Source organism: Streptomyces sp. DSM 120436 (genome assembly GCF_055778765.1).
The window spans coordinates 113224-228566 of the sequence record NZ_JBSKBS010000001.1; the positions used below are offsets into that span (position 1 = coordinate 113224).

Genomic DNA, 115343 nt, shown 5'->3' on the forward strand with positions numbered 1-115343 from the left:
GGAGTGCGGAAGGCATGTGCCCCATTGTCCCGCACCCCGCCCGGTCCCCTCCCGTGCCCTCATTCCGCCTGGAGCACCAGCAGGGCGAGGTCGTCCGCCGGGGGCCGGGCCCCGAAGTCGTGCACGAGCCGGGTGATCCGTTCCGCCACCGCTGTGGCCTCCAGCCCGGCGCAGCCCGCCAGCGCCGTGGCCAGCCCGTCGCCGTCGTCGAACTGCCGCGACCCGGAGCGCCGCTCGGTGACTCCGTCGGTGACGCAGAGCAGGGTGTCGCCCGAGTACATCTCGAACGTCTCGCTGGTGTACGCGGTGTCCTCGACGACCCCGAGCAGCGTCTGCGGCTGGGCGACGGGACGGACGGCGCCCTCGGGGTCGAGCAGGAGGGGCAGGGGGTGGCCGGCGGAGGCGAGGGTGCAGCGCACGCCGCCGGGGAAGGGCATGAGCTCGCCGTAGAGGAGGGACAGGAAGCGGGTCTGGGGGCCGTCGCCGGGCGTGGTCGGGCGGGCTCCCGCGGCCACCAGGGCGCGGGCGGCGGCGTCGGCGGCCTCGGTGGCGTCGTCGAGGAGGAGCTGGTTGAGCCGGTCGAGGACGTCGGCGACGTGGTAGCCCTCGCGGGCGAGCAGCCGCAGCCAGGGCCGGACGAGACCGATGACGACGGCCGCCTCGGGACCCTTGCCCTGCACGTCGCCGACGGCGAAGCACCAGCGTCCGCGGCCGGCCGGGAAGAGGTCGTAGAAGTCACCGCTGGGGCCGCCCTTGTCGCACGGTTCGTGGACGAGGGCGCTGCGCACGCCGGGGATCTCGGCGACGGCGCCGGGCAGCAGGCCGCGCTGCAGCACGGCGCTGATGGTGGCCTGGCGGGCGTACTGCCGGGCGGCTCCGATGGCGAGCGCGACCCGCCGGCCCAGGTCCTCCACGAGGCCGGTGATCTCGTCGGGGAAGCGGTCGATGCCGCCGCGTCCGATCACCAGCGTGCCGAGCGGGCGGCCCCCGGCGACGAGCCGGTACGCGAGCGCGGTCCCGGTGCCGTCGGTCCCCGTGGGCGAATCGGTCCCCAGGGGCGAATCGGTCCCCAGGGGCGAGCCGGTCTCCAGGGGCGAGCCGGTCTCCGCGAGCCGCGGCCACGGGCAGGGCACGGGTCCGGTGCCGAGCGGGTCGTCGGACTGGGGCGGCGGGTTGTGCTCCAGCGCCCGGCTCAGTTCCTCGACGAGGTGTTCGCTGGCGTGCCAGACGCGGGCGAGGCGGCCTCCGGCGCCGGGCCGGCCGCCGTGGGCGGCGGCCTCGTCCTCCAGCCAGACCGCGCACCAGTCGGCGAGCCGCGGCACGATCAGCTGGCCGGTGAGCGAGGCGACCAGGTCCTCGTCGAGCTGTCCGGCGAGCAGGTCGGACGCCTCGGCCAGGAAGGACAGCGCGCCCCGGCCCAGCCAGGCGCCGTCGCGGCAGGGGCGGCGGGCCAGCCAGTCGTCCCCGTAGGAGGCGGCCCGCCAGGTGTCGCGGGGGGCGTCGCGCGGTACGGCCTGGCCGCGCGGGGCGAGGGGGTCGGGCGGGTCGGCGGCGAGGAGGGCGGCCGCCCGCAGGTCCCGCGCCGGGGCGCGCTCCCCGGCGTACATGGCGGGCGGGTCGGCGGGCGTCTCCTCGGGCGTCGGCAGCCGCGCCCACACGGTCTTGCTCCCGGCGCGGTAGGTGACGCCCCAGGACTCGGCGAGCGCGGCGACCATGCGCAGCCCGCGCCCGTACTCGGGGGCATGGTCGGGGGCGTCGTGCGCCGGCGCGTCCGCCGCGTCGCGCGGCGTGCGGGAGGGGTGCAGGTCGGCGACCTCCACGACGAGCGCGCCGGTGTCCTCCTCCAGTCGGCAGGTCAGCCGCACCTCGGTGCCGGCGTGCACGACCGCGTTGGTGACCAGCTCGCTGGCGACCAGGGCGGCCTCGTCGCCGACGCGGCCGGTGAGGAGGTCGGCGCCGGGCACCGGGAGCTGCGCCCACTCGGTGAGCGCCTTGCGCAGCAGCGCGCGTGCGGAGCCCGGCGCGAGGGGGCTTCCGGACAGCGTCGCCTCCACCCGCGCGCACCCCCGCACGTCGGGGGCGCACGAGGTGGTCTCCCGTTGGGTCGGAATGGCCCGCATGGGCAGCTCCCCGGGCAGTTCGTACGAAGAGAACTCGATCGCTTGCCGACAGGGTGACAGAACGGACCCGCGCATAAGCGCCGAGTCACGAAAGTGGATCGTTTGTCGGGGGAAGAGCGCTCCATGTTCGCTCAAGAACAACGACGCGACCGATCGTTTTCGGTCATCACGGAACGAGGAGGTGCGGGTCCGCGTCGGCCGGGAAGCGGGTGGCGCGGGGCGTTCCCCCTCGGTGCGCGTCGGGAGAAGCCGAGGACCGGGCGTCCGCGCGGACCGCCGGCTTCGGGCGGGTGGGTGCGCCCCTGCCGAAGCCGGGGGCGGCCAGCGCGCCCCTCTCGGCCCGCTGCCGCAGGGTGTCCGGCAGGGCAGGGCCGTCTCGGACGCTCACCGCGGTCACCGTGACGCCGCGGTCCGCGGGGCCCGGCCGGCCGCGCGGCCCGACGAGGGTGCCGCCGTCCGCGACCGCGGGGGACGACCTGACCCCGCGGCGAGCCGGCCGTCGACGCCGGGGCCGGCCCGGCCGGTCACGCCCGCCGCGTCCGTGCCGGGCGCGTACGGGGGCGGGGCGTCCCGCATTCGGGCGGCGTGGCCGCCGCGGTGCGCAGCACGACGTCGGTGGGGTTCACGGCGGCACGCACCCCGACGCGGACCTCACCGGGCCCCCGGGCGCGGGGAACTCCCCTTCCCGCGGAACGCCGGGGCCGCCGTGGGCGGGCGATCCGGTGGCCCGCACGGCGGAGGGCGACCGCGCCGGCCCGCGGCCGGCTCCCGGGGCCGGCGGCGGAACGGGCGGACGGGGCCGGCCGGGAGAGCGTGTCTCCCGGCCGGCGGGACGTCACTTCTCGAGCGCGCCCTCGTACATCTCCTCGATGAGGTGCTTGTACTCGCGCTCCACCACCGGGCGCTTGAGCTTCAGGCTCGGGGTGATCTCGCCGTGCTCCACGTCGAGGTCGCGCGGCAGGAGGCGGAACTTCTTGATGGTCTGCCAGCGCTGCAGGCCGTCGTTGAGCTGCTTGACGTAGCCGTCGACCATCTCGACGGTGGCGGGCGCCGCGACGATCTCCGCGTACGACTTGCCCTCCAGGCCGTTCTCGGCCGCCCAGGCGGTGAGGGCGGCCTCGTCGAGCGCGATGAGGGCGGTGCAGTAGTTCCGGTCGGCGCCGTGCACCAGGATGTTGGAGACGTACGGGCAGACCGCCTTGAACCGGCCCTCGACCTCGGCGGGCGCGATGTACTTGCCGCCGGAGGTCTTGATCAGGTCCTTCTTGCGGTCGGTGATGCGCAGGTAGCCGTCGGCGGACAGCTCGCCGATGTCACCGGTGTGGAACCAGCCGTCCTCCTCCAGGACCTCGGCGGTCTTGTCGGGGAGGTTGTGGTAGCCCTGCATGATGCCGGGGCCGCGCAGCAGGATCTCGCCGTCCTCGGCGATGCGGACCTCGGTGCCGGGCAGCGGCTTGCCGACGGTGCCGGTGCGGTAGGCCTCGCCGGGGTTCACGAAGGAGGCCGCGGAGGACTCGGTGAGGCCGTAGCCCTCCAGGATGTGGATGCCGGCGCCGGAGAAGAAGTAGCCGATCTCGGGCGCGAGGGCGGCGGAGCCGGAGACGCAGGCGCGCAGCCGGCCGCCGAAGGCCTCACGGATCTTGGCGTAGACGAGCTTGTCGGCGAGGGCGTGCTTGGCGCGCAGTCCGGCCGGGGCGGTCGCGGTGCCGGTGCGGCGGAAGTTGTCCTGCGTGACCTTGGCGTACTCGCGGGCGACGCCCGCCGCCCACTGGAAGATCTTGTACTTGGCGCCCCCGCCGGCCCTCGCCTTGGCGGCGACGCCGTTGTAGACCTTCTCGAAGATGCGGGGGACGGCGGCCATGTAGGTCGGCCGGACCACCGGCAGGTTCTCGATGATCTTGTCGACGCGGCCGTCGACCGCGGTGACGTGGCCGACCTCGATCTGGCCGGAGGTGAGCACCTTGCCGAAGACGTGCGCCAGCGGCAGCCACAGGTACTGCACGTCGTCGGCGTCGACCAGGCCGGTCGCGGCGATCGCCTTGGCCATGTACGACCAGTTGTCGTGCGGCAGGCGCACGCCCTTGGGGCGGCCGGTGGTGCCGGAGGTGTAGATGAGGGTGGCGAGCTGGTCCTTGGTGAGGGCCGCGACCCGCTCCTTGATCAGCTCGGGCTCCTTCCGGAGGCGGGCGGCGCCGCGCTTCTCCAGCTCGGCCAGGGTGATCACGAAGTCGTCGGTGCCGGCGCCGTCCGCGTCGATCACCACCACGCGGGTCAGCTCGGGCAGCTCGTCGCGCTTGGCGACGGCCTTGGCGGCCTGCTCGGCGTCCTCCGCGATCAGCACCCGGCTCTGCGAGTCGGACAGGATGTACGCGGACTCGTCGGCGTTGGTCTGCGGGTAGACGGTGGTGGTGGCGGCGCCGGCGCAGAGGATGCCGAGGTCGGCGAGGATCCACTCGACCCGGGTGGCGGAGGCGAGGGCGACCCGCTCCTCCGGCCGCACGCCCAGCTCGATCAGGCCGGCCGCGATCGCGTGCACCCGCTCGGCGGCCTCGGCCCAGGTGAGCGACTTCCAGCCGTCCGGGCCCTCGCCGGAGGCCGGCGGGACCGGGTAGCGGTAGGCCTCGGCGTCCGGTGTGGCCGCCACACGCTCCAGGAAGAGGGTCGCCACGCTCGGCGGACGGTTCTCGATCAGTGCCTGTGTGTTGCTCACGACATCCTCCGGGGCCCGCGACGGTGCGGCTGGCTCAGTGCGGCTGGGTTTCCTCGCGACGTTGTTTAACTCACGAGTAACTATCGAGCACGGACAGAGTAAAGGCCGACCGGCCACCGCGTAAGGGGTCACGGCCGGTGACTTCGTACAGACACCCACGTGAGGGACGTGCGGGGCCCGCCGCACGCACGTGCGGCGGGCCCCGATTCGCCCGGTTCGCGGAGTGACCCCCGGTAACCGGCGTTACTTCTTGGCCTTGCCCGACCCCGCGCTCTCGTCGCTGGAGAGGACCGCGATGAAGGCCTCCTGCGGGACCTCCACGGACCCCACCATCTTCATCCGCTTCTTGCCCTCCTTCTGCTTCTCCAGCAGCTTCCGCTTGCGGGAGATGTCACCGCCGTAGCACTTGGCGAGGACGTCCTTGCGGATGGCGCGGATGGTCTCGCGGGCGATGACCCGCGAACCGATGGCCGCCTGCACCGGCACCTCGAACGCCTGCCGCGGGATCAGCTCCTTCAGCTTGGCGACGAGCCGCACGCCGTACGCGTACGCCTGGTCCTTGTGGGTGATCGCGGAGAACGCGTCCACCTTGTCGCCGTGCAGCAGGATGTCCACCTTGACCAGGCTGGAGGTCTGCTCGCCGGTGGGCTCGTAGTCGAGGGAGGCGTAGCCGCGGGTCTTGGACTTCAGCTGGTCGAAGAAGTCGAAGACGATCTCGGCGAGCGGCAGGGTGTAGCGGATCTCCACCCGGTCCTCGGAGAGGTAGTCCATGCCGAGCATGACGCCGCGCCGGTTCTGGCACAGCTCCATGATCGAGCCGATGAACTCGCTGGGCGCGAGGATCGTGGCCCGCACGACCGGCTCGTAGACCTCGTGGATCTTCCCCTCGGGGAACTCGCTGGGGTTGGTGACGGTGTGCTCGGTGCCGTCCTCCATGACCACGCGGTAGACCACGTTCGGCGCGGTGGCGATCAGGTCGAGCCCGAACTCGCGCTCCAGCCGCTCGCGGATCACGTCCAGGTGCAGCAGGCCGAGGAAGCCGACGCGGAAGCCGAAGCCGAGGGCGGCGGAGGTCTCCGGCTCGTAGACCAGGGCGGCGTCGTTGAGCTGGAGCTTGTCGAGGGCCTCGCGCAGCTCCGGGTAGTCCGAACCGTCCAGCGGGTACAGCCCCGAGAACACCATGGGCTTGGGGTCCTTGTAGCCGCCGAGGGCCTCCTCGGCTCCCTTGTGCTGGCTGGTGACGGTGTCGCCGACCTTCGACTGGCGGACGTCCTTCACACCCGTGATCAGGTAACCGACCTCGCCGACGCCGAGGCCGTCCGCGGACAGCATCTCCGGCGAGTTGGTGCCGATCTCCAGCAGTTCGTGGGTGGCGCCGGTCGACATCATCCGGATGCGCTCACGCTTGTTGAGCTGTCCGTCGATGACCCGGACGTACGTCACGACGCCGCGGTAGGAGTCGTAGACCGAGTCGAAGATCATCGCGCGGGCGGGGGCGTCCACGACGCCGACCGGGGCCGGGATGTCGGCGACCACGCGGTCCAGCAGCGCCTCGACGCCCAGACCGGTCTTCGCGGACACCTTCAGCACGTCGTCGGGGTCGCAGCCGACCAGGTTCGCCAACTCCTCGGCGAACTTCTCCGGCTGCGCGGCCGGCAGGTCGATCTTGTTCAGCACCGGGATGATCTGGAGGTCGTTCTCCATCGCCAGGTAGAGGTTGGCGAGGGTCTGCGCCTCGATGCCCTGGGCGGCGTCGACCAGGAGGATGGTCCCCTCGCACGCGGCGAGCGACCGGGAGACCTCGTACGTGAAGTCGACGTGACCCGGGGTGTCGATCATGTTGAGGATGTGCGTCTTGCTCTTGTCGTGGGTCGGGGCCCACGGCAGGCGCACCGCCTGGGACTTGATCGTGATGCCGCGCTCGCGCTCGATGTCCATGCGGTCGAGGTACTGAGCGCGCATCTGCCGCTGCTCGACCACTCCGGTCAGCTGGAGCATCCGGTCGGCGAGCGTGGACTTGCCGTGGTCGATGTGCGCGATGATGCAGAAATTGCGGATCAGCGCCGGGTCGGTACGGCTCGGCTCGGGCACATGGCTGGGGATCGCGGGCACGCAGGGTCCTGATTCTTGAGGCGTCCGCATACGTGTGCTTGTCCGTCTGCGGTCTCGGGTCGGATCGATACGTAGCTTCCATGGTCCCACGGGTGGCGACCGGGGACGGGTTTGGGCCGCGGAATGGCCCGCTGGTAGTGTGGGGGGCTGTGTCTCATGCCCTCTCAGCGCGAGGCACACCCCAAGAAATCACCCGGTGCGGAACCGTGCGCCCGCGTACGGCCCCGTGCCAGAACCTGTAGAGGCTCCTTCGTGGCGAACATCAAGTCCCAGATCAAGCGGAACAAGACCAACGAGAAGGCCCGGCTGCGCAACAAGGCCGTCAAGTCCTCTCTGAAGACCGCGATCCGCAAGGCCCGCGAGGCCGCCGCCGCGGGTGACGTCGAGAAGGCCGCCGAGTACCAGCGCGCCGCCGCGCGCCAGCTCGACAAGGCCGTCTCGAAGGGCGTCATCCACAAGAACCAGGCCGCCAACAAGAAGTCGGCGCTGGCTCGCAAGGTCGCGTCCGTCAAGGGCTGAACCACCCTGATCTGACCGCCGGCGGGACCCGGGCGGGCCCTCTCTCATCCGCCCCCGGCCGGCACCCCCGAGCCCGTACGCGGCCTGCGTTCGCCACGCGGGTACGGGCTCGACAGCTTCATCCGAAGGCCTCGTCCCCCACCCTTCCCCAGGGCGGGGGACGGGGCCTTCGGCCTGCGGGCGGGACGCGCGAGGCGGGGCGGCCGTACGGCGACCGCTCCCGGTGCTACGCCCGGCCCCGGGAGCGGGCCGCGCGGGCGACGGTGACGACGGCCTTCTCCAGGGCGTACTCGGGGTCGTCCCCGCCGCCCTTGACGCCCGCGTCCGCCTCGGCGACGGCGCGCAGCGCCACGGCCACGCCGTCCGGGGTCCAGCCGCGCATCTGCTGCCGCACCCGGTCGATCTTCCAGGGCGGCATGCCCAGCTCGCGCGCCAGGTCGGCGGGCCGGCCGCCGCGCGCCGAGGACAGCTTGCCGATGGCCCGCACGCCCTGCGCCAGCGCACTGGTGATCAGCACCGGGGCCACCCCGGTCGACAGCGACCAGCGCAGCGCCTCCAGGGCCTCCGCCGTCCGTCCCTCGACCGCCCGGTCGGCGACCGTGAAGCTCGACGCCTCGGCCCGCCCGGTGTAGTAGCGGCCGACGACGGCCTCGTCGATCGTGCCCTCGACGTCCGCGACGAGCTGCGTCACCGCGGAGGCCAGCTCGCGCAGGTCGCTGCCGATGGCGTCGACGAGGGCCTGGCACGCCTCGGGCGTGGCCGACCGCCCGGCCGTCCGGAACTCGCCGCGCACGAACGCCAGCCGGTCCGCCGGCTTGGTCATCTTCGGGCAGGCCACCTCCCGCGCGCCCGCCTTACGGGCCGCGTCCAGCAGGCCCTTGCCCTTCGCGCCGCCCGCGTGCAGCAGCACGAGGGTGATCTCCTCGGCGGGCGAGGACAGGTACGCCTTGACGTCCTTGACCGTGTCGGCCGACAGGTCCTGCGCGTCGCGCACGACCACGACCTTGCGCTCGGCGAACAGCGAGGGGCTGACCAGCTCGGCGAGGGTGCCCGGCTGGAGCTGGTCCGGGGTCAGGTCGCGGACGTCCGTGTCGGCGTCGGCGGCCTTCGCCGCGGTCACCACCTCCCGCACGGCGCGGTCGAGCAGCAGCTCCTCCTGGCCCACGGCGAGCGTCACGGGGGCGAGGGGGTCGTCGGATGCGTTCTTCCTGGCCATCGCCGACAAGCATCCCACGGGCCACCGACACCGCTGCCCGGCCGGCCGCAGCCGTCCCGGCCGGGCGGCAGCGGCGGCTACGGCTCCTCGCGCCAGCCGTCCCAGCGGCCGGCGAACTCGTCCAGCTCGCCGGCGTCCAGCCGCCCCGCCTCGTCCCGCAGGACGACGAGCCACTGCGCGTCCTCCGCGTCGTCCTCGCCCGCGAGGGCGTCCCGTACGAGCTGCGGCTCCTCGTCGACGCCGAAGCGCTCCTCCAGCGCCTCGGCCACCTCCTCGGCCGCGTCCCGGTCGGGCAGCACCAGCACATGTCGCACATCACTCACACGGGACATTGTCCGGTACGGGCTCAGCCGTCCGTCCCGCCGCCCCGCACGACCGGCACCGCGTCCAGCGTGATCCCGAACTCGTCCCGGTAGACCGTCAGCACCTCCGCGTCCGGCCCGGTCCCGCGCTCCTGCCGCGTCCCGTCCGGCGCCGTGCGGGTCAGCCGGCGGCCGCTGAGCGTGATCCGGCCGCCGTCCTCGGTGACCCGCGAGCACACCAGCGACCGGGGGAAGTGGGAGTGGGGCGAGGTGCTGTGCCACCACGCGCCGGCCCTGAAGTCGGCGAGCACCCTGGGCCGTGTCTCCAGCCGGTACACGGGCCGCCCGTCGCGCAGCACGTCCAGGTCCGCCGCCCCGGCCGCCGCGTGCCCGCCGCGCACCCCGGCCGCGGCAGCGTCCGCCTCCGCGACCCGGAACACGCCCGCCGGGTCCCGCTGCTCCCCCCGCTCCCCGAAAGCGAGCGGCAGATGGAAGTGCGAGCCGAACCCGACGTCCGCCAGCCAGTCACCGCCGTCCTCCGCCCGCACCCGCAGCGCGAGATGGTCGTACGGGATGCCCAGCCGGCCGCCGGCCGCGTGGACGCGTGCGGCGAGCAGGGCGACGTCGTAACCGAGCGCGGTGAGCAACGCGCCGAAAGCGCCGTTGAGCTCGTAGCAGAACCCGCCGCGCCGGGCCCCCACCACCTTGTCCAGCAGCCGCTTCTCGTCCAGCACGATCTCCTCGCCGAGATGCACGGACAGGTTCTCGAACGGCACGGTCCGCAGATGGCGCAGATGCAGCTCCCTCAGCGCGTCCGTGGTGGGCCGGGCGGGCCGTTCCACCCCCAGGCGGCGCAGATAGGCGTCGGTGGTCGCGGTGTCGATCCCCTCGCTCATGCCTCTCAGTGTCGTGCCACCGCAGGCCCCCCGCCCTCGTCCGTACCGGAGAGCACAGCCAGCGCCCCGCCCCGGTCGGTGCGCAGCACGGCCGCTCCCTGGGCCCGCAGCCCGTCGACCGTCCCCGGAGCAGGGTGGCCGTAGGAGTTGTCCGCACCGGCGCTGATCAGCGCCAGCCGTGGTGCGGCCAGGCGTGCGAGGCCCGGATCCTGGTACGCCGAGCCGTGGTGGGCGACCTTGAGGACGTCGACGGCCGCCAGGTCCCGCGCCGCCGGTGACCGGGCCAGGGCACGCTGGGCCGGGGGCTCCAGGTCGCCGAGGAGCAGCAGGCGCAGGCCCCCCGTGCGGACCAGCAGGGCCACACTGGCGTCGTTCGGCCCCTCCACCGCCGGGTGACCGTCCGGTGGCGGCCAGACCACGTCCCAGGACAGCCCACCGGTCCGCCGCCGCTCGCCGGCGACGACCCGCGTCACGGGGACGCCCGCGGCGGCCGCGGCTCTCCGGACGGCCGCCGCCTGGTCGGCCGGTTCCTCCAGGCCCGTGGTCCCGATGCCGCCCACCTCGCGTCCGCGCAGCACACCGGTCAGCCCGGCCACGTGGTCGGCGTGGAAGTGGGTCAGGACGACGAGCGGGACACGGGTGACGCCGAGGGAGCGCAGACAGTGGTCGACGAGCTCGGGGTCGGGTCCCGCGTCCACGACCACCCCGGCGCCCTCCCCCGCCGCCAGCACCAGCGCGTCGCCCTGTCCCACGTCGCACATCACCATCCGCCAGTCCGGCGGCGGCCAGCCCGTGAGCGTGCGCACCAGGGGCCGCGGCTGCACCACCACCAGCGCCAGCAGCAGCGCGCACGCGGCGCACCACCAGGGGTGCCGCAGCAGCCGGCGCCCCACGAGCAGCACGGCCAGGGTGACCGCGCCGAGCGCCGCCGCCCCCGCCCAGCTTCCCGGCCAGTCCACCCCGGCGCCCGGCATCGCCGCCCCGGTCCGGGCGACCCGCGCGATCCACCCCGCGGGCCAGCCCGCGCACCACGCCACCGCCTCCGCCAGCGGCATCGCGACCGGCGCGGTGGCCAGGGCGAGGAAGCCGAGCACGGTGGCCGGGGCGAGCGCGGCCTCGGCGAGCAGGTTGCACGGGATCGCCACCAGGCTCACCCGGGCCGACAGCACGGCGACCACCGGAGCGCAGAGTGCCTGGGCGGCGCCGGCGGCGGCCAGCGCCTCCGCGACGCGGGGCGGCACCCCGTGGCGGCGCAGGGCCGCGCTCCAGCGAGGGGCGAGGGTGAGCAGCGCGCCGGTCGCCAGTACGGAGAGCAGGAAACCGTAGGTGCGGGCCAGCCACGGGTCGTACAGCACCAGCAGCAGGACGGCCGTCGCCAGGGCCGGGACGAGGGATCGGCGGCGGCCGGTGGCGAGCGCGAGCAGCGCCACGGATCCGCAGGCGGCGGCGCGCAGCACGCTGGGGTCGGGCCGGCACACCACGACGAACGCGAGGGACAGCACCGCGCCCAGCACCGCCGTGGTCCGCAGCGAGATGCCGAGGCGGGGCGCGAGCCCGCGTCTCTCGGCCCGCTGCGCCAGCCCCGGCGGGCCGAGGAGCAGGGCGAGCAGGATGGTGAAGTTGGCCCCGGACACGGCGAGGGTGTGCGTGAGGTCGGTCTCCCGGAACGCCTCGTCCAGCTCCGGCGTCACCCGCGCGGTGTCCCCGACGACCAGTCCCGGGAGCAGCGCCCGCGCGTCCTCCGGCAGGTCCTCGGTCGCCTCGCGCAGTCCGGCGCGCAGCCGTCCCGCCAGACGCTGCGGGGCCGACGGCCCGTCCGCGATGCGGGGACCGTCCTCGCCCCGCACCCGCAGCACCGCCGCGAACCGGTCGCCGCCCTCCCGCGCCGGCGCGAGCCCCGCCTCGACCCGCAGCCGGGTGGAGGGCAGCAGGGACAGCCAGGGCGAGTGCCGGTGGCCGGCGGCGGGGACGGCCGGTTTCCGGTCACCGGCGTCGACGATCAGCAGAACCGGTGCCCGGGTTGTGCGTGCGGCCCCGCCGGCCCGTGCCACGCGCCGGACGTCGGCCTCGATCAGCACGGACACCGGGGCCACGCGGTTGCCGCTGACCCGGGGCCGGGTGAGCCGTGGATCGGCGGTGACCTCCACCTCCGCGACGACTCGGGCGTACTCCCTGGCCAGTCCGGGGACGGGACCGCGCCGGACGTCCGCGCCGTGCAGGCCCGCCGAACCGGCGGCGGCCGCGACGCACAGCAGGGTGGCCGCGACCGCGTGGGCGGTGACGCGTGCCCGCTCCGTCAGGCGCCTGCACGCCGGGAGGAGGACGGCGGCGGCCACGACCGAGGCGACCACGGTGACCGTGGCCCAGCCGGGCGGGGCGTGCAGCATCACCGCCGCCGTGGCCCAGGCGGCGAGGGCGGGCGGGACCAGCCGGAGGTCGGTCGGCCCCTCCTGCCGCGGACGGGAGACGTCCGGGCGGGCGCCCGAGTCCTCGTGGACGACGGGGGTGCGGGTGCTCATGGCCGTACGAGGTCGCGCAGGTCGGCGAAGCGGCGGTCGCCGATGCCGTTGACCTCCCTCAGCTCGTCCACCGAGCGGAAACCGCCGTTGCGGGTGCGGTAGTCGACGATGTGCTGGGCGAGGACCGGGCCGACGCCGGGAAGGGTGTCGAGCTGGTCGACGGTGGCGGTGTTGAGGGAGACGGGTGCCGGGGGGCCGGCCGCCGTTCCGGTACCCGCCGGGGCCGCGGGGGCCGCCGCTCCGGCCGGTGCCGGGCCGCCGACCACCACCTGCTCGCCGTCGACCAGGAAACGGGCGCGGTTGAGGCCGCCCGTCCTCGTGCCGGGCCGCACCCCGCCGGCCGCCTTCAGCGCGTCCTCGACCCGTGAGCCGGCGGGCAGGCGGTGGACGCCCGGGTCCCGCACCTTGCCGCTGACGTCCACCACGATCTCGGGAGCCGCCGTGCCGCCCGCCTGCGCCCAGGAACCGGGAGCACGGGGAGCGCCCGACGGGCTCGCCGCGCCTCCCGTGTCCTCCTGCGCTGCCGGAGCCGCCCGCACCACCTCCGGTGCCCGTACCGGCTGGGTGCGCCCGGTCCAGAAGTGCTGCACGGCGAACACCAGGGCGAGGACGAGCAGCGCCGAGAGCGCCACCACGCTCCGCCGCTCCAGCCCGCACCGGGCCTGCACCCACAGCGGCAGCCGCTCCCGCAACGCGGGTCCCCACCGCCCTGGCGGAGGTCCTGACGGCGGTCCCGGCTCGGGCACCCCGTCGGACGCCTCCCGGGCCAGGGTGTCCGGACGGCCGCCGACGTCGCCCGGCTCGCGGCAGGGGCGCGGGGCGGGCAGACGCACAGGGTGGGTGGCCGGCTCACCACCCCCCGGCCCGACACCGAGGAACCGCCCCGGACGAGCCGCGTGCGCACCGTTCCGCCCGGCTGCCGGACGCCTCCCCACGCCGTCGGGGAGGCACCGCAGCACGAGCGTCCGGTCGTCCGTCGCCGCCGCGCGCCTCGCACCCGCCCGAGGCGTCGTCAGCAGCGCGTGTCCCGCCGCCCCCTGACGGTCCACCACCACGACTCGGCGCGGCTGCAGTGAAGGCGCCAGAGCCCTCACGCCCGCCGACGCGCCGCTCTCCCCCGCCCGTGCCCAGCTCGGCGCCCTCCGTGCCGGGCGCCCTCCGCGGACCACGGGCTCCCCGCCGAACAACGTCTCCGCACGGCGCCGGATCTCCTCGCCCGGAGCCGGACGATCGCCGTCACGGGACCACGCGCGAGCCCGGTTCGGACGGCGGTGACGGTTGCGCGAGGTGCGGCCGTCGGACAGGGGGCCACGGCCCGGACCGCTGGTCGGAACAACCGTACGTGTGTGAGATCGAAGTGTCATGCGACGAGGGTCGGACACAACCGCCCCATCGCGACGATCTTGCTCAGAACCCGTGGACGGACGCCCGGTTGTGGACAACTCCGTCACCCGATCGAAGGAACGGACTCCGGCTCCCGCCTCACCGGGCCGAAACCACCACCCCCAGCAACCCCGGTCCCGTGTGCGCCCCGATCACCGCGCCCACCTCACTGACATGCAGCTCGGACAGTGCCGGCAGCCGGGCGCGGAGCCGGTCGGCCAGCGCCGAAGCCCGCTCCGGCGCGGCGAGATGGTGGACGGCGACGTCCACCTCCGCGCTCCCCGCCCGGTCAGCGGCGATCTCCTCCAGGCGGGCGATCGCCTTCGACGCCGTCCGCACCTTCTCCAGCGGTTCGATACGTCCGCCCGCCAGCTGCAGCAGCGGCTTCACCGCGAGGGCGGAGCCCAGCAGCGCCTGGGCCGCGCCGATCCGGCCGCCCCGGCGCAGATAGTCGAGCGTGTCGACGTAGAAGTAGGCCGACGTGGCCGCCGCCCGTTTCTCCGCCGCGGTGACCGCCTCGTCCACGGTGCCGCCCGCCTCCGCGGTCTCGGCGGCCGCCACCGCGCAGAAGCCGAGGGCCATCGCGATCATGCCGGTGTCCACCACGCGCACCGGCACCGGGGCCTCGCGGGCCGCGAGGACCGCCGCGTCGTGGGTGCCGGACAGCTCGGCGGAGAGATGGAGCGAGACGATGCCGGTCACGCCGGACGCGGCGACCCTGCGGTAGGTCTCCGCGAAGACCTCGGGGCTGGGCCGGGACGTCGTGACGGAACGCCGCTTCTGCAAAGCCTGGGCGAGGGAGCGGGTGGAGATCTCGGTGCCCTCCTCGAGGGCGCGGTCCCCCAGCACCACGGTCAGCGGGACCGCCGTGATGCCGTGCCGCTCCATCGTCCGGGCCGGAAGGTAGGCCGTTGAATCGGTGACGATCGCGACATGGCGGGACATGAGCTGGAGGTTACCTGCCGTGGTGGCCGTGCGGCAGCCCGGACCGTGGGGCGTCGTCCACCGTGGTGTGATCAGCGCTGCTCAGGCGGCCGTCACGTGGTGCTTTCGGGGCGCGGCTTCTTCTGCCAGGGGTAGGTGGGGTGCGGGGTGGCCGGGGCGATGGCGGGCCGCTCCTGGTCCTCGTCCCGCTGCGGCTCCGTCTCCTGGCGCGCGGTGTCCGGCCAGGTCTGCCCCGAGGCGTCGGCGGCCGGCGCCTCGGGCCAGCGCGGGGGCGCGGGTGTGGCCGGCTGGTCCGTGGTGGTCCAGTGCCGCAGGGCGCCGGCCTCCACGTCGATCTGCGTGCTCAGCGAGTCGAGGTCGTCGTCCGCGAAGCGGCGGGCGCGGTCGCGGGTGGCCCAGCGCAGGGAGTCCGCGGAGCTGGTGATGCGTTCGGTGCGCTCGCGCAGGTCGGGCAGGCGCGCGGACAGCGTCGCGCGGTCCGGCTCGCCCTCCAGGCGGCGCAGCTCGGCGTCCAGCTCGTGGCCGTGCGCGCTGAGGCGCTGGAAGAGGGCGAGGGACTCCTTCACCGAGCCGTCCTCGGCGGCGACCGCCTCCAGGGCGTCCTGCGTGGCGCGCATCGAGGTGCGCAGCTTCAGCCGGAGCTGGGCGATCTCACCGGCCGGGCCGGACTGCGCGAACGCCTTGGCGCGCAGGGTGTGGTCCTCGACCGTGCGGCGGGCCTGGTGGATGTGGCGGTCCGCGCTGCGCTTGGCGGCGCCGACGACCTTCACCGTGGCGTAGACGCCCAGCGCCACGAAGAGCACAAAAAGCAGGGCGATCACTGCGAACACCGCTTCCACGAGGCTCCTCCTCCGGGCACGTCCGGCCTGTCCGGCACACGTCGTGCCGCTCTTCCACGGTAAACGCTACGGGCAGGCCCGGAGTTCCGGCGGAACCCCGAACCTGCCCGCACACAACGCGACGGCTCCCCGTAGGGGTCGGTCGACGGCACGACCCCCACCCGTGAGGACCGACCGGGCCCGTCGGGCCAATTCAGGCCGATTCAGCCCGTTTCGACCCCTGTCCAGCCCTGTCCAGCCCTATTCAGGCCTACTCAGGCCGCGCGGACCAGCTCAGGCCGCTCAGACCAACCCAGACCGGTCCGAGCCGGTTCAGGCCGGAACGATGTTCACCAGCTTCGGCGCCCGCACGATCACCTTGCGGATCCCGGCGCCGTCCAGCGCCGTGACCACCCGCTCGTCGGCCAGCGCCGCCTTCTCCAGCTCCTCGTCGGAGATGCCCGGGGACACCTCCAGCCGCGCCTTCACCTTGCCCTTGATCTGCACCACGCAGGTGACGGTCTCGTCGACCACGTACGCCGGGTTGGCCACCGGGAAGTCCCGGTGCACCACGGAGTCGGTGTGGCCCAGCTTGCGCCACAGCTCCTCGGCGATGTGCGGGGCCAGCGGCGCGATCAGCAGCACCAGCGACTCCGCGACCGGGCGCGGCAGCGGGCCCCCGCGCTTGGTCAGGTGGTTGTTCAGCTCCGTGATCTTGGCGATGGCGGTGTTGAAGCGCATGCCCTCCAGGTCGCCGCGGACGCCGTCGACGGCCTTGTGCAGGGCGCGCAGGGTGGCCTCGTCGATGTCGTCGGTGTCGGCGACGGTCACCTCGCCGGTCGCCTCGTCGACGATGTTGCGCCACAGCCGCTGCAGCAGGCGGAACTGGCCGACGACCGCGCGGGTGTCCCAGGGGCGGGACACGTCCAGCGGGCCCATGGCCATCTCGTACAGGCGCAGCGTGTCGGCGCCGTACTCGGCGCAGATCTCGTCCGGGGTGACCGCGTTCTTCAGGGACTTGCCCATCTTGCCCAGCAGGCGGGTGACGCGCTCGCCCTGGTACCAGTAGCCGCCGTCGCGCTCCTCCACCTCGGCGGCCGGCACGGCGATGCCCCGGCTGTCGCGGTAGACGTAGGCCTGGATCATGCCCTGGTTGAACAGCTTGTGGAACGGCTCCGCCGAGGAGACGTACCCCAGGTCGTACAGCACCTTGGACCAGAAGCGGGCGTACAGCAGGTGCAGCACGGCGTGTTCGGCGCCGCCGACGTACAGGTCGACGCCGCCGTGCGGCATGCCCTCGCGCGGGCCCATCCAGTACCGCTCGATCCCGGGGTCGACCAGCTTCTCGGAGTTGTCCGGATCCAGGTAGCGCAGCTCGTACCAGCAGGAACCGGCCCAGTTGGGCATGGTGTTGGTCTCGCGCCGGTACTTCTTCGGCCCGTCGCCCAGGTCCAGGGTGACGTTCACCCACTCCTCGTTGCGCGACAGCGGCGTCTCGGGCTGGGTGTCGGCGTCGTCCGGGTCGAAGGTGCGCGGGCTGTAGTCCTCGACCTCGGGCAGCTCCAGCGGCAGCATCGACTCGGGCAGCGCGTGGGCGATGCCGTCCTCGTCGTAGACGATCGGGAAGGGCTCGCCCCAGTAGCGCTGACGGCTGAACAGCCAGTCGCGCAGGCGGAAGTTGACGGTGCCCTCGCCGTGCCCCTCGCGCTCCAGCCACTCGGTGATGCGCGCCTTGGCCTCGGCGACGCCCAGGCCGTCCAGGCAGACGTGCTCGCCGGCGGAGTTGACGATCTTCGCGTCGTGGGAGACGAAGGCGTCGTCCCAGGTCGACGGGTCGGTGCCGCGGCCGTCGGTCGGCTCGACCACGCAGACGACGGGCAGTTCGAAGGCGCGGGCGAACGCGAAGTCGCGGGAGTCGTGGCCGGGGACGGCCATGATCGCGCCGGTGCCGTAGCCCATCAGGACGTAGTCGGCGATGAAGACGGGCACCTTCTGCCCGTTGACCGGGTTGGTCGCGTACGCGCCGGTGAAGACGCCGGTCTTGTCCTTGGCCTCGGCCTGCCGCTCGACGTCGGACTTCGAGGCGGCCTGGGCGCGGTAGGCGGCGACGGCCTCGGCGGGCGTCGCGTGACCGCCGGTCCACACCTCGTGGGTGCCCTCGGGCCAGGCGTCCGGGGTGAACTTCTCGACCAGCGGGTGCTCGGGCGCCAGCACCATGTAGGTGGCGCCGAACAGCGTGTCGGGGCGGGTCGTGAAGACGGTGACGGCCTCGCCGTCGATGGGGAAGTCGACGCGGGCGCCCTCGGAGCGGCCGATCCAGTTGCGCTGCTGCAGCTTGATCGCCTCGGGCCAGTCCAGGGCGTCCAGGTCGTCCAGCAGGCGGTCGGCGTAGGCCGTGATGCGCATGTTCCACTGGCGCAGCTTGGCCTTGAAGACGGGGAAGTTGCCGCGCTCGGAGCGGCCGTCGGCGGTGACCTCCTCGTTGGCCAGCACGGTGCCCAGCCCCGGGCACCAGTTGACGGGCGCGTCGGAGGCGTAGGCCAGGCGGAACTCGCCCAGGACGTCGGCGCGCTCGGCCTCGGTCAGCTCGCTCCACGGGCGCGTGTGGCCGGGGACCGGACGCTCACCGGACTCGAACTGCGCGACCAGCTCGGAGATCGGGCGGGCCTTCTTGGCGTCCTGGTCGTACCAGGAGTTGAAGATCTGCAGGAAGATCCACTGGGTCCACTTGTAGTAGTCCGGGTCGATCGTGGCGAACGACCGGCGCTTGTCGTGGCCCAGGCCCAGCCGGCGCAGCTGGCTCTGCATGTTCTTGATGTTGGCCTCGGTGGACACGCGCGGGTGCGTGCCGGTCTGCACCGCGTACTGCTCGGCGGGCAGGCCGAAGGCGTCGAAGCCCAGGGTGTGCAGGACGTTGTGCCCGGTCATGCGCTGGAAGCGGGCGTAGACGTCGGTGGCGATGTAACCCAGCGGGTGTCCGACGTGCAGGCCCGCGCCCGAGGGGTACGGGAACATGTCCATGATGAACTTCTTGGGCCGCGCGACCAGCTCCGGGTCGCCCGCCAGGTCACCCTTCGGGTTCGGCGCCGCGTACGTGCCCTCGGCGTCCCAGAAGTCCTGCCAGCGTGCCTCGATCTCGGCGGCCAGGGCGGCCGTGTAGCGGTGCGGCGCGGCCTCCGCGGCTGCGGGGTTCGTCTCGCTCATGATCCTCAAAGCTCCATCGATCGTCTCTGCCTGCTGCTGCGACTTCCTGGAAATGAAAAAACCCCTCGCACAGGAGGGGACGCCGCGCCGATTCCGGCCTGCCGGAACTCCGGCGGTCGGGACTGATCAGCGCGGCTCGCTAAGCAGAAGGCGTACGGCACGCATGCGGTCAGGGTACCGCAGGGACGGATCCGGCCGCGACGCTCTTCCCCGGCGCACCGAACGAGGGGCAGGGGTTACTTCGCGTAACAACTCCTAAGGGGCAACACAACAGCCTCATTGTCTTTTGATAACAGCGCAATAACTCAAACCCGGTACTGACGGGTACGCCGAGGCTTAGAGTGCGGCAGCGGGACCGCTTTACCGAACCGTTCGGAGTTGCCCCCATGAACCCTCGTCCACTCGGCAGCCCACCCCCCGCCCGGGGCAGGTCGGCTGCGGCTCCGTCGTACCCGCTGTGCGTCCGGACGTCCGGAGGTGCGTCGTGAGGCCGGACGACAGCACGGCGGACGACTGGTTCGTCGACTTCCTCGACTTCGGTGTCGGCGTCCTGGCGCTGGTCTGCCTCAGCTGCTCCGTGATCTGGGGACTCGTGGCGCAGGACCGGATCCTGCTCGGCCCCCGGCAGCGGATCCTCGCGCAGGCGGTGCACCGCACCACGGCGGTCGCGGCCGTCGTCTTCCTGCTGATCCACGTCGTCGTCAAGCTGGCGCTGGACCACACCACGTGGATCGCCGCCGTGCTCCCCTTCGGGCTCGTCCTCACCGACGACGAGGCCGTCATGGGACGCGGCTTCCTGATCGGCCTGGGCACCCTGGCCGGCCTGCTGATGGTCTTCGTCGCGATCACGGGCGTCCTGCGCAACCGCTTCGCCTCCCCCGCGGAGGTCGCCGCCCGCTGGCGCGCGGTGCACATGCTGGCCTATCCGGCCTGGTGCGCGGCGCTGGTGCACGGCCTCTACGCGGGTCGAGCGGCCAAGCCGGTCTTCATGATCCTGTACGGCCTGTCGCTGCTCGGCGTGTTCGCGGCCCTGATGCTGCGGGCCTCCCCGCGCCCGGTCAAGCGCAAGGTGGCCGACCGCCTCACCTCCCTGCTGGGCCTCACCGGCCGGCAGCCGGTCCGCGACCGGCCGGCCGAGGCCGGAGCGCGCGACGCCGAGTCGGGCCTGTCCGGTCACGGCGGCGGGAACGCCCAGGACGCCAGGCGGTCGTACTCCGGCCGCCCGTCGTTCGACGCCTCCGGCCCCACGCCGGCTCCGGAACCGGCGCACGGCTTCGCGGCCGCCTACCGCGCGGTGTCCACGCCTCCCCGGCCGTCCGCGGCGCGGGGCCCGTTCCCGGACGCCACCGCCCGCATGGAGATGCCGGACCTGCGGGCCACGGAGGCGATGCCCCGCGTGGAGACGCCCTCCAGCACCTCGGGCAGCTGGCCGGTCCCGTCCCCGCCGCCGGTCGGCGAGGCCCCGCCGTCGGCGTACGACCCGCTCGACGACACCGGATACACCGTCCCGGTCCATGACAATCCGGTCGCCTCCGGCTACGGGTCGAGTGATGTGTACGACACCGCTGAGACGAACACGCTCCACGGCACGTACAACCCGGATGACACGTACAACAGCGGTCCCGCCAATGAACCAACCCCCGGTGCACCCCCGTCGGCCTACGACTTCGGCGCACCGGGTCCGGGCGAACCTTGGAACACGCCTTCCGGAGGCTTTAAGTGAACGAGGCCCTGCCCGACGTCCCTGAAGTCCGCGTCGTAGGGCTTCCCCAGCTCACGTCGGGTTTCGACCTTGTCGACCGGCTCGACCTGCAGATGCACCTCAAGGTGCACGGGCCGCTCGAGCCCCTGGGCGGCGAGCAGCTCGCGCAGCTCGCCGAACGCATCAACCTCAGGGGCCGCGGCGGCGCGGGCTTCCCCTTCCACAAGAAGCTGCGCGCGGTCGCCGAATCGGCGATCAAGCGCGGCGTCCGGCCGGTCGTCGTCGTCAACGGCAGCGAGGACGAACCGGCCTGCCGCAAGGACACGGTGCTCATCAACCGCGCACCCCATCTCATCCTCGACGGCGCGCTGCTGTGCGCCGAGGCCATGGGCGCCCGCACGCTCGTGGTGGGGGTCACCCGCGAGTCCACCCAGCGCTCGATGGAACAGGCGCTCGCCGAGCGCGGCCTGAGCAACGGCCGCCGCTCGGTGCTGCGCGCCCGGGTGCAGCGCAACCCGGTGCGCATGGTGACGGGAGCCGCGGCCTCCCTGATCCGCTCCATCGACGGCGGCCCGGCCATCCCCCCGGGCCGCAAGACCAGCGCCTCCAGGAGCGGCGTGGGCGGCGCGCCCACGCTGCTGTCCAACGCCGAGACGTTCGCCCAGCTCGCCATCGCCGCCCGCATCGGCCCGGAGCGCTACGGCAACACCGGCCTGTACGACGAGCCGGGCACCGTGATGCTCACGGTGTCCGGGGCGGTGGCCCGCCCGATGGTGATCGAGGTGCCGACCGGCGTGCCGCTGCGCTACGTGCTCCAGCTGGCCGGCGCCCCGCCGGTCCCGCAGGGCGTGCTGACGGGCGGCTACCACGGCAAGTGGATCGACGCGGCGACCGTGAACGAGGCGATCGTCTCCCGCAACTCGCTGGACGCGGTGGGCGGTTCGCTGGGCGCGGGCGCCATCCTGCCGATCAGTCAGGACACCTGCCCGCTGGGCGAGTCGCTGATGGTGGCCAAGTGGCTGGCGCAGGAGAGCGCCAACCAGTGCGGCCCCTGCTACCTGGGGCTCCCGGCCGCCGCGCGCGGCCTGGAGGACATCCTGGGCGGCGGCGGTCCGGCCGCGTTCGAGGCGGTCAGGCAGGTCGCCAAGAACGTGAAGCGGCGCGGCGCCTGTTCGCACCCGGACGGCTCCGCGATGTTCCTGGAGTCCACCCTCAGGGCGTTCACCGACGACGTCGCGGCCCATGCCCTCGGCAACGGCTGCGGACGGCCCGTGGCGGGTGTGCTGCCGCTCTTCGAGGGGGGCGCGGCCCCGACGGGCATCCCGGGCGGCGAGGACGAGGAGAAGAACGGCCCCAGCCGTCAGAAGATCTTCGTCGACTGGACGCTGTGCCGGGGCCACGGACTGTGCGCGGACATCCTCCCGGAGGTGTTCCAGCTCGGCGCGGACGGCTTCCCCACGGTGGCTCAGGCGCAGGTGCCGCGTCACGCCGAGGCGAAGGCGCTGCGCGCGGTGCGCCGCTGCCCGGCGCTGGCCCTGCGCGTCGAGGAATCGGCCCCGCAGGCGAAGGCGCCGTCCCGGAACCTCCCGGTGCTCTCCCCGGGACGCGGCAGGCGCGCCCTGGGGCGCTGACGGAAGCCTTACGCAGCCGGCCCTCTCCGGCGGTCCGTCGGGCCCGGACCGCCGGAGAGGGCCGTTCCCGTCCCCTGGGCGCGGGCGGCCCGGGAAGGCGCGCACAACGACCGAGGGCGGACCATCCGTTCGGATGGTCCGCCCTCGACTTCTGTGGAGCTAAGGAGAATTGAACTCCTGACCTCCTGCATGCCATGCAGGCGCTCTACCAACTGAGCTATAGCCCCTTGCGGTGTCCCCCGGGTCTCCCCGGCGGCGACGCCAACTTTACACGGTCCCCCCGGCCCAACACCAAATCGGTTTCGCTTCGGCCGGTTCCGCCCGGAACGCCCCCCCGGAGGGGCGCTCCCACGCCGTCAGGCACTCACGCCGTCACGAACGAGTAGAAGCGTTTGAGGGTGCAGTGCTCCTCCAGCAGCCGGCCGTAGATCGGCTCCCCCTCGAGTTCCCGGTACGTCTCGATGGGGTCGCCTTTTATGATCAGCGCCCGCGCGCACTCCTCGCACCAGTACTGGTAGTCGGTGTTGATCGGCTCCATGTCGCGGACGATCGGCGTGCCGCTGCCGCACCAGTCGCACTTCCGCCTGTGTGCACCCATCGGTCAGCTCCGGCTGTGGCCGCGGGCCGTGCACGCGTAGGAGGTCCCGCCGTGGTCGCCGAGCACCTGGGCAACGTGCGCGGAACCGCAGGAAGGGCAGCCGAGACGGGTGGAGGTCCGTCGGGTCGACACCGCTCCGAAGAGGTGGTCGACCTCCTCGAGGATGCTCGCAGGCATCACAACTCCCTCCCGTCGGGCCGCGCCCCCTTCCGGTCGTTTGATTCTGCCACGACCGGGCCAATACGGTCAGCGACGCCGTGGTACCGGTAGGGACACGGCTGTACGTCTCGTAGAGGTGTACGTCGGAGAACGCCGCCGCGCTCATCCGCGGACGACAAAAGATCCCGCCTCCGCGGAGGGAGACGGGATCTTCACCATGTGGAGCTAAGGAGAATTGAACTCCTGACCTCCTGCATGCCATGCAGGCGCTCTACCAACTGAGCTATAGCCCCTGGCCGCCACGTGAAGTGACTTCCTGGTTTCGCCCCGCTCGGCGGGGCGAACAAGAAGAACTTTAGCCTGCGACCTGCCAGAAAGTGAAATCCGGGGCCGGGGCGCCCCTGGGCGGGTCGCACGGCCGCCGCCGGACGGCCCCGGCGGCGGGCCACGGCCGTCCTCAGTCGTCGTCGCCGAGCACCGGCTCCGGCAGGCTGCCGGCGTTGTGCTCCAGCAGCCGCCAGCCCCGGGCGCCCTCGCCGAGGACGGACCAACAGCAGTTGGTGAGACCGCCCAGGCTCTCCCAGCTGCGCGCGTCGAGGCCGAGCAGCCGGCCGATGGTGGTGCGGATGGTCCCGCCGTGGCTGACGACCACGAGCGTGCCGTCCTCCGGGAGCTTCTCGGCGTGCCGCAGCACCACGGGGGCGGCGCGGTCGGCGACCTCGGTCTCCAGTTCGCCGCCGCCGCGGCGGACCGGCTCGCCGCGCTTCCACGCGGCGTACTCCTCGCCGTACCGGGCGATGATCTCGTCGTGCGTCAGGCCCTGCCAGACGCCCGCGTAGGTCTCCCGCAGGGCCTCCTCGTGGACGACGTCCAGGCCGGTGAGCGCGGCCAGCTCGGCGGCGGTGGCGGCGGCGCGCCTCAGGTCGGAGGCGATGATCGCGTCAGGCCTGAGGCCCGCCAGCAGGCGGGCGGCCCGGCGGGCCTGGGCGACGCCGGTCCCGGTCAGCTCGACGTCCGTGGTGCCCTGGAAGCGGCGCTCCACGTTCCACAGGGTCTGGCCGTGCCGCCAGAGGATGATGCGGCGGCCCCGGCGGGCGGAGCCGCCCACCTCACCGGTGGCGCTCATCCCCACTCACCGCCCGGCTCCGTCGCCTCCTCGGCCTCCTGGAGCCTGGCGTGCTCGGCGGCCTTGCCGCGGGTGGCCTTGGCCTCCTCGGGGAGGTCCAGCTCGGGGCAGTCCTTCCACAGCCGCTCCAGGGCGTAGAAGACCCGCTCCTCGCTGTGCTGGACGTGGACGACGATGTCGACGTAGTCGAGCAGCACCCAGCGGGCCTCGCGGTCGCCCTCGCGGCGGACCGGCTTGGCGCCGAGCTCCTTGCTCAGCCGCTCCTCGATCTCGTCGACGATCGACTTGACCTGGCGGTCGTTCGGCGCGGAGGCCAGCAGGAATGCGTCGGTGATGGACAGCACGTCACTGACGTCGTAGGCGACGATGTCGTGCGCGAGCTTGTCGGCGGCCGCCTGGGCTGCGGTGTTGACGAGCTCGATGGAACGGTCGGTTGCGGTCACTGCACGGCTTTCGGTCGGCGGTCACTTGTCCTCAAGGGTCTCACGGACCGCCGGGCGCACCCCACGTGAAGGACGCGGGGTGCGCCTCTGCTCACTACGAGCCGGGGTCGTAGTCCTGGCCGAGGACCACCGCCACGCGCGCGTTGCCGGAGATCTCGCCCTTGGTGACGGCGTCGGCGGGCAGGCCCAGGGTCTTGGCGACCTCGGTGGCGTTCTCCTTCTCCGCGGGGTCGGCGTAGACGACCTCGGAGGTGGCCTCGGCGGAGCCGGCGGTGCCGCCCTCCAGGAAGGTGAAGCCGCCGTTGAGGAGCACCACGCGGGCCTTCTCGGCGGTGTCCTTGTCGCCGGTGGCGTTGCGCACGGAGACGGTGACCGCGGCGTCCCGGTCGGGGCTCTTGGCGGTGCCGCCGAGGACGTCCCGGACCACGCTGTCGCTCGTCTCGGCGGTGAGCGTGCCGTCCTCCTCGACGGGGAGCAGCGTCGTGCGGTGGTCGCCGCCCTTGGCGAGGTCGGAGAGCTCCGCGAGGAAGGCGCCGAGGTCCGCGTCGGTCAGCGGCGGCTCGATGATCTGGCCGAGGGTCTGGACGGTGACCGTGGCGGCGTCCGGGTCGGAGGTCATCTTGCGCAGCACGCCGTGCAGCACCTGGCCGAACCGCTCCAGCTGGGCGTTCTGGTCCTCGCCCGGGGCGCGGTGGGTGGCGTAGGCGACGGCCGCCTTGCCGCCGAGGGTCTGGCCCTTGCCCTTCCTGACCAGCGGCGCCTGGCCCTTCTTCTTGGCGTCCGGGTCGGGCACGTCGGTGTCGGTGTCGACCTCGATGTTGCCGACCAGGTCGACGAGGGTGAGCAGGAACGGGGTGTCCAGCCGCCAGGTGCCCTCGATGTCGGTGCCGAGGACGGTGTCGAGGGCGGTCCTGGTGCCCTCGGAGCCGTCGTCCTCGACGGACTTGGCGAGCGTGGTGGTGGTGCCGTCCTCGGCGGTGAGGGCGAGGGAGTTGGGCAGCAGCACCGTGGTGCCCTGCCGGGTGGTGGTGTTGTCGACGAGCAGCGCGGTGGAGGTTCCGCCGTTCTCGGTGTCGTGCAGGTGGACGACGAGCACGTCCCGCTTCTGCGCGCCCGCGGCGGCGGTGGTGCCGGCGCCCGTGCCGGAGCCGGAGAGTCCGGGCAGCTTCCCGGCGTACCAGAGGTAGCCGACGCCGCCGGCGACGACCAGCGCGAACACCACGGTGAGGGCGATGATCCGGCTGCGGGCGCGGCGCCGGGCCTCCTCGCGGCGCTCGGTGCGGTTCTCGGTGAACTTGAGCCAGTCGATGACGTCCTCGGAGTCGTCGTCGGGCTCCTCGACGAAGGCGAACTGCTCGGTGCGGTAGTCGGGGGCCGAGTCGGAGTCGTCGGTCCCGTCGTCCACCGGGCCGGCCTGCTGAGGGATGTGCGCGGTCTGCTCCGCGGGGTGGCCGGACTGCTCCGGTATGTGCGCCGTCCGCTCGGTCACCCGGGGCTGCTGTCCGGTGCCGGCGCCCTGCCCGTAGGGGTCGTGGACGGGCTGCTGCTGGTAGGCGTCGTAGTCGTAGGAGCCGTAGGAGGGGGCCTGCTGCTGCGGGGGCACGGAGACGCCGCCGCCGTTCCCGTACGGGTCGTACGGCTGCTGCTGATGGCCGCCCGTGGCGTACGGGTCGTAGCCGTACCCCTGGTGCTCCTGCTGTCCCTGCTGCCCGTAGGGGTCGTACTGCTGGGCCTGCTGCGTCTGCTGGTCGGCGGCCTGGCGGTAGACCGGCCGGCCGTACTCGTCGTAGCCGACGAGCTCGTACGGACCCCCGTCGCCGTACCCCGCGTCGTATCCGTCGTTCACCGGTGCCCCTCTCGGCTCACTCGCCGCGGTACAGCTGACGCTTGGCGATGTAGCGCACGACGCCGTCCGGCACCAGGTACCAGACGGGGTCTCCCTTGGCGACTCTCGCACGGCAGTCCGTGGAGGAGATGGCGAGGGCCGGGACCTCCACGAGCGAGACACCGCCCTCGGGCAGGCCGGCGTCGGTCAGGTGGTGGCCGGGCCGGGTCACGCCGATGAAGTGTGCCAGGGAGAACAGTTCCTCGCTGTCGCGCCAGGTCAGGATCTGGGCGAGGGCGTCGGCGCCGGTGATGAAGAACAGGTCCGTGTCCGGGTTGAGCGCGTCGAGGTCGCGCAGGGTGTCCACGGTGTAGGTGGGTCCGCCGCGGTCGATGTCGATGCGGCTCACCGAGAACTGCGGGTTCTCGGCGGTGGCGATGACCGTCATCAGGTAACGGTCCTCGGCGGGCGAGACCGCGCGGTGGCTCTTCTGCCACGGCTGGCCGGTGGGGACGAAGACCACCTCGTCGAGGTGGAACTGCGCGGCCACCTCGCTGGCCGCCACCAGGTGCCCGTGGTGGATCGGGTCGAAAGTGCCGCCCATGACGCCCAGACGGCGCTTGCCCCGCTCGCCCGGGACGGTGCCGGGGCCGGTAGGCATGTCCTGCTCTCCCATGCGTGCAGACCCTACCGGCCCGGCCCGCGGGCTCCGTCGGCCAGTGCCCCGGAGGCGGGGACCCGGCGGTTCAGCGGTCGCGGTTGAAGCGGGTGGTGATCCACAGCAGGAGCAGCAGCGCGAGCAGGGCACCGCCGCCCGTGACCAAGGGATTGAGGCTCTGGTGGTTGCCGCCGTGCTCTCCGCCCTCGGCGGCGAGCGTGACCATCTGGACAGCGGTGCTGGGGAAGCTCATCTTCGGCAGGACCTATCGCGTGTGGGCGGGACAAAGACGTGGGCTCATCGTATGCGGGCGGCTTCACGGCGATCACGCCGACTCCGCCGTTGCGGGCGGGCGGCGTCCGGCGCGGCCGTCCTGGCGCGGGGAGGCGACCGTTGCCCGGCGCCCGGTCGTCCTGGCGCGGGGAGGCAACCGTTGCCCGGCGCCCGGTCGTCCTGGCGCGGGGAGGCAACCGTTGCCCGGCGCCCGGTCGTCCTTCCGCGTGGAGCCGCACGGAGCGGCCGTCCCTCCTGCCCGCGCACGGAATCTCCGCCTAGGCTGGGTTCCGCCACGGGGGAGCGAAGGGCCGCACCGGCGACCGCACAGGTCACTCAGACGCACATGGGGGATACATGTCCGACGGCCACCAGCACAACGGGCACGAGAGGGTGCCCGGCAGGCAGCGCAGGCGTTTCCCCGGAATCTCCTCGCGTGCGTACGAACACCCCGCCGACCGTTCCGCGCTGGTGGCGCTGCGGAAGCTGAGCGGGTTCGACACGGTCTTCAAGGCGCTCAGCGGGCTGCTGCCCGAGCGCAGTCTGCGGCTGCTGTTCCTGTCCGACTCGGTACGGGTCTCGGACCGGCAGTTCGCCCACCTCAACGACATGCTGCGGGACGCCTGCTACATCCTGGACCTGGAGAAGGTCCCGCCGATGTACGTCAACCAGGACCCGAACCCCAACGCGATGTGCATCGGCCTCGACGAGCCGATCATCGTGGTGACCACGGGTCTGGTGGAGCTGCTCGACGAGGAGGAGATGCGGGCGGTCGTCGGGCACGAGGTCGGGCACGCGCTGTCCGGTCACTCGGTCTACCGGACGGTCCTGCTGTTCCTGACGTCGCTCGCGGTCCGGGTGGCCTGGATCCCGCTGGGCAACGTGGCGATCATGGCGATCGTCACCGCGCTGCGGGAGTGGTTCCGCAAGTCGGAGCTGTCCGCGGACCGCGCGGGACTGCTGGTCGGCCAGGACCCCCAGGCGTCGATGCGCGGCCTGATGAAGATCGCGGGCGGCAACCACCTGCACGAGATGAACGTGGACGCGTTCCTGGAGCAGGCCGAGGAGTACGAGTCGGGCGGGGACCTGCGCGACTCCGTGCTGAAGATCCTGAACGTGCTGCCGCGCTCGCACCCGTTCACCACGGTGCGGGCGGCCGAGCTGAAGAAGTGGGCGGCCTCCCGCGAGTACCAGCGGATCATGGACGGCCACTACCCTCGCCGCGAGGAGGACAAGGACGCGTCGGTGCGGGACTCCTGGCGGGAGTCGGCGAGCACCTACGCCGGCGAGGTGCGGACCTCCAAGGACCCGCTGATGAAGCTGGTCAGCGACATCGCGGGCGGCGCGGGCGACCTGGGCGACCGGGTCCGCCGCGGCTTCGGCGGCTTCACCGGCCCGAAGCAGGGCCCGTCCTCCCGCCCGGACCCCGACGACGACCGGAACCCGCCGCGCGACGAGGCGTGAGCCGGGGGACGCGGCGCGGGATCCGCGCCGCGTCCCCCGGCACGACGGCCGGGCAGGCGCGCCTGTGCGACCGGGACGCATCGCCGCACGGCGGCTCGGCGGGCGCGCGCCGCGCATGGTTCACGGTTGATGCGCCGTCGCGTCCGGACGCCGCCCCGGCGGGCGCGGCGCCTGACCGGCCACCCTGGCGCGGGGCCGCGTCCGCCTCCGCCCGGCGCGCGGCGTCCGACCGGCCGCGCGCCGGCCGCTCACAGCCGCCACGGAGTCGCCTCCCCGGCCCCGCCCGGCGCCCCCGGTGCCGACTGACCGCTCACAGCCGGCACGCCGGCGTCTCCGGGCGCTCGGTCAGGCGGGCGCGTAGCGACTCTGGGCCGGCGTCCTGTCCTCCGCTCACAGCTGTGGCTGGGCCGCCCGGGAGAGCGTGCCGCAGAGGGCCGGGGCCGTGGTGTCGGGGGCGTAGGGGTCGGTGCCGGGCGGGGTCGTGCGGTCGGCGCGTTGGCCGGCGAGGAGGGGGTGGAGGCGGGGGGCCGGGTCCAGGGCGCAGGACTGGGGGCCCGCCTGGACGTGGGAGAGGACCAGTTCCGCCCGGTGCAGCCGCAGGTCCTCGCGGTCGAAGCGGAACCGCAGCTCGCGGCGGACGGTGAACAGCGACGCCTCCGCGTCCCGGCCCGCGCCGGCCGGGCGCAGCGCGTAGACGACGGTGTGGTCGGTGGTGACCTCCAGCGTCCCGGAGTCGGCCTCGGCGGCCTGGAGGGTGCCCCGGGCCCGGATGTGCGGGTCGGCCAGTTCGACCCGGGTGGGGTCGAAGCGGACCAGCCATCCGGTGACCGCGTGCCGTCCGTCGGCGGCGGGCCGGTCGACGCTCTCGTCGAACTGCTCCTGCTGGCGGGAGTCGAGCAGCACCCGCACGGTCCGGGTCTCGCCGCCGGTGAGCACGGCCGGGTCGAGGGCGGACCGTATGACGTAGTCCCTCGCGGTGAGCAGGGCGGACACGACCTGGTCGGCGGAGAAGTGCGCGGTGCGCCGGGTCGGCGGGAGGGGCACGCCCTCGGCGCCGGGGCGGAACCGCGCGGCGGGACTGTGCGCGTACAGCCGCTCCACGTCGCGGGCGCCGGGCACCGGGTCCTCGGGGGCGAGGGGCACGACGGTCATCCGCAGGGGCTCGGCGGACCGCTCGGCGGCGGGCGTCCGGTAGGGGTGGCGTACGCCCATGTAGACGGCGGTGCCGAAGGCCACGGCGATCAGCAGGACCAGCACGAGGGCCTGCCGGGACAGCCCGTCGCGGCGGGCCGGCGGAAGGCGCCGCACGGCGGGCGCGTGGTCGGTGAGGCGCTCCCGCGCGGAGAACTCCTGGAGCCGTGCGGCGCGCACGAAGGTCTCGTCGAAGACGACGGACCGGTACTCGTCCTCGCCGCCTCCGGGGGCTCCCCCGGGCGTCCCCTCGGGCGGGTCCGAAGGCTCTCCCATACCTTCAGGGTAGGTCCGGCGGGGCGCCCGTAAACGCCCGTCGGCGATCCGGCCCGTGACAGGTTCCCACCACGCCGCGGGCCGCCCTCAGGGGCCGCCGGTGGGGAGCACCGGGACGGCCGGCCGGGAGTGGTCGGCCGACGCGGAGGGCGCGGCGGCGCCCTGGCCGACCCCGGTGGTGGCGGGCGGCGGGGCGGGGTCCTGGCGCTGCGCGGAGCCGCCCCGGTAGACCGCGGAGAAGGCGAGCGCGACCATGCCGACGCCCATCAGCAGGGTCAGCATCCAGGCGACCGGCCGGCGCCAGCGGACCTGTCTGCCGTAGGGGGAGCCGTGGCCGGACTCCAGGACGTCGGCGTCCTCGTCGTCGGGGTGATGGCCGTCGGCGCCCCGGTAGCCACTGTGGCCGTCGTCGTGCCGCCGGGCACGGGCGCGGTGGGCCTCGGCCTCGGAGGCCTCGGCTCTGGCCTGCGCGGCGGCCAGGAGGCGCTCCACGGCGGTCGGCTCGTGCACCGCGGCCGCCTGGACGAAGGCCTCGTCGAAGACCACGGAGGCGAACTCTTCGTCCGACACCCCGCGGTCGTGGTCGTCGTCGGGCTTCCAGCCGTCCGGGAACGGCGTGCCCCCCACGTCCTCCGGCACGGATCCAGAGTAGACCTGGTGGGTCAATTTGGGCAGACCGTACGGAAATCCGTCCGCCCGCCGGACACCGCCCCGCGAAGGCGTCCCCGCGGGGCGCGCCGGTCAGCGCCGGGTGTGGCCGTCGCCGGTGACGATGTACTTCGTGCTGGTCAGCTCGGGCAGACCCATGGGACCGCGGGCGTGCAGCTTCTGCGTGGAGATGCCGATCTCCGCGCCGAAGCCGAACTGGCCGCCGTCGGTGAACCGGGTGGAGGCGTTCACCGCGACCGTGGTGGAGTCCACCAGCTGGGTGAACCGGCGGGCGGCCTGCTGGGAGCTGGTGACGATGGCCTCGGTGTGGCCGGAGGTCCACAGCCGGATGTGCTCGACCGCCCGGTCCAGGGAGTCGACCACGGCGGCGGCGATGTCGTGGGAGAGGTACTCGGTCTCCCAGTCCTCCGTGGTGGCCTCCACGACGGTGGCGCGGGAGTCCTTGGCGTACGCCATCACGCGCTCGTCGGCGTGCACGGTGACCCCGGCGTCCGCGAGGGCGTCCAGCGCGCGGGGCAGGAACTCGGCGGCGATGTCCTGGTGCACCAGCAGCGTCTCGGCGGCGTTGCACACGCCGACCCGCTGCGCCTTGGAGTTCACCAGGATCTCGACGGCCATGTCGATGTCGACGCGGGCGTCGACGTAGACGTGGCAGTTGCCGGTGCCGGTCTCGATGACGGGGACGGTGGACTCCTGCACGACGGTGTTGATCAGCGAGGCGCCGCCGCGCGGGATCAGCACGTCGACCAGGCCGCGGGCGCGCATCAGCTCGCGCACGCTGTCCCGGCTCTCCCCGGGGACCATCTGGACGGCGTCGGCGGGCAGGCCCGCGCCGTGCACGGCGTCGCGCACCACCCGCACCAGCGCGGTGTTGGAGCGGTAGGCGGAGGAGGAGCCGCGCAGCAGGACCGCGTTGCCCGACTTCAGGCAGAGGGCGGCGGCGTCGACCGTCACGTTGGGCCGGCCCTCGTAGATGATGCCGACGACGCCGAGCGGCACCCGGACCTGGCGCAGGTCGATGCCGTTGGGCAGGCTCGAGCCGCGGACGACCTCGCCGACCGGGTCGGGCAGCGCGGCCACGTCGCGCACGTCGGCGGCGACGGCGCGGACCCGCTCCGGGGTGAGGGTGAGCCGGTCGATCATGCCCTCACCGGTCCCGGCCTCGCGCGCCTTCGCCACGTCCTGGGCGTTGGCCTCGACGATCTCGTTCGTGCGGACCTCCAGCGCGTCCGCGATGGCGAGCAGCGCGTCGTCCTTGGCGGCGCGCGGCAGCGGCGCGAGGGTGGCGGCGGCGCCCTTGGCGCGGTAGGCGGCCTGGCTGACCGGGGACATCGAGTCGAACGGCGAGAGCGTGGTCATGGAAGGAAGCGTAGTGCGCGCGGCGCGCCGCGGAGGCGTTCGTTTCACACCCCGAGACGGGGACATTCACCGCCATAACGGATGTGACCGGTGGGGCGCCCGGCGCTACGGGAAGGGGTGCACCCCGACCGGGGTGGCCGGCACCGGCCCGTGTCCGGCGGCGACCCGCTGGCGGTAGGTGGCCCGGTCGATGACCTCCAGGCCCACGATCTCCCACGGCGGCAGTCCCGCGGTCCGCCGGTGCTCGCCCCACAGGCGCAGCGCCACCGCGGCCGCGTCGTGCAGGTCGCGGGCCTCCTCCCAGTAGCGGATCTCCGCGTGGTCGTCGGCGTAGCGGCTGGTCAGCAGGAAGGGATGGTCGTGGGCGAGCTGCTCCAGCGCCCGCCGGACCTCCGCGACCGGCGCGGGCTCACCGGACACGCTGAGCGTGACGTGCCACAGGCGGGGCAGGTCGCGCGCCTCGCCGCCCCGGTGCCGGTCCCCGGCCGCGACGCCGGTCAGGGCGCGTTCCTCGCCCGCCGCCCGGGGACCGCGACCACCGCGGGACACCGGTGTCCCAGGGCGCACTCGTCTCACGACGGCCTCCTTCACACGCGGACCGCCCGGGGCCGGGCGGAATGTGTCCCTGCGACAAAGTGGAGCAGGCCGTCGCGGTTCGCGGGGCGGTTTCGCGGAACGTCCACCACCGAGGGCCGACGTTCTGGCGCATTACGGATGCAGGACCACGAGATCGTCCCTGTGTACGACCTCGCGTTCGTACCCGGGGCCGAGTTCCCGGGCGAGTTCGCGGGTGGAGCGGCCCACCAGGAGGGGGATCTCCTTGGCGTCGAAGTTGACGAGCCCGCGGGCCACCGCGTGCCCCTCCCGGTCCCGCAGCTCCACCGGGTCGCCCGCGCTGAAGTCGCCCTCGACGCCCGCGATGCCGGCCGGCAGCAGCGACTTGCGGCCCTCCACGACCGCGCGCACCGCGCCGTCGTCCAGAGTGAGCGAGCCCTGCGGGGTGGAGGCGTGCTGGAGCCACAGCAGGCGGTCGGCGGAGCGGCGCCCGGTGGGGTGGAAGTAGGTGCCGGTGTCGCCGCCGCCGAGCGCCTCGGCCGCGTGGACCGCGCTGGTCAGCACCACCGGGATGCCCGCGGCGGCGGCGATCCGGGCGGCCTCGACCTTGGTGACCATGCCGCCGGTGCCGACGCCCGCCTTGCCGGCGCTGCCGATCTCCACGTGGGCGAGGTCCTCGGGCCCCCTGACCTCGGCGATCCGTGAGGTGCCGGGGCGGGACGGGTCGCCGTCGTAGACGCCGTCCACGTCGGACAGCAGCACCAGCAGGTCGGCGTGGACCAGGTGGGCGACGAGGGCGGCGAGGCGGTCGTTGTCGCCGAAGCGGATCTCGTCGGTGGCCACCGTGTCGTTCTCGTTGACGACCGGGAGGGCGCCCATCGCGAGCAGCTTGTCCAGGGTGCGGGAGGCGTTGCGGTGGTGGGCGCGGCGGCTCATGTCGTCGCTGGTCAGCAGCACCTGGCCGACGCGGACGCCGTAGCGGGCGAAGGAGGCGGTGTAGCGGGCGACCAGGAGGCCCTGGCCGACGCTGGCGGCGGCCTGCTGGCGGGCCAGGTCGCGGGGGCGGCGGCGCAGCCCCAGCGGGGCGAGTCCGGCGGCGATGGCGCCCGAGGAGACGAGGACGACCTCCCGCTCCCCGCCGCTCCTGGTCTTGGCCAGGACGTCCACGAGCGCGTCCACGCGGTCGGCGTCCAGTCCGCCCGCCGCGGTGGTCAGCGACGAGGAGCCGACCTTGACGACGATCCTGTGCGCCTCGCCCACGGTCTGCCGTGCCCCTGCCACCTTGCCGTCGCTCCCTCGGATCGGTCGTTCCACCCGCCAGGAAATCTACGCGAAGCGCGTCGAAGGACGCTCGGCGGTCCAGCCCCCGGACACGGCCGCCGGTGCGCGGAACGCCGTGCCCCGTCCGTGCGCCCCGGCGTGCGGGCACCTGTGCGACGACACCGGGCCGAGGACCGCGCGTCACACGCGTGTCGTCCGCAGGGCGACGGCCGTTAACCCCTGCGCACGTCCCTCACGACCCTGGAGCGACCGCAGTGTCCCGACCCACGTCCCGTCGGCGGTTCCGGGCGGGTGTCCGCCGGCCCCGCCTCCCGCTGCCCCGCCTGCCCGGCCGCCCCGCGCTCGCCACGGTGCTGACGGCGTCCGTCCTGGCCGGCGCCTATGCGGTGCAGGCCGTGGCGGCGCTGGCCCCGCACGTGCCGCTGCTGCTGGCCGCCACCGCCCTCTCGCTGGCCGTCGAGGGCGTGCTGTACCGCTGGCAGCGGGGCGTGCCGGCGCTGTTCGCCAAGGCGCACGCGGACGTCACCGTCCGCCATGTGCTGCGCGACCTGCTGCTGGTGGTGGGCCTGCTGCGGCTCGGCGAGCAGCACCGTGAGACGCAGTACGCGCCGCTGCTCGCCGGTCTGCTGCTCTGCTACGCCCTGCACTGCGCCATCCAGGCGGTGTCCGTGCTGGTGCGCCGCACCCGCACCCTGCCGGTGGTGACCCGCAACATCGACGCCTCCGCGCTGCGCCTCACCCCCGCCCCGCCCGCGCTGCTGCGCCGTCCCGGGCACCGGCTGCTGGTGTTCGGGCTGCCCGCGACGGCCGGGCTGACGGCGACGGCGGTGACGGACGACACGCGGTGCGCGGCGGCCGGGACCGCGCTGTCGCTGGCGCTCGCGCTGGGCGGGCTGGTGACGCTGTCGCTGCGGCTGCTGCCGGGGCGGCGGCCGGCGGGCGAGCAGGAGGTGCTCGCCTGGTTCGACGCGTGGCTGGCCGAGTACCGGCCCACGGTGGGGCTGTACTTCTCGGGCGGGCCGTCCTCCGTCTACCAGGCGGGGATGTGGCTGGAGCCGCTGGCCCGGATCGACGGCCGGCCGCTCATCGTGCTGCGCGAGCGGTCCATGGTGTCGCGGATCCCGGCGACCGACATCCCGATCGTGTGCCTGCCGAAGGTGCCCACCCTGATGCGGCTGGAGCACTCCACGCTCCAGGTGCTCATCCACCCGTCCAACTCGGGCAAGACCTCGCAGGTGCTGCGCATCCCCACCCTCAAGCACGCCTTCGTCAACCACGGGGAGAGCGACAAGCTGTCCTCGTGCAACCCGTACGCGAAGGCGTACGACGAGGTGTGGGTCGCGGGTCCGGCGGCGCGCGAGCGGTACGCGCTGGCCGAGGTCGGGGTCGAGGACAAGGACGTGGTGGAGATCGGCCGCCCGCAACTGGACGCGGTGCGCCCGTACGCGGGGCCGCCCACGGGCGCGTACACCACCGTGCTGTACGCGCCGACCTGGGAGGGCTGGGACGGCAACCCGGGCAACACCTCGGTGATCGCGGCCGGCGAGAACCTGGTGCGGGCGCTGCTCGCTGACCCCGGGGTGCGGCTGCTGTACAAGCCGCACCCGCTGACCGGCTCGGTGGACCCGCGGGCGGGCGCCGCGGACCGCCGTGTCCGGGAGCTGATCCGCGCGGCCAACCGGGCCCGCTCCCACTCGCGCCCCGCCCCGTCGAAGGAGCTGGCCGCCCGCACCGCCGAGCTGACCCGGCTGACCGCGGCGGAGTTCCGGGAGGGCGCCGACCAGGCCGAGCGGATGCTCGTCCAGTCCGCTCCCCCGCCGGGCCGCGCGGCGGCCGTGGCGCGGGCGACGGCGGCCTGGGAGGCGGCGTACTGGGCGTCGCTGCCGGAGTGGGAGCACCAGGTCGTCGTGGACGTCCGCCCCTCGCTGTACTCCTGCTTCAACGTCGCCGACCTGCTGATCAGCGACGTGTCGAGCGTGATCAGCGACTTCCTGGCGAGCGGCAAGCCGTACGCGGTGGCCAACACGGGCGGGATGTCCGAGGCGGAGTTCCGCGCGGCCTTCCCGACGGTGACGGCGGCGACCGTCCTGACCCCGGACGCGACGGGGGTGCCGGCCCTGCTGGAAGCGGTCCGGCATCCGGAGAAGGACGGTCTGGCGCAGGCGCGCGCGGACTTGAGGCTGCGGCTGCTGGGCCCGGCCGAGCCCCCGTCCCAGGAACGCTTCGCCGGGGCCGTGCGCGCCCTGTGCGCGGCGGCCGGGACGCACAGGGCGCGGATGACCGGGCGGACGGCCGCGGGAGTCCCCGGTCCACGACAGGCGCCCGCGCGGATCACGCCGCCCGCCCGGTCCGCGTCGGCCGAGTCCGGACAAGTGGCCTAGCGACGCGTCCGCCGGCGGGTCAGTCCCTGCGGGGCAGGATCAGCAGGGCGTCGCCGACAGGGCGTTCGTCGGTGGGGCCGGAGGGCGTGGTGAGCACCGTGCCGTCGACCACCATCGTGGTCGAGCCGCCGCCGTCGAGGCTGACCGCGTCGCGCAGCCCGAGCCTCTTGGCGACCTCGGCGCTCTCGCCGATGCTGAGCCCGAGGGCGTCGGCGCTGCGTCCGTGGGCGGTGACCAGCACGGTGCGGCCGGCCGCGTCCACGCCGGCCAGCGTGCGCGGATTGCGCTTGTGCGCCCAGCCGTAGTAGAAGCTCGGGTCGTCCCGGCGCACCATGCCGTCGGCGGCGGGGGTGACGTGGAGCCGTCCGTCGCGGACGAGTTCCGGGCCGGCGTTCAGGATGCCTGTCCCGGGGGAGGGCGAGACCCGGCGCCCGCGCGGGTCCAGCAGGGTCGTCCTCAGGGTCAGGTTCTCACCGGTCCCCGCGAGGTCCGACAGTTCGCTGACGCGCTGCCCGGTCGCCTGGACCGAGCTGCCGCCCGACGGGAGCGGTCCGCCGCGCGGTGAGCGCAGTTCGACGACCCGGCCCCGGGCGTCCAGCACGGCCTCGAGCCCTTCGCCCTCCGGCGTGCGCTGCCCGTAGTCGGACGTGAAGGCGACGAGTTCGTCGGCGTTGGTGCAGGTCACGTCGTGCAGCGGCCGGGAGGTCGGGGTGTCGCCCACGGATCCGCCGCAGTTCCGGATCAGACCCGGAACCCGGTTGAGGCCGCTCAGAGGCAGCGCGGTGTCCCCGCCGACGACGTGCCCCTCCCACGTGTACCGGGTGATCTCCGTCCGCCGCCCGTCCTCGTGGACCACCAGACTGGGACGCCCGCTCACCGGCTCACTCAGCAGGCGCCCGTCGTACACGCCCGTGCCGGCGGGATCCCCGGGCGCGCCCGCGTCCGGGTCGAAGACGAAGAACCCGGCGTTGACCGCCGCGACGGCGCCGGCCTCGTCCGCCAGCTCGCTGGTCGTCTCGCTGTTCTCCAGGTCCGGGCCGTACGACGCCCGGAGGCTCCCGCGGAACCGGCTCGGGTCGATCGTGAGCACGTCGACGCGCCACGGGCCGCCGGCCGCGACGTCACCGTCCCAGCCCGTGTACACGACGGTCCCCGCGTACCCGGCCGCCTTCAGCCGTGCGCGCTCGGACGCCGCGGCGGACTGCGAGCCGAACGATCCGACGCGGACCCGCCACCCCAGCGTGCCTCCGGCGTAATCGGCCGTCATCGGTGTCGTCACCTGCTCGGCCCGGGCCTGGAAACCGTCCCGCTCCAGGTCGGCCGCCCACTCGGTGGCGCTCGGCTCGTCCTTCAGGACGGTCAGCGGCGCGTCGGGGTCCGGTGAGGTGTCACCGCCCGGAACGGCGACCTCGACCGTCCAGCGAAGCGCCGGGTCCTTGGCGCCGCGGACGATGCGGGTGAGGGTGACGCCGGGCTGCACGGTCCGTGTGGTGCGGGTCTCCTTCAGGCCTGAGGGCCCCAGCGGCAGGGCGTTCTCCCCCTGCTTCGCGGCTGAGGACGCCTGCAGGGACGGCACGTTCACCATGACGACGACGCCGATGGCTATGGCGACGCCCGCGCCGCACAGTCTCTTGATCATCTGCACCAACTGGAGAAAAGGAACGAATGGGGGGACCGCGCCCTTTCGACCGCACACGGTCGACGCGACAACGGTGAAAGGCGGCCGCCACCGAACGGGTCCGGGCAGCACTCCTCCGCATGGCGAGAACGTGAAGACTTCGCGACGGAGTCAAGATCATATGAGTGGCTCGTGTCACTCCTGCGGCGGGGGTGGCGTAGCCGCCCCCGCCACGGCTCCGACGTCTGGCGGGGGCGGCGGGAACGGCCGGCTCCTCGGGCCCTCCGGCCTCGAGGATCACGTCGCGCGGGAGAGCGCCCGGACCCGCCTGAGGCGAGGACGTCGCCGTCAGGCGCGCTCGAAGGAGCTCGGGTAGGGGAAGTACCACTCCAGGAAGTCGTGGACGTAGGCGCGCACGTACTCCCGCCGCTCGGGGGCGGTGTCCACGTCGTTCAGGCAGAAGAAGTCGTAGCCGCGCCGCTCCTTGAGGGACTCCACCCGCTCCTCCAGGTGGGCCTTGCCGACGTCGACGTAGCGGTACGTGAACTTCCCCGGGACGGCACGGCCGGTGAGCAGCGCCAGGTGGTGGTGGAAGGAGGTGGCCGGCGCCACGTCCTCGATGGACCGGAACCGCGACCGCATGGTCCGTCCGATCGCCTCCGGGAAGTCCCGCTCCAGGTCGTTCAGCACGTCCCGGCGCTGCGGGTGCGGGGTGTGCAGGAACTTGTGGGTGATGGACACCCCGTAGGTCTCCTCCAGCAGCCTGCGCACGTTCCGCCCGGCCGAGTTGGGGGCGGAGGCCTGCGGGTGCGGGGCGCCGGCGCCGATCTGGTACGAGGAGAAGGGCAGGCGGGCGATGCCGTTGGGGTGGAAGAAGTGCTGCGGGGTGACGCTGCGGCCGACGAACACGTCGTCGTTGAAGTACAGGTAGTGGTCCGACAGGCCCGGGATGTGGTGCAGCCGCGTCTCGATCGCGTGCGAGTTGAACACCGGCAGGACGCCCTCGGGGAAGATGTCCCTGTGGTCCACCACGGTGACGCCCGGCGCGTCCGGGTCCAGCCACTCGGGGGTCTGGCCGTCGGTGACGATGTACACGTGCCGCACGAAGCCGGCGTACATCTCCAGCGACCGCAGCGAGTACTTCAGCTCGTCGTGGCTGGTGTACCGGGACTCGCCGACCTCGCGGGCCGCGATGCCTGCGTCCCCCTCGCCCCGGTACTTCTGGCGCTTGGCCCGCAGCTCGGGGTCCTGGCCGTCGACCCAGGTGTAGACGGCGTCGATGGGGAACGTCACGTCCTCCACCGTGGTCACCGTGAACGGCGCGACGGTGGGGTGGACCCGTCCGGCGACCGTGACCTCCGCGGGCCGCTGCTCCGCGGTCGGCAGCACGTCGGCGACGCGGTTGCGCCGGGGGGCGACGAGGGAGTCGGCCAGCACGTCGGCCGAGGCCTGCGGCGACACACGCGCCAGCTCCGCCTCCGCCTGCGGACCCGCCAGCACCTCCGCACCGTCCCGCCAGAACTCCACGTCACAGCCCAGCTGCGGACCACCCAGAACCTGACCCGCAGGCCCCAGACGCACCACACCGAACCGCATCACCGGAGCCGACGACAACGACTTCGGCCACACCTCGTCCGCGAACAACGAGAAGTCCGACACCCCACCCGGACGAGGACGCGCCGCGAACACCACCGTCCCCGCGTACAACTCCCGCATCGACGCCAGGAACGCCCCACGATCCGACTCACGCACCCCCAGCGCCCACGCCGTACGCGACACACCCGGCACCACGAAGTACGAGATCCCCGCACGCTCCAGAGCGTCCGCCACCAGCCCCAGATTCTCCGCAGCCGCACCCGCCGCCGTGAACGAGTCGACCACCCGCCCCCACAACGGCTGACCGTGGAACGACGCCTGGCGCACACCCGCGTCCGGCCCGAGCAGGGCCTGCCGCTGCCGGTCGAGGCGCGCGGCCGACGCCCGGTCGCGCACCTTCCGTCCGACGCCGAGTCCCCTGCGCGCGAGCTTCCGGATCGGCCGCGACCCCGGTGCCATCAACGCGTCCCGGAAGACGTGCTTTCAGGTGCCTTCTCGAAGGAGCTCGGGAAGGGGAAGTACTCCTCCAGGAAGGAGAACATGCGGGCCGTGACCTCGGCGCGCTGCTCCGGCGGCACGTCGACGTCGTTGAGGCAGAAGAAGTCGAAGTTGCGCTTGGTCCGGATGCCCTCGAGACGGCGGTCCGCGTCCTCACGGCTGATGTTGACGTACCGGAAGCGGAACTTGCCGGGGACGCCCTTGCCGGTGATGTACGCGTGGTTGTAGTGCATCGAGGCGGTCATGGCGATGTCGTCGGGCGACCGGAAGCGCGAGCGCATGGTCTGGCCGACCTCCTCGGGGAACATCTCCTCGAGCTCCTGCAGCACGGACCGCACCTGCGGCAGCGGGGTGTGCATGAAGTTGTGCGTGATGAAGCGGTCGTGGGCCTTCATCAGGAGCTGGCGCACGTTCTTGCCGGCCGAGTTGGTGGCGGTCTCGCCGCCGTGCGGCTGGCCGACGCCGACCTTGAGCGGCGAGAACGGGATGCGGGCGATGCCGTTGGCGTAGAAGAAGTGCTGCGGGGTGACGCTGCGGCCGACGAACACGTCGTCGTTGAAGTACAGGTAGTGGTCCGACAGGCCCGGGATGTGGTGCAGCCGCGTCTCGATCGCGTGCGAGTTGAACACCGGCAGGACGCCCTCGGGGAAGATGTCCCTGTGGTCCACCACGGTGACGCCCGGCGCGTCCGGGTCCAGCCACTCGGGGGTCTGGCCGTCGGTGACGATGTACACGTGCCGCACGAAGCCGGCGTACATCTCCAGCGACCGCAGCGAGTACTTCAGCTCGTCGTGGCTGGTGTACCGGGACTCGTTGGTCTCCTTGTCGAGGATCGCCGGGACGCCCTCGCTCTTGTACTTCTGGCGCTTGGCCCGCAGCTCGGGGTCCTGGCCGTCGACCCAGGTGTAGACGACGTCGATGGGGAACGTCACGTCCTCCACCGTGGTCACCGTGAACGGCGCGAACGTCGGGAAGTCGCGGCCCTGGACGGTGATCTTGGCGGACTTCTGCTCGCTGGTGGGCATGACGTCCGATATGCGGTTGCGCCGGGGGGCGACGAGGGAGTCGGCCAGCACGTCGGCCGAGGCCTGCGGCGACACACGCGCCAGCTCCGCCTCCGCCTGCGGACCCGCCAGCACCTCCGCACCGTCCCGCCAGAACTCCACGTCACAGCCCAGCTGCGGACCACCCAGAACCTGACCCGCAGGCCCCAGACGCACCACACCGAACCGCATCACCGGAGCCGACGACAACGACTTCGGCCACACCTCGTCCGCGAACAACGAGAAGTCCGACACCCCACCCGGACGAGGACGCGCCGCGAACACCACCGTCCCCGCGTACAACTCCCGCATCGACGCCAGGAACGCCCCACGATCCGACTCACGCACCCCCAGCGCCCACGCCGTACGCGACACACCCGGCACCACGAAGTACGAGATCCCCGCACGCTCCAGAGCGTCCGCCACCAGCCCCAGATTCTCCGCAGCCGCACCCGCCGCCGTGAACGAGTCGACCACCCGCCCCCACAACGGCTCACTGTCGGACGACACCTGGCGCACACCCGCGTCGGAGCGCAACAGGCCCTGCCGCTGCCGTGTCACCCGCAACAACCACGCCCGGCGCTTCTGCGCCTGCATCGCGCTCTTGGTCCGCGACTTCAGACTGCTTCCGATGCGGGTACGCACACTCACTTCAATCCCAAACCCTTCGGCGAGTCCCGACGTGGCCTACATGATGGGGGCATCAAGGCGACCAGCGGCAACGAGCGCTGCACCCCCATACGGCGCCAGACGCGGAGCGCACGGGGCCCCTCCAGGGTCAAGCCGCAGGGGGGAAGTTTACAGCAACGCGGTCACATTCCTGTTCGACGACGTCGGCCGCCACGACCGGCGGAACGCACACCATCGTCGTTCGTGTTTGCGACCGTCAATTCCGGGACTTACACCCTCCGTAAGCGTAATCTTCGGACATATCCCTCCCTCTTGAGATACCGACCGTTCCCGTTCACCCGGTGATCACTTTCGTGATGTAGCACACACTCGCGTTTGGAAGCACAGTGTTCGGGCGAGCATGCAGACTTACGGTCATGCGTGTACCTTCACTCCCCGAAGTCCGCCGCCTCACGGAGAAGCAGCGAGACGCCTGGTGGACCGTTCTCCTGGTCGATCCCGTCGCCACCCCCCTGGTCCGGTGGACCGCCATGTGGACCCGGGTGACCCCGAACCAGATCACCTGGGCCGCCCTGGTACTGGGGATCGGGGCCGCGGCCTGCTTCGCCCAGGGTGACTGGCAGTGGCTGATCGCCGGAGCCGTCGTCTACCACGTCAGCTTCATCCTGGACTGCATGGACGGGAAGCTCGCCCGTCTGACGGGGAAGGGCTCGGCGTTCGGCGCCTGGCTCGACTACATCTTCGACCGCGTCCGCGTGCTGATCTGCGCCGTCGCCCTGATGGGCGGGCAGTACCAGCGCACGGAGGACGTCACCTACATATGGCTCGCGGTGGCCGTGGTGTTCCTCGACATGCTCCGCTACATGGACGCGCTCGAGATATGGAAGGTCCGCCTGAACATGCGGCGGCGTCAGCGTGAGCGCGCCGCTGAGCTGGGGCTGATCGACCCCACGACCCAGGACGGCGGATCCGACGAGGACTCCGAGGCCGACGACACGCCGGTGAAGGGCACCGCCAAGGTCCCCGCCCAGCCGACGGGCAGCGAGGTGCCCGCCGTCTCCGCCCAGACGCCGGCCCCCGCGCACGTCGTGCCCCCGGCGAAGACGTTCATCACGCGTCTCCCCGGCTACGTGCGGCTGCGCGACTTCCTCATCAGCCACCGGATCCGCATCCACCTGTTCAGCGGCATCGAGTTCCAGATGACGATCTTCATCGTCGCGCCGCTGGTCAACCAGATCTTCTGGCCGACGGTCGCCGCGGGCGCCCTGCTCCTCGCCTTCGAGGTGCTCGTCGTCTACCGCCTCCTCCTCGCCACCCGTGCCTTCCAGCGCACGATGGCCCGGTACGACCGCCTGGAGGCCGAGATGAAGTCCGACATCACCCCCAGCCCGTCGGAGCAGACCACGCTGGTCTGAGGGTGAGCCGGGCGGCCGGCGGAACGGACGGGCGCGGACGCTCCGGACGGGGAGTGTGCGGACCCCGGCGCGTCCCCGGACCGCGCGACCTCGCAGAGCCGTGCGCGGTCACGGGCGGCGCGACGACGCGGTCGTCGGCGGGGGCGGCCCGCCGGGGCCGTGGCGGTCATGGACTCCGTGGCGAGGGACGCCCTCGGGAAGGACACGGAATCCGGCCGGAACTTCCACGTGACCCCTTCTCCGGCCGGTCACCGGCACGAACAGGGGGAAGGCCGGGCGTGCCGCCCCCGGCGCCGTGCGCCGACCGGGCGGACGCCCCGGTTCGGGAGACCGCCGCCGGGCCTCCTTGAGTCATTTGTTATGACAATGCGGCAGAAGATGTGACGGACCCCGGGCCGGACGGGGATACGCTCGATCATCCGACTCCGCGTCGATCACCGGCGTCAGCAGGTCCCGGAGGCGACTGGCCCCGGACCGTGCCGCAGACCTCCCAGGTCTCGCCGATCCTCCATGCTCCACGAACAAGGAGAACTCCCAAGTGTCCGCCCGCGATCTCGCGTCCCCACCGCGGCCTTCAGCAGATGGCTCTCCGTCCGTCCCCCAGGCGCGGGGCGACTCCCCCGCACCTCCGTCCAGCGGGAACGCCGCCCCCGCGGCGGGCGGCGCCGGGCTGAGGCTGGACATCCAGGGCCTGCGCGCGGTCGCGGTCACCCTGGTGGTGGTCGCCCACGCGGGGGTGTCGTCCCTGGCCGGCGGCTTCGTCGGCGTGGACGTCTTCTTCGTCATCTCCGGCTTCCTCATCACCTCGCTGATGCTCCGCGAGTGGAAGCGCGAGGGACGGATCTCGCTGGGCCGCTTCTACGCCCGCCGGGCCATGCGCCTGCTGCCCGCCTCCACGCTGGTCGTCCTGGCGACGCTGGCCGGGTCCTGGCTCTTCCTGGGCCCGCTGCGGTTCGCGGACTACGCCAAGGACGCCATCGCGTCCGCCTGGTACGTCGTCAACTTCCGGATGGCCGACTCGGGCACCGACTACTTCAACACCGACGTGCCGCCCTCGCCGTTCCAGCACTTCTGGTCGCTGGCGGTGGAGGAGCAGTTCTACCTGATCTGGCCCGTCGTGCTGATCGTGGCGCTGAAGATCTTCCGGCGCCGGACCCTGCTGGCGATTCCGCTGCTGGCCCTGGCCGCCGCGTCCTTCGCCGTCAACCTGCACCTCACCGAGACGTCCCCGTCGTGGGCCTACTTCGGCTCGCAGGGCCGCATCTGGGAGCTGGCGGTCGGCGCGCTGCTGGCGCTGGTGGCGCACCGGCTGAACGACATCCCGCGCCCGGTCGCCGCGGTCCTCAGCTGGGCCGGCCTGGCCGCCATCGCCTACGCGGCGGTGGCCTTCGACGAGAGCACCGTCTTCCCCGGCCACAACGCCGTCGTCCCGGTCCTCGGCGCGGCCGCCGTGCTGGCCGGCGGAGCGGCGGGCGGCCGCTACGGCGCGGGCGCGATCCTGTCGCTGCGGCCCGCCGTGTGGGTCGGCGGTGTCTCCTACGCCTGGTACCTGTGGCACTGGCCGCTCATCGTCATCGTGCCCGCGGCCCTCGGCTTCGGTGAGAACGAGGGCCCGCTGCGGCTGATCGCCGCCCTGAGCGGTCTCGTGCTGGCCTGGGGGACGCTGCACCTGGTCGAGGACCCGATGCGGTTCCACCGGGCGTTCAAGGCCCACGCGGGCCGGGGCCTGTCGATGGGTCTGGGTCTGTCGGCGGTCGCGGCGGCGGTCTCGCTGGTCACCCTGCAGTTCCCGCCGAGCCTGTCCTCGGGCGGCGCGCAGCAGGACACCAAGGAGGCGATCGCCCAGGCGCCGGACCCGCAGGCCGCGCTGACCCGGCTGCTGCAGAACCCGGCGGAGAAGATGCCGTCCAACCTCTCGCCGAGCGTGCGCGACGTGGCGTACAAGCGGACGGCGGTCTACAACGACGACTGCGCGCTGACCATGGCGGAGGAGAAGCAGACGCAGCCGTGTCTGTACGGCGACGAGGACGGCGAGCGCACCGTGGTGCTCTTCGGCGACTCGCACGTCGCCCAGTGGTTCCCGGCCTTCGACGCGATCGCCCGCGAGCACGACTGGAAGCTCTACTCGTTCACCAAGAACGCCTGCAAGGTGGCCCAGATCACCATCGCGTACAACAACGGCCCGTACGCGTCCTGCGACGAGTGGCGTGAGGTGACCATCGAGAAGATCCGCGCGATGGAGCCCGACCTGGTCGTCACCTCCAGCTCCAACTCGGCGAAGCTGTGGGGCGAGGGCGACATCGCCGCCGAGTGGGGCGAGGGCCAGGCCGAGACGTACCGGATGCTCCAGCAGGGCCGCACCCGGGTGCTCACGCTGCTGGACAACCCCTGGCCGAAGGACAACGCGGTGGACTGCGCGGTCGCCCACCCGGACGACCTCGGCGCGTGCGCCAACGAGCGGTCCGAGGCCGACCCGCAGCCCTCGGTCACCGAGGCGATCCGCGAGGCGGCGGCTGACGAGGACGTGGCGGTCATCGACCCCTACGACTGGGTCTGCGCCCCGTCCGGCACCTGCCCGGTCGTGGTGGGCAACACCCTGGTGTACCGGGACTACGGCCACCTGGCGGACGCCTACGTCGAGGCCTTGACCCCGGTGGTGGAGGAGCGGCTGCTGCGGCTCTTCGGGGCGGACCTGAACCGCACCCCGGGAGCCTGAGCACCGGCCACGCGAAGAAGGGCCCGTTCCGGCGACGGAACGGGCCCTTCTCGTGCGCGGGGAGCTCTTGGGTCAGAACGGTTCGAAGCCGTCGAACTCCCGCTGCGCCTCGTCGCGTGCGGCGTCGCGGTCGCGGCGCCGCTGGGCGGCCGGGCGGGGCGCCTCGAAGCGGTGGTCCTCGCCGCGGCGGCCGAGCATCTCCGCGCCCGCGGTGACGGACGGCTCCCAGTCGAAGACCACGGCGTTGTCCTCGGGGCCGATGGCCACGGCGTCGCCGGAGCGGGCGCCGGACTTCATCAGCTCGTCCTCGACGCCGAGGCGGTTGAGCCGGTCGGCGAGGTAGCCGACGGCCTCGTCGTTGTTGAAGTCGGTCTGCCGCACCCAGCGTTCGGGCTTCTCACCGCGCACCCGGAACACCGGCTCGCCGTCGGCCTCCTCGCGGGTGACGGTGAAGCCGGTGTCGTCGACCGCCTTGGGACGGATGACGATGCGGGTCGCCTCCTCCTTCGGCCTGGCGGCGCGCGCCGTGGCCACCAGGTCGGCGAGCGCGAAGGACAGCTCGCGCAGCCCGGTGTGGGCCACCGCGGACACCTCGAAGACGCGGTAGCCGCGCGCCTCCAGGTCCGGGCGGACCATGTCGGCGAGGTCCTTGCCGTCGGGCACGTCGATCTTGTTGAGGACGACGAGCCTCGGCCGGCCGTCCAGGCCGCCGTACTGCCGCAGCTCCTCCTCGATGACGTCGAGGTCGGAGACGGGGTCGCGGTCGGACTCCAGGGTGGCGGTGTCCAGCACGTGCACCAGCACGCTGCACCGCTCCACGTGGCGCAGGAACTCCAGGCCCAGTCCCTTGCCCTGGCTGGCGCCGGGGATCAGGCCGGGGACGTCGGCGATGGTGTAGACGGTCGAACCGGCGGTGACCACACCGAGGTTGGGCACCAGCGTGGTGAACGGGTAGTCGGCGATCTTCGGCTTGGCGGCGCTGAGCACGGAGATCAGGGACGACTTGCCGGCGCTGGGGTAGCCCACCAGGGCCACGTCGGCGACGGTCTTCAGCTCGAGGACGACGTCCCGCAGGTCGCCCGGCTCGCCGAGCAGCGCGAACCCGGGGGCCTTGCGCCGTGCCGAGGCGAGGGCGGCGTTGCCGAGCCCGCCGCGGCCGCCCTGGGCGGCGACGTAGGAGGTGCCGTGGCCGACGAGGTCGGCGAGGACGTTGCCCGCCCTGTCGAGCACCACGGTGCCGTCCGGCACGGGCAGGACCAGGTCCTGGCCGTCCTTGCCGGAGCGGTTGCCGCCCTCGCCGGGCTTGCCGTTGGTGGCCTTGCGGTGCGGCGAGTGGTGGTAGTCGAGCAGGGTGGTCACGGACTGGTCGACGGTGAGGATCACATCGCCGCCGCGTCCGCCGTTGCCGCCGTCGGGTCCGCCGAGCGGCTTGAACTTCTCGCGATGGACGGAGGCACAGCCGTGGCCTCCGTTACCCGCGGCGACGTGCAGTTCGACGCGGTCCACGAAGGTGGTCATGAAGGGTGCCTCCAGTTACTACGGGGTTGTCTCTTGGGTAACACGCGAAAGGCGGACCCGCTTCCCGTCGGGAAGTGAGGTCCGCCTCGCGAAAGTGTCCGATCAGGCGACCGGGACGATGTTCACGACCTTGCGGCCACGGCTGGTGCCGAACTGCACCGAACCGGCCTGCAGCGCGAACAGGGTGTCGTCGCCGCCGCGGCCGACGCCGGCGCCCGGGTGGAAGTGGGTGCCGCGCTGGCGGACCAGGATCTCGCCCGCGTTGACGACCTGACCGCCGAAGCGCTTCACGCCGAGGCGCTGAGCGTTGGAGTCACGACCGTTACGGGTGGACGATGCGCCCTTCTTGTGTGCCATCTCTCCTCAGTCCCTTACTTCGCAGCCGCGGGGATCTCAGTGACCTTGATCGCCGTGTACTGCTGGCGGTGGCCCTGACGACGGCGGTAGCCGGTCTTGTTCTTGTAGCGCAGAATGTCGATCTTCTGGCCCTTGTGGTGGTCCACGACCTCGGCCTGGACCTTGATGCCGGCCAGCACCCAGGGGTCGCTGGTCACGGAGTCGCCGTCCACGACGAGCAGGGTCGAGAGCTCGACCGTGTCGCCGACCTTGGCGGTGGAAATCTTGTCAACCTCGACGATGTCGCCGACAGCAACCTTGTGCTGGCGACCACCGCTGCGCACGATGGCGTACACGCGGATCTCACTCTCACTCGAAGAACGGCACCCCCGCAGGCCAGTCGCCCACGCACATACGCGGGCGACCTCTCCCGGCCGCGGCCCGCGTCCGGGAGGAAGAGGTTTACGGGGATGTGGCGGTCCCGATGGACACGCCGACGGTCAAGGTTACGGGGCCTGGCCCACGGGGGTCAAACCGGACCCCCGCGGCCCGCGCCGGTCAGTACCCGGCCACGATCTCCCGTCCGCGGGCGAGGTCGTCGTGGTTGTCGATCTCGACCCACGGGACGTCGCCGATCGGCGCCACGTCGATCCGGAAGCCCCGGTTCACCAGCTCCTGGTAGCCGTCCTCGTAGTACAGCTGCGGGTCCCGCTCGAACGTCGCCCTCAGCGCGTCCGCCAGCGCCCCGGCGGCCTCGCCCTCGATCAGCGTCACGCCGATGTACTCACCGGTCGCCTCCGCCGGGTCCATCAGCTTCGTGATCCGCGTCATCCCCGCACCCGGGTCGACGACGACCTTCATCTCCTCGTCGGCGAGCTTCTTCACCGTGTCCAGCGCCAGGATGATCTGCTTGCCGTCACCCCGTGCGTCCAGCAGCGTCCGCTCCACCGACACCGGGTGCACCGTGTCGCCGTTCGCGAGGATCACGCCGTCCTCCAGGGCGTCCCGCGCGCACCACAGCGAGTAGGCGTTGTTCCACTCCTCCGCCCTGTCGTTGTCGATGAGCGTCAGCTTCAGCCCGTACTTCGCCTCCAGCGCCGCCTGCCGCTCGTACACGGCCTCCTTGCGGTAGCCGACCACGACACCGACCTCGGTCAGCCCGATCTCCGCGAAGTTGCCGAGCGTCAGGTCCAGGACGGTCACGGCGTCCGGGTCGCCCTCCGCGCCCACCGGCACCAGGGCCTTGGGAAGCGTGTCGGTGTAGGGGCGCAGACGCCGGCCGGCGCCGGCCGCGAGCACGAGGCCTATCATCGCGGTCCTTCTCCTCATGGAACACAAAGCGTGTGGTCCTGCCCCACGGGGGACAGGACCACACAGCGTAGACGTCCGGTCAGCTCTCGTCGGCCGCGGCCGTGACGGAGGACGGCGCCTGCTGCTCGGCAGCGGCCGTCTTCTTCGCCGTGGCCTTCTTCGCCGTCGACTTCTTGGCGGCGGTCTTCTTCGCCGTCGTCGTCTTCTTGGCGGCGGTCTTCTTGGCCGTGGTCGTCTTCTTCGTGGCGGCCTTCTTCGCCGTGGCCTTCTTGGCCGCCGACTTCTTGGCGGCGGTCTTCTTGGCCGGAGCGGCCTCCTCGGCGCCTTCGGCGGCCGGCTCCTCGGCGGCGGGCCCGTCGGACTCAGGCCCGGCGGGCTTCCGCTCCTCCGCCGGGGCGGAGGACGGCAGGACCACGACGGCCGTGTCCTCGGACGCGGTCGAGATGCTCGGCTTGCGCACCGCGCGACGCCGCGGACGGGCCGGGGCCGGCGCCTCGGGCGCGGGCTCCGGGGCGGCAGCCGCCCCGGCCGGGGTCTCCTCCTCGGCCTTCGGCGCCTCCTCCGTCCTCGCGGACTCGGCGACGGTCACCACCGCGGCCTCCGCGCCCGCCGGGGAACCGGCCGGCGCGGACACCTTGCGGGTGGCCCGGCGGCGGGTACGGCCCTGCGGAGCGGCCTCCTCGGCGGCCTGGGGCACCACGGCGTCCTCGGCGGCGGCCGGCTCGGCCAGCGCCTCGGCGGCCGACTCCGGCTGCACGGGACGCTCCGCCGCCTCGGCGGCCGTCACGTCCTGCGCCGTGGGAGCCTGCGTCTCCTCGGCGGCGGACGTCTCCTCCCCGCGCTCCTCGGCCACTGCCTGCCTGCGGCCGCCCCTGGCGCTCTCGCGCTGCGGCGAGCCCGCGGGCGCGGACGCCCGACGGCTTCCCCGGCGGCGCGTACGGCCGCGGGAGGCCGCGGCCTCCGCCTCGGCGGCGCTGCTGTACAGCTCCTCGTCCGGAGTGAACTCGGGCGCGGGCAGCGCGGCCGGCTCGGCCACCTCGGCGGCGACCTCGGCCGGCGTCTCCGCCTCCGCCTCGGCCTCCTGCTCGGCCGTCTCCACGACGGCGGCCTCGTGCTCGTGCGGCTGGTCCGCCGCGCCGGCCCGGGCCTTCTTGCGGCGCTTGCCGCCGCCGGAGGAGGACGGCTGGTCGAGGTGGACGATCACACCGCGGCCGTTGCAGTGGACGCAGGTCTCGGAGAACGACTCCAGCAGGCCCTGCCCGACCCGCTTGCGGGTCATCTGGACCAGGCCCAGCGAGGTCACCTCGGCGACCTGGTGCTTCGTACGGTCCCGGCCCAGGCACTCCAGCAGGCGGCGCAGCACCAGGTCCCGGTTGGACTCCAGCACCATGTCGATGAAGTCGATGACGATGATGCCGCCGAGGTCGCGCAGCCGGAGCTGGCGCACGATCTCCTCGGCCGCCTCCAGGTTGTTCCTGGTGACCGTCTCCTCGAGGTTGCCGCCCTGACCGGTGAACTTGCCGGTGTTGACGTCGATGACGACCATCGCCTCGGTGCGGTCGATCACCAGCGAACCGCCGCTGGGCAGCCAGACCTTGCGGTCCAGCGCCTTGGCGAGCTGCTCGTCGATCCGGTACGTGGCGAAGACGTCGACCTCGCTGGTCCACCGCTGCAGGCGGTCGGCCAGGTCGGGCGCGACGTGGGAGACGTACCCGTGGATGGTCTGCCAGGCCTCGTCACCGCTGACGATGACCTTGGAGAAGTCCTCGTTGAAGATGTCCCGGACGACGCGGACGGTCATGTCCGGCTCGCCGTACAGCAGCGTCGGGGCGGTGCCGCCGTTCTTGGACTTCTTCTTGATCTCCTCCCACTGCGCCTGGAGCCGCTCGACGTCACGGCGCAGCTCGTCCTCGCTGGCGCCCTCGGCGGCGGTGCGCACGATGACGCCCGCGTCCTCGGGGACGATCTTCTTGAGGATGGTCTTCAGCCGGGCCCGCTCGGTGTCGGGCAGCTTGCGGCTGATGCCGGTCATCGAGCCCTCGGGCACGTACACGAGGTAGCGGCCCGGGAGGGAGACCTGGCTGGTGAGGCGGGCGCCCTTGTGGCCGATCGGGTCCTTGGTGACCTGGACCAGCACCGGCTGGCCGGACTTCAGCGCGGACTCGATGCGGCGCGGGCCGCCCGACATGCCGAGCGCGTCGAAGTTGACCTCGCCGGCGTACAGGACGGCGTTGCGGCCCTTGCCGATGTCGATGAAGGCGGCCTCCATCGACGGCAGGACGTTCTGCACCTTGCCGAGGTAGACGTTGCCGACGTACGAGGTGGCCTGCTCCTTGTTGACGTAGTGCTCGACGAGCACGCCGTCCTCCATGACGCCGATCTGCGTGCGGTCGCCGTGCTGGCGGACCACCATGACGCGCTCGACGGCCTCGCGGCGGGCCAGGAACTCGGCCTCGGTGATGATCGGCACACGTCGGCGGCCCTGCTCGCGGCCCTCGCGGCGGCGCTGCTTCTTGGCCTCCAGGCGGGTGGAGCCCTTGATGGACTGCACCTCGTCGGACGGCTCGGCCTTCGCACGCGGCTCGCGGACCTTGACGACGGTGCGCTCGGGGTCGTCGGCGGACGGCTCGGCCTCCCCGCCGCTGTCCCCGGCGCGGCGACGACGCCGGCGCCGGCGCCGGCTGCTGCTGGAGCCGCCGTTGTCCTCGCGCTCCTCGGCGTCCTCCTCGGTCTGCTCGGCGGTGTCCTCGGCGTCCTGGGCGGCCTGCTCGGCGGCGCTCGGCTCGGCACCGTCGGTGTCGTCGTCCCGCTGCTCGCCCGTCTCGGCGTCGGCGGACTCACCGCGCCGGCGGCGACGGCCGCCCCGGCGACGGCGGCGGCGCGAACCGGACGACTCGTGGTCGTCGCCCTCGTCGGTGTCGTCGTGGTCGTCGCCCTCGTCGGTGTCCGCGTGGTCCCCGGCCGGCTCCGTGGCGTCCTCGGCGTCGGCCTCGGGGGTCTCCTCGACGGCGGCCGGGGCGGCGGCCTCGGGCTCGTCGGACGCGCCCCTGCGGCGACGGCGACGGCGCGAGGCGGCGGGCTGCTCCTCCGGGAGCTCCTCGGTCTCCTCCTCCGGCTCCGTGGCCCCGGCGAGTCCGGCGGCGGCCTCGGCGGCGGCCCGCTCCGGGGTCTGGAAGCGCGGCTCGGTGAACACCGGCGGCTGGAACACGGCGACGGCGGGGCGCGCGGGACGGCGCGGGGCGCCCTCCTTGTCCTCGTCCTCGGCGGTGCGGGCGGGGCGCGCGGGCTCGGCGAAGCCGGCGGCGGCCTTGCGGACGACGCGGCGGCGGCGGCGCGGGGCAGCCTCCTCGGCGGGAGTGTCGTCCTGCTTGTCGTTCTCGCTCACCGGGGCCTCCTCGGCGGTCGGGGCGGCCTGCTCGGTCTCGTCGTCGCTCTGCCCGGCGACGGCCTCGGCCGCCTCGGCGGGCGCGGACGCACGCCGCGTGGCACGACGACGGGTACGGCGCGGAGCGGCCTCCTCCGTCACGTCGGCGGCCGGCTCCTCCACGGGCTCGACAGCCGGAACAGCCCCCTCCGCGGCAGTCTCCACGGAAGCCTCGGCCACCGGAGAAGTCACACTGCGCGTGGCACGACGACGAGGACGGCGCGGAGCGGCCTCCTCCGTCGCATCGGCGGCCGGCTCCTCCACGGGCTCGACAGCCGGAACAGCCCCCTCCGCGGCAGTCTCCACGGAAGCCTCGGCCACCGGAGAAGTCACACTGCGCGTGGCACGACGACGAGTACGGCGCGGAGCGGCCTCCTCCGTCGCATCGGCGGCCGGGGCGGCCGGGGTCTCAGGGGCGGCGGCCGCGGCAGTCTCCTCGGCGGCCGGCGTCTTCGCGGTCGGCGCCGGAGAGGTCACACTGCGCGTGGCACGACGCCGAGGACGGCGCGGAGCGGCGTCCTCCGTCGCGTCGGCGGCCGGAGCGGTCTCTTCCGCGGCCGACTCGGACGCGGTCGGCACCGCCGGTACGACGGTCTCGGCGGCCTCCGCGGACGCCGGCGCACCGGCGGGCGCGGCCGCGCGGCGAACCACACGGCGACGCCGGGGCGCGGGGGCCCCGGTCTCCTGCTGGGTGTCGGTCGCGCCCTCGGCGGGCTCGGGCGTCCTCGCCGCCTCGGCGGGCGCCTCGGCGGCCGGTATGGCCGGCGTGACGGTCTCCGCGGCGCCGCCGTCGGCGACGGGCGGGCCCGCCGGCCGGGACGCGGCCCTGCGTCGCCGGCGGGGCGGCAGGGTGTCGCTGGGGGTCTTCGGTTCGGAGCCCTCGGTGGGCTCGGTCGGTTCGAGCATGCGGGCGTTTCTCCCGTCAGGCTCCCGGGCGCCGCGCCTGGTCCGGCGATGCCGGTGACGTCCGCGGCCCGCGTGGTGCGCGGTGGCCGCCGTCCGGGGCGCGGGCGCCGCTCGGAAGCTCTCTGTGTCCTGTCTCGCCGGTTCCGTACGCCGAATGCGTACGGCCTGGCGAAAGTCTTCTGGTCGGTGCGCTGCCCGACCCAGGTGGCTCCCGAGTTCGAGGGCGGCGCTTACGACGTCCGTCCCTACGCGGGACCTTCCTTACGCCGGCACCGTCGCGGCGGCAGTGGCGGCGGCCGTGTGCGGCTCGGTCGCTGCTGCCTCGCGGTCGGGCGCGAGCGGGTCGGTCACCGTGCCGGTCTCTTCATCGAACAGCCCCTGCGCCAGCCTGGTCACCGCTACGGGGACCGGCGGCGCCAGGTCGGCCACGGCGCGGAGACCGGACAGGACGTCGTCGGGTCGTACGGCAGGCGTCACGTGCCGAACAACCAGCCGCAGTATCGCACAGGGCCGGTCGGTCGGCCTATCAGCCGGCGAGGGGTCCGTCCCGGCGCCTTCCTCGACGGTTTCGAGGGCGACGACCGCGGAACGGGCGTCGAAGGTACGGATGCCGTTCTTGGTGCGGCGCTGGACCTCGACGGTCTCGGCCGCCTCGAAGGCGTCCACCGCGCGGCGGGCGTCCTCGGGGGCGACACCGTCCAGCCGCAGCTCCCAGACGGAGGCCGTGAGCCGGTCGGCGAGCCCGGAGGTACGGGCCTCGACCGCGTCGACGACGTCGAGCCCGGCGGGCAGCGACTCGTCGAGCAGGGCCCTCAGCCGTTCGGGGTCCCGCGGCTCGGTGAGCGCGATCTCCAGGTACTCGGCCTCGCTGCCGGTGCCGGTGGGTGCGGCATTGGCGTACGACACCTTCGGGTGCGGCGTGAAACCGGCCGAGTACGCCATGGGCACCTCGGCGCGGCGCAGCGCGCGCTCGAAGGCACGCTGGAAGTCACGGTGGCTGGTGAACCGGAGGCGGCCGCGCTTGGTGTAGCGCAGTCGGATGCGCTGCACCGCGGGTGCGGGCGGCGGGCCTTCGGGCTGTCGCTTGCCCAGTGGATCTTCTCCTTGTCGCAAGGGGGCGCGGGAGGCGCCTCCCCTTCCAGGGTACGGCCGTACGACGACGGCCCCGGCTGCGCCGGTCGGGCACCAGGGCCGCGGTCCCTTTCAGGGTACGTGCAAGCAGGCGCCCCGGTTCCCCGGTGGCCCGTCCTCGTGACCGCCGCCGTACGGCGGCGGTCACCAGCCGGCGGGACGGTCTCCCTGCGCTCCGGTACCCCAGGAGGCCCCGGGCATGCCCCGTGCGGGTCGGCGGGGGCGTCGAGGAAGGCGTGCGTCCCGGAGGCGGCCGTGGCGTGAAGGGCTCCGGCCGGTCCGCCCACGGGGAAGCCGACGGTGTCCGCGGCGGGCCGCCCGTCGCCCTGGCCGGAGGGGAAGGCCCCGGCGGAGCCGGGGACGGCGTCACGCTGGGTGGGGACGGCGGGGACGGCGGCCGGGGTGCTGTCGCGCCGGGCGGCGGGGCTTACCACGGCGGGTTCGCCGCCCCCGATGAGCAGCAGGTCGAACATGACGACGGCCGTGGCGAGGAGGAGGAAGACGAGGGGGCCGAACAGCATCGGCAGCATGACCGACAGCATGGGGGTGCCGGAGCCGCCGCCCTCGCCGTGGAGGTGGACGCCCATGGAGGCCATGCCGGTGTAGTGCATGCCGGTCACCGCGAGGCCCATGAGCAGGCCGGCGCCCATGCTGGCCTTGAAGCCGCGGACGGACACGGCCGCCCAGAGCGCGGCGGTGGCAGCCACGATCGCGATGATCACCGACAGGACGACCAGCGGCGCGTCGTACTGCGGGGCGCCTCCCATCCACATGCCGACCATGCCGACGTAGCGCATGCCCGCGACGCCGAGTCCGGTGACGACACCGGCGGTGAGCAGCGTCGCCCGGCCGGTCCCGCGGTAGCCGACGACGAAGACGGCGACGGCGACGACGGCGACCGCGAGGCTGATCAGCGTGAGCGGGATGCCGTAGCGGACGGACGTCCCGGCCACGGAGAAGCCGAGCATCCCGATGAAGTGCATGGTCCAGATGCCGTAGCCGATGGAGGCGGCGCCGAGCGCGAGCCACCCCGGCTTCCACGACTGGCCGCCTTCGCACAGTGACCTGGTGGTGCAGCGCAGGCCGACGGCGCCGCCGAGGCAGGCGACGAGATAGGCCGCGACAGGGGTGACCAGACCGCGGCTGAATCCGTCCACGGTGCCTTGCATGTGCGGTGCGCCCCTCCTTGCGACCTCCGCGAAGGCGACATCCACATGCAGAAGGCATTCAAGAACAAACCCAGTAGAGACAAAACACCTGGTCATCGCTTGATCAACAGAATCCGGCCATCGCACCCGTCTGATGCCCCGGCAGTTCCTTCCGCCTCTCGATCACCCCGTTCACCTGGTGTTTCGAGATCACCGAGGAGGGCCCGCCGGACGCCCCGCCGGACCTGACGCACAGCCACACGAGCGAGACGGAGGGTTTCGCCTGTGACGCGTTCCACGCTCGGCGCGCCCTCGCGAAGGGCCCCAGCGCCGCGTCGCGGACGGCGCGCCCGACCGGAGTGAGCATCCACCGCCACAGCGCCACGAACGGCCGCACGCTCCGATTCCGGGCGCTTCATATGCTGAAAAGCCCATCGAAGAAAGGAAATTCGGAGCCTTGGACAAACCTATCGTCCCGACGGGTGTTCACCCATTCGCCGCGCACCCAAGTGAATGTGCCGCCGTTAGTCGCTGTATGAAGGCAAGCAGGTCAGGTCCGCTCCAACTGCACTGCACACGCCCGCTGTTGAGCGCGCTCACCGGCCCGATGAATCAGTCCTGACATGAATGATGAACGCTACGACCCGCTCTGGTACAGCGCCGAAGCACCGGACCCGTTCAACGAAGCGGGAACCGGCCGGCACCGGGCCGGAGCCGTCTACGCGGAACCCGTCGAACCCGCCGTGCCCCCCTGGGACCCGGCCGAGGAACTGGCCTACCTCCTCCAGGAGGCCCGCGGCGAGGAGTACGCCCCCACCGTGCCGCCGCCGCGGGAGGAGACCCCGGTCACCGCTCCCCCGGCCGGCAGCCCCCTGGACAACCTGCAGGAGATCACGGCCGGACTGCCGCCCCTGCCCTCCGCACCCCGAGGCCACCGCAAGCCCCCACGACCACGCCCCAACGCCCTGCGCGTCGCCAGCTACGCCACCGCCGCCATAGCGGCCGTCACCGTGTCGATGGTGAGCGTCTTCAGCGGCGTGGTCACCTACGAACCCCTGCTCCTCGTCACCACGGCGCACAGCAGCGGCGACTCCTCGTCCTGGTGGCCCATCCTGGTGTACGGCCCCTGGCTGGCCGGCTCCCTCTCCGTCCTCCGCGCGGCCCTGCACCAACGACGCGCCCTGCACTCCTGGTTCGTCGTCCTGCTCTTCTCCTCCGTCGCGGTCCTGCTGTGCGTGGCCCAGGCGCCCCGCACCGTCATCGACACGGCGGCCGCGGCCCTCCCGGGCGTCGCCGCCCTGGCCTGCTTCCAGCAGCTGGTCCGCCAGATCACCCTCACCCGCCCACCCCGCCGCACGGTCAGCCCCCGCCACCGCGTCCGCCCGTACGACGGCCGCCAGGTCCCGTGACGGCACGCCCCCACACGAAGACGGAGCAGCGGCCCCCCGCCGAAGAGGCCGCTGCTCCGTCTCTCGTGTTCGCGTGTCGCCGCCCGGCCGTCCGGGCCGCGCTCAGTGCGCGTGACCGCTCGGCACCGGGCCCGCGTTCTTGACCGTCAGGGGCAGGAGCTTCTTGCCCGTCGGGCCGATCTGGATGCTCGTGTCCATCTGCGGACAGACGCCGCAGTCGAAGCACGGGGTCCAGCGGCAGTCCTCGACCTCGGTCTCGTCGAGGGCGTCCTGCCAGTCCTCCCAGAGCCAGTCCTTGTCCAGGCCCGAGTCGAGGTGGTCCCAGGGCAAGACCTCCTCGTAGGTGCGCTCGCGGGTGGTGTACCAGTCGACGTCCACCCCGTACGGGGCCAGCGCCTTCTCCGCGCACTGCATCCAGCGGTCGTAGGAGAAGTGCTCGCGCCAGCCGTCGAAGCGGCCGCCGTCGTCGTAGACCGCGCGGATGACCGCGCCGATGCGGCGGTCGCCGCGGGAGAGCAGGCCCTCGACGATGCCGGGCTTGCCGTCGTGGTAGCGGAAGCCGATGGAGCGGCCGTACTTCTTGTCGCCGCGGATCTTGTCGCGCAGCTTGGCCAGGCGCTCGTCGGTCTCCGCGGCGGACAGCTGCGGGGCCCACTGGAACGGCGTGTGCGGCTTGGGCACGAAGCCGCCGATGGACACCGTGCAGCGGATGTCGTTGGAGCCGGAGACCTCGCGGCCCTTCTGGATGACGCGCGTGGCCATGTCGGCGATCTGCAGCACGTCGTCGTCGGTCTCGGTGGGCAGGCCGCACATGAAGTACAGCTTCACCTGGCGCCAGCCGTTGCCGTAGGCCGTGGCGACGGTGCGGATCAGGTCCTCCTCCGAGACCATCTTGTTGATGACCTTGCGGATGCGTTCCGAGCCGCCCTCGGGCGCGAAGGTGAGACCGGACCGGCGGCCGTTGCGGGTCAGCTCGTTCGCCAGGTCGATGTTGAAGGCGTCGACGCGGGTCGAGGGCAGCGAGAGACCGATCTTGTCTTCCTCGTAGCGGTCCGCGAGGCCCTGGGCGATGTCGCCGATCTCCGAGTGGTCGGCGGAGGAGAGGGACAGCAGGCCGACCTCTTCGAAGCCGGTCGCCTTCAGGCCCTTGTCGACCATCTCGCCGATGCCGGTGATGGACCGCTCGCGCACCGGGCGTGTGATCATGCCGGCCTGGCAGAAGCGGCAGCCGCGGGTGCAGCCACGGAAGATCTCCACCGACATGCGCTCGTGGACCGTCTCGGCGAGCGGCACGAGGGGCTGCTTCGGGTAGGGCCACTCGTCGAGGTCCATGACCGTGTGCTTGGACACGCGCCACGGCACGCCGGAGCGGTTCGGCACGACACGGGCGATACGGCCGTCGGGGAGGTACTCGACGTCGTAGAAGCCGGGGACGTAGACCCCGCCGGTCTTGGCCAGGCGCAGGAGGAGTTCCTCGCGGCCACCGGGGCGGCCCTCCTCCTTCCAGGCGCGGATGATCCGCGTGACCTCGAGCACGGCCTGCTCGCCGTCGCCGATGACCGCGCAGTCGATGAAGTCGGCGATCGGCTCCGGGTTGAAGGCCGCGTGACCGCCGGCCATGACGATCGGGTCGTCCTCCGTGCGGTCCCGGGCCTCCAGCGGGATGCCGGCCAGGTCCAGCGCGGCGAGCATGTTGGTGTAGCCCAGCTCCGTGGAGAAGCTCAGGCCGAACACGTCGAAGGCCCGCACCGGGCGGTGGCTGTCGACGGTGAACTGCGGCACACGGTGCTCGCGCATCAGCGCCTCGAGGTCCGGCCAGACGCTGTAGGTGCGCTCGGCCAGGACGCCGTCCTGTTCGTTGAGGACCTCGTAGAGGATCATGACGCCCTGGTTGGGCAGTCCGACCTCGTACGCGTCGGGGTACATGAGTGCCCAGCGGACGTCGCAGGCGTCCCAGTCCTTGACCGTGGAGTTGAGCTCTCCGCCGACGTACTGGATCGGCTTCTGCACATGCGGGAGCAGAGCTTCGAGCTGCGGGAACACAGACTCGGCGGCTTCGGCAGGCATCTCGCGAACCTTCGTGTGGTGACTGCGGGTCCCCCGGGCCGGTGCCTCAGGGGCGGGTGACCATCCAGCCTAACCCGCCCGAAGGGGTCTGCCGTACGGCGCTCAGAACGGGAACGTCCGGCTGATCGAGCTCCACGCCTCGGGAAGCGCCTCCTCGTCGCTGCGGGCGCGGTGCGCCTCACCGGCGTGCAGGACGCCGTAGGTGAAGTCGCTCTCCCCCGCCGCGTGCGCCACGGCGGCCAGCTCGCGCAGGGTGCGGCGGGCCATGACGCTGTCCTGGTGGTCGCCGAGCAGGCTCTGCAGCGACTTCATGTCCCTGACCGCCTGCTCGGCGGGCTCGCCCAGCGCGGGGGCGGCGGCCTCGGCGGCGTAGCGGGTGCGCTTGGTCTTCTTGCGCGCCTCGTGCAGCGCGGTGTCGCGTTCCGGGCCGGGCGCCAGGTCCAGGGCGTGCTCGACGAGCCCGGCCAGCTTGGCGAAGTCCTTGCGTACGGCCTTGGCGAGGACCTTGTCCGGGCCGGCGCCGGCCTTCTTGCGCAGGGGCGGGTCGGCGAGCAGGGCGTCCAGGGTGTCGAGCAGGGTGAGGTGGCGGCGGGAGTCGAGGACGGCGAGGAGCTGGTGGTGGGCTCCCTCGTGGCGGGCCTCGGCCCAGGCGGCGAGGCGGTCGGCGACCGGGCCGGTGATCTGGTCGTCGGGCAGCCGGGAGAGGGCCTGGGTGAGCCGTTCGGCGAGGACCTCCTGGTCGCGGTCCGCGCCGAGCTGGGCGGCCAGCCATTTCAGGTCGGCGGCGACCGGGTCGGTGGCGGCGCGGTCGAGGACGGGGCGGAAGCTGCGGAAGGTGCTGCGCAGCCGGCGGGTGGCGACCCGCATGCGGTGCACGGCGTCGGGGACGTCCTGCCGCACGGCGGGGTCCAGTTCGACGAGGGCGTCGCGCTGGGCGCGGACGTAGGCGAGGACGTGGTCGCCGGCGGTGACGGGGGTGCCGTGCGGGCGGGGGCGGTGCTTGTGCCGGGGGGCGGCTTCGGGGGCCGTGGCGGGAGGCGTGCCGGCGGCGTCCGCGGCGGCCGTGCCGTCGCCTCCGGCGGTTTTGGCGGTTTTGGTGTCCGGCGCGGTCTCGGCGAGGGCGCGGGCCAGTTTCGAGGACGACGCCGACGGCCGTACGCCTGCTTTCCTCAGGCGTTTCTCCACCTTGTCGAGGATGTCCGGGTCGCCGTCGTCGGCGAATTCCACCTCGATCTCGGTCCACCGCGCGGTGCCGCCCGCGTCGGTGAGGCGTTCGGCGTGCACGGTGTCGACGCTGACCTCGGCGAGCAGTCGGCCCTGGTCGTCGAGGAGGTGCCGGACGTCGCGGTCGGAGCGCAGGCGGACCACGGGTCGCAGTTCCCGGTCGCGGACGCGGGAGCGGACGAGGGCGGCGAGTTCGTCCGGGAGGGTGTCGGAGAGGGGGGCGCGGATCTCGTCGCGCACGCCGGGGGCGACGGGGAACTTGAGGTGCCAGCCGGCGTCGGAGCCTCCGGTGCGGCGGCGCAGGGTGATGGAGGACGCGGCGAGGCGCTGGTCGGCGGTGTCGTGGTAGGTGGCGTCGAGGTGGGTGACGCCCCGCTCCCGCACGGACGCGACGCCGGGGACGCGGGTCAGGTCGGGCAGAGCGGCGTCGTGGGCCTCGTACTTGCGCTCGATCTCGCGTGTGGTGTCCGCCATGCACCGAATCTAGTCGCCGTGGGCGCGGAGCGGCAGTGGGCCGCTCCGCGCCGGTGACGCGCGGGGGCGGGCGGGGCCGGTGGGGCCGGTCGGAGGCGGGGGTCAGGCGGACATGGGGCGTTGCATCCGGATCGACTGCAACAGGCCCACGGCCAGCCATACCGCGAACATCGAGGAACCGCCGTACGACACGAAGGGCAGGGGCAGGCCGGTGACCGGCATGATGCCCAGGGTCATGCCGATGTTCTCGAAGCTCTGGAAGGCGAACCAGGCGACGATGCCCGCGGCGACGATCGTCCCGTACAGGTCGGTGGTGTCGCGGGCGATGCGGCAGGCGCGCCAGAGGATGACCCCGAGCAGGGCGATGATCAGTGCGCCGCCGACGAAGCCCAGTTCCTCGCCGGCGACCGTGAAGACGAAGTCGGTCTGCTGCTCGGGCACGAACTGGCCGGTGGTCTGCGAGCCCTGGAAGAGGCCGGAGCCGGTCAGTCCGCCGGAGCCGATGGCGATGCGGGCCTGGTTGGTGTTGTAGCCGACGCCGGCCGGGTCGAGTTCCGGGTTGGCGAAGGCGGCGAAGCGGTTGATCTGGTACTCGTCGAGGACGCCGAGCTGCCAGACGGTGATCGCGCCGGCCGCGCCCGCGCCGATCAGGCCGAAGATCCACCGGTTGGAGGCCCCGGAGGCGAGCAGCACGCCGAGCACGATGACGACCATCACCATGACCGACCCGAGGTCGGGCATGAGCATCACGATCAGCATCGGCACGACGGCGAGGCCGAGCGCCTGGAGCACCGTGCGGTGGTCGGGGTAGGGCTTGTCGCCCGCGTCGACGCGGGCTGCCAGCAGCATGGCCATGCCGAGGATGATCGTGATCTTCACGAACTCCGAGGGCTGGAGGGAGAAGCCTCCGGGCAGCTTGATCCAGGAGTGGGCGCCGTTGATCGTGGAGCCCAGCGGGGTGAGCACCAGCAGGATGAGGAACACCGAGGCGCCGTACAGCAGCGGTACGGCTGTGCGCAGCCCGCGGTGGCCGAGCCAGATGGCGCCGATCATCAGGGCGACGCCGATGCCGGTGTTCAGCCAGTGCCGGACCAGGAAGTAGTACGGGTCGCCCTGGTTCAGCTCGGTGCGGTTGCGGGTGGCCGAGTAGACCAGCAGGGAGCCGAGCAGGGACAGGGCGAGCGCCGAGAGCAGTATCGGCCAGTCCAGTCGGCGGGCCAGGCCGTCGCGGGCGAACACCCGTGTCCAGCCGGCCCGCTCGGGTCCGTACCCGGAGACCTGGAAGCTGTTGACGCCGCCGGTCATGACGCCGTCCTCTCCGGGCGTGCCGCGCGCGGCCGGGGGGCGCGGCCGCGCGGGTGTCCCCCGCCGCGGCCGGGGCCGCCGCCCCGCCGTCGTCCGCGGCGGGTGTCGCGGTTGGTGTTCTCGGGCGACGGGACCGTGCCGGCCTGCTGCGGGTCGGCCGGGTCTTCGTCCTGCTGCGGGGTCGTGGCCTCGGCGTCCGGCGACGGGGTGCCCCGGAACTCCTCGGCGAAGTCCTTGGCGATCTTCGGCGAGGTGATCGTGCCGTCCGTGCGGACCTTGGGCAGGGTCTTCTGCGGCTTGGGCAGCAGCGCCTTCTCGTCGTCGATCTCGCCGTCCTCGGACACGCCGTAGAGGGCGTTGTAGATGTTGCGCACGGCGGGGCCCGAGGCGCCGGATCCGGTGCCGCCCTGCGCGATCGTCATGACGATCGCGTAGTCCTCGGTGTAGGTGGCGAACCACGAGGTGGTCTGCTTGCCGTACACCTCGGCCGTACCGGTCTTGGCGTGCATCGGGATCTCGTCCTGCGGCCAGCCCTCGAACCGCCACGCGGCCGTACCGCGGGTGGCGACTCCCTCGAGGGCTTCGTCTATCTGCTCGAGCGTCTTCTTCGAGGTCGGCAGCTTGCCGTACGCCTTGGGCCTGATCTCCGTGACGGTCTTGCCGTCGGGGCTGACGACGGCCTTGCCGACGGTGGGGGTGTACAGGGTGCCGCCGTTGGAGAGGGCCGCGTAGATGGCGGCCATCTGGATCGGGGTGACGAGCGTGTCGCCCTGTCCGATGGAGTAGTTCACCGAGTCACCGGCGCGCAGCCGGTTGCCTTCGAGGCAGTTCTCGTAGGCGATCTGCTCGGCGTAGCTGCCGCCCTTCTTGCCGTACTTGCACCAGGCGTCCTTGTTGGCCTTCCAGTAGTCGGCCTTCCACTGGCGGTCGGGGACGCGGCCGGTGACCTCGTTGGGCAGGTCGATGCCGGTCTCCTTGCCGAGGCCGAACTGGTGGGCGACCTTGTAGAACCAGTCGTCGGCGTTCTTCTTCGGCTTGTTGCCGCCGTCGCGCTTCCACTCCTCGTGGGAGAGGGCGTAGAAGACGGTGTCGCAGGAGACCTCGAGCGCCCGGCCCAGGCTGATCGCACCGTGGTTCTGCGATTCGAAGTTCTTGAAGACCTGGCCGCCGATGGAGTACGAGCTGGAGCAGTTGTAGGGGCCCTCGAAGGAGTAGCCGGCCTTGATGGCGGCGGCCGTCGGGATCACCTTGAAGATGGAGCCGGGCGCCGACAGGCCCTGGATGGCGCGGTTCAGCAGCGGGTAGTTGGACTTCTCGCCGGTGAGTTCGGCGTAGTCCTTGGCGGAGATGCCGCCGACCCAGGAGTTGGGGTCGTAGGTCGGGTTGGAGGCCATGGCGACGACGCGGCCGGTCTTGGCCTCCATGACGACGACGGCGCCGGAGTCGGCCTCGTAGTTCCGGTTGGTGTTGCGGTCGTGCTGCTTGCGGGCCTCCTTCATCGCCTCGTTGAGCTCGTACTCGGCGATGCGCTGCACGCGGGAGTCGATGCTGGTGACGAGGTTGGCGCCGGGCTCGGCCGGGTCGGACTGGGCCTGGCCGAGGACGCGGCCGAGCTTGTCGACCTCGTAGCGGGTGACGCCGGCCTTGCCGCGCAGCTGCCTGTCGTACTGCCGCTCCAGGCCGGAGCGGCCGACCATGTCGGAGCGCAGGTAGGGCGAGTCGGTGTCCTGGGCCTGCTGGATCTCCTCGTCGGTGACGGGTGAGAGGTAGCCGAGGACCTGGGCGGTGTTGGCCTTGCCGGGGCTCGGGTAGCGGCGCAGCGCCTGCGGCTCGGCGGTGATGCCGGGGAAGTCCTCGGCGCGCTCCCGGATCTGCAGGGCCTGCTTGGGCGTGGCCTCGTCGGTGATGGGGATCGGCTGGTACGGCGAGCCGTTCCAGCAGGGCTGGGGGGTCTCGGCGTTGCACAGCCGGACCTTCATCATGACGTCCCGGGGCTTCATGCCGAGGACGCCGGCGAGTTTGGTGAGGACCGCCTTGCCGTCGTCCTTCATCTTCATGAGCTCGGTGCGGGAGGCGGAGACGACCAGCCGCGTCTCGTTGTCCGCGAGGGCCACGCCGCGGGCGTCCAGGATGGAGCCGCGCACGGCGGGCTGGACGACCTGCTGCACGTGGTTGCCGGAGGCCTCCTTGGCGTACTGGTCGCCCTCACGGATCTGGAGGTACCACAGGCGCCCGCCGAGGGTGCCGAGCAGGGAGATGACGAGGACCTGGATGACGACGAGCCGGATCTGGACCCGTGGGCTGCGGCCGGTCTCGGGGATGTTGGTCACGCGGCTTCCTCCCCTCTCAGAGCGCGTGCGGATGTGAGCTGACGAGTGGTGAACGACCGGCCGGTGGACACGCGTTCCCGCCGCGTTCACTCGTACCGGTGAAGTTTCGGGAGGTCACAGGCGCTTGACCCCCTTGATGCGTCCGGCGCGGGCCGAGCGGGCGCGGGCCGCCTTGACCCGCAGGCCGTTGCGCTGGCCGCCGATGCGCAGGCCGGTGCCGCCGGAGAGCCAGCCCGAGGAGAGGTCCCCGGCCTTGGGGGAGTTCGTCTCGGCGAGGGGGTCGTTCTCGGCGCGCCGGGCCAGTGCCATCACCCCGGGCACCACGAAGGGGGCGAGCAGCAGGTCGTACAGGGCGGCGGTGAACAGCAGGCCGCCGAGGCCGACATGGCGGGCCGCGGTGTCCCCGACGAGGGCGCCGACGCCGGCGTAGAGCAGGGTGGAGCCGACGGCGGCGGCGACCACCACGAGCATCGGTCCGGCCGCCGTCCTCACCTGCCCGCTCTCGGGTTTGACGAGTCCGGCGAGGTAGCCGATGACGCACAGCACGAGGGCGTAGCGCCCGGCCGCGTGGTCGGCGGGCGGCGCGAGGTCGGCGAGGAGGCCGGCGGCGAAGCCGACCAGGGCGCCGCCGACGTGCCCGTAGACCAGGGCGAGTCCGAGGACGACGAGCAGCAGCAGGTCGGGGACGGCGCCCGGGAGGTGGAGGCGGGCGAGGACGCTCACCTGGACGACGAGGGCGACGACGATCAGCGAGCTGGAGAGCAGGATCCGGTTGACGCGCATGGGGTGACAGCTCCTACTGCTCTGGCTGGTCGGGACCGTCGGCGGGCGCCGAGGGCGTGACCGTCACGGTCACGGTCGGCGTGGGGGTCGGCTCGGGCTTCCTGGGCAGCACCGTGTCGCGCGGGTCCTTCTTCGGCGCCTGGACGACGACGCCGACCACGTCGAGCTTGCTGAAGTTGACGAACGGCGTGACGTACAGGGTGCGGGTCAGGTCGCCGCCGGAGGGGTCGACGCGGGAGACGACGCCGACCGGGACGCCGGGCACGAACGGCTTGTCGGCCTGCGAGCCGAAGGTGACCAGCCGGTCGCCCTTCTTGATCTCGGCCTTGCCGTTGAGCAGTTCGACGCGCAGCGGGCGGTCGCCCTGGCCGGAGGCGAAGCCGAGTTCGTCGGTGGACTCCATGCGGGTGCCGACGGTGAAGTCGGGGTCGCTGGCGAGCAGCACGGTGGCGGTGCTCGGGCCGACGGTGGTGACGCGGCCGACCAGGCCGTCGCCGTTGAGGACGGTCATGTCGCGCTCGATGCCGTCGTCGGCGCCGGCGTCGATGGTGATGGTCCAGGAGAAGCCCTGGGCCGCTCCTATGGCGATGACCTGGGCGCCCTTGATGCCGTACTGGCCCTTGCCGGCGACGCCGAGCAGCTTGTCGAGCTGCTTGAGGCGGCTGCGGCTGCGGTCGTCGCTGCCGAGTTCGGCCTTGAGCGCCGCGTTCTCCCGCTCCAGCCGGGCGAGCCGGTCGTGGCGGTCGCCGGACTCGCGGACGGCGGTGACCGCGTTGCCGATCGGGTCGACCGCGCTGGACACGCCGTTCTCGATCGGGCCGAAGACCGACGCCGCTGCCTGCCGGGCACCGTCGACCGGTGAGTCCTCCCCGCCGCGGATGTCCACCGTGATCAGCGCGAACGCGATGGCGATCAGCAGCACCAGGAGCAGCCGGCTCTCTTTCGTGTCCCTCACGTGCGGCGGCCGTGCCTTCCTCGTCGAGAACGGGTATGAGGTGGGGTCTGTTCAGGTTGTGGTGCGGGGCCTTCGGGGCGTCACCGCCCGTTCCGCCCCTCGATACCAGCGCTCCGCCGTACGGGAGGCGAGGTCCCGTACGGCGGAGTCGTGGCGGTGTGTCATCTGCGGGGCTGGGCGTCCAGCACCTGCTGGAGGGCCTCGAACTCCTCGACGCACTTGCCGGAGCCGAGCGCCACGCTGTCCAGGGGGTCCTCGGCGATGTGGATCGGCATGCCGGTCTCCCGGCGCAGCCGCTCGTCGAGCCCGCGCAGCAGGGCGCCGCCGCCGGTCAGCACGATGCCCCGGTCCATGATGTCGCCGGACAGCTCGGGCGGGCACTTGTCGAGGGTGGTCTTGACCGCGTCCACGATGGCGTTGACCGGTTCCTCGATCGCCTTGCGCACTTCGGCGGCGGAGATCACCACGGTCTTCGGCAGCCCGGAGACGAGGTCCCGGCCGCGGACCTCGGTGTGCTCGTCGGTGTCGAGGTCGTACGCCGAGCCGATCGTGATCTTGATCTGTTCCGCCGACCGCTCACCCAGCAGGAGCGAGTACTCCTTCTTGATGTGCTGGATGATGGCGTTGTCCAGTTCGTCGCCCGCGACCCGGATGGACTGGGCGGTGACGATGCCGCCGAGGGAGATGACCGCGACCTCCGTCGTGCCGCCGCCGATGTCCACCACCATGTTGCCGGTGGCCTCGTGGACCGGCAGGCCGGAGCCGATGGCGGCCGCCATGGGCTCCTCGATGATGTGCACCTGCCGGGCGCCGGCCTGGGACGACGCCTCGATGACGGCGCGGCGCTCGACGCCCGTGATGCCGGAGGGCACGCAGACGACGACCCGCGGGCGAGCCAGATACCGCCGCTTGTGGATCTTCAGGATGAAGTAGCGGAGCATCCGCTCGGTGATCTCGAAGTCGGCGATGACGCCGTCCTTCAGGGGACGCACGGCGACGATGTTGCCCGGCGTGCGCCCGATCATCTTCTTCGCTTCGGCACCGACCGCGAGGATGCCACCGGTGTTGGTGTTGATCGCGACGACGGACGGCTCGTTGAGTACGATTCCGCGACCCCTGACGTACACCAGCGTGTTGGCGGTCCCGAGGTCGACAGCCATGTCACGGCCGATGAACGACATTGAGTTCCCCATCAGGATTCGTCTGGCCTTCCCACGAGCTTTTGAGGGCTTTTCAGGTCGGCGAGGTGGGTGCGGTGACGCGATGGCGTCCATGGTAGACGTGCCGCCGCGCACACTGTGCGAGGGTCTTCGCCATTGTCATCAGACGGCGCGTCGCCCTGCCTGTGGAGACGGGCCAACGGGGGCATCCGTTCCCCCGAACGCCGTGCATATGCCAAAAACGGTCCGGGGCAAAGCTCCCAGACCCTCCGAGGCACGACAAATGTCCAGGCCGCGGCCGCGACGTGATCGTTATGCGCGGATTTCGTCGCGGTCCCGCATCCCGTGCGCGGCGACACCCTACCGTGTCCGCCCGGCCGCACCGGGTCACCGTCGGACCCGCCCAGAACGGGGCGCGCCGGTCACGACTGCGACCGGCGCGCCTCGGAACGGCCTCAGGCGTGGCCCGGGAAGAAGACCTTGATCTCCCGGTCGGAGGACTCCTCCGAGTCGGACGCGTGGATCAGGTTCTCCCGCACGATCACGCCGTAGTCGCCGCGGATCGAGCCCGGGGCGGCGGCGATGGGATCGGTGGGCCCGGCGAGCCGGCGCACGCCCTCGATGACCCGCTCGCCCTCGACGATCATCGCGACGACCGGGCCGGACGCCATGAACTCCACGAGCGGCTCGTAGAAGGGCTTGCCCCGGTGCTCGCCGTAGTGCTGCTCCAGCGTGTCCTGGTCCAGCGTGCGCAGCTCCAGCGCGGTGATCCTCCAGCCGGCCTTGCGCTCGATGCGGCTGATGATCTCGCCGGTCAGGCCACGACGGACGGCGTCGGGCTTGAGGAGGACGAGGGTGCGCTGGGTCACTGCGGGCTCCTTGTGCGTCAAATGGTGCGGGGCAAAGAGGTTACCGGGCGTGTCGGACGGTCCCTCACGCAGTGTCGGGCTCCTCCGCCTGTGCGGCGAAACGGGCCTTCGCCTCGTCCACCTTTCGCCCGAAGTGCACCGACGCCCACCACAGCAGCGCGAACACCCCGCCCAGGAAGAACATCACCGGGACGAACACGCCGGAGGCGACGAGCGCGATCTGCAGCGCCCAGCCCAGCGCGACCCCGCCCGGCCGGCCGACCATCCCGCACAGCACGACGGACAGGAACATGGCGATGCCGCAGACCGTCCACACCGTGCCGGTCGACAGGTCGGGCTGCTTCATCGCGACCAGACCGGCGAACCCGATGATGAGGAACTCGCCGATCAGCGTCGAAGAACAGAGCGTACGCACGGGATCTCAGCCCTTCCCCAGGAGCAGCCGGGCCTCGCCGACCGTGATGACGGAACCGGTGACGAACACGCCGCCGCCCGCGAACTCGCCCTCTTCCTCGGCCAGCGTGATCGCGGCCTCCAGGGCGTCCGGCAGCCGCGGCTCGACCTGCACGCGCTCCTCGCCGAACACCTCCACGGCGACCGCGGCCAGCGCGTCGGCGTCCATCGCGCGGTGACTGGAGTTCCGGGTGACGACGATCTCGGCGAACACCGGCTCGAACGCCTCCAGCAGCTCACGCACGTTCTTGTCGCCGCTCGCGCCGACCACGCCGATCAGGCGGCTGAACTGGAAGGCCTCCCCGATCGCGGCGGCCGCCGCCCGCGCGCCCGCCGGGTTGTGCGCGGCGTCCAGCACGACGGTCGGCGACCGGCGCACCACCTCCAGCCGGCCCGGCGAGGCGACGGAGGCGAACGCCTTGCGCACGGTGTCGATGTCGAGCGATCCGGCGCGCTGGGCGCCGACGCCGAAGAACGCCTCGACGGCCGCGAGGGCCACCGCCGCGTTGTGCGCCTGGTGGGCGCCGTGCAGCGGCAGGTACACCTCGGTGTACTCGCCGCCCAGCCCGCGCAGCGTCATCAGCTGGCCGCCGACGGCGACCTGCCGGTCGAGGACGCCGAACTCCAGGCCCTCACGGGCCACGGTGGCACCCACCTCGACGGCCTTCTTCAGCAGCACCTGCGCGGCGTCCACCGGCTGCTGCGCCATGACGACCGTCGCGTCCGGCTTGATCACGCCGGCCTTCTCCCCGGCGATCTCCGCGGGCGTGCCGCCGAGCCGGTCGGTGTGGTCCAGGTCGATCGGCGTCACCACGGCGACGCCGGCGTCGATGACGTTCGTCGCGTCCCAGGCGCCGCCCATGCCGACCTCGACGACCGCCACGTCCACGGGCGCGTCGGCGAAGGCCGCGTACGCCATGGCGGTCAGCACCTCGAAGAAGGACAGCCGGTACTCCTGCGCGGCGTCGACCATCTCCACGTACGGCTTGACGTCCTGGTACGTCTCGATGAACCGCTCGGCGGAGACGGGCGCCCCGTCGAGGCTGATCCGCTCGGTGACGGACTGGACGTGCGGGGAGGTGTAGCGGCCGGTGCGCAGGTCGAAGGCGCCGAGGAGGGCCTCGATCATGCGGGCGGTGGAGGTCTTGCCGTTGGTGCCGGTGATGTGGATCGACGGGTACGAGCGCTGCGGCTCGCCCAGGACGTCCATCAGCGCGGAGATGCGGTCCACCGAGGGCTCGAGCTTGGTCTCGCCCCAGCGGGTGGCGAGCTCCGCCTCCACCTCGCGCAGGGCCTTGTCGACCTCGGGGTCGGCGGGGCGCGCGGGGACGTCCGCCTGCGGCGGACCGCCCTGGGTGCGCAGCGTACGGCTGCCGGCCTCGATCACCGCGAGGTCGGGGTCGCGACGGGTCTCCTCCTCCACGAGCTCCGCGAACTCGTCGAAGGTGTCGTCCGGGTCGGGACCTGCTGAATCTGGGCGCTCGCTCACGGTCCCCAGTCTACGGAGCGGCGCGGGTGCTCCCCCGCACCCCCCGGCACGCGGTCAGCCGAGCCACTTCCGCCACCCGGGCCGCCCCCACAGCACGCTCACGGCGAAGGACAGCGCGGCCGCCGCCACCGCCGTCACGGCCAGCGCGACCGGCGCCCAGGGCCCGTCCGGCACCCGCCCGGCGACCGGCCCGGTCAGCAGCCGCACCCACAGCAGATGCACCAGGTACGTCCCGAACGACGCGTCCGACAACCGCGCCACCAGCGGCCGGACCCGCTCCGGCACCCGCACCCGGGCCACCGTGCCGAGCACCGCGAACGTCACGGCGGCCACCGCCACGCCCCCGTACGCGGCCGGGTGGCGCACCGTGAGCTGGTACACGGCGAGGCCGGCGAACGCGACCCCGGCGCCCGCGGCCCACAGCGCGCGCGGTCCGAGGCGCGGGGCGGCGAGCAGGGCGGCGCCGGCCACCGCGTACACCACCGTGGACAGCGACACCGACCACCCCCAGTCGGGCGGCGCCCAGCCGGTGACCTCCCGCACGTCGCCGATGAGCACGGGGGTGACCGCGAGGACGGCGAGCAGCGCCAGGGACCGGCGGGGCAGGGCGCGCCGCCGCACCACCAGCACCACGACGCCGAGCAGCAGGATCAGGGGGACGTAGGCGTACAGGTACCAGAGGTGGAAGGCCGCCTCGACGGAGCCGAACAGGGCGCGTGCCGTCTCCTCGCCCGTGGCGGCGCCGGGACCGCCGGTGAGGTGCGCGCACAGCAAGTACAGGGCGGTCCACACGGCCATCGGGCGCAGGATCCGGCCGAGCCGGGACAGCAGCCGGGCCTCGTCGCCCACGGGCGCGCCGGACAGCGCGGCCCAGCCGGCCATGGCGAAGAACACCGGCACCGCGAACCGCCCGGCCGTGTCGCCGAGGATCCCGGTGGTGCGGTGGCCCGCGTCGATGAACTCGGCGGAGGCGTGCACCAGCACCACCGCGGCGGTGCACAGCACGCGCAGCAGGTCGATGTCGTACCGCCGCTCCCGGCCGGCGGTGCGGTCCGGCGCTTCCGGCGCGGCGGCGGGGGACACGGGTGAGGACATCGGCGGGGACTCCTGGCGGCGGGGCCGGCCGGCGCACGGGGGCCGGCCGGCGGGCGGAGCCCGCAGGTTCCCTCTCCCGGGTTACCGGGTCCCCACCGCGACGTGAACGGCCCCCGGCCGGAAGGTACCGGTCGGGGGCCGCGGGCCTGGGATCAGGCCTGGGGCAGCCGCTCGAGCTGGGCGCGGATGCGGACGATGTCCTCCTCCGCCTTGGCGAGCCGCGTGCGGATCTTGTCGACCACCTGGTCCGGGGCCTTGGCCAGGAACGCCTCGTTGCCGAGCTTCGCGGTCGCCTGGGCCTTCTCCTTCTCGGCGGCGGCGAGGTCCTTGGCGAGCCGCTTGCGCTCGGCGGCGACGTCGATCACGCCGGACAGGTCCAGCGCGACCTCGACACCGGCGACGGGCAGGGTCGCCGTGGCCGTGAAGGCCTCGCCCTCCGGCTGGAGCCGCAGCAGCTGGCGGACGGCCGGCTCGTGCGCGGCGAGGGCGGTGCCCTCCAGCGTGAGCCGGGCCGGGACCCGCTGGCCGGGCTGCAGCCCCTGGTCGGCGCGGAACCGGCGGACCTCGGTGATCACCGACTGGAGCGTGGCGATCTCCTGCTCGGCGGCCTCGTCGCGGAAACCGCTGTCGGCCGGCCAGTCGGCGACGACCACGGACTCACCGCCGGTCAGCGTCGTCCACAGGGTCTCGGTGACGAACGGGACCACCGGGTGCAGCAGCCGCAGCGTGACGTCGAGGACCTCGCCGAGGACGCGCTTGCTGACCTCGGCCGCCTCACCGCCCGCCTGGAACGTCGTCTTGGACAGCTCGACGTACCAGTCGAAGACCTCGTCCCAGGCGAAGTGGAAGAGCGCGTCCGACAGCTTGGCGAACTGGTAGTCGTCGTAGTACGCGTCGACCTCGGCGACGACCGAGTTCAGCCGGGACAGGATCCAGCGGTCGGTCGGCGACATCGCCGACGCGTCCGGCAGCGGGCCCTCGACCGTGGCGCCGTTCATCAGCGCGAAGCGCGTGGCGTTCCAGATCTTGTTGGCGAAGTTCCGCGAGCCCTGGACCCAGTCCTCGCCGATCGGCACGTCGACGCCCGGGTTGGCGCCGCGCGCCAGGGTGAAGCGGAGCGCGTCGGAGCCGTACTTGTCCATCCAGTCCAGCGGGTCGACCACGTTCCCGAAGGACTTGGACATCTTCTTGCCGTTCTGGTCACGGACCATGCCGTGCAGGGCGATGGTGTGGAACGGCGGGGTGCCGTCCATGGCGTAGAGGCCGAACATCATCATCCGGGCGACCCAGAAGAAGAGGATGTCGTAGCCGGTGACCAGGACGGAGTTCGGGTAGAACTTCGCGAGCGACTCGGTCCGCTCGGGCCAGCCCAGGGTGGAGAAGGGCCACAGGGCTGAGGAGAACCAGGTGTCGAGGACGTCGGTGTCCTGGCGCCAGCCCTCGCCGCTCGGCGGCTCCTCGTCCGGTCCGACGCAGACGACCTCGCCGTCCGGGCCGTACCAGACGGGGATGCGGTGGCCCCACCACAACTGCCGGGAGATGCACCAGTCGTGGAGGTTGTCGACCCAGTCGAAGTAGCGCTTCTCCATCTCCTGCGGGTGGATCGCGACCCGGCCGTCGCGGACCGCGTCGCCGGCCTCCTTGGCGAGCGGGCCGACCTTGACCCACCACTGCATGGACAGCCGCGGCTCGACGGTGGTCCTGCACCGCGAGCAGTGGCCGACGGAGTGGACGTAGGGGCGCTTCTCGGCGACGATCCGGCCCTCGGCGCGCAGGGCGGCGACGATGGCGGAGCGGGCCTCGAGGCGGTCCAGGCCCTGGAAGGGGCCGTGCGCGGTGATGACGGCGCGCTCGTCCATCACGGTGATGGACGGCAGGTCGTGGCGCCGGCCGATCTCGAAGTCGTTCGGGTCGTGGGCCGGGGTCACCTTGACGGCGCCGGTGCCGAACTCGGGGTCCACGTGCTCGTCCGCGACGACCGGGATGGAGCGGTCGGTCAGCGGCAGCTTGATCAGCTTGCCGACGAGGTGCCGGTAGCGCTCGTCCTCGGGGTGGACGGCGACGGCCGTGTCGCCGAGCATCGTCTCCGCGCGGGTCGTGGCGACGACGATGGTGTCGTCCCCCTCGCCGTACTTCATGGAGACGAGCTCGCCGTCGTCCTCCTGGTAGTTGACCTCGATGTCGGAGATCGCGGTCAGGCAGCGCGGGCACCAGTTGATGATGCGCTCGGCTCGGTAGATCAGCTCGTCGTCGTAGAGCCGCTTGAAGATCGTCTGGACGGCCTTGGACAGGCCCTCGTCCATGGTGAAGCGCTCACGGGTCCAGGCGACGCCGTCGCCGAGGCGGCGCATCTGGCCGGAGATCTGCCCGCCGGACTCGGCCTTCCACTTCCAGACCCGCTCGACGAACGCCTCGCGGCCCAGGTCGTGGCGGGACTTGCCCTCCTTGGCGAGCTCCCGCTCGACCACGTTCTGCGTGGCGATGCCGGCGTGGTCCATGCCGGGCTGCCACAGCGTCTCGTGGCCCTGCATGCGCTTGCGGCGGGTGAGGGCGTCGATCAGCGTGTGCTCGAAGGCGTGGCCGAGGTGCAGGCTGCCGGTGACGTTCGGCGGGGGGATGACGATGGTGTACGGCGGTTTGTCGCTCTTCGCGTCCGCCTCGAAGTAACCCCGCTCCACCCAGCGCTCGTACAGCGGCCCCTCTACGTCGGCCGGCGCGTACTGGGTCGGCAGTTCGGTCGTGGGCGCTGGTGGCTGCTGCTGAGCGTTGTCGGTCACGCGCTCAGTTTAGGACCGTCACGGTGCTGTTCCGAAACTCGATTCTTTGTAACGGTGCGACCCCCGCCGGTCTGGAGCCGCCGACTCTGAGCCAGGATGTCAGCAGCACGTAAACGTCTGGAGGGGAACCCCGTCATGAGTCACGACCAGCCGGGACCGTACGGCGGGCAGCCGCAGCAGCCCGGTCCGTACGGACAGCCAGGGCCCTACGGCGGACCGTCGCAGACCCCGCAGCCCGGTTACGGCCACCCCCAGACGCCCCCGCCCGCCCAGCCCGGCTACGGCTACCCGCAGCAGCCGCCCCACGGCCAGCCCTCCCCGTACGGGCAGCCTCAGTACGGCCAGCCCCCGTACGGCCAGCCCCCGTACGGCATGCCGTCCCAGCCCCCTGCCTCCGGCGGCAACGGCGGCGGCAAGGTGGCCGCGATCGTCGTCGGCGCCGTCGCGGTCGTCACGGCCATCGGCGTGGGCGCCTACCTCCTCCTCGGCGGCAGCGGCGGTGGCGGCAGCGCGGCCGGTCTGACGGACGACGGCCCGCACAAGCTGACCACGCCGAAGACCGTGCTGGGCGAATACCACCGGTTCGGCGAGGGCACCGAGGAGAGCGGCTCCGACACCGCGAAGGACATGGAGGGGAGCGGGGTCGAGAACGGCACGGCCGTCCTCGGCCAGTGGTCCACCGCCGACTTCGGCGACTACGACCCGGCCGACCCCGGCACCGCGGGCGACTTCCCCGACCAGTCGGAACTGCTGACCGCCAAGGGCGTCACCATGGTGGGCGGTTACGGCGAGATCACCGACCCGGAGAAGACGCTCGACAAGTTCTTCTCCAACATCCAGGAGCAGGTCGAGAAGGCGTCCTCCGGCTCCTCGAGCGGCATGCAGAACGCCGAGCTGGTCGGCGACCCCGAGGAGGTCGAGATCGCCGGCACGGTGGCGAAGTGCCAGTCGACGAAGAGCGTCAACGCGCTCACCAAGAAGGAGTCGACGGACTGGTTCTGCGCCTGGGCCGACCACAGCACGGTCGGCATGGTCTCGCCCGGCGACAACGCCGGCACGGGGGTCGGCAAGGACACGGCGGTCGACCTCACCACCCAGCTCCGCGAGCAGATCCGCGTCAAGGTCTGACGGCACCGCAGCAGCGAACACGAGGGGGAACCCAGTCATGAGCTTCAACCAGCCGGGCCCGTACGGCGGGCAGCCCCAGCAGCCCGGTCCCTACGGCCAGCAGCCGGGACCGTACGGCCAGCCGCCGCAGACCCCGCCCCAGCCCGGTTACGGCTACCCCCAGCAGACGCCCCCGCCCGGCCAGCCCGGTTACGGCTACCCGCCCCAGCCCGGCCACCCGGGGCACCCGGGAGTGCCGCCGCAGCAGCCGCCCTACGGCCAGCCGCAGTACGGCATGCCGCCGCAGCCCCCGGCGTCCGGCGGAGGCGGCGGCAAGAAGGCCGGGATCGTCGTCGGCGCGGTCGCGGTCGTCGCGGCCATCGGTGTGGGCGCGTACTTCCTGATCGGCGGCGGCGGGGGCGCCGGCGGCCTGGAGGACGACGGCCCGCACAAGCTGACCGCGCCCTCGTCGGTCCTCTCGGACAAGTACGACCGTCAGGGCCCGGCGCAGGAGAAGGAGGCCAGCTCCAGCGACGCCAAGAACCTGGCGACGGCCGGCGTGAGCGACGCGACCTCGGTCGGCGCCCTCTACTCCACCATCGACCTCACGCAGCTCGACCCCGAGGACTCGGCCGACGTGGCGAAGCTGGAGTCGGCGGAGAACATCACCTACTTCGGCGTCTACGGCGAGGTCGAGGACCCGGAGAAGGCGCTCGACGTGATGTTCACGCAGATGCACAAGAACACCGACGACGAGAAGGTCAACCTGGTCGGCGAGCCCAGGTCGGTGTCCCCCGGCGGGCTGGACGGCGCCGTGATGAAGTGCCAGGAGGCGGAGACCCAGCACCCGGTCACCGAGAAGGACCAGACGACGTTCATGTGCGTGTGGGCCGACCACAGCACGGTCGCCGTGGTCGAGCCGACCGCCGCCGGCAAGACGTACTCGCTCGACGAGTCCGCGGAGCTGGCCGCCGACGTGCGCAAGGAGGTCCGGGTCGCCGAGTAGGCCCCGGACAGAGGGAAGGGCGTCCGGCGCGGTGCGCCGGACGCCCTTCCGTCGTCCTGTGCCCGAACGCCCGGGAGGCGTGCGGGACTACGCCGTCTTCTGCTCGCCGGAGCCCCGGCCGCGCGAGTCGCGCGGGATGAGGGTGGGGTTGACGTTGGAGAGCACCACGTCGGCGGTGATGACCACGCGGGCCACGTCCTTGCGGGACGGCACCTCGTACATCACGCCCTGGAGGACCTCCTCCATGATGGCGCGCAGGCCGCGGGCGCCGGTCTGGCGCAGGATCGCCTGGTCGGCGATGGCCTCCAGCGCCTCGCGCTCGAAGTCCAGCTCCACACCGTCGAGTTCGAACAGGCGCTGGTACTGCTTCACCAGCGCGTTGCGCGGCTCGACGAGGATCTGCAGCAGCGCCTCGCGGTCGAGGTTGTGCACGCTGGTGATGACGGGGAGCCGGCCGATGAACTCGGGGATCATGCCGAACTTGACCAGGTCCTCCGGCATGACCTCCTCGAACTGGTCCTTGGACTCCAGCTCCCGCTTGGAGCGGATCGTCGCGCCGAAGCCGATGCCCTTGGCGCCCGCCCGGCCCTCGATGATCTTCTCAAGACCGGCGAAGGCGCCGCCCACGATGAACAGCACGTTCGTCGTGTCGATCTGGATGAACTCCTGGTGCGGGTGCTTGCGTCCGCCCTGCGGCGGCACGGAGGCGGTGGTGCCCTCGAGGATCTTCAGCAGGGCCTGCTGCACGCCCTCGCCGCTGACGTCCCGGGTGATCGACGGGTTTTCGCTCTTTCGGGCGACCTTGTCGATCTCGTCGATGTAGATGATCCCGGTCTCGGCCTTCTTGACGTCGTAGTCGGCCGCCTGGATCAGCTTGAGCAGGATGTTCTCGACGTCCTCGCCGACGTAGCCGGCCTCGGTGAGCGCCGTGGCGTCGGCGATCGCGAACGGGACGTTCAGCATGCGGGCGAGGGTCTGCGCCAGCAGCGTCTTGCCGGAGCCCGTGGGGCCCAGCAGCAGGATGTTGGACTTCGCCAGCTCGATGGCGTCGTCACGGCCCTGGGCGCCGCCGTTCTCCCCGGCCTGGACGCGCTTGTAGTGGTTGTAGACCGCCACGGAGAGCGCCTTCTTGGCCGCCTCCTGGCCCACCACGTACCCCTCGAGGAACTCGTAGATCTCGCGGGGCTTGGGGAGCTCCTCCCAGCGGACCTCGCTGGTCTCGGCGAGCTCCTCCTCGATGATCTCGTTGCAGAGGTCGATGCACTCGTCGCAGATGTACACACCGGGCCCTGCGATGAGCTTCTTGACCTGCTTCTGGCTCTTGCCGCAGAACGAGCACTTGAGCAGATCGCCGCCGTCACCGATGCGTGCCACGGTGTGCTTCCCCTTCGCCTGGGAGACGACCGGACGTCCGTGTCCGGCGGCTCCTGGTGCTGCCTTATGTCCGACGGTACCTTGCCTGGCCCCCCGTACGGGCCCCCCTCGGCACGGTTCACTTTGACGTGGACCGTGCCAAACCGTGCCAAGGGGCGGCAGACGTTACACCCCAGCCCCGCCTCAGCGCAGGCTGGAGTTGTCCATCTTCCGGGTGGTGATGATCTGGTCGATCAGGCCGTACTCCAGCGCGTCCTCGGCCGTGAGGATCTTGTCGCGCTCGATGTCCTCGCGGATCTTCTCGATCGGGCGGGTGGAGTGCTTGGCCAGCATGTCCTCCAGCTGCGTGCGCATGCGGAGGATCTCGTTGGCGGCGATCTCCAGGTCGGAGACCTGACCGCGGCCGGTCTCGCTGTACGGCTGGTGGATCAGCACCCGGGCGTTCGGCAGCGCCATGCGCTTGCCGGGCGTGCCGGCGGCGAGCAGGACCGCGGCGGCGGAGGCGGCCTGGCCCATGCACACCGTCTGGATGTCCGGCTTCACGTACTGCATCGTGTCGTAGATCGCGGTGAGCGCGGTGAAGGAGCCGCCGGGGCTGTTGATGTAGACCGAGATGTCCCGGTCGGGGTCCATCGACTCCAGGCACAGCAGCTGCGCCATGACGTCGTTGGCGGAGGCGTCGTCGATCTGCACGCCGAGGAAGATCACGCGCTCCTCGAAGAGCTTCGCGTACGGGTCGTACTCGCGGATGCCCTGGGAGGTGCGCTCGACGAAGCGCGGGATGACGTAACGGGACTCGGCCCGCGGACCGGTGTAGCGGCCCTGCGAGCCGGCGTCCTGCGCGGCCTGCATGCGGTCGTGGATCCCGCTGCCGGGGAATGCGTTCACGGTGTCTCCTGAAAGGGGCTGAGGCGGTCGGCTGGGGCTGCTGGGGCCCCGGGGGCTGTCACGGGGCCCGGGCGGGGTCCCACGGGGCTCGTGGAGCCTCGCGGGGACCGCTCAGGCCCCGGTGCCGCCGCCGCCCGGCATGCCGGCGGCCGTGGCGATCACGTCGTCGATGAGGCCGTACTCCTTGGCCTCGAAGGCGTCGAACCAGCGGTCACGGTCCGAGTCACGGGTGATCTGCTCGACCGTCTGGCCCGTGTGCTGGGCGGTGAGCTCGGCCATGCGCTTCTTGGTGTGCAGCAGCCGCTCGGCGTGGATCTTGATGTCCGAGGCGGAGCCGGCGAGGCCTGCGGAGGGCTGGTGGATCAGGATCTCGGCGTTGGGCAGCGCGAAGCGCTTGCCGGGGGTGCCGGCGCTGAGCAGGAACTGCCCCATGGACGCCGCGAGACCCATGGCGATCGTCACCACGTCGTTCTTGATGTACTGCATGGTGTCGTAGATCGCCATGCCGGCCGTGATCGAACCGCCGGGGCTGTTGATGTAGAGGTAGATGTCCTTGTCGGGGTCCGAGGCAAGGAGCAGCAGCTGTGCGGTGATCTTGTTCGCGATGTCGTCGTCGACCGGCTGGCCGAGGAAGATGATCCGCTCGCCGAGCAGCCGGTTGTAGACCTGGTCGCCGAGGCCACCACCGATGGAAGGCTCGCCGGCGGCTGAAGGCATCAGATTCGTCACGTATCCACCTGCTCGTCTTACGACGGCGCCGGGCCGTCTCACGTGTTCCCTGCGGGGCGGGAGCCGTATCGGAGACTCCACTGCCCTGGTATTCATGGACCCTAACGCGCGGGTCCCTTCGGGGAATCCCGGAGATGGGAGTGTTCGCCGGGGGCGTAGTCGGGGGCGGGGCGGCGGGGCCCGCCGGGAGGCTCGATGTGCGTGCCCGGCCGCGGGTGTGTCGTGGTGGCTCGCGCGGTTCCCCGCGCCCCCGAAGGTGTCCGGCCCCCGGTGACGAGAAGGCCCCGGGGGGTTCGCCCCGGGGCCTTCTCGGTCGATCACCGTGCCGGGGGCTCAGCCCTCGGTCTTCTCCTCGGCCTTCTCGTCGGCGGAGGTCTCCGCGGCCTCGGCCCCGGGAGCCTCGGCGGCCTCGTCCTCCTCGTCGTCAAGGTCGACGATCTCGCCGTTGGTGTCCTTGACCGTGGCCTTCTCGACCACGACGGCCAGGGCCTTGCCGCGGGCGACCTCACCGACGAGCAGCGGGACCTGGCCCTGCTCGACGACGGCCTGCGCGAACTGGTCGGGGGACATGCCGGAGGAGGCCGCACGCCGCATGAGGTGCTCGGTGAGCTCCTCCTGGTTGACGTTGAGCTTCTCCTGCTTCACGAGCTCGTCGAGCACGAACTGGGTCTTGATGCCCTTGATCGCGGCCTCGCGGGTCTCGTTGTCGAACTCCTCCTCGGTCTTGCCCTGGATCTCCAGGTACTTCGCGAGGTCCAGGCCCATCTGGCCCAGCTGGTGGTGTTCGAGGTTGTGCTTGCGGGTGTTGATCTCGTCCTCGAGCAGCTTCTCGGGGACGGGGATCTCGACCAGCTCGAGCAGCTTGTCCAGGACGCGCTCCTGCGCCTGCGTGGCCTGGTCGTACTGCTTCATGTTCTCGAGGCGCTTGCGGCTGTCCGCCTTCAGCTCCTCGAGGGTGTCGAACTCGGAGGCGAGCTGCGCGAACTCGTCGTCCAGCTCGGGCAGCTCGCGCTTGGCGACCTGGGTGACCTTGACGGTGACCTCGGCCTCCTTGCCGGCCGCCGAGCCGCCCTTCAGCTCGGAGGTGAAGGTGGCCTCGCCACCGGCCTCCAGGCCCTTCACGGCGTCGTCGATGCCGTCCAGCAGCTCACCGGAGCCGATCGTGTAGGAGACGCCGTTGGCGACGCCGTCCTCGAGGACCTCGCCCTCGACCTTGGCCTCCAGGTCGAGGGTGACCACGTCGCCGTCCTCGGCGGCCCGCTCGACCGGGGAGGTGGAGGCGAAGCGCTCACGGAGCTCCTCGACCGACTTCTCCACGTCCTCGTCGGTGACCTCGACGGCGTCGACCTCGACCTCGATGCCGGAGTAGTCCGGGATCTCGATGGCCGGGCGGACGTCGACCTCGGCGGTGAAGTTCAGCGTCTCGCCGTCCTTCAGCTCCGTGATGTCGACCTCGGGCTGGCCCAGCGGGCTCAGCTCCGCCTCGTTCACGGCGTCGGTGTAGAACTTCGGGAGGGCGTCGTTGACCGCCTCCTCCAGGACCGCACCACGGCCGAAGCGCTGGTCGATGACCCGGGCCGGGACCTTGCCCTTGCGGAAGCCCTTCACCGTGACCTGCTGGTTGATCTTCTTGTACGCCGCGTCGAGGCTGTCCTTGAGCTCCTCGAAGGGCACCTCGACAGTGAGCCGAACCCGGGTCGGGTTCAGGGTCTCCACGGCGCTCTTCACGGTTCGGTCTCCTTGTGGCTGACTTCTCGGGTTCTGCCGGGACCAGAACGGTCCGGCCGATTCGCCGCCCGGAGGACTTCAGAGACACACGGGCGTGCAGCTTGCATAGTAACGGCAGCGACTGCGGCACCCAAAAGGCTGCGATCACCGATGGTGAGGAGGTGGCTGGTCGGGGTGGCGGGATTTGAACCCACGGCCTTCCGCTCCCAAAGCGGACGCGCTACCAAGCTGCGCCACACCCCGTCTGGTCGATCCGTAGGGTACATGCACGCGGACGAAAGGGCCGCCGCCTTCGCCTTCGCGGTGCGGCACCCGGCGGCCGGCCGGACACGGGGTGTGCGTCGAGGGCGTGCGACCCGCTACGATGCCTCTCGGTGCCGCGGTCGCAGACGCGCGGCGCGCACCGTGCGGGCGTAGCTCAATGGTAGAGCCCCAGTCTTCCAAACTGGCTACGCGGGTTCGATTCCCGTCGCCCGCTCCGGAAGGGCTGAGGCCCAGGTGAGGGGGTGTGCACCCGCTCCCTGGGCCTTCGCCGTACCTCCGGACCGGGCGCCTCAGGCGGCCCCGTACCGTCGGGCGAGCCCTCGTATCTCCCGCGCGGCGTCCCCCAGGATCATCGTCCCGGCCTCGCGCCCGTCGTGGAAAATCCGCAGCCTCGGTCCCTCGGCGAGCAGGCGCAGCTCCGGCAGCGGATGGCGCCACAGCAGGACGCTGCGCTCCCACATCTCCATGCTGCGTGTGGTCAGGCGCAGTTCGTACTGCGGACCCTCGTGGGCGTTCGGCGGGAGGTGCTCCCGGTACGGGGGCCGGGCGGCGTAGGTGCCGAGCACCGTCTCCCCCGGTTCCAGGACCTCGTCACGGGCACCGCGGATGCGGCCGATCCGCGACCCGGCCCAGCCGGCGAGCGCGGCCGTCGGCACGGCGCCCGTCACGACTCCCCACCACGGCAGACCGGCCTCGAGCCCGAGGCCGACCACGGCCGCGACCGCCGGGACCGCCGTCACGGCCGCGCCGGTCAGCCTCGCACGCCCCATCCGCCGTTCCCGCTCCTGCTCCACGTCCCCTCCGTGCTCACGTCTCGTGCCCCTCCGCGGCCGACGCCGTATGCGGCAACCACATGGTCGACTCCCCGGCACGCCTCAGGGCCGGTCCGGGGTGTCCGGGCCGGCCCTGAGGTGCGTCGGTGGGGGACCTTGCCGTGGGGCGGGGTCAGAAGGTGATCGAGTTGATCATGTCGGCTATCGAGTCCAGGAACCGCTGGATGTCGTCGGCCATGCCCGTCGAGGCGAGGAAGAAGCCGAAGAGGACGGCGACGACCGCCGGTCCGGGCTTGAGGGAGCCACCTCTCATCAGCACCACCAGGATGATCGCCAACAGCAGCACCACTGACAGTGAAATGGCCACAACTGATCACACCCTTGGTCGGTTCGGCTTCGCCGGCCCGGGCGACGCATCCCCGCGCACCCCGCCAGAACCATCGTGCCACCAACACGGCCAGGTCATGCGGCGGCTGACGCATCGTCCGCCCCGCAGTCGCGCTCCCGTCGCCGGCGCGGCGGACGGACCGGGGCGACGCACGGGCCTTTCGAATGCAACACCTGTTTCCCGTACGGCAATTCGAGAGGGCATCCGCGCGGGGAATTGAGCGATCCCCTGAGCGCTTATGCGCGACTTGCGGACGCCTCCTTCTCCACACCCTCACAACGTGTTCGCAGGTGATTCGAATGACCCGCATTCGGCCCGGACAAGGGGACATGTCATCGGAGTCGCCACACGACCCGATGACCGGATTCGTCCGGGGCGATCCCGACAAGAAGGGCGAGAACGGGGGCCGACGCAGCGCCTGTTCAGCTGTGCCGCCCCTCACGCCGGCCGCATGCGCACCTTGCCGAATCCGGGGTACTCGAACGCGATAAACAGGAATGACGTCGGGCGTTTTACGGATTCCCGAGGACAACGCTAGGGTGCCTGAGATGTTCCACGCTGCCTCGTCCCCCGCAAGCGCAGCGAGCTCCCCGATCGCCTCCCCGCGTCCCCGCCGGGAGGGCCAGTGACGAACTCGCAGCGACCGTACGGCAACAGCAGGACGCCGCTCCCTCCGGCGCAGACACCGGCGGACGGAGTGCCGGCCCCGCGCACCGGGGCCCCGGAGGACTCCCGGACCGCACCGGGCGGCAGACAGCGCGACGCCTTCTTCGACAACGCCAAGTACCTGGCGATCGTGCTGGTGGCCGTCGGCCACGCCTGGGGGCAGATCCTGGACGACGGGGCGGTCGAGACCGTCTACCGGGTCGTGTACACGTTCCACATGCCGGCGTTCATCCTCATCTCCGGCTACTTCTCCCGCGGTTTCGACCTGCGCCCCCGGCACGTCCAGCGGCTGGTCACCGGGGTCGTCGTCCCCTACGTGGTCTTCGAGACCGCGTACTCCCTCTTCGCGCGCTACGCCAACGACGAGCCGGAGCGCGGCGTCACGCTGCTGGACCCCACCTACCACCTGTGGTTCCTGTGCGCGCTGTTCGTGTGGCGGCTGACCACGCCGGTGTGGAGGACGATCCGGCACCCGCTGCCGGTCTCGCTGGTCCTCGCCGCGCTGGGCTCGGTGTCCCCGCGGATCGGCGACGACCTGGAGCTGCAGCGGGTGCTGCAGTTCCTCCCCTTCTTCGTGCTGGGCCTCACCCTGCGGCCCGAGCACTTCCGGATGGTCAAGCGCCGTTCGGTGCGCCTGCTGTCCGTGCCGGTGTTCGCCGCGGTGACGGCCGCGGCCTGGTGGACGACGCCGGACCTGCGGCTCGGCTGGCTGTACCACAGCGACGCCGCCCAGGAGCTGGGCGCCGCCTGGTGGGCCGGGCCGCTCATGGTGACCGCCACGCTCGGCTGCTCGCTGGTGACGACCGTCTGCTTCCTCGCCTGGGTGCCGCGCCGCCGCATGTGGTTCACGGCCCTCGGCGCGGGCACGGTCTACGGCTATCTGCTGCACGCCTTCCTGGTGCGGGCGGGCAACTACACGGACTTCTACGACCAGCCCGCGCTGCGCGAGCCGCTCGGTGTGCTGGGCCTCACCCTCTTCGCGGCCGCCGCGGTGACGCTGATGTGCACCCGGCCGGTGCGGCGGGCGCTGCGGTGCGTGGTGGAGCCGCGCATGGACTGGGCGTTCCGGCGGGACGCGAGCGCGGTGGCCCTGGTCCAAGAGCGGCCCCGGCCCGCCGAGGTGCGCGCGCCCGGCGAGAAGGTCTCCGTCTAGGTCAGGCCGAGGAGGGCGCGCATCCGCGCGTACTTGGCGGTCAGCCGGGTGCGGGTGGCGTCGTCGAGGACGGCGAGGCGGGCCGGGTCGGCGTTGTGCGCCAGGTCCGCCTCCTTCACCAGCAGCGCGCCCGGGGTGGCCAGGACGCGGGCCGCGTAGTCCTCGGGCGGCTCGCCGGACCGCTTGGTCACGGCGCGCACGATGTCCTTGGTGCGCCGGGTGAGCGCCGCCCCCTCCAGCCACGCGTGGCTGAGCCTGTCGTCCTCCACGGCGTCGTGCAGCCAGGCCGCCGCGATCTGCTCGTCGTCGCCGCCGCGCCGCCGGACGCCCTCGGCGACCGCCCGGAGGTGTTCGGCGTAGGGGCGGCCCGCCTTGTCGGTCTGGCCGGCGTGCGCGGCGCGGGCGGTGGCCTCCACCTCGGCCAGGTCCATGATCGGTGTCCGGTTCACGCCTCCAGTGTGCCCGGCGCCGCTCAGCGGGCGGCGGCCGCGGTGGGGCCCTCGCGGCAGATCAGCAGCAGCGCCCGGTCGTCGTTGACGTCCTTGGCGACGGCCTCGATGAGGTGCCAGGCCGCGCCGTGGAAGCCTCCGGCGACATAGCGGTCGGCCTCGCCGGTGAGCCGGTCGATGCCCTCGACCATGTCCCGGTCGGAGGTCTCCACCAGGCCGTCCGTGAAGAGCATCAGCACGTCGCCGGGGCGCAGCGAGCCCTTCACCGGGTCGAACTGGGCGCCGTCGTACACGCCCAGCAGGGGGCCGTCGGCCGCCTTCTCCTCCCAGCGGCCGCTGCCCGCGCTGAGCTGGAGGCCCGGCGGGTGTCCTGCGGAGTAGAGCTCGTAGTCGCCGGAGTCCAGGTCGAGGACGAGGTGGATGGAGGTGGCGAACCCCTCGTCCCAGTCCTGGCGGAGGAGATAGCCGTTGGCGGCGGGCAGGAAGTCGTGCGGGGGCAGACTGCCGAGCAGCCCGCCGAAGGCGCCGGACAGCAGCAGGGCGCGCGAGCCGGCGTCCATGCCCTTGCCGGAGACGTCGGTGAGGACGACCTCCAGGGTGCGTCCGCCGTTGGTGCGGGCCGCCACCACGAAGTCGCCGGAGAAGGACTGGCCGCCCGCCGGGCGCAGCGCCATCTCCCGGTGCCAGCCCGTGGGCAGCTTGGGCAGTTTGCTCTGCACCCGGATGCGTTCGCGCAGGTCGAACAGCATGGTGCCGCCGCGCCGCCAGGGCACGCCGACCCGGCTGCGGAACTGCGCGACGAGCAGGCCGAAGAAGCCGCAGGCCGCGACGACCAGGACCACGCCGGGGGTGACCCGGGCCACGCCCTCGGTGTACGGGCCGAGTCGGACGGCTTCCACGATCAGCGCGGTGGCCGCCGCCGCGTACAGCCCGAGCAGGCTGGCCGGGCGCAGCAGCAGGCCGCCCGCGACGATCGGGACGCACAGGGCGGCCGGCGCGCACCACACGGAGTTGGCGAGGGTGCCGGCGGTGATCAGCGGGACGGTGAGGAGCAGCCCGACGAGCGCTATCCAGTCGGAGCCGTCGCCGCGGAACCAGTCGACGGCGGCCCGACGCACGCCGACGCGGACCCGGTGCCACTGCTTCTTCACCCGGGCCGTGAACGTCTCGGCCGCCGCGCGCCGCTCTCGTCCTGCTGCCATCAGTTCGGGACCCTATCCATCCAACCGGCCGCTTGGCACGGGAGGTCCAGCTTGTCCCCTCGGACGGGGACCGCACTCACAGTGAACTTCACGCGGGGGCGTCCTGGGACCGGGGCGGCGGAAATTGCCTCGCCCGGATCGCGGACCCCTGGTAGGCATGCCTCCATGACGAACGATCGGACGGGCCGCGCGCCCGAGCTCCGGGTCCTGCGGCCGGACGAGTGGGAGACGATGTACGGGAACCTCGTCCGTGCCTTCGGCGGTGTGCCGGAGTCGGACGAGGAGCGGGAACTGTGGCGGTCCCTCACCGAGTTCGAGCGTTCGCTGGCCGCCTGGGACGGTGACCGGTGCGTGGGGACCGCGGGCGCCTTCTCGTTCCGGCTGACGGTGCCCGGCGGGGCCTCGGTGCCGGCCGCGGGCGTCACCATGGTGAGCGTGGCGGCCACGCACCGGCGGCGCGGGGTGCTGACGTCGATGATGCGGCGTCAGCTGGACGACGTCCGCTCCTGGGGCGAGCCGCTGGCGGTGCTCACGGCGTCGGAGCCGGCCATCTACGGCCGGTTCGGCTACGGAGCGGCCACCTTCCAGCTGGACGCGGAGATCGACACCGTGCGCGCGGGTCTGACGGTCCCGGACGGCACGGATGACGTGCACGTGCGGTACGCGGAGCCCGCCGAGGCGCTGGACGTCTGCGAGGGGATCTACGCCCGGCTGGTGCCCGGCCGGGCCGGGATGCTGGCGCGGCGGCCCGGCTGGGAGCGGGTCGGGCTGCTCGACCCGGCGGGCGAGCGGGGCGGTGCGTCGCCGCTGCAGTGCGTGGTCGCCGAACGCGACGGGGAGAGCGTCGGGTACGCGCGGTTCCGGGTGAAGCCGTCCTGGGGTCCGGGCGGTCACGAGGGCCAGGTGGTGCTGAGCGCCCTGGAGGCGCTGGACCCGGCGGCGGGCGCGGCGCTGTGGCGGTTCCTGTTCGAGATCGACCTGACGTCGTCGCTGGTGGCGCGGGGCCGACCGGTCGACGAGGGCTGGCAGTACCTGGTGTCGGACATACGGCGCTGCCGTCCGGCCCGCCGGGACGCGCTGTACGTGCGGCTGGTGGAGGCCGGAGCGGCGCTGGCGGCGCGCGCGTACCGGGCCCCGGTGGACGTGGTGCTGGAGGTGGAGGACGCCTTCTGCCCGTGGAACGCGGGGCGCTGGCGGCTGAGCGGGGACGCCAAGGGGGCGTCCTGCGAGCGCACCCGGGACGCGGCCGACCTCGCCCTGTCCGTGCGGGAGCTGGGCGCCGCCTACCTGGGCGGGGTGAGCCTGACCGCGCTGGCGGCGGCCGGACGGGTGCGCGAGCTGCGGGGCGGCGCGCTGGCCGAGGCGGCCCTCGCCTTCGGCAGCGACCCGGCGCCGTGGCTGCCGCACGGCTTCTGACCCGGGGCGGCCCGCCGGGCGGCGTCCGGGGTCAGGGGCGCTGGCAACCCGGGCACCAGAAGAGGTTGCGGGCGGCGAGACCGGCGGTGCGGATCTCGCCGCCACAGATGTGGCAGGGCCGGTTCGCCCGGCGGTAGACGTACACCTCGCCGCCGTGGTCGTCGACGCGGGGCGGGCGGCCCATGGCCTCGGGGGTGTGTTCGGGGCGGACGGTGTCGATGCGGTTGGTGCGGACGCCCTCCCGCATCAGTGCGACCAGGTCGTCCCAGATCGCGTCCCACTGCTCCCGGGTGATGTCCTTGCCGGCCCGGTAGGGGTCGATGCCGTGCCGGAAGAGCACCTCGGCGCGGTAGACGTTGCCCACGCCGGCGATGACCTTCTGGTCCATGAGGAGCGCGGCGATCGTGGTGCGGCTGCGGCTGATCCTGCGGTACGCGCGCCCGGGGTCGGCGTCGGGCCGGAGCGGGTCCGGGCCGAGCCGGTCGTGCACCGCCCGTTTCTCGGGTTCCGTGATCAGGGCGCAGGTGGTGGGTCCGCGCAGGTCGACGTACGCGCCGGCGCCGGCCAGGCGCAGCCGCACGGTGTCGGTGGGGGGCGGCGCCGGGGCGGGGCCGAAGGCGACCTTGCCGAAGAGGCCGAGGTGGATGTGCACCCACTCGGGGTGTCCGGGGTCGCCGAAGCCCAGGAAGAGGTGCTTGCCGTGGGCGTCGGTGGTGCGCAGCGGGGTGCGGTCGAGGAGGGCCGCGGCGTCGCTGAACTTGCCCTGGGGGCTGGTGACGCGCAGGGGCGTGTCCGCCGGGAAGGCCTTGGCGTAGTCCTCGGCCAGCCGGTGGATGGTGTGTCCCTCGGGCACGGTCCCCCCTCGCTCGCTTCGCTGCCTGCTGTCCTTACCGCTGCGGGTGGTGCGCCGGGATCGGGGGGAGGTCGCCGGTGGTCTCGTAGGAGGAGAGCATGTCGATCCGGCGGATGTGGCGCTCGTCGCCCGAGAACGGGGTGCCGAGGAAGATCTCGACGAACTTGGTCGCCTCTTCCTGTGTGTGCATGCGCGCGCCCACGGCCACCACGTTGGCGTCGTTGTGCTCGCGGCCCAGGGCGGCGGTCTGCTCGCTCCACGCGAGGGCGGCCCGTACGCCCTTGACCTTGTTGGCGGCGATCTGCTCGCCGTTGCCGGAGCCGCCGATCACGATGCCGAGGGAGCCGGGGTCCGCGGCGGTCCGCTCCGCGGCGCGGAGGCAGAACGGCGGGTAGTCGTCCTGGGCGTCGTAGAGGTGCGGGCCGCAGTCGACGGGCTCGTGTCCCGCCTCCTTGAGCCACTCGACGAGGTGGTTCTTCAGTTCGTAGCCCGCATGGTCGGAGCCGAGATACACGCGCATGCGTCGAGTGTGACACGGCCGGTGCGGGGGGGAGGCGCAGGGTGGGGCGCGCGAGAAGCGTGAGCCGCGGACGGCGGGCCGCGGGGCCGCCGCCCCGGACTGGACCGGGACGGGGTGCGGGCGGGCCCGGCCCCGCCCCTGAGGCGACGGAAGGGCCCGGCGGGCGCCTTCGCAGCGCCCGCCGGGCCCTTCGGCGTGCGAGGGGGTCGTCAGCGCTTGTCGACGAGCTTCCAGGCGGTGGGCAGCAGGCCCATCGCGAGCGCCGCCTTGAGCGCGTCACCGATGAGGAACGGGGTCAGGCCGGCCGCGATCGCGGCGGAGGCGGACATCCCGGTGGCCAGGGCCAGGTACGGCACGCCGACGGCGTAGATGACCGCCGAGCCGAGCAGCATGGTGCCGGCCGTGCGCCAGGCGGAGCGGTCGGCGCCGCGGCGGGCGAGGGCGCCCACGACGACGGCCGCCAGCAGCATGCCGAGGACGTAGCCGAAGGAGGGCATGCCCGTCCCGGACCTGCCCTCCGCGAACCACGGCACGCCCGCCATGCCCACCAGCGCGTACACGGCGAGGGAGGCGAAGCCGCGGCGGGCGCCGAGGGTGGTGCCGACGAGCAGCGCCGCGAAGGTCTGGCCGGTCACCGGCACCGGGGAGCCGGGCACGGGCACCGCGATCTGGGCGGCGAGACCGGTGAGCGCGGCGCCGCCGAACACGAGGGCCGCGTCCCGGACGCGGGAGGCGGGGACGAGGTCGGCGAGGACCTGTCCGGGCCGGGCGGTGGTGACGGTGGCGGTGCTCATGGGGACTCCCGGAGTGAGGGCAAGGGGAACACGGCGACGCTATACCGGGGCCCTCGTGCCGATCACCGGCAGCGCTCGACAAAGGCACGAACGGGGAGTTGGTGGGCTCCGGACAAAGGACGGGGGCCACACCTCGCGGGAGGTGACACCGGTCACTGAGGTGACGTGGTGTCGCCGACACGGCCCGGCGCGGCGGCGGCTGTGGGGATCCGCCAACGGGGGCGGGGGCGTCCTGCCCGCCGGCCATGGTCCGGGCGGCGGGCGGCGTCACGGTCCGGCCGCCCGGCCGTCGCGCGACGACCACCCCGCAGTGAGCGGACTGTGACCCTCCGCTTGGCTGCCGTCCATATGCTGGGCGACCGCCCCGTGACCGTCGGGCGGCTGCCCAGACTGGGGGCGTTTTTGTCGTCTCCCCCTCTTGGACGAGCCGCACCCATGCCCCCCACCACGGTCGAGACGCCTCCGGACACCGAGAGCGTCTCCCTCTCGCACGGCCTCAAACAGCGCCACCTGTCGATGATCGCCCTCGGCGGGGTGATCGGCGCCGGACTGTTCGTCGGTTCCGGCGCGGGCATCGCCGCCGCCGGCCCCTCCATCGTGATCGCCTACGCCCTCTCCGGCCTGCTGGTCATGCTGGTGATGCGGATGCTGGGCGAGATGTCGGCCGCGTATCCCTCCTCCGGGTCCTTCTCCTCCCACGCCGAGCGGGCCATCGGGCCCTGGGCCGGGTTCACCGCGGGCTGGGCGTTCTGGGTGCTGCTGTGCACCGCGGTCGGCCTGGAGGGCATCGGCGCCGCGCAGATCGTCAGCGGCTGGCTGCCGGGCACGCCCGAGTGGGCCTGGGTGGCGCTGTTCATGGTGGTGTTCTGCGGGACCAACCTCGCCGCGGTGAAGAACTTCGGCGAGTTCGAGTTCTGGTTCGCCGCCCTCAAGGTCGGCGCGATCACCCTGTTCCTCGTCCTCGGCGTGCTGGCGCTCGCCGGTGTGCTGCCCGGCACCGACTCGCCGGGCGGCTCGAACCTCACCGAGCTGCTGCCCAACGGCGCCGAGGGCCTGGTCATCGGCCTGCTCGCGTCCGTCTTCGCGTACGGCGGCCTGGAGACCGTGACCATCGCGGCCGCCGAGTCGCAGGACCCGGTCCGGGGCGTGGCGCGCGCGGTGCGCACCGCGATGTGGCGGATCGCCCTGTTCTACGTCGGCTCGATGGCCGTCATCGTCGCCCTCGTCCCCTGGGACTCCCCCGAGGTGGTGGAGGACGGCCCCTACGTCGCCGCCCTCGACCGGCTCGGCATTCCCGGCGCCGGCCAGGTGATGGACGTGGTCGTGCTGGTGGCGCTGCTGTCCGCGATGAACGCCAACATCTACGGCGCCTCCCGCATCGCCTACTCGCTGGTGGAGCGCGGCCAGGGCCCGAAGCGGCTGGGCCGCGTGTCGGGCGGGGTGCCGCGCGTGGCCGTGCTGGCCTCCTCGGTCTTCGGCTTCCTGTGCGTGCTGCTGAGCTACTGGCGGCCGGACGACGTCTTCGCCTGGCTGCTGAACATGATCGGCGCGGTGATCCTGGTCGTCTGGGTCTTCATCGCCGTCTCCCAGCTCCGGCTGCGCCGCCGCCTGGAGCGTGCGGCGCCGGAGCGGCTGACCGTGCGGATGTGGGCGTTCCCGTGGCTGACCTGGGTGGCGCTGGCCGGCATGGCGACGGTCTTCGTGCTCATGGCCCGGGAGCCGGACACGCGGGTGCAGCTGTACTCGACGGGCGCGATGACGCTGGTGCTCGCGGCGACCGGATACGCCTGGCAGCGGACGCGCGAGCGCCGCTGACGGGCTTTTGCCGACGGCCCCCGCGTGGACACGCGGGGGCCGTTCCCCGTGCGCCCTCCAGCTCACGGAGACCGCTTTCCGCTGGTAGCGTGCAGTTGCAAAAGAGTCGCAACAAGCGTTCGCCTCGTGACCGTCTTCTCACCTCACCCGGCGGGCGCGCATGCGGAAGCCCCCGCGAGGACAGGACGCGCGGGGGCTTCCGGTGTGCGGCATTCCGGGTCATCGTGGCTCAATGGCGACACAGAGGACGATGACCGAGTACTGCTGGACCTGCGGCAGCGACCAGCAACACCGCCGGCTGGACGAGAAGGAGGCGGACTGGCTCAAGAAGCGGCTCGGCCGCAACGGGGTGGGCGAGTTCCGGCTCTGCGTGAACGTCCTGGACCCCGACACCGGGAAGCAGTGCCGCAACCTGCGCACGGGCTTCGACAAAAAGCCGTTCGCCGAGCCGATCAAGGCACCCGTACTGGACTGACGTCCGTCACAGGTTGCTGAAGTCCGGCCCCTTCGTGCGGGTGCGCTTGATCTCGTAGAAGCCCGGGACGGAGGCCACCGCCAGGGTGCCGTCCCACAGCCGGACGGCCTCCTCGCCCTGCGGGGTGGGCGTGACGACCGGGCCGAAGAAGGCGATCTCCTCGCCGTCGGGGCCGGGGACCGCGATCACCGGGGTGCCGACCTCCTGGCCCACCTTGTCGATGCCCTCCTTGTGGGAGGCGCGCAGCTGGGGCTCGTACGGGGTGGAGTCCCAGTGCTCCATGAGCGACTCGGGCAGGCCGACGTCCTTCAGCGCCGCGGCGACCGTCTCCTTGCCCGGACCCTCGCCCTGGTTGTGGATGCGGGTGCCGAGCGCGGTGTAGAGGTCGCCGAGCACCTGCGGGCCGTGCTCCTCCTGCGCCGCGATGACCACCCGGACCGGGCCCCAGGCCTTCACCTCGAGCATCTCGCGGTACTCGGCGGACAACTCGTCCAGCTTGTCCTCGTTGAGGACCGCGAGGCTCATCAGGTGCCAGCGGACGTCCAGGTCCCGCTGCTTCTGCACCTCCAGCACCCACCGGGAGGTCATCCAGGCCCAGGGGCACAGCGGGTCGAACCAGAAGTCGACAGGCGTGGCGGGCGTGGCGGAAGGCTTGTCCGACATGTCGCTCCTCGTGAAGACGGTGTTTCCCCGTGGCAACGCCGGGGCTCGCCCCGGCCATTCCCGGCTGCCCCGCGTCAGGGGCGCATGGCAGGATCGGTGCTGTCCATCCGTGTCGACGACGCATGAGGAGTCCGCCCGTGCCCGGTGAGAACCTGACCCGTGACGAGGCCCGGGAGCGGGCAGCGCTGCTGTCCGTCGACGGGTACGAGGTGTCCCTGGACCTGCGGTCCGCGGTCGGCGCGCACGGCGGCGACGGCCCGCGCACCTTCCGGTCGGTCACCACCGTGCGGTTCCGGTGCGCCGAGCCGGGGGCGAGCAGCTTCGCCGACCTGATCGCGCCGAGCGTGACGGCGGTGTCCCTGAACGGGCGGGACCTCGACCCCGGCCAGGTCTTCGACGGCAGCCGGATCCTGCTGGAGGACCTGGCCGCCGACAACGAGCTGGTCGTGGACGCGCGGTGCGCCTACTCCCGCACCGGTGAGGGCATGCACCGCTTCGTCGACCCCGAGGACGGCGAGGTGTACCTGTACACCCAGTACGAGCCGGCCGACGCCCGCCGGGTCTTCGCGGGCTTCGAGCAGCCGGACCTGAAGGCCCCGTACCGCTTCGAGGTGCGGGCCCCCGAGGGCTGGACGGTGTGGAGCAACGGCGCGGGCGAACTGGCCGACGGCGTCTGGCGGTTCGCGGAGACCAAGCCGATCTCGACGTACATCACGTGTGTCGTCGCGGGTCCGTACCACTACGTGACCGACCGCTACGAGCGGGTCCTCGCGGACGGCACCCGGCTGGAGATCCCGCTCGGCGCGATGTGCCGCAAGGGGCTCGCCCCGCACTTCGACGCCGACGACGTCTTCCTGGTCACCAAGCAGGGCCTGGACTTCTTCCACGACCACTTCGACTACCCGTACCCGTTCGGCAAGTACGACCAGGCGTTCGTGCCGGAGTACAACCTGGGCGCGATGGAGAACCCGGGGATGGTGACCTTCCGCGAGGAGTTCATCTTCCGCGGCAAGGTGACGCGGGCCTCCTACGAGGGCCGGGCCAACGTGATCCTGCACGAGATGGCCCACATGTGGTTCGGCGACCTGGTCACCATGGAGTGGTGGGACGACCTGTGGCTGAAGGAGTCCTTCGCCGACTTCATGGGCGCCTTCTCGCTCGTCGGCGCGACCCGCTTCACCGACGGCTGGATCACCTTCGCCAACCGCCGCAAGGCGTGGGCGTACCGCGCGGACCAGCTCCCCTCCACGCACCCGATCACCGCGGACATCCGCGACCTGCAGGACGCCAAGCTCAACTTCGACGGCATCACCTACGCCAAGGGCGCCTCCGTGCTCAAGCAGCTCGTGGCGTACGCCGGCCAGGACGCGTTCCTCGAGGGCGCCCGGCGCTACTTCAAGCGGCACGCCTACGGCAACACCCGGCTCGGCGACCTGCTGTCGGTGCTGGAGGAGACCAGCGGGCGGGACATGGCCGCGTGGTCGCGGGCGTGGCTGGAGACCGCCGGGGTCAACTCCCTCACCCCGCAGGTGCTGCTGCGCGCGGACGGCACGGTCGACGAGCTGGCCGTCGTGCAGGAGGCCGCCGAGTCACATCCCGAACTGCGCCCGCACCGGGTCGCGGTGGGCCTGTACCGGCGCACGGGGACGGGCGCCCTGGAGCGGTACGCGCAGGCCGAGACGGACGTCGAGGGGCCGCGCACGGTCGTGGCGGAGCTGGCGGGCGCGGACGCGCCGGAACTGGTGCTGGTCAACGACGACGACCTGACGTACTGCAAGACCCGCTTCGACGACACCTCGCTGGCCACGCTGCGGGAGGCCCTGGGCGACCTCACCGACCCGCTGGCCCGCGCGCTGTGCTGGTCGGCGCTGTGGAACATGACGCGCGACGCGCTGCTGCCGGCCCGGGACTTCATCGAGCTGGTGCTGCGGTTCGCGGGCCGGGAGACCGACATCGGCGTGCTGCAGATGCTGCACGCCTGGGCGGAGTCGGCGGCCGTGCACTACACCGCGCCCGAGCGGCGCGAGCAGGCCGGACGGCGGCTCGCCGAGGGCGCGGCGGAGCAGCTCCGGGCGGCCGGCGAGGGCAGCGAGCAGCAGCTCGCGTGGGCGCGGTTCTTCGCCCACGTGGCGTGCGCTCCCGCCGACTTCGAGCTGCTGGCCTCGCTGCTGGACGGCACGGTGACGCTGCCCGGCCTGGAGGTGGACCAGGAGCTGCGCTGGGCGTTCCTGGAGCCGCTGGCCGCGCACGGGGCGGCCGACGAGAAGCGGTTGGACGAGGAGCTGGCCCGGGACGACACCGCCTCCGGCCGGCGTCACCACGTCCGCTGCCTGGCGGCCCGCCCGTCGGAGGCGGTCAAGGCGCGGTGCTGGGCGCAGGTCGTGGAGTCGGACGCGCTGTCCAACGCGCTGGTGGAGGCGACGATCGCGGGCTTCGCCCGGCCGTCCCAGCGGGAACTGCTCGCGCCGTACGCGGAGAAGTACTTCGCGGTGATCGAGCGGGTGTGGACGGAGCGGTCCATCCAGATCGGCATGGACGTGGTCCGCGGCCTGTTCCCGTCCTACGAGGACTCCCGGGCCACCCTGGACGCGACGGACGCCTGGCTCACCGCCCACGAGAACGCGGCCCCGGCCCTGCGCCGCCTGGTCCTGGAGGCCCGCGACGACCTGGCCCGCGCCCTGCGCGGCCAGGCGTGCGACGCGGCGGCGGGCTGACGCCCGCGGTTCTTGCCGAGGGCTGCGGGACCGTGCGGTCCCGCAGCCCTCGGCACCCCCTCCGGGAAGCCCCCGGGTTCCCCGGAGGGACTCCGTGCAACCGCCGTTACCGAACGCGGGCATTCAGCCCGTAACCCGGCACGCTCACCCGAACGGACCAGGGGGTTTCGGTATCCGAACAGGCGTCCTTTAGTGCGGGCTTGTCCGGGTTCGTCGACGAGCCTGTAACAAGGGTTCGGAAGGCGTCGGAAGGCGGGAAATTGCCCGTCATGAACCACAACACCCCCCTCTCCCCGCGCCCCCTGCACCACCTCGCCACCGGCACCGGACGCCGCGTGCTGACCCACACGCAGCTCAGGGCGCACGGAGTCTCCGCCGCGAAGGCCGGTGAGCAGTGCCGTCCGGGCGGCCCCTGGCAGCAGTTGCTGCCCGGTGTCGTCCTGCTGCACCCGGGGCCGCCGACCAGCGAGGAGCGGCTGCACGCGGTGCTGCTGTACGCGGTGCGGGAGCGGACCGTGAGCGTGCCCGCGCAGCCGGGCGGGGCCGAGCCGCCCGCCTCCCCCTACGGCGAGGCGATGATCACCGGACTGGCCGCGCTGACCCTGCACGGTTTCACGTCCGCTCCCCCGCTGTCGGCCCAGGAGACCTTCGACGTACTGGTGCCGCGGCTGCGCCGGCTGCGGTCGACGGGCTGCGCCCGGATCGTGCGCGCCGCCGCGCTGCCGGTCCCGGAGCAGGTGACGGGCCTGCCGGTGGCCCCGGTCCCGCGGGCGCTGGCCGACGCGGTGGCGGGCCTGAAGGACGCGGTCGTGGTGCGCCGGCTGCTGACGGAGGCGGTGCGCGGCAGGCACTGCGAGCCGGCGGCGGTGGTGCGGGAGCTGACCGCGGCGAAGCTGCTGAACCGGCCGCACGTGGTGGACGCGGTGGACTCGCTGCTGGCCGAGGGGCGGGCGCTCGCGGAGGCACGCCTGTACCGGATGGTCCACGAGTACGGCCTGCCGGACCCGTGCTGGAACGTGGACCTGCGGCTGCCCGGCGGCCCGCACCTGGGCGGTGTGGACGCGTACTGGCCGGACCAGGCGGTGGCGGTGGAACTGGACACCCGCGCGCCCCGGCCGGGCGGGCGGCCCGAGGACGACGCCGAGTGGACGGAGCACGCCCGCAAGCGCGAGCACCTGGAGCGCCTGGGCGTCACGGTCGTCCACGTCACGCCGCGCAAGCTGCGGGACGCGGCGGAGCAGCAGGCGGCGGTGGTCCGCACGGCCCTGATGGCGTCGGCGGACCGTGATCCGGCGGCGTACGTCGTCGTGCTGCCCCGGTAGTGCGGCGGCACGGCGCGACGGGCGGGGGCGGCGGGGCCGCCGGGGACGGGACCGTGCCCCGGCGGCCCGCCTCACGTCAGTCTCCGCAGTACTCCGCGTCGATCACCGCCTCGGAACCCCTGACCCAGTCGCCGTTGAGGTTGAACGCCAGGGAGTGGCGGCCGTTGCGCGTCGTGACGGCCTCGGAGACGGAGCCGTGGATGCCGCCGCCGTGGCCCCAGACGGTCACCCCGCAGCTCAGCTCGGTGCTCATCAGCCCCAGCCCGTAGCCGCGTACGGCGTCCACGGGCACCGTGTCGGTCATCTTGTTCAGCTGCGCCTCGGGCAGCAGCCGCCCGCCGAGCAGGGCGCGGTAGAAGCGGTTGAGGTCCTTGGAGTCGGAGATCATCTCGCCCGCCGAGGTGGCGATGGACGGGTTGAGACGGGTGACGTCGTGGACGGGCCCGCTGCCGTCCCGCGTCAGCTTGCCGTAGGCCCGGCTGTGGGGTCCGGGCACGCCGGTGCGGGTGCCGGGGACCGAGGTGGCGGTCAGGCGCAGCGGCGCGAGGACGCGGCGGCGCACCTCCTCGCCGTAGGGGCGGCCGGTGGCCTTCTCGATCACCATGCCGGCCAGCACGTAGTTGGTGTTGGAGTAGTTCCACCCGGCGCCGGGCGCGAAGTACGGCTTGTGGGACGTCGCGATGCGCACCAGTGCCTCGGGGGCGAGGGTGTCGTAGCGGTGTTCGAAGAAGCCCTCCTTGAGGAGGTAGGTGCGGGCGAAGTCCTCGTCGGCCGTGTACTCGAAGACACCGCTGGTGTGGTTGAGCAGCTGCCGGAGGGTGATCCGGGTGCCGTCGTGGCCGTTGCCGGTGACCAGGCCGGGCAGCCAGAAGTCGACGGTGTCGTCCAGCGACAGCGTCCCCTCGGCCTCCAGCTGCAGCAGCACCGTCGCCACGAAGGTCTTGGTGATGCTGCCGACCCGGTAGCGGTCGTGCGGGGAGCGCGGGCGTTCCGTGCGCAGGTTCCCCACTCCGGCGGTGGTCGTCCAGGCGCCCCGCCGGTCCTCCGCCCACAGCGTCACCCCGGGCGCCCCGCCCTCCACCACGGCCCGCACGGCCCGGGCGGTCGCACGGTGGTCGCCGGTGTCCCCCGAGCGGTCCGCGCCGGGTCCCGCCGCCGCCGCGGGGGCCGCCAGGGCCGCCGAGAGGGCCACCGCCACCGCTGCCGCCGCCGTCGTCCGCATCCGTTTCCGCATGTTCGTGCCTCCCCTGTTCGTCACACGTGGTCGCGGGGAGGGACCGTGCCGGGGCCGGCGGAGTTGCCACCGGTCGCGACGGTTGACCGGCTTTCGGCCGTTCCCCGCGGACGCGCGGGACCTACCCCGGACCGGGCTCCAGGTGTCCCGTCGCCGGCCGCTCCCGCCACAGCCGCAGGGCGGTGTCGACCAGGCCGACGCGGACCAGGCCGGGTACGGCGTCGAGGGGCTGCCAGGCGGCGAGTTCGGTGGAGCCGCCGATCTCGTGGCGCAGCTCCCCGCCCGCGACGCGGCTCTCGTAGACCAGCCGTAGGCCCTGGTGGTCGACCGGGCGGCGGAGGCGGCCGGGCAGGGTGCGGCGGCTGGAGTCGATCCCGAGGAATCCGGTGACCTCCACGAGGTAGCCGGTCTCCTCCTCCAGCTCGCGCCGCACGGTGTCGTAGGGGTCCTCGCCGTGCTCCATGCCACCGCCCGGCAGCACCCACTCGGGGACGCCGCCCGGGCCGGGCGACCGGGCGAGCAGGATCTGTCCGTCGCGCACCACCACGGCGTAGGCCGCCACCCTCAACGTCCGTCGCATCGCCGGACGGTACCCCGGGCCGCCGGAACCGCGCAGGGGAGTATTCGGGCGGGTCCGCACTGTGGACACCCACCCTGCATGAGCATGACGGACTTGTCCGCTTCAGGCGCGATCTCCCCATACGGGCACCGGGGGTTTTCCCCACACCTCCGACGGCCTTCCGGCCAACCCTCGCCAAACATCGACCCTTTACGCGAAGCTCATCGATCATCCGGTAGCGCATTCCGGACCCCAGCGACCAGGAACGCTCACTCCCTGGCCGCTCCCGATCGTTCGCTCCTTGCAAGGGATGCCGATGACCAACTCCCCGCAGCGCTCCCCCATATCGGGCACCAGACGCGCGGCCCGCATCGCCGTGGCCGCCGGTCTCGTCGCCGCGCTCTCCGCGGCCGGGCCGGTCCCGCTGGCCCTCGCCGCCGGCGGCCCGGCCGCCGCACCGGCCGACGCGGACGTGAAGTCCGCGCACGACAAACTCGGTTCGCACGACGCGGAACTGCTCGCCGAGGCCAAGGCCGAGGGCGCCGAGCACGTCACGATGATGATCGCGACGGCCCCCGGGAAGACCGCTCAGGTCGCCGAGAAGATCGAGGCGGTCAAGGGCGCCTCGGTCGGCCGCTCCGACGACGCGCTCGGCTACGTCCGCGCCACCGTGCCCACCGGCAAGGCGGACGCGACCATCGCCGCCGCCGCCAAGCTCTCCTCCGTGCACGGCGTCGACCTGCGCGACGAGATCCCGCTCGACGACCCGACCCCGGCCGCCGACACCACCAAGGCCGCCAAGGGCAAGGGCAAGAGCGCCAAGAGCTACCCCGCCCCGGACCGGAGGACGCCCGCGAAGAACCCGTACAACCCGTCCTTCGAGACGGGCGCCGTGGACTTCGTGAAGAAGAACCCGAAGGCGGACGGCCGCGGCGTCACCATCGGCATCCTCGACTCGGGGGTGGACCTCGGCCACCCCGCGCTGCAGCGGACCACCACCGGCGAGCGCAAGATCGTCGACTGGGTGACGGCGACCGACCCGGTCGTGGACGGCGACCAGACCTGGCGTCCCATGGTCACCGCGGTCTCCGGCCCGGTCTTCACCTACGGCGGCGCCACCTGGAAGGCCCCCCAGGGCAGCTACCAGATCAACCTCTTCCGGGAGTCGTACACCACGGGCGGCGACGCGGGCGGCGACGCCAACCGCGACGGCGACACCACCGACGTCTGGGGCGTGCTGTACGACCCGGCCGCGGGCACGGTGCGCGTCGACCTGAACAACAACCAGGACTTCTCCGACGACACCCCGATGAAGCCGTACAAGGACGGCTTCCAGATCGGGTACTTCGGCACCGACGACCCGAAGACCGACGTCGTCGAGCGCCAGCCGTTCGTGGTGGAGATCCGCGAGGACGTCCCGATGGACCCCTACGGCGGCGACTGGATCGGCCGGCAGGCCGACTTCGTCAACATCGGCGTCATCGAGGGCTCGCACGGCTCGCACGTGGCCGGCATCACCGCCGCCAACGGCCTGTTCGGCGGCCGGATGAACGGCGCCGCGCCCGGCGCCAAGCTCGTCTCCTCCCGCGCCTGCACCTGGTCCGGCGGCTGCACCAACGTCGCCCTGACCGAGGGCATGATCGACCTCGTCACCGAGCGCGGCGTCGACATCGTCAACATGTCCATCGGCGGCCTGCCGGCGCTGAACGACGGCAACAACGCCCGCGCCGAGCTGTACAACCGGCTGATCGACGAGTACGGCGTCCAGCTCGTGATCTCCGCGGGCAACTCCGGCCCCGGCGCCAACACCATCGGCGACCCCGCCCTGGCCGACAAGGTCATCTCGGTCGGCGCGTCCGTCTCCAAGGAGACCTGGGCCGCCAACTACGGCTCCGAGGTGCGCACCAAGTACGCGATGATGCCGTTCTCCTCGCGCGGCCCGCGTGAGGACGGCGGCTTCACGCCGACCCTGGTCGCCCCCGGCGCGGCGGTCAACACCATCCAGACGTGGTCCCCGGGCGCCCCGGTCGCCGAGGCCGGCTACGACCTCCCGGCCGGCTACGGCATGCTCCAGGGCACCTCGATGGCCTCCCCGCAGGCCGCCGGCGCCTCCGCGCTGCTGCTGTCCGCCGCGAAGCAGAAGCGCATCGAGCTCACCCCGGCGACGCTGCGCACCGCCCTCACCTCCACCGCCCGGCCCATCAAGGACGTGCAGGCCTACGAGCAGGGCGCCGGCCTCATCGACGTCGTGGACGCCTGGGACGCCATCCGCGACGGCGCCACCGCGCACGAGTACACGGTGAAGGCGCCGGTCGACACCGCGATCGACCAGTTCCTGAAGACCCCGGGCTTCGGCACGGGCCTGTACGACCGTGAGGGCGGCCTGAAGGCCGGCCAGAAGAAGACGTACGACATCACGATCACCCGTACGTCCGGCCCGGACCGCGCCGTCCGCCACGAGCTGGACCTGGCGAACAACGCGGACCGCACCTTCCGCATCGTCGGCGACCGCAGGGTCTCGCTGCCGCTGAACGAGCCGGTGACCGTCAAGGTCCAGGCCCAGTCCCGCTCGGCGGGCCTCAAGAGCGCGATCCTCGAGGTCGACGACCCGCGCACCGAGGGCGTGGACCGGCAGATCCTCACCACCGTGGTGGTCTCCGCCCCGCTGAACCACACCTTCTCGGCGAAGGGCACGGCCCAGCGCAACGACACCACCTCCTACTTCGTCACCGTGCCCGAGGGCGCGAAGACGCTGGAGGTCGCGCTGAGCGGGCTGAGGGCGACGAGCCAGACCCGGTTCATCTCCATCCACCCGTACGGCGTGCCGGCCGACCCGACGTCGACCGTCAACTGCTACCCGAACTACAGCAACCCGGCCAACACCTGCCGTCCCGACGTGCGGTCGTACGCGAACCCGCAGCCGGGCGTCTGGGAGATCGAGGTCGAGTCGCGCCGCACCTCGCCGCTGCTCGACAACCCGTACGAGCTGGACGTCGCGGTGCTCGGCGCGGCCTTCGACCCGGAGACCGTGACCGTCCCCGAGGCGAAGATCGGCACGCCGTCCGCCGTCTCCTGGACGGTGACCAACGAGGCCGCCGCGATCGACGGCACGCTGGCCGGCGGGCCGCTCGGCTCCTCCAAGACCGCCCGCCCGTCGATCGGCACGGGTGACGTCCACACCACCACGGTGGAGGTGCCCGAGGGCGCGTCGTCGCTGGACGTGTCCATCGGCAACGTCTCCGACACCGCCGCCGACCTGGACCTGGCCGTGTACGACGAGGCCGGCGTCCGGGTCGCGCAGTCCGCGGACGGCGACTCGGACGAGTCGGTGTCCCTCGCCTCCCCGAAGGCCGGCACGTACACCATTGAGGTGGACGGCTACTCGGTCCCGGCCGGCACGACGGAGTACGACTACCTGGACGTGTTCTTCTCCGCCACGCTCGGCACCGTCACCGTCGACGGTTCCGCGCCGGTGACGCTGGGCACCGGCGACTCGGCCACCGTCTCCGGCGAGGTCACCGTCGCCGCGGCGGCTCCCGAGGGACGCGCGTTCTTCGGCCGCGTGCAGCTGGTGAACGAGCGCGGCACGGTCGCGGGCGTCGGCAACGTGGCGATCGAGAAGGTCGTCCCGTAACCGGCCGGAGGCCATGAACAAGGCCACGAACAGGGGGCGGGCGTCCGTACGGGCGCCCGCCCTCCGCCGTGCTCAGCCGCAGCTCATGCCCCGGGACGCGGGCAGCGCGGCGACGATGCCGGCCCGGACGGGGGCGATGTCCGCCTCGCCGACGACCATCCGGTCCGGGCGGGCGGGGCCGGCGGACAGACCGACCAGCACCTGGTCGCCCGGGCGCAGCGGGACGTCCTCGGCGTCGTCCCGGAGGAAGGTCACCGGGCCGTCCCCCTGGTAGTACCGGCTCGCCCGCAGCGTGACCCGCTGTACGCCGCTGGCGCCCGGCACCTCCTCCAGCGCCGTCACCCGGCCCTCGGCGACGAGGCGTGCGCACGCCAGGTAGCGGGGGGTGCCGAAGGCGGCGGCGCCGGTGTCCTCCTTGGCGTCCGAGGCGGACCCGCGGTCCGTCGCACCGGCCGTCGAGTCGGCCGTCGGACCGCCCTGGGCCGCGAGCCAGCCCAGGCCGAGGACCAGGCCGGCCGCGGCAGCGGCGGCGAGCCCGCCGAGCACGAGCCGCACCGGCCGGTGCCGGGGGCGCGGACGCCGGTTCGGTGCGGCGGGCGCGGCCTGCGCGGGGTGTGTCCCCGTGCCGTCCCGCGCCGTCCCGGCCCCGGGGTCCGGCCGCCCCCCGGACGGAGCGGCCGTCGCCCGCCCCGCCAGCGCGTCACCGATCAGCGTGAGCTGCTCGCCCAGCACCGCGATGTCCGCGAGGGCGGCGTCCCGCTCCGCGCGGAACGCGGCGTCCTCCCGCGTCCCGTCGGGCAGGCCCTCGCCGAACAGGGCGACCGCGAGGGCGTCCGCCGGGACGTCCGCGGGGTCGTACGGCAGGTCCTCGCGGCCGGCGTCCGCCCGGGACGGGCCCCGGTCCCCGCTGTCGTCGTGGGCGGTCATCTCACACCACCTCGTCCTCGTGCAGACGGGCGCGGAGCGCCCGTACGGCGGCGTGCAGCCTGCTCTTGACCGTGCCCTCCGGGACGCCGAGCTGCTCGGCGACGGTCCGCACCGGCAGGTCGGCGTAGAAGCGCAGCACGACGACCTGGCGCTGCGCGTCGGGCAGACCGTCCAGGCCGCGCGCGACGGCCAGCGAGAGCACGCTGTTCTCCTCCCCCGAGGGCGCCTCCACGGGCCGCAGCGCGGCCAGCCGCTCCCCGAGCCGCTCCTGGCGGCGTTTGGCGCGGTGCCAGTCCATGGCGAGGTTGGAGGCGACGACCGCCGCCCACGCCGAGACGTCCCGCGGCGCCTCCTGCCCGCTCGCGGCGCGTTCCAGCAGCCGCAGGCGGACCTGCTGCACCCCGTCCGGCAGGTCCGCCTGCGGTACCCCGCCCAGTGCGAGCACCGCCCGCACCCGGCGCTCCTGCGCCGCGTCCAGCGGGTCGTCGTCGGCGACGTACGACCCGCGGCCGCGCCGGGTTCTTCCGCGCAGCACCGGCCACCCCCTTCACGCTGTCCCTCCTACGACGCCACTCGGCCCGGGAACGTTCGCGCGGTTTCCCCGGGCCGGGCAGAGGCGTATGTCACACCTCCGTGTGAGGGAGGGCGGACCGGGCAGGGAACCTTGCGGCCCGCGACCCCCGGCGACCGAATTCCTCCTGGTCAGCGGAGTGTGGGCCGAAGGTCCGCAACCTGCGCGTGCTGTCCCGCCGTCCCAGTGGGCGGGCAGGACGGCAAAGAATTGGACAGCCGGGCCGTGGTCGGCCGCATGATGGAAGCGGCCTCGGCCAGGCACATCAGGTACGCGAGAGACGCAGTAGGGAGACGCCGTGAGGGTCGGAATCGTCGGAGCCACCGGTCAGGTGGGCACGGTCATGCGCAGGATCCTCAAGGAGCGGAACTTCCCGGTCACGGAGCTGCGCCTGTTCGCCTCGGCCCGTTCGGCGGGCACGGAGCTGGACGGCGTGACGGTGGAGGACGCGGCCGCCGCCGACTACACCGGCCTGGACATCGTGCTGTTCTCCGCGGGCGGCGCGACCTCCAGGGCGCTGGCCGAGAAGGTCGCCTCGCAGGGCGCCGTGGTGATCGACAACTCCTCCGCCTGGCGCAAGGACCCCGGGGTCCCCCTCGTCGTCTCCGAGGTCAACCCGCGCGCGATCGCGAACCGCCCCAAGGGCATCATCGCCAACCCGAACTGCACGACGATGGCCGCGATGCCGGTACTGCGTCCGCTGCACGCGGAGGCGGGCCTTCAGGCGCTGGTCGTCGCCACGTACCAGGCGGTGTCCGGTTCCGGTCTCGCGGGCGTCGCGGAGCTGCACGGCCAGACCCGGAAGGTGGTCGACGAGGCCGACAAGCTGACGCACGACGGCGCGGCGGTCGACTTCCCCGAGCCTGACGTCTACAAGCGCCCCATCGCCTTCAACGTGCTGCCCCTCGCGGGCAACCTCGTCGACGACGGTCTGGGCGAGACCGACGAGGAGCAGAAGCTGCGCAACGAGTCGCGCAAGATCCTGGACATCCCCGAGCTGAAGGTCTCGGGCACCTGCGTGCGCGTCCCGGTCTTCTCCGGCCACTCCCTGCAGATCAACGCCCGGTTCGCCCGCCCGATCAGCCCTGAGCGCGCGACCGAGCTGCTGGCCGAGGCGCCCGGCGTGGTCCTCACCGACATCCCGACCCCGCTCCAGGCCGCCGGCCAGGACCCGTCGTACGTCGGCCGCATCCGCGCCGACGAGACGGTGGAGAACGGCCTGGCGCTGTTCGTCTCCAACGACAACCTGCGCAAGGGCGCGGCGCTGAACGCCGTGCAGATCGCGGAGCTGGTGGCGCAGGAGCTGAGCGCCTGACCGCGCACCGGTACGCGAGGAGGCGGGCGTCCCCGAGGGGGCGCCCGCCTCGCGTCGTTCCGCCGTACGGGTGAGCTGCGGTCAGTCCCGCCGGACCTCGTAGAGGAAGCAGCCGTACTCCACGGCCCGTACGTGGACGAGCGCGACGGCCGGGTCGGCGAACGCCTCGCCGAGGGCGGGTCCGAAGTCCTCCGGCGCCTCCACCAGCCGCCCGCCGAGGATCCGGCCGTCGGCGGAGTAGCGGCGCAGGACCCGGTGGGCCCGGGTGAAGGGGAGCCCCCCGCCCTCCGGACCCGCGCACTCCTGCGCGTGGACGAAGACGGGCCCCCGCTCGTCGTACGCGCCCGGGTCCACGCCCGTCTCCGCCGCCCAGCGCCGCAGGGGCGCGTAGGACACCAGGGCGATCCGCTCCCCCGGGCGGCTGTGGCGCAGGCAGCAGCGCAGCGGGGCGCCGCCCTCGTCGTCGGTGACGGCGGCGGCCGGGCGGCCCGCGTCGTCGAGGGTCAGCAGGTCCTTCACGACCTGCGGGGGAACGGCACGGACAAGAGGCGTGGCAACAGTCATGTCCCCACCCTCACCCGCCCCGCCTCCCTCTCGCTGGCGGCGATCGGACGTCGCGCTCGGAGGCGCCCTCGGGGGGTTCAGAGCGCCAGGTGCCGACGCAGTGCCACGTCGATGTCGGCCATGCGCCGGCGGGGGACGGCGCCGACCCGGTGCAGCAGGCGGTCGGGCGCGACGGCGCGCACCTGCTCGCACTGCGCCTTGGAGTCCTTGGGCAGCCGGCTCTCGTCCGCGCGCAGGAGGACCTGGAACGACAGGATCCGGGTGGTGTTCGACGTCAGCGGCACCACGCTGACGACACCGCGGCCGTTCCGCTCGACGGATTCGTTGGCGCCGTCGTTGGACACGATCACGGCCGGCCGGACCTTGTTCGCCTCACCGCCCCTGGCCGGCTCCAGGTCCACCAGGTAGATGTCACCACGCCTCATCGGCGATCCCGTCCCCACTCGTCCGGTCCCAGAGGGCGGCTTCCTCACCGGCGTCCCACTCGGCGAACGCCTCGGTGTACTCCCGCACGAGCTGCGTCTGTCGCAGCAGCTCGATCGCGGCGTGTATCACGGCCGACCTGGACCCGGCGTCGGTGTGTGCGGCGTACTCGTCGACGAAGGCGACATCCTCCTGCGGCAGGCTCACACTAATCTTCATACGGACGATGCTACTCGCGGTATGACCACCTTGGCCACCCTCGCGGAACCATCGGTCACCGGGCGGAACCCCCACGACAGAGGGGTATCCCCATGGCTCCGGTTTCGTCGTCGCGTGAGGCGGATCCCGCGTGGAAGGATGGCGCAACCCACACATATCGAGGAGATGACCGCGTGCCTGGCACAAACCTGACCCGCGAAGAGGCGCAGCAGCGCGCGAGGCTGCTGACCGTTGACTCGTACGAGATCGAACTCGATCTCTCCGGCGCGCAGGAGGGGGGCGTCTACCGGTCCGTGACCACGGTGCGTTTCGACGTCGCCGAGGACGGCGCGGAGTCCTTCATCGACCTGGTGGCCCCCACCGTCCACGAGGTCACCCTGAACGGTGACGCGCTGGACCCCGCCGAGGTCTTCGCGGACTCGCGCATCGCCCTGCCCGGCCTGCTCAAGGGGCGCAACGTGCTGCGGGTGAGCGCCGACTGCGCGTACACCAACACGGGTGAGGGCCTGCACCGCTTCGTCGACCCGGTGGACGAGCAGACGTACCTCTACACGCAGTTCGAGGTGCCGGACGCCCGCCGGGTGTTCGCCAGCTTCGAGCAGCCGGACCTCAAGGCGACGTTCCGGTTCACCGTGAAGGCCCCGGAGGGCTGGACCGTCGTCTCCAACTCCCCGACGCCGGAGCCGAAGGACAACGTGTGGGAGTTCGCGCCGACCCCGCGCATCTCCACGTACGTCACGGCGCTGGTCGTCGGCCCGTACCACTCGGTGCACAGCGTGTACGAGAAGGACGGCCGGTCGGTGCCGCTCGGCATCTACTGCCGGCCCTCGCTCGCCGAGTACCTCGACGCGGACGCCGTCTTCGAGGTCACCCGGCAGGGCTTCGACTGGTTCCAGGAGAAGTTCGACTACGCCTACCCGTTCGAGAAGTACGACCAGCTCTTCGTGCCGGAGTTCAACGCGGGCGCGATGGAGAACGCGGGCGCGGTGACCATCCGCGACCAGTACGTGTTCCGGTCGAAGGTGACGGACGCCGCGTACGAGGGCCGGGCCGCCACGATCCTGCACGAGCTCGCCCACATGTGGTTCGGCGACCTGGTCACCATGGAGTGGTGGAACGACCTGTGGCTGAACGAGTCGTTCGCCACCTTCGCGGAGACCGCCTGCCAGGCCGACGCGCCCGGCTCGAAGTGGCCGCACTCGTGGACGACGTTCGCGAACCAGATGAAGACCTGGGCCTACCGCCAGGACCAGCTCCCGTCGACGCACCCGATCATGGCGGACATCCGCGACCTGGACGACGTCCTCGTCAACTTCGACGGCATCACGTACGCCAAGGGCGCCTCCGTGCTGAAGCAGCTCGTCGCCTACGTCGGCGAGGACGCGTTCTTCCGGGGGGTGCAGGCGTACTTCAAGCGCCACGCGTACGGCAACACCCGCCTGTCCGACCTGCTGGGCGCCCTGGAGGAGACCTCCGGCCGCGATCTGAGCGCCTGGTCGAGGAAGTGGCTGGAGACGGCCGGCATCAACGTCCTGCGTCCGGAGATCGAGACGGACGAGGCCGGCGTCATCACGTCCTTCGCCGTCCGCCAGGAGGCCCCGGCGCTCCCGGCCGGCGCGAAGGGCGAGCCGACCCTGCGCCCGCACCGCATCGCGATCGGCCTGTACGACCTGGACGAGGCGACCGGCAAGCTGGTCCGCGGGGACAGGGTGGAGCTGGACGTGGACGGCGAGCTGACCGCCGTGCCGCAGCTCGCGGGCAGGCGCCGGCCGGCGGTGATCCTGCTCAACGACGACGACCTCTCCTACGCCAAGGTGCGCCTGGACGAGCAGTCCCTCGCCGTCGTCACCGAGCACCTGGGCGACTTCGCGTCCTCGCTCCCGCGGGCGCTGTGCTGGGCCTCCGCCTGGGACATGACCCGGGACGCGGAGCTGCCCGCCCGCGACTACCTGTCGCTGGTGCTGTCGGGGATCGGCAAGGAGTCCGACATCGGTGTCGTGCAGTCGCTGCACCGCCAGGTGAAGCTCGCGCTCGACCTGTACACCGACCCGGCCGCCCGCGAGAGCCTGCTGGCCCGCTGGACCGACGCCACGCTGGCGCACCTGCGGTCCGCCGAGCCGGGCAGCGACCACCAGCTGGCGTGGGCGCGCGCCTTCGCGGCGACCGCCCGCACCCCGGAGCAGCTCGACCTGCTGGAGGCGCTGCTCGCCGGCGCGCGGACCGTGGAGGGCCTGGCCGTCGACACCGAGCTGCGCTGGGCGTTCGTGCAGCGGCTGGCGGCGGTGGGCCGCTTCGACGAGGCGGAGATCGCCGCCGAGTACGAGCGGGACAGGACGGCGGCGGGCGAGCGGCACGCGGCCACCGCGCGGGCGGCCCGCCCGACGGAGGAGGCCAAGGCGCAGGCGTGGGCGTCGGTCGTCGAGTCCGACAAGCTGCCCAACGCGGTGCAGGAGGCGGTCATCGCCGGCTTCGTGCAGACCGATCAGCGGGAGCTGCTGGCGCCGTACACGGACAAGTACTTCGAGGCGCTGGCGGACGTGTGGGCGTCCCGTTCGCACGAGATGGCCCAGCAGATCGCGGTGGGTCTCTACCCGGGCATCCAGGTCTCCGGCGAGATCCTCGACAAGACGGACGCCTGGCTGACCTCCGCCGAGCCGAACGCGGCCCTGCGCCGCCTGGTCTCGGAGTCCCGCGCGGGCGTGGAACGCGCCCTGCGCGCGCAGGCGGCGGACGCGGCGGCGACGTCGGCGTAACGTCCGGCTCCCGCCGAGAAGGGGCGCCCGGCTTCCGGGCGCCCCTTCCGTCATGTCGCGGGCCGGGCGGGGACGCCCGCGACGGCGGCCCCCCAGGCCGCCTCGACCATCCGGAAGATCTCGTCCACCGCGGTCCCCGGGTCGTCCGCCTCCCGGGCCAGCGCGAAGGCGTCCACCACGAACCGGGCGACCGCCCGGCAGGCGGTGCCGCCGCGCGGCGCGCCCGGTTCGGCGGCGAGAGCGGCCGCCAGGGTCTCCGCGTGCCGCAGCCGCATGGAGCCCTCGTACTCCCGCAGGGCGGGCGAGGCGTCGATCATCCGCCAGACGGGCGCGGCCTCGTCGGCCAGGCAGTGGCGCACCAGGGCGTGGATCTCGCGGCGCAGCGCGGGGACGAGCGGTTCGCCGGGCGCGCGGCCGGTCACCGCGCGGGCGAGACGCTGCTCGACGTCCGCGTCCCGCTCGAACACCAGGGCCTCTTTGGAGGCGAAGTGGGAGAAGACGGTGGTGACGGCCACGTCGGCCTCGGCGGCCACGTCCCGGATGCCCACCGCCTCGTACCCGCGCTCCAGGAAGAGCCGCAGGGCGGTGTCGGCGATCTTCTGCCGGGTGGCGGCCTTCTTGCGCTCTCGACGTCCGGACGACGGTTGTTCGGGCATGACCAGGACGCTACCAGATACAAAACCCTAACGGTTTCAATGAACTAACCGTTAGTGTTACGGTCGGCGGCATGAAGAAAGTGAGCTACGCCGAGTTCGGCGGCCCCGACGTCCTCCGTCTCATCGACGCCGAGAAGCCCCACGCGGGCCCGGGGGAGATACGCATCGCCGTGCGAGCGGCCGGGGTGAACCCCGTCGACTGGAGAATCCGCGAGGGCCAGATGCGCCCCGCCCTCCCGGCCGCGCTGCCCGCAGGGGTCGGACAGGACGCGGCCGGGGTGGTGGACGAGGTCGGCGAGGGCGTCGAAGGGGTGGCGATCGGTGACCGCGTGTTCGGCGAAGGCGCCGACACCTACGCCGAGTCCGCCGTGCTGCACGCCTGGGCCCGGATGCCCGGGGGCCTCTCCTTCGAGGAGGCGGCCGGCTATCCGTCCGTCATGGAGACGGCCCTGCGCGTCCTGAGCGAGTGCGGCGTCCGTCCCGGACAGACGCTGCTGGTCAGCGGCGCGTCCGGCGGGGTCGGCTCGGCGGTGCTGCAGATCGCCCGCGACCGCGGCATCACGGTGATCGGCACGGCCGGGGCGGCGAACCTGGAGTACCTGCGCAGCCTGGGCGCGCACGCCACGACGTACGGGGACGGCTGGCCGGAGCGGGTGCGGGCGTTCCGCCCGGTGGACGCGGCCCTCGACCTGGCCGGCGCGGGCGTCGTCCGCGACCTCGTGGAGCTGGTCGGGGACCCGGCCAAGGTGGTCTCCATCGCCGATCTCACCGCCCCGGACCTGGGCGTCCGCTTCTCCAACGTGGCGGGCAGCGTACCGGACGCCCTGACGGAAACGGTCCGCCTCCTCGAACAGGGCAAGCTCCACATCCCGGTGGAGAAGGCCTACTCCCTCGCGGAGGCGGCTTCCGCCCACACCGACAGCCGGGCGGGGCACACGAGGGGGCGGCGGGTGATCGTGATCTGACGCGCGTGGCGGGGCCGGCGGCCCGTTGGATACCGCCGGCCCCTACGACAGCCCGCCCGGCCGCTTCAGCGCGTCCACGAACAGGGCGAAGGCCGGGGCAGGCACGGTGAGGATGCCGCGGGACGGCGCCTTGGAGTCGCGGACGGCCATCCGCGCACGGAGCGACGCCACCTCCACGCAGGCGTTGCCGTCACCGCTTCCTGAGTACGAAGACTTGCGCCAGCGGTCGGGAGTAAGCACCGGATCCTCACAGCTCCTTGGCCAGTCCATGGATGAAGTCACGCGAGCGCAGCGGATCAAGTGAAACCGCCTCCACTCTGTGGAAGAGCATGCGGAAGACAGCGAGCCGCGCTTCCGAATCCACGAGGACGATACCGTCCGGGCCGTCGCGGACCACGGTGTCCAAGCGCGGCACAGCGCCGCCCGCATACACCATGGCCGCCGTGACGTCCGCGAACTCCTCCAACTCGAAGGGGATCACCCGCACGGTCACGTGCTCGGCCTCCGACAGTTCCAGGATTCGCGCGAGTTGACCGCGCATGACCTGCCGACCGCCCACTCTGATCCGCAGCGCCGCTTCGTGGACCACGGCTCGGTACGGGGTCGGACGTGGACCCTCGATGATCACGCCCCGCTGCATGCGATGCCGCACCCTCAGCCCGAGCTCGTCCTCCGGAAGCTCGGGGACCCTGCGGGAGAACAGCGCGCGGGCGTAGTCCTCGGCCTGAAGAAGCCCAGGCACGTGCAGGAAGTCGACGTCCCACCGGAAGGTGGCGTGATGCTCCAGTTCGGACAGGTCCAGGAACGCCGTGGGGAGACGGCCACGGTATTCCTCCCACCAGCCGCGCACCCGGTCGGACACCATCGCGGCCAGAGCGTCGACCAACGCACTGTCCGCGCAGGCATAGTGGGCGGCCAGCCGTCGTAGCCGCTCTTCGCTCACCCCGGTCGTACCGGCTTCGATCTGGCTGATCTGTACTGAGTTGACGCCGAGCAGTGCCGCCGCCTCACGCGCACTGAGGCCCGCTGCCTCACGAAGCCGCCGAAGCTCCAGGGCCAACCGCAGCTGACGCGCGGTTGGTTCGCGCCTGGTCCCCATCGACGCCTCCTCGCTCAAGCGCTGCGCACGCGACTCGTTCGGGTGTCAGATTACGTGACCCGCTTGTCTTGGGTTAAATCTAAGGTCTACGTTCGGTCACGCATCAATCACGTTGTGCATCCGGCCGCGGAAGCGCACCGCTTCGTCCTGCCCTGACGAGCGGCAATGACACCGCCGCCGACACCTCCCCACCGACGCGAGGAGTCCGCATGCCTGAAAACGAACCGTGGGAGTACTCCCTCCACGTCCCGAACGACCCCAGAGCCGTGCCCGTCTGCCGCCGCACCCTCCGCCTCATCCTCACGGTGCACGGCCTGATCGGGCTGGCCGATGTCGCGGAACTGCTGGCGGCGGAGCTGGTGTCGAACGCCGTGCGCCACACCAAGAGTCCGGCGGCACTGCGCGTGCGGTGGTCACGCACGGGCGTCCTGCGGATCGGCGCGTGGGACGCCGACCCCTCGCCTCCCGGGCCGCCTCAGCCCTTCACGCCGGAACCCGACCGCGAGGACGGACGAGGGCTGGCGCTGGTGCGGGCCTGCGCCGACGTGTGGGGCTGGCAGCCGCTGACCAGGGAGGGCAACCGGGGCAAGGTCGTGTGGTGCGAGCTGGGTTCGCACCAAGGGGGTGTCGACGCGATCTGATACAGACGTCCCGACGCCCCGAGGAGGAACCGTGCCGTACACCCCGGAACAACAACTCATCGACGCCAAGGCGCAGATGGATCTCCCGCACATCGTCGCCATCTGCGGATCCACCCGCTTCATGGCCGAGATGGCCGAGGCCGATCTGCGGGAGACCGCAGCCGGGAGGATCGTCGTCAAGCCGGCCTGTGACATGAAGTCGCCGCACGGACTCTGGGCCGGTCCCGGCGAGGCGGAGGCGTTGAAGGTCCGGCTCGACGCTCTGCACCGGGCGAAGATCCGGCTCGCCGACGAGGTGCTCGTGGTGGGTGACCACATCGGGGACAGCACCCGAGCGGAGATCGCCTACGCCCGGTCGCTGGGCAGGCCCGTGCGGTTCACGCACCCCGACGTCGACCCCGACGGCTGACCCCGGACGCGCAGCCGAGTCGCCGGCGTCCAAGGTGGGCGGGGCGCCCGCGGTCAACTGCCGGCCGGTGAGCGCGAGGAGGCCGGCGCCCTCGGGGCGGTCCCGCTTCTGCGTGAGCACCATGCCCGCGGAGATCGCCGCCGAGTGCGAGCGGGACGGGACGGCGGCGGGCGAGCGGCACGCGGCCACCGCGCGGGCGTGGAACGCGCCCTGCGCGCAGGCGGCGTCGTCGGCGTGACGCCGGCTCCCGTCGAGAAGGGGCGCCCGGCTTCCGGGCACCCCTTCCGTCAGGTCACGGACCGAGGCGGAACGTGGGCGCGTCCCGCTGTGCGACGGTCACTTCGTCCAGGCGTCAGAGGATGCGCAGCCGCGTGATGGTCTTCGGGGTGCCGTCGACGATGCTCTTCTTCTGCCACTTGCCCATGCTGATCGTCTCGCCGTCGGACACGAACCGGATGTTGTTGTTGCCGGAGGAGACCTGCGTGACGTAGGGCAGGGTCAGGTCCATCACGCCGGCGTTGGCGAAACAGGTCATGGCCAGTCCCTCGAAGTACGTGACCTTGACCAGGTCGGTGCGGTCGCCGCACGGCGTGCCGTTGATGGCCGCTGCCGAACCGACCGGCAGGGCGGCCGTCAGGGCCCCCGTCGCGAGGGCGCCGACGATGACTCGCTTGAGCGAGCGCTTCATTGATGTGCTCCAGTGGTGCATGTGTTCAGGATCTGAGCCGGGGGTGAATCCCGTCCCACATGATCAGACGCGACCTCACTCCGCGGGGTTGACGCCATGTCGAGCAAAAGTCGCGTTTCTCGCCCGCTCACCGTCGTCGCACCGAACGCCGAAACGGTATACGGCAGTTGAAGGTGCGCCGGTCCTCACCGAACGCCGCCCGGCCCACCAGCGCCGCCGTCATCGGGGGCAGCGGCCCCAGCGAACGGCCCGGGTCGCGGGGGGACCGCCCGGACGGCGATACTCCCAGCCATGACTGCACGCCCCGAGCCGCGCCGCCCGGACCCCGTCGACGCGATCATCGAGCAGTGGGCCCGGGTCCGGCCCGACCTGGACACCGCCGGGATGGAGGTCTTCGGGCGCGTCCACCGGCTCGCGCGCGCCATGGACGACCGTACCGAGCGGGTGTACGCTCCGTACGGCATCTCCCGCGGCGAGTTCGACGTCCTCGCCACCCTGCGCCGCGCCGGGGAGCCGTACACCCTCTCGCCCCGGCAGCTCTCGGCCACGCTGATGCTCACCACCGGCGGGATGACGGGCCGTCTCGACAAGCTGGAGCGCGCGGGGCTGCTGCGCCGCTCCCCCGACCCGCACGACCGGCGCGGACTGCAGGTCACGCTGACCGAGGAGGGGCTGCGGCTGACCGACGAGGCGGTCGGCGCGGGCGCCGCCGAGCAGTCGCGGGCGCTGGCCGCCCTCGGCGCGGAGCGGGCGGCCCAGCTTGCCGGCCTGCTGCGGGAGTTGCTGCTCGCCACGGAGCGCTGAGGACTGTCCGGCGGACCGAGCCGGAGGGGGCCCGCGACCGCGTCGGGGACGGGCGTGCCGGGCCGGGCCGGCGTCACCGGCGGACGATCCGGTCCGGTGCCCGCCACAGCCGCATCCCGGGCGGAACGCGCGGGGACGGACGGCGCATCCCCCGTGAGAGCTACAGGAGGTGTCCCTGCGCGGGTGATTCACGGAGCGGGGCCGGTTCCTAGCGTGGTCGTCAGGTCGCGGCAGGTGCGGCCACGATCGGGAAGGCCACCATGGGGACGACATCCGTGACACAGCACGCAGCGGGCTCCGGCCCGGACGAGGACCGCGCCGGCGAGGGCGGCCGTCTCCGCCGGATCACGCGCTCCCCGCTCGGCTGGATGCTGACGGGCATGGCCGGCATCGGCCTGGTCTCGGGCCTGACGGCGACCGGCCCCGGCCCGGTGCCGGTGCTGGGCGCGGCCGCCGCGGTCGGCGTGTACTGGCTGGTCATGCGCCGGGTCGCACGGCGCTCCACTCCGGAGATCGCCCGGCCCGGGGCCGGCCGGGAGGCGCTGCTGGGCGGCGGGACCGGTCTGGGCTTCGTCCTCGTCTCCGCCCTGCTGATCACGGCGTTCGGGGGTTATTCGTTCTCGTGGGCGGACGACGGCCTCCTGTCGGTCGTGGGGACCGCCGTCGCGGTGCAGGCCGGCGCCGCGGTGACCGAGGAGCTGATGTTCCGCGGTCTCGCCCTGCAGGCCCTGGAGCACCTGTGGGGCAGCCGGGCCGCCCTGGTCGTCACCTCGCTGTTCTTCGGTGTCGCCCACCTGGGCGCCGAGGGGGCGAACCTGTGGAGCGGACTCGCGATCGCCGTGGAGGCGGGCGTCCTGCTGGGAGCCGCGTTCCTGTGGCGGCGTAGCATCTGGTTCGTCGTGGGGCTGCACTTCGTCTGGAACACCACGGTGCAGTTGCTCGGCATCCCGGTCTCCGGGCACGCCTCCGAAGGCCTGTTCACCGTCGACGTCCACGGCTCCGGGCTCCTGACCGGCGGCGCCTTCGGCCTGGAGGGGTCGGTCGTGCCCGTCCTCATCAGCGTGGTCCTCGCCGCCCCGATGCTCGTCCTCGCCCGCCGCGGCGGCCGGCTCACCACCCGCCGGCGCACGAGCCGCTGACCCAGGCCGACCGGAGGAGAACGGACATGACGGCCCGTCAGGCGCCCTGGAGCCTCCCCCTGCTCCGGGCGCCGCTCGACCGGTGGCGGGAGCGGGACGCCCTCCTCAAGGACGGCGCCCTCGCCCTGACGCTCACCCTGCTGTCCTTCGTGCCGACCCTCTCGGCCGTCGGTGCGCAGATCGGTGATCTGCCCGAGCGCCCGGCGGACGTGCTGGGCGTCGGGCTGGTCCTGGCCCAGACCCTGCCGCTGGCGGTCCGCCGCAGATGGCCGGCGGCCTGCCTGGCCGTCGTCGCGGGCGCGTTCGCCGTGCACCAGGCGCTGGGCTTCGCGACCACGTTCGCGAGCATGGGGCTGTATCTGGCGCTGTACTCCGCGGGGGCCCACCAGGTGCGCTTCCGCCGTGGTCTGGCCGCCGTGGCGAGTGCGG

At 72.6% G+C, this 115343-nt stretch carries 95 protein-coding genes, 4 tRNA genes and 1 pseudogene (2 of these 100 only partly in view); 27 read left to right on the forward strand and 73 right to left on the reverse strand.

Annotation, left to right across the window (positions count from 1 at the left end; translation table 11 throughout):
• The 5 genes from hemW to lepA all read right to left on the reverse strand — a co-directional run.
• Nucleotides 1-16, reverse strand: the beginning of a protein-coding gene (gene hemW / locus ACWH4W_RS00520) for a radical SAM family heme chaperone HemW (RefSeq protein ID WP_473073884.1). It extends 1217 nt beyond the left edge of the window; only the first 16 of its 1233 coding nucleotides appear in the window; the start codon lies at nucleotides 14-16; its stop codon lies beyond the left edge, outside the window.
• A gap of 43 nt (nucleotides 17-59) precedes the next feature.
• Nucleotides 60-2120, reverse strand: a complete 2061-nt coding sequence (locus ACWH4W_RS00525) for a SpoIIE family protein phosphatase (protein WP_473073885.1) — start codon at nucleotides 2118-2120, stop codon at nucleotides 60-62.
• A 166-nt stretch (nucleotides 2121-2286) separates the two neighbouring features.
• Nucleotides 2287-2508, reverse strand: coding sequence for a hypothetical protein (locus tag ACWH4W_RS00530; RefSeq protein WP_473073886.1), 222 nt, complete (start codon nucleotides 2506-2508; stop codon nucleotides 2287-2289).
• A gap of 447 nt (nucleotides 2509-2955) precedes the next feature.
• Nucleotides 2956-4830 carry an AMP-dependent synthetase/ligase gene (locus ACWH4W_RS00535; protein ID WP_473073887.1) on the reverse strand — a complete coding sequence of 625 codons (1875 nt, stop codon included), beginning with the start codon at nucleotides 4828-4830 and terminating at the stop codon, nucleotides 2956-2958.
• Between the two features lie 243 nt (nucleotides 4831-5073).
• Complete coding sequence (gene lepA / locus ACWH4W_RS00540; RefSeq protein WP_473073888.1) at nucleotides 5074-6942, reverse strand: translation elongation factor 4; 1869 nt, start codon at nucleotides 6940-6942, stop codon at nucleotides 5074-5076.
• A gap of 252 nt (nucleotides 6943-7194) precedes the next feature.
• Between lepA and rpsT the strand changes: the two genes are divergently transcribed.
• A complete protein-coding gene (rpsT, locus tag ACWH4W_RS00545) occupies nucleotides 7195-7461 on the forward strand; it encodes a 30S ribosomal protein S20 (RefSeq protein ID WP_473073889.1) in 267 nt (88 codons plus the stop codon).
• Nucleotides 7462-7687: 226 nt separating this feature from the next.
• Here the strand turns inward: rpsT and holA are convergent, their stop codons facing one another.
• The 8 genes from holA to leuS all read right to left on the reverse strand — a co-directional run bounded on the left by holA (nucleotide 7688) and on the right by leuS (nucleotide 18744).
• Nucleotides 7688-8677, reverse strand: a complete 990-nt coding sequence (gene holA / locus ACWH4W_RS00550) for a DNA polymerase III subunit delta (RefSeq protein WP_473073890.1) — start codon at nucleotides 8675-8677, stop codon at nucleotides 7688-7690.
• A gap of 77 nt (nucleotides 8678-8754) precedes the next feature.
• On the reverse strand, nucleotides 8755-9000 hold the full coding sequence (locus ACWH4W_RS00555) for a hypothetical protein (protein WP_473073891.1): 246 nt from the start codon (nucleotides 8998-9000) through the stop codon (nucleotides 8755-8757).
• A 23-nt stretch (nucleotides 9001-9023) separates the two neighbouring features.
• On the reverse strand, nucleotides 9024-9875 hold the full coding sequence (locus ACWH4W_RS00560; RefSeq protein ID WP_473073892.1) for an arylamine N-acetyltransferase family protein: 852 nt from the start codon (nucleotides 9873-9875) through the stop codon (nucleotides 9024-9026).
• A 5-nt stretch (nucleotides 9876-9880) separates the two neighbouring features.
• Nucleotides 9881-12394, reverse strand: coding sequence for a ComEC/Rec2 family competence protein (locus ACWH4W_RS00565; RefSeq protein ID WP_473073893.1), 2514 nt, complete (start codon nucleotides 12392-12394; stop codon nucleotides 9881-9883).
• Nucleotides 12391-13086 carry a ComEA family DNA-binding protein gene (locus ACWH4W_RS00570; protein WP_473073894.1) on the reverse strand — a complete coding sequence of 232 codons (696 nt, stop codon included), beginning with the start codon at nucleotides 13084-13086 and terminating at the stop codon, nucleotides 12391-12393. The genes ACWH4W_RS00565 and ACWH4W_RS00570 overlap by 4 nt, the downstream gene beginning before the upstream one ends.
• A 790-nt stretch (nucleotides 13087-13876) precedes the next feature.
• Nucleotides 13877-14722 (reverse strand): DegV family protein, encoded by an 846-nt coding sequence (locus ACWH4W_RS00575; RefSeq protein ID WP_473073895.1) that lies wholly within the window; start codon nucleotides 14720-14722, stop codon nucleotides 13877-13879.
• A gap of 92 nt (nucleotides 14723-14814) precedes the next feature.
• Nucleotides 14815-15561: a hypothetical protein gene (locus ACWH4W_RS00580; protein WP_473073896.1), complete on the reverse strand. Its 747-nt coding sequence runs from the start codon at nucleotides 15559-15561 to the stop codon at nucleotides 14815-14817.
• 312 nt (nucleotides 15562-15873) lie between these two features.
• Nucleotides 15874-18744: a leucine--tRNA ligase gene (gene leuS / locus ACWH4W_RS00585; protein WP_473073897.1), complete on the reverse strand. Its 2871-nt coding sequence runs from the start codon at nucleotides 18742-18744 to the stop codon at nucleotides 15874-15876.
• Nucleotides 18745-19228: 484 nt separating this feature from the next.
• Between leuS and ACWH4W_RS00590 the strand changes: the two genes are divergently transcribed.
• Nucleotides 19229-20467 (forward strand): ferric reductase-like transmembrane domain-containing protein, encoded by a 1239-nt coding sequence (locus ACWH4W_RS00590; protein WP_473073898.1) that lies wholly within the window; start codon nucleotides 19229-19231, stop codon nucleotides 20465-20467.
• Nucleotides 20464-22077 carry a ferredoxin gene (locus ACWH4W_RS00595; RefSeq protein WP_473073899.1) on the forward strand — a complete coding sequence of 538 codons (1614 nt, stop codon included), beginning with the start codon at nucleotides 20464-20466 and terminating at the stop codon, nucleotides 22075-22077. The genes ACWH4W_RS00590 and ACWH4W_RS00595 overlap by 4 nt, the downstream gene beginning before the upstream one ends.
• Before the next feature lie 154 nt (nucleotides 22078-22231).
• Here ACWH4W_RS00595 and ACWH4W_RS00600 read toward each other — a convergent pair.
• The 9 genes from ACWH4W_RS00600 to ACWH4W_RS00640 form a co-directional block, all read right to left on the reverse strand.
• Nucleotides 22232-22304: transfer RNA gene (locus ACWH4W_RS00600), tRNA-Ala, on the reverse strand.
• A gap of 137 nt (nucleotides 22305-22441) precedes the next feature.
• Nucleotides 22442-22675, reverse strand: a complete 234-nt coding sequence (locus tag ACWH4W_RS00605) for a hypothetical protein (protein ID WP_473073900.1) — start codon at nucleotides 22673-22675, stop codon at nucleotides 22442-22444.
• 3 nt (nucleotides 22676-22678) lie between these two features.
• Entirely contained in the window at nucleotides 22679-22852 is a 174-nt protein-coding gene (locus tag ACWH4W_RS00610; RefSeq protein WP_473073901.1) for a hypothetical protein, read from the reverse strand.
• A 202-nt stretch (nucleotides 22853-23054) separates the two neighbouring features.
• Nucleotides 23055-23127, reverse strand: a tRNA-Ala gene (locus ACWH4W_RS00615).
• 164 nt (nucleotides 23128-23291) lie between these two features.
• Nucleotides 23292-23960: a histidine phosphatase family protein gene (locus ACWH4W_RS00620; protein ID WP_473073902.1), complete on the reverse strand. Its 669-nt coding sequence runs from the start codon at nucleotides 23958-23960 to the stop codon at nucleotides 23292-23294.
• Nucleotides 23957-24403 carry a ribosome silencing factor gene (rsfS, locus tag ACWH4W_RS00625; protein ID WP_473073903.1) on the reverse strand — a complete coding sequence of 149 codons (447 nt, stop codon included), beginning with the start codon at nucleotides 24401-24403 and terminating at the stop codon, nucleotides 23957-23959. The genes ACWH4W_RS00620 and rsfS overlap by 4 nt, the downstream gene beginning before the upstream one ends.
• Nucleotides 24404-24497: 94 nt before the next feature.
• Nucleotides 24498-26249, reverse strand: a complete 1752-nt coding sequence (locus ACWH4W_RS00630; RefSeq protein ID WP_473073904.1) for a LytR C-terminal domain-containing protein — start codon at nucleotides 26247-26249, stop codon at nucleotides 24498-24500.
• A gap of 16 nt (nucleotides 26250-26265) precedes the next feature.
• A complete protein-coding gene (gene nadD, locus ACWH4W_RS00635) occupies nucleotides 26266-26904 on the reverse strand; it encodes a nicotinate-nucleotide adenylyltransferase (RefSeq protein ID WP_473073905.1) in 639 nt (212 codons plus the stop codon).
• A 70-nt stretch (nucleotides 26905-26974) separates the two neighbouring features.
• Nucleotides 26975-27139 (reverse strand): hypothetical protein, encoded by a 165-nt coding sequence (locus ACWH4W_RS00640; protein WP_473073906.1) that lies wholly within the window; start codon nucleotides 27137-27139, stop codon nucleotides 26975-26977.
• Nucleotides 27140-27516: 377 nt separating this feature from the next.
• Here ACWH4W_RS00640 and ACWH4W_RS00645 point away from each other — a divergent pair, with 377 nt between their 5' ends.
• Entirely contained in the window at nucleotides 27517-28623 is a 1107-nt protein-coding gene (locus ACWH4W_RS00645) for a M48 family metallopeptidase (RefSeq protein ID WP_473073907.1), read from the forward strand.
• Between the two features lie 390 nt (nucleotides 28624-29013).
• Here ACWH4W_RS00645 and ACWH4W_RS00650 read toward each other — a convergent pair whose 3' ends face one another.
• The 5 genes from ACWH4W_RS00650 to proB all read right to left on the reverse strand — a co-directional run bounded on the left by ACWH4W_RS00650 (nucleotide 29014) and on the right by proB (nucleotide 33933).
• Entirely contained in the window at nucleotides 29014-30090 is a 1077-nt protein-coding gene (locus ACWH4W_RS00650) for an SCO2583 family membrane protein (protein ID WP_473073908.1), read from the reverse strand.
• 87 nt (nucleotides 30091-30177) lie between these two features.
• Nucleotides 30178-30729 (reverse strand): SCO2584 family spore wall biosynthesis protein, encoded by a 552-nt coding sequence (locus ACWH4W_RS00655; protein WP_473073909.1) that lies wholly within the window; start codon nucleotides 30727-30729, stop codon nucleotides 30178-30180.
• A gap of 102 nt (nucleotides 30730-30831) precedes the next feature.
• Nucleotides 30832-32118, reverse strand: coding sequence for a glutamate-5-semialdehyde dehydrogenase (locus ACWH4W_RS00660; protein WP_473073910.1), 1287 nt, complete (start codon nucleotides 32116-32118; stop codon nucleotides 30832-30834).
• 105 nt (nucleotides 32119-32223) lie between these two features.
• Nucleotides 32224-32694, reverse strand: coding sequence for a hypothetical protein (locus tag ACWH4W_RS00665; protein WP_473073911.1), 471 nt, complete (start codon nucleotides 32692-32694; stop codon nucleotides 32224-32226).
• Between the two features lie 132 nt (nucleotides 32695-32826).
• Nucleotides 32827-33933: a glutamate 5-kinase gene (proB, locus tag ACWH4W_RS00670; protein ID WP_473077376.1), complete on the reverse strand. Its 1107-nt coding sequence runs from the start codon at nucleotides 33931-33933 to the stop codon at nucleotides 32827-32829.
• A 275-nt stretch (nucleotides 33934-34208) separates the two neighbouring features.
• Here proB and ACWH4W_RS00675 point away from each other — a divergent pair, with 275 nt between their 5' ends.
• Nucleotides 34209-36335, forward strand: a complete 2127-nt coding sequence (locus ACWH4W_RS00675) for a hypothetical protein (RefSeq protein ID WP_473073912.1) — start codon at nucleotides 34209-34211, stop codon at nucleotides 36333-36335.
• 19 nt (nucleotides 36336-36354) lie between these two features.
• Here ACWH4W_RS00675 and ACWH4W_RS00680 read toward each other — a convergent pair whose 3' ends face one another.
• The 3 genes from ACWH4W_RS00680 to ACWH4W_RS00690 all read right to left on the reverse strand — a co-directional run bounded on the left by ACWH4W_RS00680 (nucleotide 36355) and on the right by ACWH4W_RS00690 (nucleotide 41687).
• On the reverse strand, nucleotides 36355-37920 hold the full coding sequence (locus ACWH4W_RS00680; protein ID WP_473077377.1) for a phosphodiester glycosidase family protein: 1566 nt from the start codon (nucleotides 37918-37920) through the stop codon (nucleotides 36355-36357).
• A gap of 381 nt (nucleotides 37921-38301) precedes the next feature.
• Nucleotides 38302-40008 carry a stealth family protein gene (locus tag ACWH4W_RS00685; RefSeq protein WP_473073913.1) on the reverse strand — a complete coding sequence of 569 codons (1707 nt, stop codon included), beginning with the start codon at nucleotides 40006-40008 and terminating at the stop codon, nucleotides 38302-38304.
• Complete coding sequence (locus ACWH4W_RS00690) at nucleotides 40008-41687, reverse strand: stealth family protein (protein WP_473077378.1); 1680 nt, start codon at nucleotides 41685-41687, stop codon at nucleotides 40008-40010. Before ACWH4W_RS00690 ends, ACWH4W_RS00685 begins: the two co-directional genes overlap by 1 nt.
• Before the next feature lie 449 nt (nucleotides 41688-42136).
• On the opposite strand from ACWH4W_RS00690, the gene ACWH4W_RS00695 reads away from it, so the two are divergent.
• Together ACWH4W_RS00695 and ACWH4W_RS00700 are read left to right on the forward strand one after the other, a co-directional pair.
• Nucleotides 42137-43135, forward strand: coding sequence for a CDP-alcohol phosphatidyltransferase family protein (locus ACWH4W_RS00695; protein ID WP_473073914.1), 999 nt, complete (start codon nucleotides 42137-42139; stop codon nucleotides 43133-43135).
• A gap of 538 nt (nucleotides 43136-43673) precedes the next feature.
• Nucleotides 43674-45851, forward strand: a complete 2178-nt coding sequence (locus ACWH4W_RS00700) for an acyltransferase family protein (protein WP_473073915.1) — start codon at nucleotides 43674-43676, stop codon at nucleotides 45849-45851.
• A 72-nt stretch (nucleotides 45852-45923) separates the two neighbouring features.
• Here the strand turns inward: ACWH4W_RS00700 and obgE are convergent, their stop codons facing one another.
• The 7 genes and pseudogenes from obgE to ACWH4W_RS00735 form a co-directional block, all read right to left on the reverse strand.
• Nucleotides 45924-47369 (reverse strand): GTPase ObgE, encoded by a 1446-nt coding sequence (obgE, locus tag ACWH4W_RS00705; RefSeq protein ID WP_473073916.1) that lies wholly within the window; start codon nucleotides 47367-47369, stop codon nucleotides 45924-45926.
• A 102-nt stretch (nucleotides 47370-47471) separates the two neighbouring features.
• Nucleotides 47472-47726 (reverse strand): 50S ribosomal protein L27, encoded by a 255-nt coding sequence (gene rpmA / locus ACWH4W_RS00710; protein WP_006132816.1) that lies wholly within the window; start codon nucleotides 47724-47726, stop codon nucleotides 47472-47474.
• A 14-nt stretch (nucleotides 47727-47740) separates the two neighbouring features.
• Nucleotides 47741-48061, reverse strand: coding sequence for a 50S ribosomal protein L21 (gene rplU / locus ACWH4W_RS00715; protein WP_006132815.1), 321 nt, complete (start codon nucleotides 48059-48061; stop codon nucleotides 47741-47743).
• 202 nt (nucleotides 48062-48263) lie between these two features.
• Nucleotides 48264-49016 (reverse strand): phosphocholine cytidylyltransferase family protein, encoded by a 753-nt coding sequence (locus ACWH4W_RS00720; RefSeq protein WP_473073917.1) that lies wholly within the window; start codon nucleotides 49014-49016, stop codon nucleotides 48264-48266.
• Nucleotides 49017-49095: 79 nt separating this feature from the next.
• The gene (locus ACWH4W_RS00725) at nucleotides 49096-53346 is read right to left on the reverse strand and encodes an Rne/Rng family ribonuclease (RefSeq protein WP_473073918.1); all 4251 of its coding nucleotides are present in this window, start codon (nucleotides 53344-53346) and stop codon (nucleotides 49096-49098) included.
• 261 nt (nucleotides 53347-53607) lie between these two features.
• Nucleotides 53608-54396, reverse strand: a complete 789-nt coding sequence (locus tag ACWH4W_RS00730; protein ID WP_437077907.1) for a TIGR03936 family radical SAM-associated protein — start codon at nucleotides 54394-54396, stop codon at nucleotides 53608-53610.
• Between the two features lie 794 nt (nucleotides 54397-55190).
• Nucleotides 55191-55742 (reverse strand): annotated as a pseudogene (locus ACWH4W_RS00735) (MHYT domain-containing protein); the annotation flags it as partial.
• 506 nt (nucleotides 55743-56248) lie between these two features.
• On the opposite strand from ACWH4W_RS00735, the gene ACWH4W_RS00740 reads away from it, so the two are divergent.
• On the forward strand, nucleotides 56249-57034 hold the full coding sequence (locus ACWH4W_RS00740) for a hypothetical protein (protein ID WP_473073919.1): 786 nt from the start codon (nucleotides 56249-56251) through the stop codon (nucleotides 57032-57034).
• Between the two features lie 102 nt (nucleotides 57035-57136).
• On the opposite strand, the gene ACWH4W_RS00745 is transcribed toward ACWH4W_RS00740, so the two are convergent.
• From ACWH4W_RS00745 to ACWH4W_RS00800, 12 genes are all read right to left on the reverse strand, one after another.
• Nucleotides 57137-59101: a TIGR03960 family B12-binding radical SAM protein gene (locus tag ACWH4W_RS00745; RefSeq protein WP_473073920.1), complete on the reverse strand. Its 1965-nt coding sequence runs from the start codon at nucleotides 59099-59101 to the stop codon at nucleotides 57137-57139.
• A gap of 102 nt (nucleotides 59102-59203) precedes the next feature.
• A complete protein-coding gene (locus ACWH4W_RS00750) occupies nucleotides 59204-60799 on the reverse strand; it encodes a CYTH and CHAD domain-containing protein (protein WP_473073921.1) in 1596 nt (531 codons plus the stop codon).
• 102 nt (nucleotides 60800-60901) lie between these two features.
• On the reverse strand, nucleotides 60902-62104 hold the full coding sequence (gene rodA / locus ACWH4W_RS00755; RefSeq protein ID WP_473073922.1) for a rod shape-determining protein RodA: 1203 nt from the start codon (nucleotides 62102-62104) through the stop codon (nucleotides 60902-60904).
• Nucleotides 62101-64434 carry a penicillin-binding protein 2 gene (gene mrdA / locus ACWH4W_RS00760; protein ID WP_473073923.1) on the reverse strand — a complete coding sequence of 778 codons (2334 nt, stop codon included), beginning with the start codon at nucleotides 64432-64434 and terminating at the stop codon, nucleotides 62101-62103. Before mrdA ends, rodA begins: the two co-directional genes overlap by 4 nt.
• Before the next feature lie 114 nt (nucleotides 64435-64548).
• A complete protein-coding gene (gene mreD / locus ACWH4W_RS00765) occupies nucleotides 64549-65217 on the reverse strand; it encodes a rod shape-determining protein MreD (protein ID WP_473073924.1) in 669 nt (222 codons plus the stop codon).
• Between the two features lie 13 nt (nucleotides 65218-65230).
• On the reverse strand, nucleotides 65231-66172 hold the full coding sequence (mreC, locus tag ACWH4W_RS00770; RefSeq protein ID WP_473073925.1) for a rod shape-determining protein MreC: 942 nt from the start codon (nucleotides 66170-66172) through the stop codon (nucleotides 65231-65233).
• Between the two features lie 161 nt (nucleotides 66173-66333).
• The gene (locus ACWH4W_RS00775; RefSeq protein WP_290009711.1) at nucleotides 66334-67353 is read right to left on the reverse strand and encodes a rod shape-determining protein; all 1020 of its coding nucleotides are present in this window, start codon (nucleotides 67351-67353) and stop codon (nucleotides 66334-66336) included.
• A gap of 434 nt (nucleotides 67354-67787) precedes the next feature.
• Nucleotides 67788-68201 carry a nucleoside-diphosphate kinase gene (gene ndk / locus ACWH4W_RS00780; protein WP_473073926.1) on the reverse strand — a complete coding sequence of 138 codons (414 nt, stop codon included), beginning with the start codon at nucleotides 68199-68201 and terminating at the stop codon, nucleotides 67788-67790.
• Between the two features lie 64 nt (nucleotides 68202-68265).
• Entirely contained in the window at nucleotides 68266-68616 is a 351-nt protein-coding gene (locus ACWH4W_RS00785) for a DUF4233 domain-containing protein (protein ID WP_473073927.1), read from the reverse strand.
• A gap of 6 nt (nucleotides 68617-68622) precedes the next feature.
• Entirely contained in the window at nucleotides 68623-70143 is a 1521-nt protein-coding gene (gene folC / locus ACWH4W_RS00790; protein ID WP_473073928.1) for a bifunctional tetrahydrofolate synthase/dihydrofolate synthase, read from the reverse strand.
• Between the two features lie 54 nt (nucleotides 70144-70197).
• Nucleotides 70198-71238, reverse strand: coding sequence for an acyltransferase (locus ACWH4W_RS00795; RefSeq protein ID WP_473073929.1), 1041 nt, complete (start codon nucleotides 71236-71238; stop codon nucleotides 70198-70200).
• Nucleotides 71239-71390: 152 nt separating this feature from the next.
• Nucleotides 71391-74015: a valine--tRNA ligase gene (locus ACWH4W_RS00800; protein WP_473073930.1), complete on the reverse strand. Its 2625-nt coding sequence runs from the start codon at nucleotides 74013-74015 to the stop codon at nucleotides 71391-71393.
• A gap of 135 nt (nucleotides 74016-74150) precedes the next feature.
• On the opposite strand from ACWH4W_RS00800, the gene ACWH4W_RS00805 reads away from it, so the two are divergent.
• Both ACWH4W_RS00805 and ACWH4W_RS00810 read left to right on the forward strand, forming a co-directional pair.
• Nucleotides 74151-75143: a hypothetical protein gene (locus tag ACWH4W_RS00805; RefSeq protein WP_473073931.1), complete on the forward strand. Its 993-nt coding sequence runs from the start codon at nucleotides 74151-74153 to the stop codon at nucleotides 75141-75143.
• Nucleotides 75144-75180: 37 nt separating this feature from the next.
• On the forward strand, nucleotides 75181-76128 hold the full coding sequence (locus ACWH4W_RS00810) for a hypothetical protein (RefSeq protein ID WP_473073932.1): 948 nt from the start codon (nucleotides 75181-75183) through the stop codon (nucleotides 76126-76128).
• Between the two features lie 87 nt (nucleotides 76129-76215).
• On the opposite strand, the gene clpX is transcribed toward ACWH4W_RS00810, so the two are convergent.
• The 5 genes from clpX to ACWH4W_RS00835 form a co-directional block, all read right to left on the reverse strand.
• Nucleotides 76216-77502 (reverse strand): ATP-dependent Clp protease ATP-binding subunit ClpX, encoded by a 1287-nt coding sequence (gene clpX / locus ACWH4W_RS00815; protein WP_473073933.1) that lies wholly within the window; start codon nucleotides 77500-77502, stop codon nucleotides 76216-76218.
• A 183-nt stretch (nucleotides 77503-77685) separates the two neighbouring features.
• On the reverse strand, nucleotides 77686-78390 hold the full coding sequence (locus tag ACWH4W_RS00820) for an ATP-dependent Clp protease proteolytic subunit (RefSeq protein ID WP_473073934.1): 705 nt from the start codon (nucleotides 78388-78390) through the stop codon (nucleotides 77686-77688).
• A gap of 111 nt (nucleotides 78391-78501) precedes the next feature.
• Nucleotides 78502-79107, reverse strand: coding sequence for an ATP-dependent Clp protease proteolytic subunit (locus tag ACWH4W_RS00825; RefSeq protein ID WP_030858107.1), 606 nt, complete (start codon nucleotides 79105-79107; stop codon nucleotides 78502-78504).
• 345 nt (nucleotides 79108-79452) lie between these two features.
• Complete coding sequence (gene tig / locus ACWH4W_RS00830) at nucleotides 79453-80847, reverse strand: trigger factor (RefSeq protein WP_473073935.1); 1395 nt, start codon at nucleotides 80845-80847, stop codon at nucleotides 79453-79455.
• A 166-nt stretch (nucleotides 80848-81013) separates the two neighbouring features.
• A tRNA-Pro gene (locus ACWH4W_RS00835) sits at nucleotides 81014-81090 on the reverse strand.
• A 164-nt stretch (nucleotides 81091-81254) separates the two neighbouring features.
• Here ACWH4W_RS00835 and ACWH4W_RS00840 point away from each other — a divergent pair.
• Nucleotides 81255-81325 (forward strand) — tRNA-Gly (locus tag ACWH4W_RS00840).
• A gap of 76 nt (nucleotides 81326-81401) precedes the next feature.
• Here the strand turns inward: ACWH4W_RS00840 and ACWH4W_RS00845 are convergent.
• Both ACWH4W_RS00845 and ACWH4W_RS00850 read right to left on the reverse strand, forming a co-directional pair.
• A complete protein-coding gene (locus ACWH4W_RS00845) occupies nucleotides 81402-81905 on the reverse strand; it encodes a hypothetical protein (RefSeq protein ID WP_473073936.1) in 504 nt (167 codons plus the stop codon).
• A gap of 151 nt (nucleotides 81906-82056) precedes the next feature.
• Entirely contained in the window at nucleotides 82057-82251 is a 195-nt protein-coding gene (locus tag ACWH4W_RS00850; RefSeq protein WP_473073937.1) for a hypothetical protein, read from the reverse strand.
• Between the two features lie 646 nt (nucleotides 82252-82897).
• Between ACWH4W_RS00850 and ACWH4W_RS00855 the strand changes: the two genes are divergently transcribed.
• Nucleotides 82898-84091 (forward strand): acyltransferase family protein, encoded by a 1194-nt coding sequence (locus ACWH4W_RS00855; protein WP_473073938.1) that lies wholly within the window; start codon nucleotides 82898-82900, stop codon nucleotides 84089-84091.
• Here the strand turns inward: ACWH4W_RS00855 and ACWH4W_RS00860 are convergent.
• Nucleotides 84088-84522, reverse strand: a complete 435-nt coding sequence (locus ACWH4W_RS00860) for an HD domain-containing protein (protein ID WP_473077379.1) — start codon at nucleotides 84520-84522, stop codon at nucleotides 84088-84090. The genes ACWH4W_RS00855 and ACWH4W_RS00860 overlap by 4 nt on opposite strands.
• 41 nt (nucleotides 84523-84563) lie before the next feature.
• The gene (locus tag ACWH4W_RS00865; protein WP_473073939.1) at nucleotides 84564-85742 is read right to left on the reverse strand and encodes a PP2C family protein-serine/threonine phosphatase; all 1179 of its coding nucleotides are present in this window, start codon (nucleotides 85740-85742) and stop codon (nucleotides 84564-84566) included.
• 165 nt (nucleotides 85743-85907) lie between these two features.
• Between ACWH4W_RS00865 and ACWH4W_RS00870 the strand changes: the two genes are divergently transcribed.
• The gene (locus tag ACWH4W_RS00870; protein ID WP_473073940.1) at nucleotides 85908-87158 is read left to right on the forward strand and encodes a GNAT family N-acetyltransferase; all 1251 of its coding nucleotides are present in this window, start codon (nucleotides 85908-85910) and stop codon (nucleotides 87156-87158) included.
• A 31-nt stretch (nucleotides 87159-87189) separates the two neighbouring features.
• Here ACWH4W_RS00870 and ACWH4W_RS00875 read toward each other — a convergent pair whose 3' ends face one another.
• From ACWH4W_RS00875 to ACWH4W_RS00885, 3 genes are all read right to left on the reverse strand, one after another.
• Nucleotides 87190-88011 (reverse strand): Fpg/Nei family DNA glycosylase, encoded by an 822-nt coding sequence (locus tag ACWH4W_RS00875; RefSeq protein WP_473073941.1) that lies wholly within the window; start codon nucleotides 88009-88011, stop codon nucleotides 87190-87192.
• 34 nt (nucleotides 88012-88045) lie between these two features.
• On the reverse strand, nucleotides 88046-88531 hold the full coding sequence (locus ACWH4W_RS00880) for a ribose-5-phosphate isomerase (protein WP_473073942.1): 486 nt from the start codon (nucleotides 88529-88531) through the stop codon (nucleotides 88046-88048).
• Between the two features lie 209 nt (nucleotides 88532-88740).
• On the reverse strand, nucleotides 88741-89325 hold the full coding sequence (locus ACWH4W_RS00885) for a biotin transporter BioY (RefSeq protein WP_473073943.1): 585 nt from the start codon (nucleotides 89323-89325) through the stop codon (nucleotides 88741-88743).
• Nucleotides 89326-89760: 435 nt separating this feature from the next.
• On the opposite strand from ACWH4W_RS00885, the gene ACWH4W_RS00890 reads away from it, so the two are divergent.
• Complete coding sequence (locus tag ACWH4W_RS00890; RefSeq protein WP_473073944.1) at nucleotides 89761-91140, forward strand: amino acid permease; 1380 nt, start codon at nucleotides 89761-89763, stop codon at nucleotides 91138-91140.
• Between the two features lie 232 nt (nucleotides 91141-91372).
• A complete protein-coding gene (locus ACWH4W_RS00895) occupies nucleotides 91373-91615 on the forward strand; it encodes a hypothetical protein (RefSeq protein WP_473073945.1) in 243 nt (80 codons plus the stop codon).
• Between the two features lie 6 nt (nucleotides 91616-91621).
• Here the strand turns inward: ACWH4W_RS00895 and ACWH4W_RS00900 are convergent, their stop codons facing one another.
• Nucleotides 91622-92278: a mycothiol-dependent nitroreductase Rv2466c family protein gene (locus ACWH4W_RS00900; protein ID WP_473073946.1), complete on the reverse strand. Its 657-nt coding sequence runs from the start codon at nucleotides 92276-92278 to the stop codon at nucleotides 91622-91624.
• Between the two features lie 137 nt (nucleotides 92279-92415).
• Here ACWH4W_RS00900 and pepN (ACWH4W_RS00905) point away from each other — a divergent pair, with 137 nt between their 5' ends.
• Entirely contained in the window at nucleotides 92416-94992 is a 2577-nt protein-coding gene (gene pepN, locus ACWH4W_RS00905; protein WP_473073947.1) for an aminopeptidase N, read from the forward strand.
• Between the two features lie 269 nt (nucleotides 94993-95261).
• Entirely contained in the window at nucleotides 95262-96314 is a 1053-nt protein-coding gene (locus ACWH4W_RS00910) for a hypothetical protein (RefSeq protein WP_473073948.1), read from the forward strand.
• Nucleotides 96315-96390: 76 nt separating this feature from the next.
• Here the strand turns inward: ACWH4W_RS00910 and ACWH4W_RS00915 are convergent, their stop codons facing one another.
• Nucleotides 96391-97548: a serine hydrolase domain-containing protein gene (locus ACWH4W_RS00915; RefSeq protein ID WP_473073949.1), complete on the reverse strand. Its 1158-nt coding sequence runs from the start codon at nucleotides 97546-97548 to the stop codon at nucleotides 96391-96393.
• 121 nt (nucleotides 97549-97669) lie between these two features.
• Nucleotides 97670-98110 carry an NUDIX hydrolase gene (locus ACWH4W_RS00920; RefSeq protein ID WP_473077380.1) on the reverse strand — a complete coding sequence of 147 codons (441 nt, stop codon included), beginning with the start codon at nucleotides 98108-98110 and terminating at the stop codon, nucleotides 97670-97672.
• 313 nt (nucleotides 98111-98423) lie between these two features.
• Between ACWH4W_RS00920 and ACWH4W_RS00925 the strand changes: the two genes are divergently transcribed.
• Entirely contained in the window at nucleotides 98424-101741 is a 3318-nt protein-coding gene (locus ACWH4W_RS00925; protein ID WP_473073950.1) for a S8 family serine peptidase, read from the forward strand.
• A gap of 72 nt (nucleotides 101742-101813) precedes the next feature.
• Here ACWH4W_RS00925 and ACWH4W_RS00930 read toward each other — a convergent pair whose 3' ends face one another.
• Entirely contained in the window at nucleotides 101814-102668 is an 855-nt protein-coding gene (locus ACWH4W_RS00930; RefSeq protein ID WP_473073951.1) for a hypothetical protein, read from the reverse strand.
• A 1-nt stretch (nucleotide 102669) separates the two neighbouring features.
• Nucleotides 102670-103203: an RNA polymerase sigma factor gene (locus ACWH4W_RS00935; RefSeq protein WP_473073952.1), complete on the reverse strand. Its 534-nt coding sequence runs from the start codon at nucleotides 103201-103203 to the stop codon at nucleotides 102670-102672.
• A 334-nt stretch (nucleotides 103204-103537) separates the two neighbouring features.
• Here ACWH4W_RS00935 and ACWH4W_RS00940 point away from each other — a divergent pair, with 334 nt between their 5' ends.
• Nucleotides 103538-104554 carry an aspartate-semialdehyde dehydrogenase gene (locus ACWH4W_RS00940; RefSeq protein ID WP_473073953.1) on the forward strand — a complete coding sequence of 339 codons (1017 nt, stop codon included), beginning with the start codon at nucleotides 103538-103540 and terminating at the stop codon, nucleotides 104552-104554.
• Between the two features lie 81 nt (nucleotides 104555-104635).
• Here ACWH4W_RS00940 and ACWH4W_RS00945 read toward each other — a convergent pair whose 3' ends face one another.
• The 3 genes from ACWH4W_RS00945 to ACWH4W_RS00955 form a co-directional block, all read right to left on the reverse strand.
• Entirely contained in the window at nucleotides 104636-105118 is a 483-nt protein-coding gene (locus ACWH4W_RS00945) for a DUF1203 domain-containing protein (RefSeq protein ID WP_473073954.1), read from the reverse strand.
• A gap of 77 nt (nucleotides 105119-105195) precedes the next feature.
• Nucleotides 105196-105543, reverse strand: coding sequence for a type II toxin-antitoxin system PemK/MazF family toxin (locus ACWH4W_RS00950; RefSeq protein WP_473073955.1), 348 nt, complete (start codon nucleotides 105541-105543; stop codon nucleotides 105196-105198).
• A complete protein-coding gene (locus ACWH4W_RS00955; RefSeq protein WP_473073956.1) occupies nucleotides 105530-105760 on the reverse strand; it encodes a ribbon-helix-helix domain-containing protein in 231 nt (76 codons plus the stop codon). The genes ACWH4W_RS00950 and ACWH4W_RS00955 overlap by 14 nt, the downstream gene beginning before the upstream one ends.
• A 173-nt stretch (nucleotides 105761-105933) precedes the next feature.
• Between ACWH4W_RS00955 and pepN (ACWH4W_RS00960) the strand changes: the two genes are divergently transcribed.
• Entirely contained in the window at nucleotides 105934-108513 is a 2580-nt protein-coding gene (gene pepN, locus ACWH4W_RS00960; RefSeq protein WP_473073957.1) for an aminopeptidase N, read from the forward strand.
• A 50-nt stretch (nucleotides 108514-108563) separates the two neighbouring features.
• Here pepN (ACWH4W_RS00960) and ACWH4W_RS00965 read toward each other — a convergent pair whose 3' ends face one another.
• Complete coding sequence (locus tag ACWH4W_RS00965) at nucleotides 108564-109169, reverse strand: TetR/AcrR family transcriptional regulator (RefSeq protein WP_473073958.1); 606 nt, start codon at nucleotides 109167-109169, stop codon at nucleotides 108564-108566.
• Nucleotides 109170-109240: 71 nt separating this feature from the next.
• On the opposite strand from ACWH4W_RS00965, the gene ACWH4W_RS00970 reads away from it, so the two are divergent.
• A complete protein-coding gene (locus ACWH4W_RS00970) occupies nucleotides 109241-110134 on the forward strand; it encodes an NADP-dependent oxidoreductase (protein WP_473073959.1) in 894 nt (297 codons plus the stop codon).
• A 42-nt stretch (nucleotides 110135-110176) separates the two neighbouring features.
• Here the strand turns inward: ACWH4W_RS00970 and ACWH4W_RS00975 are convergent, their stop codons facing one another.
• Both ACWH4W_RS00975 and ACWH4W_RS00980 read right to left on the reverse strand, forming a co-directional pair.
• The gene (locus ACWH4W_RS00975) at nucleotides 110177-110374 is read right to left on the reverse strand and encodes a DUF397 domain-containing protein (protein ID WP_473073960.1); all 198 of its coding nucleotides are present in this window, start codon (nucleotides 110372-110374) and stop codon (nucleotides 110177-110179) included.
• Between the two features lie 7 nt (nucleotides 110375-110381).
• Complete coding sequence (locus ACWH4W_RS00980; RefSeq protein WP_473073961.1) at nucleotides 110382-111233, reverse strand: helix-turn-helix domain-containing protein; 852 nt, start codon at nucleotides 111231-111233, stop codon at nucleotides 110382-110384.
• Nucleotides 111234-111442: 209 nt separating this feature from the next.
• Here ACWH4W_RS00980 and ACWH4W_RS00985 point away from each other — a divergent pair, with 209 nt between their 5' ends.
• From ACWH4W_RS00985 to ACWH4W_RS00995, 3 genes are all read left to right on the forward strand, one after another.
• A complete protein-coding gene (locus tag ACWH4W_RS00985) occupies nucleotides 111443-111874 on the forward strand; it encodes an ATP-binding protein (RefSeq protein WP_106414203.1) in 432 nt (143 codons plus the stop codon).
• A gap of 76 nt (nucleotides 111875-111950) precedes the next feature.
• Nucleotides 111951-112283, forward strand: a complete 333-nt coding sequence (locus ACWH4W_RS00990; protein WP_473077381.1) for a hypothetical protein — start codon at nucleotides 111951-111953, stop codon at nucleotides 112281-112283.
• Nucleotides 112284-112395: 112 nt separating this feature from the next.
• A complete protein-coding gene (locus ACWH4W_RS00995; protein WP_473073962.1) occupies nucleotides 112396-112521 on the forward strand; it encodes a hypothetical protein in 126 nt (41 codons plus the stop codon).
• Nucleotides 112522-112635: 114 nt separating this feature from the next.
• Here ACWH4W_RS00995 and ACWH4W_RS01000 read toward each other — a convergent pair whose 3' ends face one another.
• The gene (locus tag ACWH4W_RS01000; RefSeq protein WP_473073963.1) at nucleotides 112636-112971 is read right to left on the reverse strand and encodes a beta/gamma crystallin domain-containing protein; all 336 of its coding nucleotides are present in this window, start codon (nucleotides 112969-112971) and stop codon (nucleotides 112636-112638) included.
• Between the two features lie 291 nt (nucleotides 112972-113262).
• On the opposite strand from ACWH4W_RS01000, the gene ACWH4W_RS01005 reads away from it, so the two are divergent.
• The 3 genes from ACWH4W_RS01005 to ACWH4W_RS01015 form a co-directional block, all read left to right on the forward strand.
• Nucleotides 113263-113775: a MarR family winged helix-turn-helix transcriptional regulator gene (locus ACWH4W_RS01005; protein WP_473073964.1), complete on the forward strand. Its 513-nt coding sequence runs from the start codon at nucleotides 113263-113265 to the stop codon at nucleotides 113773-113775.
• Between the two features lie 275 nt (nucleotides 113776-114050).
• Complete coding sequence (locus ACWH4W_RS01010; protein WP_473073965.1) at nucleotides 114051-114914, forward strand: CPBP family intramembrane glutamic endopeptidase; 864 nt, start codon at nucleotides 114051-114053, stop codon at nucleotides 114912-114914.
• 26 nt (nucleotides 114915-114940) lie between these two features.
• Nucleotides 114941-115343: the start of a sensor histidine kinase gene (locus ACWH4W_RS01015; RefSeq protein WP_473073966.1), read on the forward strand. It continues 818 nt past the right edge of the window; the window shows 403 of its 1221 coding nt (coding positions 1-403); it begins with the start codon at nucleotides 114941-114943; its stop codon lies beyond the right edge, outside the window.

Coding starts and splice junctions, on each gene's coding strand:
- rpmA (WP_006132816.1), bottom strand. CDS start 47,726: ATGGCACACAAGAAGGGCGCATCGTCCACCCGTAACGGTCGTGACTCC.
- obgE (WP_473073916.1), bottom strand. CDS start 47,369: ATGACCACCTTCGTGGACCGCGTCGAACTGCACGTCGCCGCGGGTAAC.
- ACWH4W_RS00885 (WP_473073943.1), bottom strand. CDS start 89,325: ATGAGCACCGCCACCGTCACCACCGCCCGGCCCGGACAGGTCCTCGCC.
- ACWH4W_RS00925 (WP_473073950.1), top strand. CDS start 98,424: ATGACCAACTCCCCGCAGCGCTCCCCCATATCGGGCACCAGACGCGCG.
- ACWH4W_RS01000 (WP_473073963.1), bottom strand. CDS start 112,971: ATGAAGCGCTCGCTCAAGCGAGTCATCGTCGGCGCCCTCGCGACGGGG.
- ACWH4W_RS00695 (WP_473073914.1), top strand. CDS start 42,137: ATGCGTGTACCTTCACTCCCCGAAGTCCGCCGCCTCACGGAGAAGCAG.
- ACWH4W_RS00725 (WP_473073918.1), bottom strand. CDS start 53,346: ATGCTCGAACCGACCGAGCCCACCGAGGGCTCCGAACCGAAGACCCCC.
- ACWH4W_RS00895 (WP_473073945.1), top strand. CDS start 91,373: ATGGCGACACAGAGGACGATGACCGAGTACTGCTGGACCTGCGGCAGC.
- ACWH4W_RS00775 (WP_290009711.1), bottom strand. CDS start 67,353: ATGTCGTTCATCGGCCGTGACATGGCTGTCGACCTCGGGACCGCCAAC.
- ACWH4W_RS00525 (WP_473073885.1), bottom strand. CDS start 2,120: ATGCGGGCCATTCCGACCCAACGGGAGACCACCTCGTGCGCCCCCGAC.
- ACWH4W_RS00560 (WP_473073892.1), bottom strand. CDS start 9,875: ATGAGCGAGGGGATCGACACCGCGACCACCGACGCCTATCTGCGCCGC.
- ACWH4W_RS00680 (WP_473077377.1), bottom strand. CDS start 37,920: ATGGTGAACGTGCCGTCCCTGCAGGCGTCCTCAGCCGCGAAGCAGGGG.
- ACWH4W_RS00955 (WP_473073956.1), bottom strand. CDS start 105,760: ATGAAGATTAGTGTGAGCCTGCCGCAGGAGGATGTCGCCTTCGTCGAC.
- ACWH4W_RS00965 (WP_473073958.1), bottom strand. CDS start 109,169: ATGCCCGAACAACCGTCGTCCGGACGTCGAGAGCGCAAGAAGGCCGCC.
- ACWH4W_RS00610 (WP_473073901.1), bottom strand. CDS start 22,852: ATGCCTGCGAGCATCCTCGAGGAGGTCGACCACCTCTTCGGAGCGGTG.
- ACWH4W_RS00640 (WP_473073906.1), bottom strand. CDS start 27,139: ATGAGCTTCCCCAGCACCGCTGTCCAGATGGTCACGCTCGCCGCCGAG.
- ACWH4W_RS00620 (WP_473073902.1), bottom strand. CDS start 23,960: ATGAGCGCCACCGGTGAGGTGGGCGGCTCCGCCCGCCGGGGCCGCCGC.
- ACWH4W_RS00690 (WP_473077378.1), bottom strand. CDS start 41,687: ATGCAGGCGCAGAAGCGCCGGGCGTGGTTGTTGCGGGTGACACGGCAG.
- ACWH4W_RS00870 (WP_473073940.1), top strand. CDS start 85,908: ATGACGAACGATCGGACGGGCCGCGCGCCCGAGCTCCGGGTCCTGCGG.
- ACWH4W_RS00660 (WP_473073910.1), bottom strand. CDS start 32,118: ATGACCACGCTCTCGCCGTTCGACTCGATGTCCCCGGTCAGCCAGGCC.
- ACWH4W_RS00890 (WP_473073944.1), top strand. CDS start 89,761: ATGCCCCCCACCACGGTCGAGACGCCTCCGGACACCGAGAGCGTCTCC.
- ACWH4W_RS01005 (WP_473073964.1), top strand. CDS start 113,263: ATGACTGCACGCCCCGAGCCGCGCCGCCCGGACCCCGTCGACGCGATC.
- ACWH4W_RS00970 (WP_473073959.1), top strand. CDS start 109,241: ATGAAGAAAGTGAGCTACGCCGAGTTCGGCGGCCCCGACGTCCTCCGT.
- ACWH4W_RS00720 (WP_473073917.1), bottom strand. CDS start 49,016: ATGATAGGCCTCGTGCTCGCGGCCGGCGCCGGCCGGCGTCTGCGCCCC.
- ACWH4W_RS00575 (WP_473073895.1), bottom strand. CDS start 14,722: ATGTCCCGCCATGTCGCGATCGTCACCGATTCAACGGCCTACCTTCCG.
- ACWH4W_RS00945 (WP_473073954.1), bottom strand. CDS start 105,118: ATGACTGTTGCCACGCCTCTTGTCCGTGCCGTTCCCCCGCAGGTCGTG.
- ACWH4W_RS00865 (WP_473073939.1), bottom strand. CDS start 85,742: ATGGCAGCAGGACGAGAGCGGCGCGCGGCGGCCGAGACGTTCACGGCC.
- ACWH4W_RS00985 (WP_106414203.1), top strand. CDS start 111,443: ATGCCTGAAAACGAACCGTGGGAGTACTCCCTCCACGTCCCGAACGAC.
- rodA (WP_473073922.1), bottom strand. CDS start 62,104: ATGACCGGCGGCGTCAACAGCTTCCAGGTCTCCGGGTACGGACCCGAG.
- ACWH4W_RS00605 (WP_473073900.1), bottom strand. CDS start 22,675: ATGGGTGCACACAGGCGGAAGTGCGACTGGTGCGGCAGCGGCACGCCG.
- ACWH4W_RS00915 (WP_473073949.1), bottom strand. CDS start 97,548: ATGCGGAAACGGATGCGGACGACGGCGGCGGCAGCGGTGGCGGTGGCC.
- ACWH4W_RS00740 (WP_473073919.1), top strand. CDS start 56,249: ATGAATGATGAACGCTACGACCCGCTCTGGTACAGCGCCGAAGCACCG.
- ACWH4W_RS00860 (WP_473077379.1), bottom strand. CDS start 84,522: ATGGACCTGGCCGAGGTGGAGGCCACCGCCCGCGCCGCGCACGCCGGC.
- ACWH4W_RS00685 (WP_473073913.1), bottom strand. CDS start 40,008: ATGGCACCGGGGTCGCGGCCGATCCGGAAGCTCGCGCGCAGGGGACTC.
- ACWH4W_RS00795 (WP_473073929.1), bottom strand. CDS start 71,238: ATGTCCTCACCCGTGTCCCCCGCCGCCGCGCCGGAAGCGCCGGACCGC.
- mreD (WP_473073924.1), bottom strand. CDS start 65,217: ATGCGCGTCAACCGGATCCTGCTCTCCAGCTCGCTGATCGTCGTCGCC.
- ACWH4W_RS00990 (WP_473077381.1), top strand. CDS start 111,951: ATGGATCTCCCGCACATCGTCGCCATCTGCGGATCCACCCGCTTCATG.
- ACWH4W_RS00565 (WP_473073893.1), bottom strand. CDS start 12,394: ATGAGCACCCGCACCCCCGTCGTCCACGAGGACTCGGGCGCCCGCCCG.
- ACWH4W_RS00910 (WP_473073948.1), top strand. CDS start 95,262: ATGAACCACAACACCCCCCTCTCCCCGCGCCCCCTGCACCACCTCGCC.
- ACWH4W_RS00650 (WP_473073908.1), bottom strand. CDS start 30,090: ATGGGAGAGCCTTCGGACCCGCCCGAGGGGACGCCCGGGGGAGCCCCC.
- ACWH4W_RS00880 (WP_473073942.1), bottom strand. CDS start 88,531: ATGCGCGTGTATCTCGGCTCCGACCATGCGGGCTACGAACTGAAGAAC.
- ACWH4W_RS00810 (WP_473073932.1), top strand. CDS start 75,181: ATGAGCTTCAACCAGCCGGGCCCGTACGGCGGGCAGCCCCAGCAGCCC.
- ACWH4W_RS00805 (WP_473073931.1), top strand. CDS start 74,151: ATGAGTCACGACCAGCCGGGACCGTACGGCGGGCAGCCGCAGCAGCCC.
- ACWH4W_RS00980 (WP_473073961.1), bottom strand. CDS start 111,233: ATGGGGACCAGGCGCGAACCAACCGCGCGTCAGCTGCGGTTGGCCCTG.
- holA (WP_473073890.1), bottom strand. CDS start 8,677: ATGGCCAGGAAGAACGCATCCGACGACCCCCTCGCCCCCGTGACGCTC.
- ACWH4W_RS00950 (WP_473073955.1), bottom strand. CDS start 105,543: ATGAGGCGTGGTGACATCTACCTGGTGGACCTGGAGCCGGCCAGGGGC.
- ACWH4W_RS00930 (WP_473073951.1), bottom strand. CDS start 102,668: ATGACCGCCCACGACGACAGCGGGGACCGGGGCCCGTCCCGGGCGGAC.
- ACWH4W_RS00900 (WP_473073946.1), bottom strand. CDS start 92,278: ATGTCGGACAAGCCTTCCGCCACGCCCGCCACGCCTGTCGACTTCTGG.
- ACWH4W_RS00745 (WP_473073920.1), bottom strand. CDS start 59,101: ATGCCTGCCGAAGCCGCCGAGTCTGTGTTCCCGCAGCTCGAAGCTCTG.
- leuS (WP_473073897.1), bottom strand. CDS start 18,744: ATGAGCGAGACGAACCCCGCAGCCGCGGAGGCCGCGCCGCACCGCTAC.
- ACWH4W_RS00750 (WP_473073921.1), bottom strand. CDS start 60,799: ATGGCGGACACCACACGCGAGATCGAGCGCAAGTACGAGGCCCACGAC.
- ACWH4W_RS00825 (WP_030858107.1), bottom strand. CDS start 79,107: ATGCCTTCAGCCGCCGGCGAGCCTTCCATCGGTGGTGGCCTCGGCGAC.
- nadD (WP_473073905.1), bottom strand. CDS start 26,904: ATGGGAGAGCAGGACATGCCTACCGGCCCCGGCACCGTCCCGGGCGAG.
- ACWH4W_RS00645 (WP_473073907.1), top strand. CDS start 27,517: ATGTCCGACGGCCACCAGCACAACGGGCACGAGAGGGTGCCCGGCAGG.